The following is a 111,695-nucleotide window of genomic DNA, read 5'->3' on the forward strand; positions in this document are numbered from 1 at the left end:
CGCGTCTGCGGGCCCGGTAGGCGGCCACGTGCATGCGGTTGCCGCAGGTGCGCGAGTCGCAGTAGACCCGCGACCGGTTCCGCGACTCGTCGACGAAGACGTTGGCGCAGTCGGGGGCCGAGCAGGTGCGCAGGCGCTCCCACTCGCCCTCGACCAGCACGTGGGCCAGCGCCACGCCGCAGTCGGCCGCCAGGTGTTCGGCCAGCGACGCCCCCGGCGCGAAGTAGTGGACGTGGAGGGCGAAGCCGTCGTGCCTGGTCAGACTGGGGGTGATGCGGGTGCGGCCCAGCAGGGTGTTCAGGAGGGTGACCGCCGTGTCCTCGTCGGGGGCGGTGAAGACCTGGTGGAAGGCGGCGGAGAGGGCCTGGACCTCGGCCAGGTCGGTGACGTTGACGAACTCGACGCCGCTCACCTGGCGGCGGAGCACCAGCGCCCCCAGTTCGTCGAGGTCGCCGGGCGGGGAGTTGACCAGATCGACCACAGTGGCCAGAGAGTGCACCATGTCGTGACTGAACGGCATCGCAGCTCCTGTGTCGCGTGTCCAGGAACTCTAACCCTTCGCGCACGCTCCGCAGGTGCCGAACACCTCGACGGTGTGGGTGATGGCGGTGAAACCGTGTTCGGCGCCGACCCGGTCGGCCCACACCTCCACGTCGGGGCCGTCGACCTCGACGGTGCGCCCGCAGCTCCGGCAGACCAGGTGGTGGTGGTGGGCGGAGGTGGCGCAGGCGCGGTAGACGGCCTCGCCGTCGTCGGTGCGGAGGACGTCGACCCGGCCGTCGTCGTTGAGCGCCTGGAGCGCGCGGTAGATGGTGGTCAGGCCGATCTTCGAGCCGTCGGCGCGCATCTCGGTGAAGATGTCCTGCGCGCTGCGGAACGCGGCGCTCTGCCGAAGGATCTCGTGCACCGCGTCGCGGCTTCTGCTCATGCTGTCGACTCCCCTGTACGGCTCCGCCTCACGAATCTACCGATCCCGAGCGCGACCGCGAACCCGGCGAGGGCGAGCAGCACGATCGTCGCCCCCGAGGGGACGTCGAGGTAGAACGACGACGTCAGACCGCCCACGGTGGCGAGCACACCGAAGACCATCGACGACGCCATGGTGGTCCGGAAGCTCCGGGTGAGCTGCTGTGAGGTGGCCACCGGCACAACCATAAGCGCGCTGACGAGCAGAAGCCCGACGGCCCGCATGGCGACGACCACGGTCACCGAGGCGATCACCGCGATGAGCAGGCCGAGGAACCTGACCGGCAGGCCGCTGGCCCTGGCCACCTCCTCGTCCTGGCAGAGCACGAACAACTCCCGGCCGAAGACCGCCAGCAACGCCAGCACGGCCACCGCGAGGCCCGCGATGACCCACAGGTCGGTCGAGTCGACGCTGGTGATCGCGCCGAACAGGTAGGAGTTCAGGGACGCGGTGCTCTCGCCCGGCGTCAGGTAGATGATCATCACGCCGCCGGCCAGGCCGCCGTAGAACAGCAGGGCCAGCGCGACGTCGCCGCTCGTCTTGCCCCGTGCCCGGACCATCTCGATCGCCACCGCGCCCAGCGCGGCCACCACCACGGCCGTCGCGACGGGGGCGGCGCCGGTCAGGAAGCCGAGCGCCACACCCGTCAGCGCCACGTGGCCGATGCCGTCGCCGAGCAGCGCCAGCCGCCGCTGCACGATGAACGTGCCGACGGCCGGGGCGGTCAGCCCGACCATGACGGCGGCGACGAGGGCGTACCGCATGAAGTCGAGGTCGAAGATGGTCATGCCTTCTCCTGCGCCAGGACCCAGCTCGGCACGGGGCTCTCCGCCGGGGCCGGCTCGTGGGGGTGGACGTGGTCGTGGCCCGGCAGCGCGTGGGTTCCGACGGCCGTCGGCGGGGCGCCGTCGTGGACCTTGCAGCCCTGGTTGAGCACGACCGCCCTGCTGATCAGGGGTTCGAGCGGGCCCAGCTCGTGGGCCACCAGAACCACCGTCCGGCCGCGTTCGACCAGGCCCGACAGGGTCTCGGCGAGCATCCGCTGGCTGCCGGCGTCGACGCCGGCCGTCGGCTCGTCGAGGACGAACACGTCGGGCTCGCCGGCCAGCGCGCGGGCGATCAGCACCCGCTGCTGCTGGCCGCCGGACAACGACGACACCGGGTCGCCCGCGCGGTCGGACAGGCCGACCTCCTCCAGCGCCGCGGCGACCGCCCGGCGGTCGGCGGAGCTGGTGAGACGGCCGCGCCGCTGCCGGGCGATCCGGCCCGAGGCGACCACCTCGCGGACCGTCGCCGGGACGCCGCCGCCGACCGACAGGCGCTGGGGCACGTAGCCGATCCGCCACCACTCCCGGAAGCGAGCGGGCGGGCGGCCGTAGAGAAGGGTGGTGCCGCCGGAGAGCGGCTGGACCCCGAGCAGGGAGCGGACCAGGGTCGACTTGCCGGAGCCGTTGGCGCCGAGCACGGCCACGACCTCGCCGTCGTCGACGGTCAGGTCGATGCCGCGCAGGATCTTCCGGCCGTCGATCGTCACCTGACCGCCGGTCATGTCGAAAGCCGTGCTCATGGGTCGCCTTCCGGTCACTGGCAGCCGAGTGCGGTGCGAAGCTCGGTGAGGTTGGCGGTCATGCCGGAGATGTAGTCACCACCCTGGGGAGGGCTCTCCAGCGGGTTGAGAACCGCCGTCTTGGCCCCGACCTCGCTCGCGAGGACCTCGGCGACCTTCGGGCTGACGAGCTCCTCGGTGAAAATGGTAGTCACCTTCTTCTCCTTCGCGATCCGGGCGGCTTCGGCCAAACGGGCAGGAGACGGTTCGGCGTCGGGGTCGATGCCGCCGATGCCGACCTGTTCGAGCTTGTAGCGGTTCGCGAGGTAGCCGAAGGCGGTGTGGGCGGTGACGATCGTCCGGCTCGCGCAGGTCTCCAGGCCCTTGGCGAACTCGGCGTCGAGGGTGGTCAGCGCCGCCGCGGTCTGCTTCGCCCGTTCCTTGTACGCCGCCCCGTGGGCCGGATCGGCCTCCGCGAGGCGCCCGCCGAGCGCGGTCGCGAGCGTGGCCATGCGGGAGGGGTCGAGCCAAAGGTGGGGGTCGTAGGCGACCTCCTCCTCGTGGCCGTGCGCCTCCTCTTCCTCGGAGTGGACGGCCTCAAGGGTGGGCACCGCCGTCGCCGCGTCGAACCCGCGGTCACCCGCGTGCTGGGCCACCGCCTCGTCGACGGCGGGCTGCACGCCCTTGACGTACACGACCAGAGAGGCCTTGGCCACCCCGGCCACCTGCTGCGGGGTGAGTTCGAGGTCGTGGGGTTCGACCCCGGGCTTGGTCAGGCCCTCGACGGTCACGTCGGGGCCGCCGACCTTCTCGGCGAGCCACTGGAGGGGGAAGAAGGCCGCGTCGACCACCGGTTTGCCTGTTTCGGCCGCCGTGGTGCCTCCACAGGCGGCGGTGAGGACAAGGGTGGAACCGGCGATGAAACGCACAACATTTCCGGGCATCACCTCACAGAGTGTGCCAGAAAATGAAAATGATTGTCAAAACGGTTCAGAAGCCTCCGAACCGTGTCACCGCCACTGCCAGCAGGAACACGAGGAGCGCCAGGCGCAGCACCCGCGCGCCGACCCGCAGCGACGGCCACGACAGATAGGCGAGCCAGCCCGTGAAGGCGATCACCGGCAGCATGCACAACCCGCCGCGCCAGTCGGGCAGGGCGAAGCCGCCGATGAAGAAGGCCACCAGGGCGACCGGCAGCAGCCACTTCGGCATCTGGTAGAGGTAGACGAGCAGCGGCGCGCTGCGGGTCTCGACGGTCTTGCGCGGCCCGGTCGCGCCGGGCGTGAAGAACTGCTCGCCGGGCGGCAGCGGCCGGGGAGCCTTCTTGCGCTGAGGAGGACGTCTGTTGGCCACCCGTCGAGGTTACTCGCAGGTGGAAGACCCCGGCTGGTGGCATGCTGGGCTCATGCTGGCCGTGATCCGCTATTCCGTGCCCGAAGCCAGGGCCGAGGAGTTCGAACTGCACGCCCGCGAGGTGATCGACCTCTTCTCGGCCCAGAGCGGTTTCCTGCGCGGCCAGGTCGGCCGTTCGGTCGACGAGCCCAACCTGTGGGCGCTGGTCAGCGAGTGGGAGGGCGCCGGTTTCTACCGCCGCGCCCTGTCGGCGGCCCGCATGACCATGTATCCGCTGATGACCCTGATGATCAACGAACCCGGGGCGTTCGAGCAGGTCTATCCCAAGGGCTGAGGCCACTAAGCTTGCGCCATTCCCGTTTTCCCATCGCCGACACCCAGCCGGATGGAGCACTACTCATGGCACGTCGCGCCGACGTCATGGACACCATCGTCAGTCTCGCCAAACGCCGCGGGCTCGTCTACCCGTCCAGCGAGATCTACGGCGGTCTGCGGGCGTCCTGGGACTACGGACCGCTGGGTGTCGAGCTCAAGAACAACGTCAAGCGCGAGTGGTGGAAGGCCATGGTGCAGGGCCGCGACGACGTCGTCGGCCTCGACTCGTGCGTCATCCTGGCCCGCGAGGTCTGGCAGGCCAGCGGCCACGTCGAGACCTTCACCGACCCGCTGACCGAGTGCCAGGCCTGCCACAAGCGCTACCGCGCCGACCACCTCGAAGAGGCCTACGCCGAGAAGCACGGCAACCCGCCCACGAGCCTGGCCGACATCACCTGCCCCAACTGCGGCAACAAGGGCGCCTTCACCCAGCCCAAGCAGTTCAGCGGCCTGCTGAAGACCTACCTCGGCCCGGTCGAAGACGAGTCGGGCCTGGCCTACCTGCGCCCCGAGACCGCGCAGGGCATCTTCATCAACTACCTGAACGTGCAGCAGTCGGCCCGCAAGAAGATCCCGTTCGGCATCGGCCAGCAGGGCAAGTCGTTCCGCAACGAGATCACCCCGGGCAACTTCATCTTCCGCACCCGCGAGTTCGAGCAGATGGAGATGGAGTTCTTCGTCAAGCCCGGCACCGACGAGGAGTGGCACCAGTACTGGATCGACGAGCGCCTGCGCTGGTACGTCGACCTCGGCATCTCCAAAGACAACCTGCGTCTCTACGAGCACCCCAAGGAGAAGTTGTCCCACTACTCGAAGCGGACCGTCGACATCGAATACCGCTTCAACTTCACCGGCGCCGAGTGGGGCGAGCTGGAGGGCATCGCCAACCGCACCGACTTCGACCTGTCGAGCCACGGCAAGGCCTCCGGCACCGACCTGTCGTTCTTCGAGCAGGACAGCGGTGAGCGCTACATCCCCTACGTCATCGAGCCGGCGGCCGGCGTCGACCGCGCCACGCTGACGTTCCTGCTCGACGCCTACACGGTCGACCAGGCCCCCAACGCCAAGGGCGTGATGGAGGAGCGCACGGTCATGCGCCTCGACCACCGGCTCGCGCCGGTCAAGATCGCGGTGCTCCCGCTGTCGCGCAACGCCGACCTCACCCCCAAGGCCAAAGACCTGGCCGCCCAGCTCCGCCGCCGCTGGAACGTCGACTTCGACGACGCCGCCGCGATCGGCCGCCGCTACCGGCGGCAGGACGAGATCGGCACCCCGTTCTGCGTCACCGTCGACTTCGACACCCTCGACGACCAGGCGGTGACCATCCGCGAGCGCGACACGATGGCCCAGCAGCGCATCGCGCTCGACCAGGTCGAGTCCTACCTGCGTCAGCACCTCAACGACTAGGCCGCCGGACAGACGGTGCCCTTCGCGGGCACCGTCCCGTTGAGCAGGTAGGCGTCCACGATCCCGGTCACGCAGAGCGTCTGGCCGTAGGCCCCGTGGCCCTCGCCCTGGAACGTCAGCAACACCGCGTTGCCCAGTTCCGAGGTGAGGCGCGGGGCCCACACATACGGGGTGGCCGGGTCGTTGACCGCCCCGACGACCAGCACCGGCAGTTCGGTGCCCCGGGAGCTCACCCGCTTGTTGGAGTCCTCGCCCGGCGTCGGCCACACGCTGCAGATGCCGGCGCTGGCGGCGTCCGGGCCGAAGATCGGGGAGACCTTCGTCAGCTCCCTGGCCAGCGCCTCCGCCTGCGCGAAGGTCGGCCGTTCGGTGGTGTCGGCGCAGAGCACCGCGTTCAGCGACGACAACAGGGTGTTGTAGGTGCCGTCGGGCTGGCGGCCGGCGTACTGGTCGGCCAGCGCCTGCACGCCCGCGCCGTCGCCCTTGATCGCGGAGGTCAGCGCCTCGGTCAGCAGGGGCCAGCTCAGTTTGCTGTAGAGGGCCTCGCCGATGGCCGCCCGGACGGTGTCGTCGGTCACCTTCCGGCCGTTGACCACCAGCGGCTTCTTGTCGAGCTGGTCGAGCAGGCGCACCACCGCCGCGTCGCCGCCGAACGGGCAGCCCATCTTCTGGCAGTCGGCCAGGTAGTTCTCGTAGGCCTTCTGGAAGCCCAGCACCTGCGTCCGCGACTGTTCGAGCAGGCCGACCGTCGGGTCGAGGGCCGCGTCGAGCACCATCCGGCCGGTCTTCCCCGGATAGAGCGTGGCATAGGTGGCGCCCAGGTGAGTGCCGTAGGAGAAGCCCAGATAGTTGAGCTTCGGGTCGCCGAGGGCCTGCCGGAGCATCTCCATGTCCTTGGCGGCGTTCACCGTGCCCACGTACGGGAGCACCCGACCGGCGTTCTTCTGGCAGCCCTGCGCGAACTCGACCGACAGGTCCCGCTCGGTGGTCTCGTCGAGCGACGGCTCGGCCTCCAGGAACTGCTCGAACTCCTTGGGCGGCAGGCACTGGATGCCGCTGCTGCGGTCGACCCCGCGCGGGTCGAAGCTGACCAGGTCGTAGCTCCGGTTGAGTGAGGCGAACGCGGTGCCCGAGGCGAGCAGGGTGGTCACCCCCGAGCCGCCGGGGCCGCCGAAGTTGAGGACCAGCGATCCGATCCGCGGCCCGGTCGCCTTGCTGCGGACCAGGGCCAGATCGAGGGTGCCCTTGCCCGTGTCGGCGTAGTCGAGGGGCACCGTGAGCGTCGCGCACTCGAAGGGCGCCGTCGGCGCCTCGGGGCACGTCGCCCACCTCAGCCCGGACGGGTCGGCCGGGCCGCCGCCTCCGCCGACCCCGGTCATCGCCACCAGGGCGATCGCGACCAACTTCGCTCGGCTCATTCGTCACCCTCCGAGTTGGGATCTTGTCGGAGGGTGTTTCCACGATAACAGGGCATTGGTCTCTACCAATTGGCGGGGGTCGGAAGAATGCGCGCAGACGAATTGGTTCAGACCAATCATGGTCTTGTGAAAAAACGGCCGTTCTTTACGTTCGAGGGAATTGGATTAGACCGGTTCTACCCGTCCCACCTGCGGGAACACTTATGTGTGACAGCCGTGAGGTTTCATGCTCTGCTTAATCGGTAGAGTCCCGCTCGCGGGGTGGTTCCGCGATTAATTGGGCCCCTGGAGGAGACTGCCGTGCCGAAGCTTGTCTATGACTTCACCGAAGGAAACAAAGACCTGAAGGACCTCCTCGGGGGCAAGGGCGCCAATCTCGCGGAAATGACCAACCTCGGGTTGCCGGTACCGCCCGGCTTCACGATCACCACCGACGCGTGCCGGGTGTACATGGCCGACGGCTCGGTGCCCGCCGACGAGATCGGCGCCCACCTGGAGAAGCTTGAGGCGGCGATGGGCAAGACGCTCGGCGACCCCGACGACCCGCTGCTCGTCTCGGTCCGCTCGGGCGCCAAGTTCTCCATGCCCGGCATGATGGAGACCGTTCTCAACATCGGCCTGAACGACCGCTCCGTGCTCGGTCTCGTCCGCCAGGCCGGCGACGAGCGCTTCGCCTGGGACTCCTACCGGCGGCTGATCCAGATGTTCGGCAAGACGGTCATGGACATCGACGGCGACCTCTTCGAGGAGGCCATCGACCGGCTCAAGGACGGCCGCACCGACCTCGACCTGACCGCCGCCGACTTCAAGGAGCTGGTGGGCACCTACAAGGAGATCGTGCGCAGGGAGAAGGGCCGCGACTTCCCCGAAGACCCCAAGGAGCAGATGGAGCTGGCCATCAAGGCCGTCTTCGACTCGTGGAACGCCCCCCGCGCGATCCTCTACCGCCGCCAGGAGCGCATCCCGGCCGACCTCGGCACGGCCGTCAACGTCGTCGCGATGGTCTTCGGCAACCTCGGCATGGACTCGGGCACCGGCGTCGCCTTCACCCGCGACCCCGCCACCGGCCACCAGGGCGTCTACGGCGACTACCTGCAGAACGCCCAGGGCGAGGACGTCGTGGCGGGCATCCGCAACACCGTCCCGCTCCAGCGCCTCCGGGAGATCGACGCGCACTCCTACGCCGAGCTCATGGAGATCATGGCCAAGCTCGAAGGCCACTACCGCGACCTGTGCGACATCGAGTTCACCATCGAGCGCGGCAAGCTCTGGATGTTGCAGACCCGGGTGGGCAAGCGCACCGCCGGGGCCGCCTTCTGCATCGCCACCCAGCTCGTCGAGGAGGGCCTCATCGACCTCGACGAGGCGTTGAGAAGGGTCACCGGCGACCAGCTCGCCCAGCTCATGTTCCCCCGCTTCGCGGCCGACCACGCCAACACCGTGCTGACCCGGGGCATGAACGCCTCCCCGGGCGCGGCCGTCGGCCGGGCCGTGTTCTCCTCGGCCCGCGCCGCCGAGCTGGCCGCCGAGGGGCAGGACGTCATCCTGGTCCGCCGCGAGACCAACCCCGACGACCTGGCCGGCATGATCGCCGCCCGCGGCGTGCTGACCTCGCGCGGCGGCAAGACCTCCCACGCGGCCGTGGTCGCCCGCGGCATGGGCAAGACGTGCGTGTGCGGCGCCGAGGAGATCGAGGTCGACGCGAAGGCCGGCCGGTTCACCGTCGGCGACGTCGTCGTCGAGGAGGGCGACGTCATCTCGATCGACGGCGGCACCGGCTGCGTCTACCTGGGCGAGGTGCCCGTGGTGGCCTCTCCGGTGGTGGAGTACTTCGAGGGGAACCCCTCCGGCGACGAGCTCGTCACGGCCGTCGACATGATCATGAGGCACGCCGACGAGCGCCGCCGCCTGGCCGTCCGCGCCAACGCCGACACCCCCGACGACGCCGCGCGGGCCCGCCGGTTCGGCGCCAGCGGCATCGGCCTGTGCCGCACCGAGCACATGTTCCTCGGCGACCGCCGGGTGCTGATCGAGGACCTGATCCTCGCGCACACCGCCGAGGAGCGGCAGGCCGCCCTCGACGCGCTGGAGCCCCTCCAGAAGGCCGACTTCGCCGGGTTGTTCACCGCCATGAAGGGCCTGCCGGTGACGATCCGGCTCATCGACCCGCCGCTGCACGAGTTCCTGCCCGACATCATCGACCTGTCGGTCAAGGTCGCCACCGGCAAGGGCACCAAGAAGGACCGCCGCCTGCTGGAGGCCGTGCAGCGCCTGCACGAGCAGAACCCGATGCTCGGCCTGCGCGGGGTCCGCCTCGGGCTCGTCGTGCCCGGCCTGTTCGCGATGCAGGTGAGGGCCATCGCCGAGGCCGCCAAGGCCGCCGACGACGCCCGGCCCGAGATCATGATCCCGCTCGTGGGGGCCGTGCAGGAACTGGAGAGCGTGCGCGAGGAGGCCCGGCGGATCCTCGCCGAGGTCGGGGTGGACGCCCTCATCGGCACCATGATCGAGGTGCCGCGCGCGGCCCTGACCGCCGGGCAGATCGCCGAGGCGGCCGAGTTCTTCTCCTTCGGCACCAACGACCTGACCCAGATGACCTGGGGCTTCTCGCGCGACGACGTCGAGGCGGCGTTCTTCGGCACCTACCTCGACAAGGGCATCTTCGGGGTCTCGCCGTTCGAGTCGCTCGACCGCGACGGCGTCGGCCGCCTCATGAAGGTCGCCGTCGAGGAGGGCCGCAGGGCCCGGCCCGGTCTCAAGCTGGGCATCTGCGGCGAGCACGGCGGCGACCCCGCCTCGGTCCGGTTCTGCGACGAGATCGGCCTCGACTACGTCTCGTGCTCTCCGTTCCGGGTCCCGGTGGCCCGCCTGGAAGCGGGACGAGCCGCGGTTCTGTAACAGACCCCGGCGACTCAGGCAATCAGATGTTTCCAGCGCGTTTGTCGTGAAGGCCGATATTTGCGGGTACCTTCTAGCTCCCTCGCCGCGACGAAAGGGGGAGCCGTGAGGCCATATGACCAGCACGACGAGGCACGCTGGGTTCCCGAGCCGCCGGGGAATCCGGAACGCAGCCCGTTCGAACGCGACCGCGCCCGGGTGCTCCACAGCGACGCCCTGCGCAGGCTCGCCAGCAAGACGCAGGTGGTCGCGCCGGTCGACCAGATGATGCACAGCCCGCGCACCCGCCTGACCCACTCCCTGGAGTGCGCCCAGATCGGCCGCGAGATGGGCAAGGCCCTGAACCGCGACCCCGACCTGGTCGAGACCGCCTGCCTCGCCCACGACCTGGGCCACCCGCCGTTCGGCCACAACGGCGAGTTCGCGCTGAACCAGATCGCCGAACGCGCGGGCGGCTTCGAGGGCAACGCCCAGAGCCTCCGGCTGCTGTCGCGGCTGGAGGCCAAGGTCATCACCGAGGACGGGATCAACGCCGGCCTCAACCTGACCAGGGCCACCCTCGACGCCGCGATCAAATACCCGTGGGACCGCTCGTGCGGGGAGAAATTCTGCGTCTACCCCGACGACATGGAGGTCTTCGCCTGGGCCCGCCAGGGCGCCCCGCCCGGCTCGGTGAGCTTCGAGGCCCAGATCATGGACTGGGCCGACGACGTCGCCTACTCCGTCCACGACCTCGAAGACGCCCTGCACAGCGGCTACGTCACCCCCGGCATGCTCCGCGACCCGGCCGAGCGCCTGGAGGTGTGCAAGCTCACCCAGGAGTGGTACCTGCCCGACGCCGATCTGGGCGAGCTGGAGGAGACCTTCACCCGGTTGATCGGCGAGCCCCTGTGGCCCGGCCGCTTCGACGGCGGCTTCCCCGACCTGGCCGCGCTGAAGCAGCTCACCAGCACGCTCATCGGCCGCTTCTGCCGCCGCGCCCAGGACGCCACCCGGGAGGCCTACGTCCTCGACGAGGCCGGCCGCCACGACGCCGACCTCGTCGTCCCGCACGTGACCCGGCTGGAGTGCGCCCTGCTCAAGGGCGTCACCGTCCGGTTCGTGATCGGGGAGGCCGACAACCAGACGGTCCGGGCCCGGCAGCGTGAACTCCTGGCCGAGCTGACCTCGCTCACCATGCTGGGCGCCCCCCACACGCTCCAGCCCGCCCTGCGCCCGGCCTTCGAGAACGCCAGGGACGACGCCGGACGGCTGCGGGCGGTCATCGACCAGATCGCGTCGCTGACCGACGCGTCCGCCACGGCGATGCACCGGATGTTGTCCGCCCGGAGCGCGTGAAGGAGCACCCCATGTTCGTCATCATCGGAGCCGGCCTGGCCGGGGCCAAAGCCGCCGCCACCCTCCGCGAGGAGGGCTACGAGGGCGGCGTCACGCTCATCGGCGCCGAGCACGAACGCCCCTACGAACGCCCGCCGCTCTCGAAGGGCTACCTCCAGGGCGCCGCGGAACTCGAGAAGGTGTACGTCCACCCCGAGGGGTGGTACCGCGAGAACGACGTCGACCTGCGGCTCGGCACGGCGGCCACCGCGATCGACCGGTCGTCGCGCGAGGTGGCGCTGGGCACGGGCGAGCGGGTGGCGTACGAGAAGCTCCTGATCGCGACGGGCGCCACCCCGCGCCCGCTGCCCTTCGAGGGCGCCGACCTCGACGGCGTCCACTACCTGCGCACCGTGGCCGACAGCCAGGCCCTCCGGGCCGCCTTCGCCCACGGCGGCAACGTCGTCGTGATCGGCGGCGGCTGGATCGGCCTGGAGACCGCCGCGGCGGCCCGCAAGGCCGGCTGCGACGTCACCGTGATCGAACCCGGGCCGGCCCCCCTCCACCGGGCGCTGGGCGCCGAGATGGGCGAGGTCTTCGCCGGCGTCCACCGCCGCAACGGCGTCGACCTGCGCCTCGGCGCGAAGGTCGCCCGGCTGACCGGCGACGGGCACGTGCGCGAGGTGGTCCTGGAGAGCGGCGAGGCCATCCCCGCCGACGACGTCGTCGGCGGCATCGGCGCCGCCCCCAACGTCGAACTGGCCCGCGACGCCGGCCTGGAGATCGGCACGGGCATCCTCGTGGACGCCGCCCTGCGGTCGAGCGACCCCGACATCCACGCCGCGGGGGACGTGGCCGAGGCCTTCAACCCCCTGCTGAACCGCCGGATCAGGGTCGAACACTGGGCCAACGCCCTCAACCAGGGCCCGGCCGCCGCCAGGGCGATGCTCGGCCGGGACGTCGTCTACGACCGCGTCCCCTACTTCTACACCGACCAGTTCGAGATCGGCATGGAGTTCTCCGGCGACCTCACCGGCGCCGACGACCTGGTCATCCGCGGCTCCGGCCTGGAGTTCATCGCCTTCTGGCTCCGCGAGGGCCGGGTCGTCGCGGGCATGAACGTCAACGTGTGGGACGTGGTCGGCGACATCCAGAAACTGATCAGAAACGGCGAGACCGTCGACCCCAAGCGACTGGCCGACCCTGAGACGCCTTTGGCAGGATGACCTCACCTTCGGTCCAAACCGGCCGTTGGGTCATGTCACGTCAGATAACGTCACCAGGGTGGAGATCATGCGACCGGGGACCTCGACCCTCCTCGTGCTGGCCTTTCTGACCGCCGCCTGCAGCGGTCCGGCGGGGGTCGCGGGCGTCAGCACCCATCCACCCGCCCCGCCCAGGACGGGCACGCCGCTCGACGACGGGACCTCGACGCCCGAGCCGGCGTTCATCTCGGCGGCGGTGCCGCCCACGGGCGACGAGCCGGTGCTGCTGCCGCCGCCGAAGTTGTCGAAGTTCGAGTACACCTTCCCCGTGAAGGGGTGCCGGGTCTCCTACGCGCGCAAGCTGCTCGTGCTGCCCAAGACGACGATCTGGGCCGAGAAGGGGTGCGCGTTCGTGGCGCCCGTCTCCGGCACGGTCCGCGAGGTGAACGTGCAGAACCGGTGGGTGCCCTCGACCGACCGGGGAGGCGACCGCGAGGGGCGTTACGTCACGCTGCTGGGCGACGACGGCGTGCTCTACCTGGGCGGGCATCTCGACACCGTGGCCGAGGGGATCGTGCCGGGGCGGAAGGTGAAGGCGGGGCAGCCGCTCGGGACGGTCGGGAACACCGGCAACGCCCGCGACACCGCCAGCAACCTCTACTTCGCGGTGACCTGGAAGACCGACGCCAACGAGTGGTGGATCAGGCGCGGCATGGTCGAGCCGTGGGACTACCTCGACGCCTGGCGCAACGGCAACCGCACCTACTCGCCGGCGCAGGAGATGAAGGAGGTCCGGAAGAAGACCGGGCCGCTTCCCGCCTGCTCGGTCGCCTGCTCGTCCAAGCCCGAGGTGAAGGGCGTCGAACGGCCGCAGCGGCCGACGCCGACCCGCAAGCCCGTGCAGCCCGTCGAGGTGGGGCCGCTGGGCGTCGAGGTGCCCGGCGTGGGTGACTAGACTCACGGCGTGGCAGGCCGGATCAGCGATGACGACATCGCCCTCGTCAGGGAACGTTCCCCGATCGCCGACGTGATCGGCGAATACGTCCAGCTCCGCAACGCCGGAGGCGGCAATCTCAAGGGCCTGTGCCCGTTCCACGACGAGAAGTCGCCCTCGTTCAACGTGACCCCCGCGCGGGGGATGTACTACTGCTTCGGCTGCTCCGAGGGCGGCGACGTCATCTCCTTCCTCCAGAAGATCGACGCGCTGACCTTCGCCGAGTCGGTCGAGCGGCTGGCGGGGCGGGCGGGCGTCCAGCTCCGCTACGAGCAGGGCGGCTACGTGCCGGGCCGGCAGCAGGGGGAGCGGTCGCGGCTGATCGAGGCCCACCGGGCCGCCGCCGAGTTCTACGTCTCCAACCTGATCTCGCCCGAGGCCGCGGTCGCCCGGCGGTTCCTGTCGGAGCGCGGGTTCGAGCGGGCCGACGCCGACCACTTCGGGGTGGGATACGCCCCCAACGAGTGGGAGGCGCTGTCGCGCCACCTGATGGGGCGCGGGTTCAGCGTCCAGGAGCTGATCAAGGGCGGGCTGGCGCGGGAGGGCCGCCGGGGGCCGATCGACCGGTTCCGGGGCCGGCTGATCTGGCCGATCCGCGACATCACCGGCGACGTCATCGGCTTCGGCGCCCGCAAGCTCATCGAGGCCGACGACGGCCCGAAATACCTGAACACCCCCGAGAGCCCGATCTACCACAAGAGCTCCGTGCTCTACGGCATCGACCTGGCCAAACGCGAGATCTCCAAGCGGTCGCAGGCGGTCGTGGTCGAGGGCTACACCGACGTGATGGCCCTCCACCTGGCCGGGGTGCCGACCGCCGTGGCGACCTGCGGCACCGCCTTCGGCGAAGACCACATCAAGGTGCTGCGCCGCATCCTGTTCGACCAGGGGCAGGGCGAGGTCATCTTCACCTTCGACGGCGACTCGGCCGGGCAGAAGGCCGCCCTGCGGGCCTTCCAGGACGAGCAGAAGTTCGTCACCCAGACCTTCGTGGCCGTGCAGCCCGACGGGCTCGACCCCTGCGACCTGCGGGTCCAGAAGGGCGACGCGGCCGTCCGCGACCTGGTGGCCAGCCGCGAGCCGCTGTTCGCCTTCGCCATCCGCAGCGTCATCGGCCGCTACGACACCAGCACCAACGAGGGCCGCCTGTCGGCGCTCGACGCCGCCGCCCCCGTGGTCGCCTCGATCAAGGACAAGGCCCTGCGCCACATGTACGCCGTCGACCTCGACCGCTGGCTCGGCTTCATGAACGAGCGCCTGGTCGTCGAGCGGGTCACCGAGATCGCCGCCCGGCCGGCCGAGGCCCGGCCGGAGAAGAAGCCCGCCCAGGCCCCGCTCGACCCGCACCAGCGCTACGAGTTCGAGGCGCTGCAACTGGCGGTCCAGCGGCCGGCGCTGCTGGGCCCCGAGTTCGACGTCCTGGGCGCCGCGGCCTTCACCCGCGCGGAACACGCCGCCCTCTACGAGCTGATCGTCTCCTGCGGCGGCACGGCGGCCGGCGGCGCCGGCGGGCGGGAATGGGTCGAACGGCTGCTCGCGGGAGCCTCCGACGAACTCAGGCCGTTGGTGACCCGTCTTGCGGTCGACCCGCTGAGAGTGGAGACGAACGGCGAGGAGCGCCATGGCGTCGGGCTGCTCGCCCGGCTCCAGGAGGTCACGGTGAGTCGTCAGCTCGACGCCCTGAAGTCCCGGATGCAGCGCCTGAACCCCGTCGACGAAGCTCAGGACTACAACCGGATGTTCGGCGAACTGGCCGCGCTCGAAGCACAGCGACGCATGTTGCGAGAACGTCTGGCCGGGGCGTGAATATCAATTCCTTTCCGCCCCTCACAGAGGCGAAACACGGGTTTGATATCGATTCGGTAATGACGCGGATCTAACCTTCGGTGACAAAAATAGGCCTGCCGTTTTGTTGTGGTTATACCGCAGACTGTGTTCCGTGGGTGCATCGGTGCTGCCAAGCGGGCCGCCATCGGTAGACCAGGTGGCCGAGCTCGTCGTGAAGGGAAGGGAGCGCGGGAGCGTCACGGTTGACGACGTGGCCGCCGCGCTCGACCGATCCGGGCTTGAGGCCGACGCGCTGGAGCGCGTCGTGCGCATGCTCGCCGAGAACGGAGTGGAGGTCCTCGAGCCGCAAGGCGACGAGGAGACGTCCAAGCCAGACGAGGAAGACGTCGGTAAGAGGGCGCCGACCAGCGACCTGGTAAGGATCTACCTGCGGGAGATCGGCCGGGTTCCGCTGCTCACCGCCGAGGAGGAGGTGGAACTCGCCAAGGCCATCGAGGCCGGCCTCTTCGCGGAGGACAAGCTCTGTGAGAGCCCCGCGATCCGGGTGGCCCGGCCCGAGTTCGAAGATCTCGTGTGGGAGGGCGTGCGCGCCAAGCAGCGCCTCATCGAGGCGAATCTGCGGCTCGTCGTCTCCATCGCGAAAAGATACGTCGGCCGCGGAATGTTATTTCTCGACCTCATTCAAGAGGGCAATCTCGGATTGATTCGCGCGGTCGAGAAATTCGACTACACCAAGGGCTACAAGTTCTCGACTTATGCCACGTGGTGGATTCGGCAGGCGATCACGAGGGCCATCGCCGATCAGGCGCGGACCATTCGAATTCCGGTCCACATGGTCGAGACGATCAACAAACTGGTGCGCGTGCAGCGTCAGTTGCACCAGGACCTCGGCCGCGAGCCCGCGCCCGAGGAGATCGCCGCCGAGATGGACCTGCCGATCGACCGGGTCATCGAGATCCAGCGGATCGCCCAGGAGCCCGTCTCCCTCCAGTCGCCCATCGGCGAGGAGGACTCCGACCTCGGCGACTTCATCGAGGACGCCGACGCCGTGGTGCCGATCGAGGCCGCCGCGTTCATCATGCTGCAAGACCAGCTCGACGACATCCTGGCCACGTTGTCGGAGCGGGAACAGCGCATCATCCAGCTCAGGTTCGGCCTGGCCGACGGGCATCCGCGCACGCTGGAGGAGGTCGGGCGGGAGTTCGGGGTGACCCGGGAGCGCATCCGCCAGATCGAGTCCAAGACGCTCGCCAAGCTGCGTCACCCGACGCGCGCCCAGATGCTCCGCGACTACCTGGACTGACCGTCATCGGAAACGGCCCGTGCCCCGCACCCGGGGCACGGGCCGTCCGCTTGTAGATTCCCAGGTATGCCTCTGTTCGGGAACCGCCTGCCCGCCGACGTCCGCGCCCGCCTCGCGGGGGAGCGGGTGCTGAGTTTCGCCCCCACGCCGACCGGCGGCTACGCCGTCGCGACGTTCGTGGCGCTGCACCTTCCCGGCGGGGAACGGGTGCCCTGGCACACCGTCGACAAGGCCTCCTGGGACGAAACCGGGATGAACATCACAACTGTTACGGGCGGCGTTTATCGGGTGGATATCGAGGAGCCCGGCTTCTTGCCGGAAACCATCCGGGAAAGGGTGCAGAACTCCATCGTCGCCAACCGCTATGTGAAACTCACCACAAACGCGGGCGTGCGCTTCATCGCCCGGCGGCTCGCCGGAACCGACACCATCGAATGGGAACTGGCGTTCGACGACGGACTCGACGGCGGCGATCCCGGCGTGCTGGCCGCGGCGGAGCAGGCGTTGGAGCAGGTCCGCAGAAGCCTGGGTGTCTGACCATGACAGAAGGCCCGTCTCCCTCGTACGGGAGACGGGCCTTCTCCGTCTCTTCGTCAGGTGATCCGGTTGACCTCTGGGTCCGGCCAGCCTGTCGGGCCGGCTGTGGTCTCCCCGTCCCAGGCGTCATCCTTACGCAGGAACGGGACCCTGTCCTTGGCCGCCACGGTCATCTTCGACACGCGGGCCCCCACCAGCCCGGCCGCCTCCTGCACGGCGGGGCTGTCGGACACCCTCTTCGTGGCCCGCACGATCTGCTCGTAGCGCTCACGCCCGGCGCGGGTGCCCAGGACGTATCCAAGACCCAGCCCGGCGGCGAACATCACCTTGTACCGCATCTTCCACCTCCGCGCTTCGCTACTCCGGCCCCTACCCAATGGGTGTGCATCTATCCAAACCGGGCTCCGCCAAAGGGCGCGCCAATGGATGTGACAGAGCACCCCCCGAGTGCGCTAATCTAGTTCCGCGCCGCAAGGAAAGCCGCAAGGCAGCGGAGCACCGCACGATCCCGTGTAGCTCAATCGGCAGAGCAGCCGGCTGTTAACCGGCAGGTTATAGGTTCGAGTCCTATCGCGGGAGCTGCCAGAAGCCCCGGTCTGAGAGATCAGACCGGGGCTTCTTCGTGTGCGCGCCCACCCCGGTCCCCTGACGCTCTGTGGCGATGGATGCACAGAAATAGATGACAAATCCGGTGCAAGCGCAGAAAATGTGATCCGCGCCCGGAGGCGTGGTCGCCGCGGACCAAACTACGCACCGGCGGTGGGGAGAGGGCCACCGCCACGAGGGTCGTCGTCGCCGCCCGGAACGGCCATCGGCGATCCGCGAGGGGAATTCGCGATGCGGACGTGGTGGAAGAGAACCGACGAGGCGAGAAGCGGTGAGGAGGTCGACTGGCGGGAGGCGGAGGAATTCGTCCGGCTGCACCAGGCCGAGGTGCCCTCGGCCGGGCCGGTGGAGGAACGGCTGCGGGAGATCGCGGCCGAGATCGAGCAGACCGGCACCTACACCCACACGCTCGACGAACTGACATTCGGCGCGCGGGTGGCCTGGCGTAACAGCGGCCGGTGCATCGGGCGGCTCTACTGGCAGTCGCTGCGCGTCCGCGACCGGCGCGGGGTCGACACGGCCGACGCGATCGCCGACGAGTGCGTCGCCCACCTGCGTGAGGCGACCAACGGCGGCCGCATCCGGCCGACGATCACCGTGTTCGCCCCCGACCGTCCCGGCCAGCGCGCCGCCCGGATCCGCAACGACCAGCTCATCCGGTACGCCGGATACGAGCGCGACGGCGAGATCGTGGGCGATCCGTCGCATCTGGGGCTGACGCGGGAGGCCCTGGCGCTCGGGTGGGAGGGGCGTGGCGGCCGGTTCGACGTGCTGCCGCTGCTGATCGACGTGAAGGACCGCGTGGAGATGCGCGAGCTGCCGCCGGACGTGATCCTGGAGGTGCCGATCACCCATCCCCACTACCCGTGGTTCGGGGAGCTGGGGCTGCGCTGGCACGCCGTCCCGGCGATCTCCGGCATGTGCCTGGAGATCGGCGGCGTCCGCTACCCGGCGGCGCCGTTCAACGGGTGGTACATGGGGACCGAGATCGGCGCCCGCAACCTCGCCGACACCGGCCGCTACGACCAGCTCCCGGTGATCGCCCGGCGGCTCGGCATGGACACCTCCAGCGACCGCACCCTGTGGCGCGACCACACGCTCGTCGAGCTCAACGTGGCCGTGCTGCACTCCTTCGCCGAGGCCGGGGTGACCATGACCGACCACCACACCGAGGCGAAGCGGTTCATGACCCACCTGGAGAAGGAGGAGCGCTCGGGCCGGGTCTGCCCGGCCGACTGGTCGTGGATCGTCCCGCCGCTGTCGGGGGCGCTGACGCCGGTGTTCCACCGCTACTACGACGACGTGGCGCTGCGGCCGTCCTTCACCCACCACCGGGAGCTGTAGTAGAACAATATTCGTGAGTGACTTGGTGCTGAGCGACCTCGCCGACGGCGTCCTGACGCTGACCTTCAACCGCCCCGAGCGGCTCAACGCCTGGACCGAGGCGCTCGGCACCCGCTACTTCGACCTGCTCACCCAGGCCGAGGCCGACCCGGCGGTGCGGGTGATCGTGGTGACGGGGGCCGGGAAGGGCTTCTGCGCCGGGGCCGACTTCCAGACGCTCACGGCCCTCCGGGAGGGCACGCTCGAACGGGCCGCCGACACCCGGCCGAACACCCTGCCCACGACGATCGGGAAGCCGGTCATCGCGGCCGTGAACGGGGCGTGCGCCGGGCTGGGCATGGTGCACGCCCTCGTCTGCGATCTGGTCTTCACGGCCGCCGAGGCGAAGTGGACGACCGCCTTCTCCCGGCGGGGCCTCATCGCCGAATACGGCCTCGCGTGGGTGCTGCCGAGACTCGTCGGCCAGGCCCGCGCCCTCGACCTGCTGCTGTCCGGCCGCACCTTCACGGGGGAGGAGGCGGCCGGCATGGGACTGGCGCTGCGCGCGGTGCCGGGCGAGGCGCTTCCCGGCGAGGTCGCCGCCTACGCCCGGGAGCTGGCCGTCATGAGCTCGCCCACCTCGATGGCGGTGATCAAGCAGCAGGTCTGGGGCGACTGGGACCTGACCCCGGACGCCTCCCGCACCAAGGCCGAGAAGCTGATGGCCGAGTCGTTCGGCCGGGCCGACTTCGCCGAGGGCGTGGCCAGCTTCCTGGAGAGACGCCCGCCGGAGTTCCCGCCGTTCAGTGGGTAGGGCCCGTGGTGAGGTGATGCGAAATGGCGTTCCCGATCGTCACACGGACCCTGCACCGTCACGTCGACATCGACGGCCTCCGGGTCTTCTACCGCGAATCCGCACCCGAGACCGGCCCGGCGCCCGTGCTGCTCCTGCTGCACGGCTTCCCGTCGGCCTCGCACCAATATCGCCGGCTCATCGACGCCCTCGGCGCCCACTACCGGCTGATCGCGCCCGACCTGCCGGGCTTCGGCCACAGCGACGTCCCGGTCGGCCCGCTGACCTTCGACCGGCTGGGCGAGGTCATGGCGGGCTTCGTCGAGCGGCTCCGCCTCGACGACTTCGTCATGTACGTCTTCGACTACGGCGCCCCGGTCGGCTTCCGCCTGGCCCTGCGTCACCCGGAACGGATCGCCGGCCTGGTGGTCCAGAACGGCAACGCCTACGAGGAGGGCCTCGGCGAGGCCATGCGCGGCCTGGTCGCCCTGCGGCCCGGCCCCGAGGGGGAGAAGGCGGCCCGGGAGATGCTGACCCTCCCGGTCACCCGCAGGCAGTACGAGTCGGGCACGGGCGACGTCCGGTCGGTGTCGCCGGACAGCTGGGTGCTCGACCAGTACTTCCTCGACCAGCCCGAACGGGCCCGGCCGCAACTCGACCTGCTGCTGAACTACCACGCCAACCTCGGCCACTACCCGGAGTGGCAGGAGTGGCTCCGGACCCGCCGCCCGCCGACGCTGATCACCTGGGGGGCGAACGACATGTTCTTCCCCGAACCGGGCGCCCACGCCTACCTGCGCGACGTCCCGGACGCCGAGCTGCACGTCTACCCGACGGGCCACTTCGCCCTGGAGGAGTACCTGCCGGAGATCGCCCCGCTGATCGCGAACTTCCTCGACCGCACGTGGAAGACGGTCAGCCCCAGGTGAGCCGATCGAGGCGCCGGGAGAGCCGCGGCCTGCCGCTCACCGCGCGACGCGGAAGAACGCGCGCAGGTCGCCGACCAGCAGGCCGGGGGTCTCCATCGCCGGGAAGTGGCCGCCCCGGTCGAACTCCGACCAGTGGCCGACCGTGTTCGCCGGGTCGGCGAGGGCGCGGATCGTCATGTCCGCCGCGAACACCGCGACGCCCTGCGGCGGGGCCGGCGCCGACGGCCACCCGGCCTGGTCGCCGTCCGACCCGGCCATCTCGCGGTAGGCGCGCATGCCGTCGTAGAGGATGTCGGCCGACGACGCGCCGGAACCGGTGAACCAGTACAGGCTCACGCCGGTGAGCAGCCGGTCGCGGTCCACCGCGTCCTCGGGCAACTCGGCGGCGGGGTCGGTCCACTCCTTGAACTTCTCCACGATCCAGGCCAACTGGCCGATCGGCGAGTCGTTCAGCCCGTACGCCGGCGTCCGGGGGCGGGTCGACTGCAGGTGCAGATAGCCGAGGCCGTCCTGCCGGAAGGTGTTGAACCGCCCGGCGCGGGCCCGGTCGGCGCCGGACAGGCCGTCGAGCTCGACGGGCGGGCCGAACGGGTAGGGCGCGGGGCCGTTGACGTGGGTGGCGACCACGCGGCCCGGGGCGGCCATGGGCAGCAGCGCGGTGACGCCGCCGCCGAGGTCGCCGCCCTGCGCGGCGAACCGCTCGTAGCCGAGACGGCTCATCAGCTCTCCGAACGCGGCGGCCACCCGGAACAGGTCGCCCCAGCCCGGTTCGTGCACCGGGGTGGAGAACCCGAAGCCGGGCAGCGACGGGATCACGACGTGGAAGGCGTCCGCCGGGTCGCCGCCGTGCGCGCGGGGATCGGTGAGCGGGCCGATCACGTCCAGGAAGTCGGCGAACGAGCCCGGCCAGCCGTGGCTGAGGATCAGCGGCAGCGCGCCGGGCTCGGGGGAGCGCACGTGCAGGAAGTGCACGTCCTGGCCGTCGATCGTGGTCACGAACTGCGGGTGCCCGTTCAGCGCCTTCTCCTGCGCACGCCAGTCGAAGCCGTCGGCCCAGTAGGCCGCCAGCTCCCTGAGGTAGTCCACCGGAACGCCGCGCTCCCAGCCGGCGCCGCCGATCTGCCGGGGCCAGCGGGCGCGGGTGAGGCGGTCGCGCAGGTCGTCCAGCTCGGTCTGCGGGATGTCGACGCGGAACGGGCGGATGTCGGTGTTGTCGTCCATGCCGGAAATCTATGGTCGATACCGGAACCTTCCGTTCCTGTATCGCGGCAGACTTGCCTCATGTCGGACACGGCACAACGACTGCTGCGGCTGCTCTCCCTGTTGCAGACGCCGCGTGACTGGAGCGGGCCCGAACTGGCCGAGCGTCTCGGCGTCACCGTGCGCACCGTGCGCAACGACGTGGAGCGCCTGCGCGGCCTCGGCTATCCGGTGCAGGGCATCAGGGGCGTCACCGGCGGCTACCGCCTCGGGGCGGGCGCGCGGATGCCGCCGCTGCTGCTCGACGACGACGAGGCGGTCGCCGTCGCGGTCGGGCTGCGGGTGGGCGCCACCCAGGGCGCGGTCACCGGCATCGAGGAGGCGGCGCTGCGTGCCCTGACCAAGCTGGAGCAGATGTTGCCCGCCCGGCTCCGCCGGCGGGTCACCGGGCTGCGCGCCCACCTCCTCCCGCTTCCGCAGGCGGGCCCCCGCGTGGACGCCGACACGCTCACCGCGATCGCGGCGGCCGCACGCGACCACGAGCGGCTCCGCTTCGACTACGTCGGCCATGACGGGTCGGCCGGCCGCCGTGAGGTCGAGCCGCACCGGCTCGCGCACAGCCGGGGCCGCTGGTATCTGGTCGGATGGGACGTCGCGAGGTCCGGCTGGCGCACCTTCCGGGTCGACCGGCTGCGGTTGCGCACCCCGAACGGCCCCCGGTTCACCCCGCGCGAGGACCCCGGCGGCGACCTCGCCGGCCATGTCGCCAGCGGCCTGGCCACCGCGACCTGGAAGTGCCGGGCGCGGGTGACGGTCCGCGCGCCGGCCGAGCACGTGCGCGAGCGGCTGCCGCCCGGCGTGCCGGTGGAGCCCGTGGGCGACGACGCCTGCGTGGCCGAGGTCGGCTCGGACTCGCCGCAGATGCTGGCCTGCCATCTCGGCATGCTCGACGCCGACTTCGAGGTCACCGGGCCGCCCGAGCTCGTCGCGGCGATCCGCGCGCTGGCCGACCGCTACCGGCGCGCGGTTCCGGCACGTCAGGACGCTAGCTGAGCCTGCGCGCCCCGGCCGAGGGGGCGGCGGTGCGGAAGACCGGGGGCTGCCAGCCCTTCGCCTCGTAGGCCTCCGTCACCGTCTGGCGCATCGTGTCGGCGCGGTCGGCCGCGACCAGGGCGATGGCCGAGCCGCCGAAGCCGCCGCCGGTCATGCGGGCGCCCCGCGCGCCGCCCCTGACGGCCGACTCGACGGCGACGTCGAGTTCGGGACAGCTCACCTCGAACTGGTCGCGCAGCGACAGGTGGGAGGCGTTCAGGAGCGCGCCGATCTCGGCCACCGCGCCGGCCCGCAGGAGGCCGACGACGGCTTCGACGCGGTGGTTCTCGGTCACGACGTGCTGGGTGCGTTTCCGCTCGTCTCCGCTCAGCACGGACAGGGCGGCGGCGAGGTCGGTGACGTCGCGCAGCGTCTCGACGCCCAGGGTGCGGGCGGCGTTCTCGCAGTCGGCCCGGCGCCGGGCGTACTGGCCGTCGGCCAGTTCGTGGTGGACGCCGGTGTCGATGATGACCAGGTCGAGGCCGTGGGAGGGCAGGTCGAAGGGGATCGCGCGGCTGCCGAGGGTGCGGCAGTCGAGGAGGAGGGCGTGGCCCTCCTTCGACAGGGCCGAGGCGGCCTGGTCCATGATGCCGCACGGCATGCCGACGACCTCGTTCTCGGCCCGCTGACCGAGCCTGGCCAGGTCGAGCGGGCTCTGGCCGAGGTCGTAGAGGTCGTTCAGCGCCAGCGCGACCGAGACCTCCAGGGCGGCGCTCGACGACAGGCCCGCGCCCCGGGGGATGTCGCCGTCGATCGCGATGTCGGCGCCGCCGACGGGGAGACCGGCCTTCCGCATGGTCAGGGCCACGCCGATCGGGTAGGCCGCCCACCCGGCGACCTCCTCGACCGGGCCGCCGCCCGCCTGGACCGACACGACCCGCACCCGGTCGTCGGAGCGCCTCGCGACCGCCGCCGTGACGCCCCAGGGCACCGCGAAGGGAAGCACCAGGCCGTCGTTGTAGTCGGTGTGTTCGCCGATCAGGTTGACCCGGCCCGGGGCGTGCCAGACGCCCTCGGGTGTGCCGCCGAAGGCGGTCTCAAAGGAGGAAACGACCCGCATGGCCGTTAGGTTATCGTTGTGGTCTCGCCTCTCACCCGCGCCGACGGTGTCCTGCTGAAGCGTGACGACCTTCTCCATCCCGACATCCCCGGCAACAAGTGGCGCAAGCTCAAATACAACGTCACGGGCGAGCCGATCGTCACCTTCGGAGGGGCCTACTCGAACCACATCAGGGCCGTCGCGGCGGCCGGGCGCGAGTTCGGGTTCCCGACCGGCGGGGTGATCCGGGGCGAGCCGGTCAGGAACGAGGTGCTCGACTTCGCGGTGGCCTGCGGGATGCGGCTGATGTTCCTCGACCGCACGCGCTACCGGGCGAAGACCTCGCCCGAGGTGCTGCGGCTCGTCCGGGAGCGGTTCCCCGGCCACCGGGTGGTGCCCGAGGGCGGGTCGAACGCCGAGGCGGTGCGCGGGTGCATGGAGATCGGGCCCGAGCTGGCCCATCTCGGTGAGGCGGTCGTGTGCTGCCCCGTCGGGACCGGCGGCACGCTGGCCGGCCTCGCGGCCGGGTTGCCGCCGGGGTTCACCGCCGTCGGGTTCTCCGTGCTCAAGGGCGGTTCGTTCCTGTCCGACGAGGTCGCCCGCCTCCAGACCGAGGCGCTCGGCCGCGTCACGCCCAACTGGCGCATCGAGACCCGGTTCCATTTCGGGGGCTACGCCCGCACCACTCCGGAACTGGGCGCGTTCATCGACGACTTCGAGACGCGGCACGGGCTCCGGCTCGACCACGTCTACACGGCCAAGATGATGTACGGCATCCGCGCGCTCGCGCTGGGTCCCACGGTCGTCGCGGTGATCACCGGTAGGGTGTGAGGGTGCTGCTGGCCGAGGGCGTACACGCCGTGATCACCGATCGCCGTGGCGGCGTGAGCCCGGCGCCCTTCGGCGGCCGGAACCTCGGCGGGGCCGTCGGCGACGACCCCGCGAACGTCGCGGCCAACCGGCGGATGACCGCTCTGGAGCTCGGCGTCGACCCCGCCCGCGTGGTGCTCATGCGGCAGGTCCACGGGCGCGACGTCGCCTACGTCGACCGGCCGTTCGGCGACGACCCGCCCGGCCTCGACGCGGTCTTCACGGCCGAAGAGGGGCTGGCGCTGGTCTCGCTGGCCGCCGACTGCGCCCAGGTGCTGGTGGCCGATCCGGTCGCCCGGCTCGTCGGCGCCGCCCACTCGGGCCGGCCCGGCACGCTCGCCGGGGTGGTGCCCGCGCTGGTCGAGGCCATGGCCGGGCGCGGAGCCGACCCGGGCCGGATGGTCGCGCTGGTCGGGCCGGCCGCCTGCGGGCGGTGCTACGAGGTGCCCGCCGGGATGCGCGACGAGGTCGCCGCCGTCGTGCCCGAAGCCTGGGCGACCACGTCGCGCGGCACCCCGTCGGTCGACCTGCGGGCGGCCATCTCGGCGCAGCTCTCCCGGGCCGGGGTGGGCGACGTCCGGCACGACGCCCGGTGCACCATCGAATCCGGCGATCTCTACTCATATCGCCGTGAAGGGCAGACGGGGCGCTTCGGGGCCTATATCTGGCTCGGCTAGGAACTTTCCCCCCGATCCCGCTCGTTCTCCGGGCATGGGATGGGACTACCGGAAGTCGGTAAAAGTCGGACCGCTGCGCTTTCACCTCTCACGTCACGGCGTCTCCCGCAGCTACGGGGGCCGTCGTCTCCACGTCTATCGCACCCCTGACGGGCGCCGCCACGTGACCGTGCGGCTGCCCGGCGGGTTCCACCTCGGCAGGACGTTCTAATCTCACTATTCGATACACATCTTCTCGTATCGCGAGACGGTACTACTCTCGTGCCCATGCACTACACGCATGGGCACCATGAGAGCGTGCTGCGGTCCCACCGCTGGCGCACCGCCGAGAACTCCGCGGCCCACCTGCTGCCGCACCTGACCCCCGCCACCACCCTGCTCGACGTGGGCTGCGGCCCCGGCACGATCACCGCCGACCTGGCGGCCCGGGTCGCCCGCGTCACCGCCACCGAGATCGGCCCCGACGAGCTCGGCCTCGCCCGCGCCGAGGCGGAGCGCCGGGGGACGCCCAACATCGCCTTCGAGGTGGCCGACGCGCACGCGCTGCCGTACGGGGACAAGGCCTTCGACGTCGCGCACGCCCACCAGGTCCTGCAGCACCTCGCCGACCCGGTGCGGGCGCTCCGGGAGATGGGGCGCGTCGCCCGGCTGGTCGCCGCCCGCGACAGCGACTACGGCGCCTTCACCTGGTATCCGGCCCTGCCGGAACTCGACGAGTGGCTCGCGCTCTACTACGCCGTGGCCCGGCGCAACGACGGAGAACCCGACGCCGGCCGGCGCATGCTCTCGTGGGCCCGTGCGGCCGGGTTCACCGACATCGAGGTGTCCACCTCCACCTGGACCTTCGCCACCCCCGGCGACCGGGCGTTCTGGGGCGGCATGTGGGCCGACCGCGTCGTGAGGTCGTCGCTGGGCCGCCAGGCCGTGGACGCGGGGCTGGCCACGCCGGAGGATCTGCGGCGCATCGCCGACGGCTGGCTCACCTGGGCCGCCGACCCCGACGGGTTCCTGACGATCGTCCACGGCGAAGTCCTCTGCCGGGCTTGACCCTGACGCCAATGTGAAGGTTTAACCTGCGGACATGCGGATCGGTGAGCTGGCACGGCGCTCGGGTGTGAGCACCCGCTCGCTGCGCCATTACGAGGAGAAGGGCCTGCTGGCCGCCCGCCGGGGCGCCAACGGATACCGCGAGTACGACGAGGCCGACGTGCGGCTCGTCCAGGAGATCCGGGCGCTGATGGCGGTCGGCTTCACCCTGGAGGACGCGCGCCCGTTCGTCGCCTGCCTGCGCGCCGGCAACGAGTCGGGCGGCGTCTGCCCCGAGTCGGTCGACGTCGTCCGCCGCAAGCTCGCCGAGATCGACACCGAGATCCGGGACCTGATGGCCCGCCGCGACGAGATGCTACGGAGGAACACATGATCGAGGTCACCGCGGAGACGTTCGAGCGCGACGTGCTGGCCAGCGACCGCCCGGTGCTGCTCGACTTCTGGGCCGAGTGGTGCCCGCCGTGCAAGATGATCTCCCCCATGCTGGAGGAGCTCGACCGCGAATACGGCGACAAGGTCGTCATCGCCAAGATCAACGTCGACGAGAACCCGTCGATCGCGCTGCGCTACGACGTCATCGGCCTGCCCACCCTGAACCTCTACCGCGACGGCGAGGTCGTCCACCAGATCAGGGGCGCCCGCCCCAAGCGGGCCATCGTCGACGGGATCGCCCCTCACATCTGAGCCCGGAAGTGCTCGTACGCCTCGTCGGTGAACAGCACGAAGCGCACCTCCTCCACCTTGGTGGGCGTGGCCCTGACGGTCTCGACCGCGATCCGCGCCGCGTCGTCCAACGGCCAGCCGTAGATCCCCGTCGACACCGCCGGGAACGCGACCGACGTGGCCCCCAGTTCGTCGGCCACCCGCAGCGCCTCGCGATAACACGACGCCAGCGTCTTCGACCGGTCATCGCTCCTGCTGTGCACCGGCCCGACGGTGTGGATCACCCACTTCGCCGCCAGCCGCCCCGCCGTGGTGGCCACCGCCTGGCCCGCGGGCACCCCCTTGCCGTAGGCGGAGGCCCGCAACCTGCGGCACGCCTCCAGGATCTCGCTGCCGCCCTTCCGGTGGATCGCGCCGTCGACGCCGCTCCCTCCCAGCAACGAGGAGTTGGCGGCGTTGACGATCGCGTCGGCCCGCTGATCGGTGATGTCACCCTTGACCACGATGATCCGCATGGCCGCATTGTGCCCACTGGGTCAGGCGTTCACCACGTCGGCTCCTGCTCTGGGGCGAGGCCGCGGCGGGGGCCGGAGCCCGGATCAAGCGGCGCATTGTGTCGTTCCGCCGATACGAGACCTCATTCGTGATCAGGCCGAGATTGAGCTGACAGGTCCTTGTCGTCAACGGATAGGTCGGATGTCTTGGCATGAGAACTTGACGGGTCGTGTGATTCGAGTGGTTCGAAATCGGACATGGGTCGGATCTGGTAGCGGCTGGGATGGCGCGGTCTTTTCCTGGACGGAGTGACCCGGATATGTTCGGATATAGCGGGATTTGATGGATTGTCAGGATGGCTGTTTCGGTGGTTTTGTTACCCCGGAAACAGCGATATCTCTAGAATTCCTGCGCATCACGCGGTGTGCCCTATACCCTCTGCGGCGTCACGTTTTCAGATGACTGTCCAGAGGGAACCGGCATGCCATTCTCGTGGGGCGATCTCCCGGTGGGGAGGGTGCTCCGCATTGCCGGAGTCGATTCCAGCATTGACGCCAATGTCATGGAATTGTTGCTGGACCCTTTGCCGGAGACCGGGCCGGCCGTCGTCACGTATGCGGCCGCGGAGTGCGACTCGGTTCCTGAGCTGGTCGGATCCATCCTGCGGGAACTGGAGACACTGGCCGTCGGGCTCTTTCCCGTCTGGTTGCCCGAGGCGGAGAAGCTCTCCGGGCCGGGTGGCGCCGGAGTGGCGGCGGCACGGGCACTTGCCCTTCGCCTCGCATCCGGCACCCGCCATTTCGGACCGTTCCTGGCCGACCTGGCGGAGAGAGCCGTCCAGGCCCGCGGACCGATCAACCACGGACAGGCGATGTCCGAGCGGCGGTCATTCCCCGCAGAGTCGCGGGCGGCCGGACTGGCGCGGGTCATCGCCTCCACCTTCGGCCGCGACACCGCCGCACTCGTGCTCTATGTGCCGGAGACGCTGAGCCCTCATGGGGAGACCGTGCTCGTCGCCGGATGCGAGTGGCTGGCGCACCGGAGCGGGATGGGCGTCTGGCTCGTCGGGCCGGATCTGCGTCGCGTCGACACTGTGCACGTGGAGGTGCCGCCCGCCGTCAGGCGACTGGCGACGGAGATGAAGGCTCCGCCCGCGCCCGCGAAGGTCGGGGTGCCGCCGGTCGCGGGGAAGCCCCATGCCGGAAGTGCGGTGGAGAAGGCCATGGAGGCGGCGCTGGCGGAGTGCGCGTGGGCTCATGGGCGGACCTGGAACCAGACTTACCAGTCCCAGGACCCGCTGTTCGTGGTGATCCGCACCGACCTGATGTGGGTCGCGGAGAAGTGCGTCGTGGAGCTCGACGGGCCGGAACACGAGACGCTCGCCCAGATGGAGCGCGACCGAGTTCGTGACGAGCATTTGGAACGTGACGGGTTCACGGTGCTGCGGTTCACCAACCAGCAGGTGCTGGGCGACATGCAGGCGGTTTTGCACCACATCGAGAAATGCCTTCGGGCGCGACGCCCGGAATGAGCGAAGGAGATACCCGGTGTCCGGCGAAAGACTGAAGTACCACCAGATCGCGATGCTGCTCGTCCTGATGGCGGAGGGCGTGCCCGACGTCCCCAACACGAAGCTGACGGACTTCTACAAGCTGAAGTTCACGAACAACAAAGACCGAGAGGCTCTCGTCGAGGGCAAGTTGATCGAGTGTGACAAGACGCGCAAGCCGATGACCTGGAGCCTTACGGACGCGGGACGCGACCGGGTGATGGAGGAGATTCTGCTCGGCGTCGACGTTCCCTCTTCGAGGGTGCTCGGGCTGGCTTTCGTCACCTACTTGCAGAACACGCGGGCTCCGCGGATCGAGACGCCACCCCTCGTTGCCGAGGCGTCGGCGGCCCTGTCCGCGGAAGAAGTCGAGACCCGCATCCGTGAGGCCTACGTGAAGGTCGCGCCGGGTGCCGGCCGGTGGGCGTCGATCACCAAGTTGCGGGCCGAGTTGACTGGCATCGACCGGGATCTGCAGGACGCGGTCCTGCGCACCATGATGCTCGCAGGCCGGGTCGACATCGAGCCGGTCGCGATTCTGGGCGACCTCAAGCCCGAAGACCGCGACGCCGCGATCATCATCGGCAGCACGCCCAACCATCAGTTCCGCATCGGAGCGTGACGATGGTCACCGAATGGTATGCGCTGGAGAGCCTCAAGATCTTCTCTACCGTCAATGCCGCCGGAGACGTCTGGCGGCCGGTTCCCTTCCATGTCCCGGAGATGCACCCGGCGGCTACTTATGCGCTGACCGCTGGGTTGGACGCCGCCACCGATTCGGCCGAGACGAGCCCGATCGGGGTGGTTCTCGAGGGGGGCCCCGGAAGCGGGAAGACCCATTTGATGAGCTGGCTACGTGAGCAGGTCATCCATCGCGACGGTTACTTCTTCCTGATGGGAGTCCTTGACGCGCGGAGCTTCTGGGAAAGCGCCGTCGTGTCCATGCAGGATGGGCTGGCCCGTGTGGGCTCTGATGAGGAGAGCCAGCTCAAGCGGTTTCTGCGCAGTCTGACAGGCCTCATGAAGCTGCCTCGGAAACACCAGCAGGCGATCATAGGTAATCAGCCGGTCAGCCGTGACGACCTTGATCTGTTCATCGAGGCCCTCAGCAAGATCGATCGGCGGGTCGGAAGAGAGGCTCAGGACGTCGCCAGGGCGCTGGTGCTCCTTGCGGCCGGCAACGATGCCTTGGCGGACATCGGCGAGTCCTACCTCTGCTCCATCGAGGATGGCGAGAGCGACCGCCTCAAGTGGGGGTTCCGGCAGATTCGCAAGTCCCCCCAGGAGATCGTGCGGGACATCTCCCGGCTTCTGGCGTTGACCGGTCCGAGCGTGATGGCCTTCGACCAGCTCGACGCCTTCATCGCGCAGAGCAGTGTCTTCGTCGAGGGCGGAGCGCAGGACTCGGCGACGTCGACCGTGCTTCAGTTCGCTCATGGGCTGACCAACCTTCGGGAGGTGACCAGCCGATCTCTGACGGTCCTCTCCTGCCTGCCGGAGTCGTGGGAGTTGATCCAAGGGCTGGCGGTCAAGAGCTTCCAGGACCGCTTTCAGAAGGCCGCCTTTCTGCGGCGCATCCCGTCTCCCGAAGTCGGGGCCGAGCTGGTCACCAAGCGGCTTGAGGGACATTTCAAGGAAATCGGCTTCGATAGGCCCTATCCGACCTGGCCAATCAAATCCGAGGCCTTCGTTCAGGCGCCCTTCTACACTCCCCGTGAGGTCTTGGGATGTCTGTCGAGGCACATCCAGAAGTGCCTGATCCAGGGCGAGATCACCGAATTGGGCACTCTCGACACCTCGATCCCGGTCGGTCCGGTCATCAAGCCCGGGCCGAGCAAGGAGGCGCTCAAGGCGATCGACACGAAGTTCGCGATCCTTGTCGATTCGGCCGACCCGACCGGGGCGATGGAGGCCAAGCAGGAGGACGCCGTGCTTCCCGACCTGCTTTCCGCCGGGCTTCGGGCCTGGATCGCGGAGCAGGGCGAGATGGCGTCGCACTACCGGGTCGATCCCTCGATGGGACAGAAGACCTCTCTGCACGCCGGTCTCAAGCAGGTTCTGAACGAGGCGATCGAGGATGAGATCCACTGGGCCTTCCGGGGAATCGCCGCCACGCATCATGTGGCCGCGCTGACCCGGCTCCGCAAGGCTGTCTACAAGGCCGGTCTTACCGATGACGCGCCCAAGCGGCGGTTGATCATCGTGCGGAACATCCCGTGGAACTCCGGTCCCCGCACCCAGGAAGTGGTCGCCGCCTTCCACGCCAGGGGCGGCCGGGTGATCAGGGCCGATGAAGAGGACCTCAAGGTCCTGTGCGCTTTACGCGACCTCTACGCCGAGAACATCCCGCACCTCGACGAGTGGATCGGCAGCCGGAAGCCCACCGCTGAGATCAAGCTCCTCAAGGACGCCCTGAGCGACTGGCCGGACCCCACGGCTCCGCGGGTCGACATCCCAAAAGCACCTGAGGGCGACATCCTTGAGGAGCCGCCCGCGTTGCCGACCCGTGAGGCGGGCACCTCCGGGCATTCGCCCGTGACGTTGGCCGGCCAGGTCGTGCTGCCCCCCAAGCCGCCCACGCTGGTCGTCGGCCGTTCCTACGAGCGGGGGCTGCCGGTCTCCGTCGAGCTGGAGGCGCTGCGGAAGCACACCGCGATCTTCGCCGGCTCCGGTTCGGGCAAGACCGTCCTGATCAGGCGGATCGTCGAAGAGTGCGCATTGCAGGGCGTCTCGTCGATCGTGCTCGACACCAACAACGACCTCGCTCGTCTCGGTGACGCGTGGCCGGCGGAGCCGTCCGCCTGGGGGCCCGGTGACGCGGCCCGGGCGGCGCGCTACATCGCCGACACCGACGTCGTCGTCTGGACGCCGCGCAGGGAGAAGGGGCGGCCGCTGGCGTTCCGGCCGCTGCCCGACTTCGCCGGGGTCCGGGACGACGTCGACGAGTTCAACGAGGCCGTCGACGCCGCCGTCGCCGCGCTGATCCCGAGGGCCAAGGCCGAGGGGAACACCAGCAAGGCCGAAGTGGCGCGGGCGGTGCTCAAGGAGGCCGTCGTCCACTTCGGCAGGTACGGGAGCGGGGGGCTCAACGGGCTCATCGGGCTGCTCGCCGACTTTCCCGAGGAGGTCAGCCGGATCAGCGGCGCGGTCAAGATCGCCGACGGGCTCGCGCAGGTGCTCCGGGCCGCGATGGTCAACGATCCGCTGTTCGGCGGCGAGGGCCAGCCGGTCGATCCCGGCCGGTTGCTCACCCCGGCCGCCGGCAAGCGGGCGCGGGTCTCGGTCATCTCGTTCGTGGGGCTGCAGAGCGACTCCGAGCGGCAGTCGTTCGTGAACCAGCTCCAGATGGCCCTGTTCGCCTGGATCAAGAAGAACCCGGCGGGTGACCGGCCGCTGGGCGGGCTGTTCGTCATGGACGAGGCGCAGAACTTCGCCCCTTCCGGCGCGTCGACCGTGTGCACGCAGAGCACGCTCGCGCTCGCCTCCCAGGCCCGGAAGTACGGGCTGGGGCTGGTGTTCGCGACGCAGGCGCCGAAGGGGCTGCACAACCGGATCCCCGGCAACGCGGCGACGCAGTTCTACGGGCTGCTCAACGCGCAGGTGCAGATCGAGGCGGCCAAGGAGATGGCCCGGGTGAAGGGCGGCAGGGCCGACGACATCGGGTCGCTCAAGAGCGGTCAGTTCTACGTCGCGCCCGAGGGGGCGGGGTTCGCGAAGGTGCGTACGCCCCTCTGCCTGAGCCACCACCCCCGGGCGCCGCTGACCACCGAGGAGGTCATCGACCGGGCGAGCCGGTGACCCTGGCGGTCAGCCAGAATTCGCCGGGGTCGTGCTCACCTCGCAGGGTGGGGAGGATCGTGCGCGGCACCAGGACGTTGGTCCCGGGGTGCGGCTGCACGACCTCCCCCTCCCGCCGGACCCCCGCCGGCCGGCCGGGATCGGTCGCGTCCTCGATGCGGGACAAGCCTTGGCCCGAGCTCGCCCACGCGAACCCGTCGCCGCTGTCGCGGCCGGTCTCGGTGTCGCGGTCGACGGCGAAGGCCGCCTCGGCGGTGAACAGGCGGCGGGCCGACTTGATGCGGTGGACGCGCAGGTGGCCGGAGTCGCGGGGGACCAGCCACGTCTCGATCTCGACGTCGTCCCACGGTGACCAGCGCAGGTGGAGGTCTCCGACGGCCTCCGGGACCTCGCAGCAGCGCCAGTGCCGGCCGTCGTCGCTCAGCGCCAGGGTGTTGTCGAAGGCGCCCTGTTCGAGGCCGTGACCGCCGGCCGGGACGCTGAAGCCGAAGACCGTCGAGTAGGCGAACTTGGCGTATTTCGCCGCGCCGCCTCTGGCCCACATGTTGTGCTGCGCCGTGCTCAGCAGGACCACGTGGCGGCCTCCGTCCGACCGGATCACGGCCGTCCCGGCCTCGGGCTGGTGGACGACCCCGTCGGGCAACGCCGCGGGGGTCTCCGGGGTGGTCCAGAAGGGGTGGTCTTCCGGCAGGGCCAGCGGGAGGAACGCCTTCATGGCCCAGTAGGGCGAACCGGGCGCGTTGTACTGCTCCGCGAGGAGCGGCTGCGGGTAGGCGTAGCCGATGGTAAGGACGCCGTCGCGGCCGGCCACGTCGCGGCTCCGCCACCAGCGCAGGTGCCGGAGCAGGTAGCCCTTGGTCTCGCCCCACGGCAGCGCGTCGACCCCGGCGAACGCCAGCGCGCCCCAGAACGCGGCCTGGGCGTGCCGGTAGGTCATCGACCGGCCGAAGGGGACGGCCGCGCCGTCGGCGGCGAACCAGTGGCGGAAGTCGAGGGCGAACTCGCCCGCCCGGGTGCGGAAGCGCTCGGCTCGGGCGTTCTCGCTCAGACCGGCGTAGATCAGGCCGTAGTAGTGCATCGCGAACGGCACGTAGTAGTCGCGCTGGGCGGTCCGGCCGTCGGAATACCAGCCGCGGCCCAGGTCGAACGACTCCAGGCGGTCGAGCCGGGCCTCGACCGACGGCTCGTCGAAGGGCACGCCCACGCGGCGCAGCCCCAGGCTCACCAGGACGGGGAAGAACTGCCAGTTGTTGTCGACGCCCGGCCGGGCGAGGGACTGGGAGAGCCACGCCGCCACCCGGTCGCGCTCGATTCCGCTCAGACCGTCCCACAATCGGTCGGGCGCCAGGGCGAGGGCGAAGCCGAGCGCGGCGGTCTCCACCAGGCGCTGGTCGACGTCGGCGATGTCGCCCCAGTATTCGGGGTGACCGGGGTCGGTGCCGTTCGCCAGGCCCTCGCGCCACGGGTCCAGGCCCTCGCCCAGCGGCGCGAGGCCCCACAGAGGGCGGGCGAAGGCTTCCAGCTCGGCGGCGGCGTCGTCGTAGTGGGCGGTGTTCACGCCGAGTCTCAGGCGGGCGCGGCCGGGGCTGAAGAACGGGTGGAGCGGGGTGACGAGATCCCGGACGAGCTGGGCCATCGACGCACGATCCGCTGCCATCTCGCTCCTGTCAATACTTATTTTTATATATACGTTTAAGTATAGAATATAGCCTATGCACTACATCGATGGGGCTTTCGTCCCGGCCGTCCACACCGCTCCCGTGCACGAGAAGGCCACCGGGGCCGAGATCGGCCGGTACGCCCTCGGCACCCCCGCCGACGTCGACCGGGCCGTCGAGGCCGCCCGCCGGGCCCAGCCGGGATGGGCCGCCCTCGGGGCGCCCGAGAGGGCCGCCTACCTGACGGCGTTCGCCGACCACCTGCGGTCGCGCCACGACGAGCTCGTCGAGTCGTCCATGCGGGAGACCGGCGGAGTGCGGGCCAAGGCCGTCGACGAGGTGTCGGCGGGGCTGAAGCAGCTCGCCATCTCCGCGGTGGAGGCGTGCGGGACGGCGGGGGACGTCCTGCAGCCGTACAAGGCCGGGAAGTTGTCGTTGTCGCGGGCGGTGCCGCTCGGGGTGCTCGGGATCATCACGCCCTGGAACTATCCGATGAATCTGGCCATGCGGGCGGTCGCGCCGGGGCTGGCGTTCGGGAACACCATCGTGCTCAAGCCGGCCGAGCTGACGCCGATCATCGGCGGGCGGGTGCTGGCCGAGGCGGCCGACGCGGCCGGGCTGCCGCCGGGCGTCTTCAACGTCGTCGAGGGCGACGGGCCCGAGGCGGGGCACGCGCTGGCCGAGCACCGGGGGCTCGACCTGCTCGACTTCACGGGGTCGCGGGAGGTCGGCACGGCCATCGCGTCGTCGGCCGCCCGGGACCTGCGGCCGGTGCGGCTGGAACTCGGCGGGAGCAACGCGTTCGTGGTGCTCGACGACGCCGACGTCGAACTGGCCGCCTCCTGCGCGATGATCGCGTCGCTGGAGTTCCAGGGGCAGACGTGCATCAGCGCGAGCCGTCACATCGTGCTCGAACCGGTCGCCGAGGCGTACGTCGCCGCGCTCACCCGCAAGGTCGCCGCGCTGACCGTCGGGAACCCGTTCGACCCCGGCGTCGACCTCGGGCCGCTGATCAGCGAGGCGCAACGCGACCGCGTGCACGAGCGCATCGTGTCGCCGTCCGTCGAGAAGGGGGCCGTCGTCGCCGCCGGCGCGACCTACGACGGGCTGTTCTACCGGCCGACCGTGCTCACCGGGGTCACCCCGGACATGCCGGCGTTCGCCGAGGAGATCTTCGGGCCGGTGCTGCCGGTCACCGTCGCGGCGAGTGAGGAGGAGGCGATCGGGCTGGTCAACGGCTATCCGATGTTGATGAACTCCGTCTTCAGCCGGGATCTGATGCGAGGCATGGCCGTCGCGGAACGGCTGAACGCGGGGGAGGTGCACGTCAACGACGCGCACGCCCGGCACGGAGCCGAGAACCAGTTGCCCGGGTTCACCCGCCGCCAGTGGATCGGGGTGCAGCGCGGGCCGCTCGACCTGCCCGAATGGACCCGGCGGTGATCGTCGACTACGCGATGTTCCCGGAGCTCACCGTCCGGCTGTTCGGCCGGCCCGACGCGCCGCTGACCGAGTTCCGCAGCCCGGCCGCGCGGGCGAGGCTGGCCCGCACGGAGATCCTGGTGACCGGCTGGGGCTGCCCCGTCCTCGACGGCGGGGCGCTCGACGCCGCGCCCAACCTGAAGGCCGTCGTGCACGCCGCCGGGAGCATCAAGGGGCACGTCACCCCCGAGGTGTTCGCACGGGGCGTCGTGGTCAGCTCGGCCGCCGACGCCAACGCGATCCCGGTCGCGGAGTTCACACTGGCGATGATCCTGCTGGCCAACAAGGCCGTGCCGAGGCTGGCCCGCGAATACCGCGCGGCCAGGAGCGACCTGGGCCTGCTGACGCGGGACGACGACCTCGGCAACTACCGCAAGACCGTCGGCGTCGTCGGCGCCTCCCGGGTCGGCAGGCGGGTCATCGAGCTGCTCCGGCCCTTCGACCTGGACGTGCTGGTCGCCGACCCCTACGCCGACGACCTGGTCACCTGCGACCTCGACGTCGTGATCGGCCGCAGCGACGTGGTGTCGATCCACGCCCCGGCCACGCCGGAGACGTACCGGCTCATCGGCGCGGAGCGCCTGCGGGCGCTCAAGGACGGCGCGACCCTCATCAACACCGCCCGGGGTTCCCTCGTGGACGAGACCGCGCTCGTCGAGGAGCTCCGCACCGGCCGGATCTCCGCGATCCTGGACGTCACCGACCCTGAGCCGCCCGCGCCCGACTCGCCGCTCTGGGAGCTGCCCAACGTGGTGCTCACCCCGCACGTCGCGGGGGCGCTGGGGTCGGAGGTCGGGCGGCTGGGGCAGACGGCGCTGGAGGAGGTGGCACGGCTGACGCGCGGTGTCCCCCTGAGGTACGAGGTGGACCCGCGCGTCCTGTCGCGTCAGGCCTAGACGAGTAGTTCCGAGTGGCTCAGTGCGGGTTTGAGAACGTCACGTCGACGAGTCAAGTGTCAGTTCCGCTGACGCCTGGCGGCGTGTCCGCGCGGGTGATACGGCGCGCGATACCGGTGATGGCGGCCCTAGCGGATCATGGCCTCAGATGTGGCCGGGTGGCGTTCGTGGTGCACATCCAGCCGTAGATCGGGATGTGGCGAACGAGCGCTGAAGCTGCGGCTAAGGTCTTCGGTGACGCTTCGTGCCGTGCGATCGCCGAAGCCGGAAACCGCTGCCAGAGGAAGGATTCTCGGTGATCGGCAGGCTGCAGTGCGTGGTTCTGGACTGCCAGGATGTTCTGGAACTCGCGCAGTTTTACCAATCGCTTCTGGGTGGCATGGTCAATCAGCCCGATCCCCGGTGGGCGGTCAGCGACGACTTTTCGACTCTTCATACCGGCTCCGGCCTCGTGCTCGCGTTTCAGCGTGTGAAGGACTACCGAGCGCCACAGTGGCCGGACACCGCGCACCCGCAACAATTTCACCTGGATATCGATGTCCCTGACCTCGAGCAGGCCCAGAACCAGGTCCTCGGTCTCAGCGCCACACTGCTTCATGTCGACGCTCGCGGCTGGAGGATCTTCGCAGACCCGGCAGGTCATCCGTTCTGCCTGCTCAAGGGCTGACGAAGCAGGTCTTCCCTGTCGGGAGCGACGGCCCAGCCGAATCTCATCCGTGTCGGCGCCTTTCACGCTCTGGGAGTCGATGATCCCCGCTGACGGCTCGGGCCGGCGGCCCTGCCCGGTGCGCAGGCGCAGCCGCAGCACCGCGAGGATCTGCTCGGTGACCTTGGCTTCCTCCCCACGGGCGAAGTGCCAGTACACGGTCTGCCGGGGCGGGAAGTCGACGGGCAGTCGCCGCCAGGAGCAACCGGTGCGCACCACGTACAGGATCATGTCCACCACATCACGGCGGGCGTGCGCCCGTCTTCGGCGCGGGTAACAGCGGCTCGATCAGCACCCACCGCGCGTCGGTCAGGTCGGAGGGACAGCGGCGTTCTCGGTACCCCGAGACGCACATGGATGTCGGTTCCAGGTCCTTCGGCACCAATTACCGCAAGTACTAATTCTGGGACGACATCCTTTCGCCTCGACCTTCCAAGTGGGACGGGAAGGGGACTCCGCACTTCTCCGTGAGAGTGGTCGACGGTGGCCAGAACGCGGCACGGGGGCTCGCATTAGAGGCCGGGAGGCTGGACGGGGTCGCGGAGTTCGCGGCCCACGGGCGCGGGCTCGAACTCGTGGGGGAGTTGACGGACGCCGAAACGTTCGACCGCTTTCTGGTCATGATGGGACGGAGGGCAGCCAAGACGTCTGGGGCCACGGCCAGGGTGAGCAGGCCGGCGTCGGTCAGCCAGGGCGGCCGTGCACGACGCCGGCGGGTCTTCAACCGGTCTTCGATGTGCACGTGCGGTGCCGTTGAGAGGGTGTCTGTTCCGGTCGCCGCAACCCGATGCCGGACACCCTCCCCACGTCTGAGAACCCTGCCTTTGGAGCTGCTCGTCTAGCTCTTCAGGCCCGAGAACGCGATGCCCTGCATGATGCGCCGCTGGAAGATCAGCAGCACGATCATGACCGGGACCACCGCGAGCGCCGCGCCCGCCATGATGTAGTAGGCCCGGCCCGACTCCGTGCTCGCGAGCTGCTGCAACGCCAGCGGCAGCGTGTAGAGGTCGGGGCTGTTGAGCACGATCAGCGGCCACACCAGGTCGTTCCAGTGGAAGATGAAACTGGTGATGGTCACGACGGCCAGCACCGGCTTCGACAGCGGCAGGATCACCCGCCAGAAGATCGCCATCCGGCCCGCGCCGTCGATCCGGGCGGCTTCCTCCAGTTCGACCGGAAGTGTGCGGAAGAACTGCCGCATGAGGAAGATGTCCAGCACCGAGGCGACGTTGGGCAGGATGATGCCCCACGGGGAGTCGTAGACGCCGAGCATCTGGGTGACGTGCAGCCGGGGGACCAGCAGGGTGATCGTCGGCACCATCATGCCGGCCAGCATCAGGACGAAGATCTTGTCCCGGCCCGGGAACGGGATGCGCGCGAACGCGTAGGCCGCCAGGGCGTCGATCAGCAGCTTCAGCGGGACCAGCACACAGGTGATCCACACGCTGTTCCAGAACGCCGTGCCCAGGCCGCTGATGGTGAAGACGTACTCGTAGTTCCCCAGCGTGGGGTTCCACTCGCCGGTCTTCTTGTCCAGCGGGAGGAGCTGCGGCACCTGGGTGTAGACGTCGGGGCCGTTCTTGAACGACGTCGCCAGCATCCACACGAACGGGACCACCGACACCAGCGCCAGCAGGATCAGCGCGATGTAGATGGGCAGGCGGCGTACCGTCTTCTGGTTCACGACGCCTCCTGCTTCATGAACTTGAACTGCACGAACGTGATGATCATGATGAAGACCAGGAGGATGAACGACATCGCGCAGGCGGCGCCCATCGCGTTGTAGCGGAAGGCGTACAGGTAGATGTGCAGCACGTAGGCCAGGCCCGACTGCTCGGGGCCGCCGGTGACGCTCCGGTTGCCGCCGCCGCTGAAGATGACGTACACGAGCCCGAAGACCTGGAGCGCGGCGATGATGCCGGTCACGACGAGGTAGAACGTGGTCGGGCGGAGCATCGGGACCGTCACCTTGAAGAAGCGCTGCACCGGGCCCGCGCCGTCGATGACCGCCGCCTCCCTGATCGACTCGGGGATGCTCTTCAGGCCCGCCAGGTAGATGATCATCGAGATGCCGCACTGCCACGCGGCGATGAACGCCAGCGCCGGGATGACCAGTTCCGGGGTGTTCAGCCAGTTCTGCCGGGGGATGCCGACCAGCCCGAGCACCGCGTTGACCAGGCCGTACTGCGGGTCGTAGAGCCAGCGCCAGATGGCGCCGACCGCCGCCTCGGCCGTCACGACGGGCAGGAACAGCAGCAGCCGGAACAGGTTCGAGCCGCGCCTGACGGCGTTGATCAGCAGCGCCTGGCCCAGCGCGGTCACCAGCGTCAGCGGCACCGCGACCAGCGTGTACTGCAGGGTGACCTGGATCGACTTCCAGAAGTGGGGATACTTCACGTCGTCGAAGAACAGGTCGGTGTAGTTCTGCAGGCCGACCCAGATCGGCGCGGAGTGCAGGTCCCACTCGGTGAAGCTGTAGTACAGGGCCGCCAGGGCCGGATAGAGCAGGAAGATGATGAAGTACACCATCGCGGGGGCGATGAGCAGCCACCCGATCAGATGGTCACGCCTGCCGATGCCCGGACGGCGGCGCCGTCCGGGCCTGGCCGGCGTCTCGGCGGGCCGCTGGGCCACGACCGGAGATGCCACGGTTGCCTCGCTTCCGTGAATGACTGGGCTAGCCGTTCCAGCCGAGCAGGGCGCGGGTCTTGTTCGCCGCGTCGGTGAGCGACTCCTGGGCGGTCATCTTGCCGCTCAGCGCCGACTCCAGGGCCGGGGCGATGATCTCGTCGTTGATCTGGATCCACTGCGGGACGGCCGGACGCGCCTGCGCCACCTTGAGCTGCTCCAGGAAGGCCTGCTGCTGCTCGCCGAAGGTGGCGGCGTCGCGCTCGGCGGCCTCCTTGTTGACCGGGAAGCCGCCCAGGGCCTGGGCCAGCACCGTGTTGTTCGTGGCGTTGGTCAGGTGCTGCAGCCACTTCCACGCGAGCTGCTCGTTCTTGCCCTTGGTGAACACGACCGCGTTCTCGCCGCCGATGTTGCCGGCGGGAGTCGTCTTGTACGGCAGCGGGGCGACGTTGAAGTCGAGGTCGGGGAACTGGTCCTTGATCGTGGCGACGTCCCACGGGCCGGAGATCATCATGCCCGCGAGGCCGTTGGCGAACGCCTGGTCGGAGTCGGTGATCTCACGGGGCGACGACGGCAGCAGGTCGACCCAGAGCTGGAGGGCCTCCACGGCCGGCGGCTGGTCGAACAGGATCTTCTTGTTCGCCTCGTCGACCATCTGGCCGCCGGCTCCGCCGACCACGCCCGGCCACATCCAGGCGCCGTAGCCGTCGCCCTTCGGCACCACGATGCCGGCCACCTTCGGGTCCTTCTGGTGGATCGCGGCGCTCATCGACTTGAGCTCGTCCCAGGTCTTCGGCGGGGTCGGGACGAGGGCCTTGTTGTAGAAGAGGGCGACCGCGGTGTGGTCGATCGGGAAGCCGTAGAGTTTGCCGCCCACCTTGTTGGTGTTGAGCGCGCCCTCCCAGAAGTCGGCCTCGTTGAGCGTGCCGGCCGGGACCTCCTTGATGGTGCCCTCCAGCGCGAAGCGGGAGACCAGGGGCTGGTCGAGGATGCCGACGTCGGGGACGGTGTTCCCGGCAAGGGCGGAACCGAGCTTGGTGTTGTAGTCGTCCTTGGGGATCTTGACGATGTTCACCTTGACCCCGGGGTTGGCCTTCTCGAAGTCCGTGCGGATCTTCTCGACCACTTCGCCGGCCTGCGGGGTGCGGTCCTGGAACATCCAGTAGGTCAACTCCGTGGCAGACCCCGCGCCGCCCTCTTCGGAGCCGCCGCCGCAGGCGGCGAGCCCGGCGAGCAGCACCGCTGCGGCAGCCGCCCCAGTGACTCTCCTGATCATTTCCATCTCCTTCTCGGGGGGGTTGAACAGACGATAATGTAAGACGCAAAAAAAGATCAGTCCCTCGTCGGAAACGCTTTGGTAACGCGACACCCGCTACCCTGTGCGGCGGCACTTGCCTGGTAGCCGTTTCGTTCACGCATTGAACTAACATGTCGGCATAAAACGGGAGGACAGGCCCATGGCAAGGCCGGAGCGCAAGACGGTCAGGGACGTCCGGAAGGGGAACCGCGGCATGCTGCTGCGGACGTTGTACTTCGGCGGTCCCCGCAGCCGACATGAGCTGACCGGGCTCACCGGCCTGAGCGCGGCGACCATCAGCACCATGACCGGCGACCTCCTGACCGAGAAGATCCTCATGGAGGCCGGCCAGGTCGACAGCGACGGCGGCCGGCCGAGGGTGCTGCTGCGGGTCAATCCGGTGTACGCCTACCTCATCGGCGTCGACGTCGCCGAGACCCACGTGCGGGTCGAGCTCTTCGACCTCGAGATGACCGAGAAGGCCCGGGTCGACTACACCCTCCGGCCCTCCCACCACGACATCGAGCTGGTGGCGCGGCGGATCCTGGCCGGGATCGACGTCGTGCTGGCCGACGGCCAGGTCACCGCGGCCCAGGTGCTCGGCGTCGGCATCGGGGTGCCCGGGATCGTCGAGCGCGGCGCCTCCGACGCGCTCATCCACGCCAAGACCTTCGGCTGGGACGGCGTCCCGCTGGGGGCGCTGATGCGGGCCGGCACCTCCCTGCCCGTCTTCATCGACAACGGCGCCAAGACGATGGGGCAGGCCGAGTTGTGGTTCGGGGCCGGCCGGGGGGCCGACCACGCGGTGATCGTGCTGATCGGGTCGGGGGTCGGGGCCACGGTGGTCGCCGACGGCCAGGCCGTGCGGGGAACCTCGAACTCGGCCGGCGAATGGGGCCACACCAAGATCGAGATGAACGGCCGGCCGTGCCGCTGCGGCTCTCGTGGTTGCCTGGAGGCCTACATCGGGGCCGAAGGACTGCTGGCCAGGGCCGGGGTGCCGGCCCAGACGACCGACTGGCCGTCGGCGCTCGGCCGGGTGCTCGCCGACGGCGGGCCGGTCGTCGACGAGACGCTCACCTACCTGGGGACCGGCCTGGCGAACCTGATCAACATGCTGAACCCGGAGCGCATACTGATCGGCGGCTGGGCCGGCCTGATGATCGGCGAACGGCACCTCGACCAGATCCGCGTCGTGGTGGGGGAGAACTCCCTCACCCAGCCCTACAACGCGACCTCGATCGTGCTGGGAGAGCTGGGGCCCGACGCGGTCGCCATGGGGGCGGCCACGCTGGTGCTGGAGGAGTTCCTCGACGCGAGCGCTCCACTGCGGTTGCACGCCGCCAGTTGATGCTTATGTCAAAGGGTTGAACTAAGGTTCCGGCACGACGAACGCCAGCGAAACAGATCTAGCCGCGAGAGCCGGCGGAACGACCATCACGGCCGGTCGTCGCGGGCGGCGGCCAGGAACATGGCAGTCGCGGCGACCGCCGGGGGCACTGCCGGGGCCACGAAGTAGACCAGTTCGCTCACGTCGCCGCCCAAGCCGTAGTGGCAGTCGGAGTAGGCGATCAAAGTGAAGAGGAAGGTCACGGTGCCGTGGCCGCCGGTCAGCAGCAGCGCCCCCGCGAGCATCCGGACCGTCACCCGGCCGAGCCGGGGCCGGCCGCGGATGGTGGCCACGGCCAGGACGAGGAGCCCGGCCACCACGATCGCGGGGGCGGCGGAGACGGACACCACCTGATCGACGGAAGGCCCGGCATCCGTCTCCTCCGGTGTGTAGGCGCACTCGCCGTCGGGGTCGACGTAGGCGATCGGCCCCATCGGCGCGCCCCCGCCCGCGACCAGGTTGGCCATCGACACGCAGAACGCCAGGGCGAAGTAGATCAGGGATCTCCAGGACACGGGCGCACAATCTAGCGGTGGCGGCCGACAACGAACTCCCGGCGGTGGTCGCCCTTCCCCGGGAAGACCATCAGGAACATGATCTGCGGCTGGTAGCCGTCGGTCGACCGGAAGCGGCCCCTGTCCGGTCGCTCGCCACATGGGCCGGGCCGATCGGCGGGCGATGGCGGTTGAGGTCGCAGAAGACCTCGGAGGCCGCGGCGGCCAGATCGTAGGTCCGATCGGGGCGAGGTCGTAGACCGACTTCGCCTTGAGGGGATGACGCGCGCAGGCCGCCCGTAGGCGACCAGGTCGCGGTCGGGAATGCCGGCGAAACGCCCGCCTCCGCGCACGCCGCACAGGAACGCGGCCTCGCCGAGTCGTGACAGGTGGCGCACGAACAGGAAGTCGCCGAAGCCGGGGAACGCCCGCATCCGCACACCGGTCGGCGCCGGCCCGTAGACGAGGGTCGGCGACATCGATGATCTCCGGGGCATGGGCGGCAACCCTGGCGACTCCCGCCGACAGAGTGATATAAAACCATCAAGTTAAATAACTGAAAGGTTATCCGCCTATGCTGGACGCCACGTTCGCCGCCCTGGCCGACCCCACCCGCCGGGCGATCCTGGCCCGGCTCGCCCAGGGCGAGGCCACGGTCTCCGAACTGGCCGCCCCGTTCGCGATGAGCCAGCCCGCCGTCTCCAAGCACCTCAAGGTCCTGGAGAAGGCGGGCCTGATCACCCGGGGGAGAGACGCCCAGCGCCGGCCCTGCCGCCTCGCCGCCGAGCCGCTGCGCGAGGCGACCGAGTGGCTGGCCGGTTACCGCGACTACTGGGAGGAGAGCTTCCAGCGGCTCGACTCCCTGCTGCGGGGCATGGAATGACCGACGTCGTCACCCGGGGCGAACGGGAGATCGTCGTCAGCCGCCGGTTCGCCGCTCCCCGCGAGCGGGTGTTCGCCGCGCTCACCGTGCCCGGCCTGCTCGTCCAGTGGTACGGCGCGCGAGGGTGGCGGTTGACGGAGTGTTCGTTCGAGGCCGTCGTGGGGGCCGCCTACCGGTTCGTCTCCGAGGGGCCGGGCGGGGCGCGGATGGTGCAGCGCGGGGAGGTGCGGGTGGTCGAGCCGCCCGTGTCGATCACGATCAGCGAGGTCTTCGACGAGCAGTCGTATCCCGGGGTCACCGTGATCACCCACGAGCTCGCCGAGGAGGGGGCCGGCACCCTCCTCACCACCACGATCCGCTACGCCACCCCCGGCGGCCGGGCGACCGCGCTGCGGTATCCGATGGCCAGGGGCATGGCGGAGGCGTACACGAGAATCGATCTGCTGTTGGAAGGACAGGCATGAACTGGACGCTCGAAGTGGTCGTCGTGCCCGTGTCGGACGTCGACCGGGCCAAGGCCTTCTACGCCGACCGGCTGGGCTTCGCCGTCGACCATGACACGGCGCTCGGCGACGACGTCAGGATCGTGCAGCTCACCCCGCCCGGGTCGGGCTGCTCGATCGTGATCGGGAAGGGGGCGGTGCCGGAGATGCCGCCGGGGTCGCTCCGGGGGCTCCAGCTTGTGGTGCCGGACATCCGGAAGGCGCACGCGCTGCTCGTGGAGCGGGGGGTCGACGTGACCGACGTACAGAAGATCGGGGAGAACCCCCGGCCGGTGCCCGACCCCCTCGACAACGTCGGGTTCGTGTTCTTCGACGACCCCGACGGGAACGGGTGGGCGGTGCAGCAGATCTCGTCACGAGGCTGACCGCCCACGGGTGGTCAGTCGGTCGCCAGGATCACGTCGGAGGCCTTCACGATCGCCGTGACCCGGCTGCCGACGCCCAGTCCGAGCTCCTCGGCCGCCTCGGCGGTGATCGACGCGACCAGCCGGAGGCCGCCCGCCGACAACTCGACGTTGGCGGTGGCCTCGCCCCGCGTGACCCCGGTGACCTCGGCCGGGATCGCGTTCCGTGCACTCAGCTTCATGATCGTTCTCTGCCCGGGCTCGCGGGGGCGGAAAACACCCTGTCCGTAGACTGGGGAACGGACGAAAGGGGTAAGTCATGCGCCTTGACGGCACGGTCGCCCTGGTCACCGGGGCGTCGAGCGGAATCGGGGAGGCCGCCGCTGTGGCGCTCGCCCACCAGGGCGCCGCGGTCGCGGTGGTGGCCCGGCGGCGGGAACGCCTGGAGGACCTGGCCGCCCGGATCGGCAAGGACGGCGGACGGGTCCTGGTGATCGAGGCCGACGTGACCGACGAGGCGCAGGCCCGCGCGGCCGTCGAGCGCACCGCCTCCGAGCTCGGCCGGATCGACACCCTGGTCAACAACGCCGGCGTCATGCTCCTCGGGCCCGCCCAGGACGCGCCCGTCGCCGAATGGCAGCGGATGGTCGAGGTCAACGTCCTGGGCCTGCTCTACTGCGCGCACGCCGCGCTGCCGCACCTGATCAGGGCCGCCGACGACGGGCCCCGCTACGTCGCCGACATGGTCAACATCTCCTCGGTCGCGGGGCGGATCGCCCGGAGCGGGAGCGGCGTCTACAACCTCACCAAGCACGGCGTCGGCGCGTTCAGCGAGGCGCTGCGGCAGGAGGTCGCCAGGAAGCACGTGCGGATCTCGCTGGTCGAGCCGGGCGCGGTGGAGACCGAGCTCGCCGGGCACAACCGGCCCGAGGTGCTGGAGGGACTCAGGAGCACCTTCGGCGACATGGAGCGCATGCAGCCGGAGGACATCGCCGACGCGATCGCCTACGTCGTGACCCGGCCCCGGCACGTCGCGATCAACGAGGTGCTCATCCGGCCGACGGAGCAGGAACGGTAAGCCGAGGAGGGCGAGATGCCGAAAGCCTACGTGTACCGGGAATACGGTGGCCCCGAGGTCGAGGAGTTCGCCGACCTGCCCAAACCCACCGCCGGACCGGGTCAGGTCGTCGTCAGGGTCAGGGCCGCCGGGGTCAACCCGGCCGACTGGAAGCGCCGCACCGGCTGGCGCGGGCCGGGCGTCAACCCCGACCACTTCCCGGCCGTCTTCGGCAACGAGGTCGCCGGGGTGATCGCCGAGATCGGGCCCGGCGTCACCGGGCTCAAGCCGGGGGAGGCCGTCTTCGGCAGCCCGCTGAAGGGCGGGTACGCCGAGTACGCCGTCCTCCCGGCGTCCGGCCTGGCCCGCAAGCCCGACGTGGTGTCGTTCGAGGACGCCGCCACCCTGCCCGTCGCCGCCGCCACGGCCTACGACGGCATCCGCCAGCTCGGACTGCCGCGCGGCGGCACCCTGCTGATCACCGGTGTCGGCGGGGGCGTGGGCACGGCCGCCGCGCAGATCGCCCGGCACGCCGGAGTGCGCGTGATCGGCACCGCCGACCCGGAGAAGCGGCGGTTCGTCGAGTCGCTCGGGGCGGCGTACGTGGAACCGGGCCCCGGCGTCGCCGAGCGGGTGCGCGCGGTGGCCCCGCAGGGCGTCGACGGGATCTACGACCTGGTCGGCGGCGACGCGCTCCGCGAGGTCGCGCCGCTCCTGAAGGACCACTCGAAGCTGATCTCCGCCGGAGACCAGACCACGGCCAGGGACCTGGGCGGCAAGCCGGTCGCGCGGGCCCGCACCAAGGAGGTGCTGGGCGCGGTCGCCGATCTGGTGGCAGACGGCGTGCTCGACCCGCACGTGACCGCGACCTATCCGCTCGACCAGGCCGACCGGGCGCTGAGGGAGGTCGAGAACGGGCACGCACGAGGCAAGATCGTCATCACCGCGTGAGCGGTTCGCGGCGGCCCGGGTGGCCCGGCTGGCCACCGCGGGTCCGCACGTGGTGCCGGTGACGTTCGCCCTGGAGGGCGACGTGATCGTGACCGCGGTCGACCACAAGCCCAAGACGACCCGGCGGCTGCGCCGCCTGGAGAACATCGCGGCCGATCCCCGCGTGAGCGTGCTCGCCGACCATTACGAGGAGGACTGGGAGAGGTTGTGGTGGGTACGGGCGGACGGCACCGCCCGGGTCGTCGACGAATGGCCGGTCGATTCGTTGACGGCAAAATATCCGCAATATCGGGAAATTCCGCCTGTCGGGCCGTTCATCGTGATCGATGTACATCTATGGCGGGATTGGGCGGCGCTGCCAGACTAGACGCATGCCGTTATGGGGGAGACGCCTGCTGGTCGTCCTGGCGATCTGGGCGGCCGCGCTCGCGTTCGAGCACTGGTCGCCGGCGGACGACCTCGGCGACTTCGTGCTGATCTTCATGGCGCCCCTCACCCTGGGCCTGGTCCTCGGCTGGCTGGCGCGGCTGCCCTGGTGGTTGCCCACGGGCCTGCTGGCCTTTCCCGGCGCCTATTTCGTGCTGGTCACCGCGTCGGCATGGCACGACCTGCTGGAGGCGCGAACTCCGCCGACGCCGGTCGGCCTGGCCTTTCCGGCGCTCGGATATCTGCTCGTCTCGTGGTTGTTCTCACCCGGGTTCCGCCGGCCGAAGATCGGCCTGAGCGCCCTCCTCGTCGCGTTGTTCGCGGTGACCGGACCGCTGGAGGAGCTCAGATCCGACACCGAGTTCCAGGAGATGATCACCGCCGCGGGTGTGCCGCTGGTCGTGCCGGTCATCCCCGGCCACACCCTGGTCTCGTCGAGCAGCCTCCCGTTGAACGGGGAGATAGAACTGACCTACGCGTCGCCCGACGGCGAGACCGAGATCGAGGTCTACCTCCATCACGAGACCAGCGATCCCCGGGAGATGTGTCTCGACCCGGTCCCCCGATACCCGATCGACGCGCGCGCCGACTGCCGCCAGGCCGCGCCGGGGGTGTGGGTCAGGACCGCCGGGGGCTTCACCCGCGCGGTCGGCCGGGCGGGTGGCGTGACCATCCAGATGACCGCCCGCGACGTGCCCGAAGACGTTCTGGTAGGCGGCTTCGCCCAGACCAGGCCGGTGACGGCGGAGGAACTCGGGGAGCTCAGGGACGTCTGAAGGCCGCCCGCAGGTTCCGTGCGACGTGCTCCCTGGCCTCGTCGGCGGCGTCGAAGAAGCCCGGGAAGGAGAAGAACCCGTGCAGCGTGCCCGCGTAGTCGTGATGGTCGACCGGCACCCCGGCGTCCGCCAGCGCCTTCGCGTACGCCCGCCCCTCGTCCCGCAGCACGTCGTATTCGGCGGTGACGACGGTCGCGGGGGCCAGGCCCGACTTGTCGGCCAGGTGGAGGGGGGACAGGCGGGGGTCGCGGGGGTCGGCGCCCGGGGCGTACTTGCGGACGACCCAGGCCATGTCGGTCACGCTGAGGCCGAAGCCGTGGGCGAACTCGGTGTAGCTCGGGGTGTCCATGGCCACGTCGGTCACCGGGTAGACGAGCGCCTGGTGGGCGAGCGGCAGCCCGGCGTCGCGGGCCAGCCAGGCGGTCACGGCGGCCAGGTTGCCCCCGGCGCTGTCGCCCGCGACCGCGACCGGTCCCGGTTCCCCGCCGTAGAGGGCCGGCCGGTCGAAGACGTCGCGGACGACCGCCCAGGCGTCGTCGACGGCGGCCGGGAAGACGTGCTGGGGCGCCAGCCGGTAGTCGGCCATCACGACCACCGCTCCGGTGCGGACCGCCAGGTCACGGCCCAGGGGATCGAGCTGGGAGAGGGTACCGTAGACCCAGCCGCCGCCGTGGAGGTAGACCACGACGGGAAGCGATTGTTCGCCGGTGGGGCGATAGATGCGTACGGGAACGCCGGCGGCCGTCGTGTCGACGGCCGAGAAGACCTCGACGGGGGCCCCGCGCTCGGCGGTCTTGTTGTCGAGGCCGCGGAGCACGGCCACGTCGTCGTCGGTGAGCGCGTCGAGGTCGGCGCCGGACACGGGCGGGAAACGGTCGAGGAAGAATTGGGACTGCGGGTGCAGCGGCATGCGCGAGAACATACTCGACTTCGCGGGACGAATCTGCTCTAACGGTGAGCAATCGTCCAAGCACCAAGAGCTCATCAACGGCAGGTAAGCGGACCCTAACGAACGAGCTGATCACAAGTGCACTTCGGTGGGTCCCCCTGAAGGAGAACTGTGAGAGACTCCAGCATTGCGGGGCGGTAGCTCAGCCGGTCAGAGCATCGGACTCATAATCCGTGGGTCGTGGGTTCAAGTCCCACCCGCCCTACTCAAAACCCCAGGCCAACCCGCCGAGAGCGGACGGCCCTCCACAGGATATCCGGTGATCGACGCAAGATGATCATTGGACCGTGCCGGAGAGCGGCCCGGTGTGACGCCGGGCCGTCTCCACTCCGGGCCGGCGGCCCGATCAGGCCGTCAGCGGGTCGTGTTCCCAAGTTCCGTCGAGCCGCACCGCCGTGTCGGGCCGAAGGTCTCGGAGGGCGTCAGCCGATGTGGCTGACGATCTTCGGGCGCAGTGCCATGGCCGCCAGTGCGGCCAGGGCGGTCGTGCCCGCCACCGCCAGGATCGTCGGGGTGGAGATCTCCACGCCCGCCGAGGCCACGATCACCGCGGCCGTCGCCGTCACGCTCAGCACGGTCGTCGCCATCAGCAGGCTCGTGGTGGTCGTCGTCTGCCGGCCCATGTACGCCGTCAGCGCCGCCCCCACGACCAGCAGCGAGCCCACCACGCCGAGCACGGGCGGCAGCGTCTCGGTCGTCACGTCGCCGGTGGAGAGCATCTCGGCGTGGGTCAGGACGTCGTACTCGCCGCCGAGGGTGGCCTGCAGGCGGTTCCGCAGCTCGCCGGGGTCGACGTCGCCGTCGGCGCGCACGTGCACCACCTCGGTCTCCAGCGATCCGACCAGGTCGGCCGCCGACATCGGCAACACGCCCAGCGTGCCCCGCACGTCGTAGGCCGGGTTGCCGCGGGACTCGGTGACGCCGGTGATCTCGAAGGCGCGGTCGGCGCCGTTGCCGTGCACCATGATCGTCTCGCCGACCTCCAGGTGGAGCTGGTCGGCGGTGCGCCGGTCGAGGACCGCCTCGGAGGCGCTGCGGGGGACGTCGCCCTCGACTCCCGACGACGACAGCAGCGCCAGGTCGACGGCGACCGCCTCCAGCGGGACCAGGGTGCCGAAGCCGACCAGGCCGACCTCGCCCCCCTGGACGGGGACGGCGTCGGCCACGCCGGGCACCGCCCGTATCTGCGTGACGGCCGTCTCGGGCAGGGAGGGAATCGTCCCGACCCCCGGGTAGCCCACGGGGAGGACGGCCGCGTCGAAGGGGGATTCGGCGCCCGACAGGCAGCGGGCGATGTGCCAGCCGGCACCGGAGAGATGGAGGCCCGTGCCGATCAGCAACAGGCCCGCGAGCGCCGCGACGACGCAGCCCGCCAGCGCCCTGAGGTGGCGACTGGTGCCCGACATTGAAGTCCCCCATACCCGTTCTGCTAAATGGTCTCAAAATGGTCAACACCGCCGGGCCGCAAATAAAGCCCGACGGTGCACGATCGACCGAAAGTTTTACGTTCTATGGGCGGGTGTAGGCGAGGGTGAAGCTGCCCGAGCCGCTGTAGCCGTGGACGCGGTACCGGTAGGTGCCCGCGGTTCCGCTGTAGGTGACGGTCTCGTCGGGGCCGGAGCTGGTGCCGCTGGCCACGTTGGTCCAGGTCGAGCCGCTCAGGCGCTGGAGGTAGAGGTCGAAGTCGACCCCGTTCGGGCCGTCGAGGCACAGGCGGTGAGTGCCCGCGTTGGCGGTGAACTGGGTGCTGTAGGCGTTGCCGCCGCTGCTGACCGAGCCGGTGGTGGTGCTGGCGTAGCCGGTGCAGGTGCCGCCGGGCGGGGCGCCCGTGGTGGTCAGGGTCAGGCCGTACGCCGACAGGATCTCGTTGACCGGCTGGAAGTAGGTGGTGCCGCCGACGGAGCAGTTGCCGCTACCGCCGGAGGTGACGCCCTGGGCCTGGGTGCCGGAGATCCACGAGCCGCCCGAGTCGCCGGGCTCGGCGCAGACGTTGGTGCGGGTCACGCCTGAGACGGTGCCCTGCGCGTAGGTGACCGAGGTGCCAATCTGCTGGACGGTGCCGCAGTGCCAGCCGGTGGTGGAGCCGGAGCGGCAGATGGAGCCGCCGACGACCTGCGCCGTGGAGCCCGAGACGGTGGCGGAGGTGCCGGCCACGGTCGGCGTCGGCACCCAGTTGGAGTTCACCGCGACCCAGGCGTAGTCGTTGCCGGGGAACGAGGAGCCCTGGAAGGTGCCCTGCGCGACCCGGTTGTAGCCCTGGGTCGAGCTGCCGGTCGTGCCGCAGTGGCCCGCGGTGACGAACCCGGGGGTGCTGCCGCGGGTGACCGAGAAGCCGATGGAGCAGCGGCCCGAGTTGTTGATGTAGTAGGCGTCGCCGCCGCGCAGGTCGTAGTAGGGGATCGGCTGCTCGCTGGACGCGACGAAGGTCACGGCCGCCTTGTCGACCCCGGCCGAGGCCACGAACGCCTCGGCGGCGGCCTGGTCGCGGGTCTCGACGACGACCGAGTTCGACTTCACGTCGACGTAGTAGACGGGCACGGTCTGCGGGGCGGTGGCGGCGTCGAGCTTGTCCTTGAGCGTGGTCAGGTCGCCCAACGACCGGGTCACGACCTGTGCCTTGGCGCCGCCGGCCTCGATGGCGCCGACCTTGGACGCGTCCGAGGTCGCGATCGTCAGCGAGTTCGCGGTGTCGCCGCTGAGCCACGACCCGCCGAAGGCGGCGCCGAGGTCGGTGCGGACCTTGCCTTCGAGCTTGCCGAGCCTGGCCTCGTTGACGAGGCGGAGCTGGGCCTGCTCGGCGGAGAGGTTGAGGTCGCGCTGGAGGGCCTCCAACATCGAGGGTGCCGGTTTCGCCGGCGCCGCGACGGCGGCCGGGGCGGAGGACAGGACGAGGGCGACGCCCATGGTGAGGGCGCTCGCCGCGCTCAGGATGTGCCTGCTGCGCATCGATTCTCCTTGGGGGCTGGGAGTGCCCTGAACGTAAACTCCAGGTGCGTCCCAGAGGAGCCGTCGTTTGCCCCCTATCACCGTGTTATGGCCCGCCTACGGCATGGTTCCGTAGCCCGGGTTCCGGGCCAGCCAGTTCGAATAGGGTGTGCTCTGCCTGACCGCGTCGAGGTGGGAGAACTTGGCGTGGCTGACCACGGCCGGCGCCGACTGGGCGGCCGGGGTCTCCGGATGCCATCCGAGCAGTTGCCGCCAGCGCAGCGGCGCCCCGCGCACGGGTAAGGCCACCATCCCCTCGCTCCGGCGGAAGGTGGCCTGGCACAACGCCACGGCACGGCCGACCCGCACCAGGTGGACACAGGTCGCGACGTCGGTCTCGTAGATCGCCTCGGGGGCGAACCCCGACCGCGACGCGGCCACGGCGAAGCACTCGCCGAAGCAGCCGTCGCCGGGGGTGACCGCCCACTGCTCCCTGGCGAAGTCGCCGAGCTCGACCTCCCGTTCCCCGGCCAGCGGATGCGACTCGGCGACCAGCACGAACACCGGGTCGTTGGCGACCAGGGCCCACGACAGCGCCTCGTCGCCGGGCGGCCGGGAGTCGCCGCAGACCCCGATGAGGGCGAAGTCGAGCCGGCCGAGCATCACCTTGGTGGCCAGCTCCCCGGTCGACCACGACGTGGCGGTGGTGATCACGGCGCCGGGCTCGGCGGCGGCCAGCCGGTCGACCAGGCCGCCCAGGATCGGCCCGTTGGCGGCGCCGATCCGGTAGCGGCGGCCGTCGGGTTCGCCGTTGGCGAGCCGGGCGGCCTCCTCCTGCAGTTGCTGCACGGCGGGCAGCAGCACCTGCGCGCGGGCGAGCACCAGCTCCCCGAGCGCGGTCGGGCGGGAACCGGTGTGGTCCCGCTCGAACAGGCTGCCCCCGAGTGCCCGTTCGATCCGCTTCAACTGTGCGGTGAGCGCGGGCTGGGCGAGCCCGAGCGCACTGGCCGCCTTGGTGACGCTGCCGGTCTCGGCGACCATACGCACGATTCTCAGATGGCGGAGCTCGAGGTCCATAACGTGAAGGTATGACCCCCGAATAACTCCAGCAATGATGATTTGTCACACATTCTGACTAGTCATGTCGGAAAAGGTCCATCAAGACTCCGTCACCGCCGTTACCCCCCGGCAAGGGGCAGGGTAGGCCTCCCCAGACGAACGGGGGGCATGAGTGAGGACCTTTCTCGCGCTGGCGCTGGTTGTCGGCGTGGTCGCCTGTGGCGCCCAGAAGCCGAGGCGGATGGGTCCGGCCGAGATCATCGCTCGCGGCTTCAAGATCGGGCTGATGCTCCCCGACCTGACGACCCCCCGGTGGGAGAAGTTCGACCGTCCGTACATCACCTCGTCGATCGCCCAGCTCTGCCCCAACTGCGAGATCGTCCCGGTCAACGCCGAGGGCGACCCCGTCGCGCAGCGCCGCCAGCTCGACCAGCTCACCGCCCAGGGGATCAAGACCGTCATCCTGACCCCGGTGGACGCCCGCGGCATCCGGCCGTCGGTCGACAACGCCGTCGCGCGGGCCGTCCGGATCGTCTCCTACGACCGTCTCGCGGAGGGCCCCATCGACGCCTACACCTCCTTCGACAACGTCGAGGTGGGCCGGCTGCAGGGCCAGGCCCTGGTCGACGCCATCAGGGCACGCGGCCGCAAGGGCGAGGTCATCATGCTCAACGGCCCGACCACCGACCCCAACTCCGCCGAGTTCAAGGCCGGCGCCCACATGGCCATGGACGGCCGGGTCCGCATCGGCGCCGAGTACGACACCCCCGCCTGGAGCGCCGAGGACGCCGAACGCGAGTCGGAGATGGCCATCGACCGCCTCGGCCTGGACGACATCGCCGGCGTGTACGCCGCCAACGACGGCCTGGCCGGCGGCGCCGCGTCGTCGATCCGCGACTCGGGCCTGCCCCCGGACACCCCGCTGACCGGCATGGACGCCGACCTGGAGGCCATCCATCGCATCATGCTCGGCACCCAGACCATGACCATCTACAAGCCGATCCAGCCCGAGGCCCAGAACGCCGCCCAACTGGCCGTCGACCTGGGCGCCGGACGGCCGATCTCGGGCACCAGCACGGTGAGCAACGGCAGCAGGCGGGACATCCCCGCCATGATCACCAAGGCGATCGTGGTGACCCGGACGACGATCAAGGACACCGTGGTCAGAGACGGCTTCTGGACGGTCAACGAGGTCTGCAACCCGGCCACCATGAAGTCGATGTGCCAGGAGCTAGGCATCACCTGACGACTCGTCGGAGGGATCGGGCACGTCCTTGGGCCGCAGCCGCTCCCACAGCAGGAACACCGCCGCCAGCACCAGCATCCCGGCCCCGGTCCACAGGTTGATGCGCACCCCCTCGGCCTTCGCGATCTCCTCGGCCCCGTCGAGGAGGCCGGCGACGACCAGGATCACGCCGTAGACGGCGAACAGGCCGCCCAGGATGCGGCGGATGTCGAACAACATCGGGTCCTCCTTACAGGAACGGCAGGTAGAGGCCGGCGGCCAGGACCAGCGCGCCGGAGCCGAGGATCACGGGGGAGCGGTACCACGCCCGGTCCCCGGCCAGGGAGTCGTCCTTGAGGTCGACGTCGGTCAGCCCGTACACCAGACCGCGCAGCTCCTCCTCCGGCTTGGGTGTGGTCACCAGCGTGATCACGACCGACACGACCGCGTCGACCGCGAACGCCGCCCCCGCCGCGACGAACGAGGCGTTCAGGTCGGTGCCGAGGTCGAAGACCCCCGCCCGATAGGGGATGTAGACCGCGAACGCCGCCAGGGTGCCCGCGATGATGCCCCAGAAGCCGGCCCAGGGGGTCATCCGCTTCCAGAACAGGCCGATGATGAACGTCGCGAACAGGGGCGCGTTGAAGAACGCGAACAGCGCCTGGAGGTAGTTCATGATGTTCGAGAAGCCGGCCGCGATGAACGCCGTCCCGATCCCGGCCACCACACCGCCGATGGTGGCGAGGCGCCCGAGCCGTACATAGAACTCGTCGGGTCTGCCGCCGTCCACGTGACCCTTCCAGATGTCGTACGTGAACACGGTGTTGAACCCCGAGACGTTCGCCGCCATGCCCGCCATGAACGACGCGAGCAGGCCGGTCACCGCGACCCCGAGCACCCCGTTGGGCAGGAACTCGTTCATGAGCAGCGGGATCGCGTAGTTGTACGCGGGCCCGCCTTCCTTCCCCAGGTTCGAGAACAACACGAGCGCGACGAGGCCCGGGATCACCGTCACGACCGGGATCAGCAGCTTCGGGTAGGCCGCCACGATCGGCGTCAGCCGCGCCGCGTTGGTGTTGCGGGCCGACAACCCGCGCTGCACCTCGGCGAAATTGGTCGTCCAGTAACCGAACGACAACACGAACCCGAGCCCGAACACGATCCCGATCCAGCTCGCCCCCAGCGGATTGTCCGTGGACGCGGTCGTCGACCACGTGTGCAGCCCGCCCTCGCCGAGCACGCTCTCGCGGACCTTCCGCCCGAGCCCCTCGAACCCCCCGACCCGGATCAGCCCCAGGACCACCACGGGCACCAGGCCCGCGATGATCACGAAGAACTGCATGACCTCGTTGTAGATGGCCGACGACAACCCGCCCAGGGTGATGTACGCCAGCACGATCGCCGCCGAGACGATCACCGACACCCAGAGGGGCCAGCCGAGCAGCGCCTCCATCACGAGGGCCAGGGCGTAGAGGTTGATCCCCGCGATCAGCACCTGCGCGACGGCGAACGCGATGGCGTTGAAGAGCTGGGTGGCCGGATTGAACCGCCGCCGGAGGAACTCCGGCACGCTGTGCACCTTCGACCGGTAGTAGAACGGCATCATCACGACGCCGAGGAACACCATGGCCGGAATGGCGCCGATCCAGTAGTAGTGCACGGTCATGAGGCCGTACTGGGCTCCGTTGGCGGCCATGCCGAGGATCTCGATCGCCCCGAGGTTGGCGGAGACGAACGCGAGACCCGTGATCCACGCGGGCAGGGCACGCCCGGCGAGGAAGAAGTCGCTGGAGGAGCGGATGGCGCGGCGGGCGGCGAATCCGATGCCCACCACGACGGCGAAGTAGAGCGCCAGGATCAGATGGTCCAGCGCGTTGACGTCCAGGCGGAGGTCCTGGGGAGCGAGAGCGAGCACGGACCCCCGCTACCCCTCGACCTCATGGCATCACGTGCGTTCCAGTGCGACGACCGGGATCTTGCGCCCGGCCGCCTTCTCGTGTTCCGAGAAGAACGGGTAGTTCTTCTTGATCTGCGACCACAACGCGTCGTACTCGGCGCCCTCCGTCGGCCGGGCCATGGCGATGTAGACCTGGTCGCCGACCTCCACCGTGACCTCGGGGGTCTTCAGGAGGTTGCGGAACCACTCCGGGTCTTCGGGCGCGCCCGCGGCCGAGGCCATGACCAGCAGGTGGTCGCCCTCGATGACGTACATCATCGGGGTCGTGTGGGGGCGGCCGGTGACGCGGCCGCGGGTGGTGAGGATCAGCAGGGCGCGGCCCTCGAAGGGGCCGCCGCCCCCGTGGGCGCGGAACTCCTCGATCGTCCTGCGGTTGATCTCGCGGACGTCGCCGTCGGTCGGGTTGCTCATGCGCCCCATACTTGCCGGAAAAGACGTTCTCAGTCCCAGATCCCGGCGACCCGCGCGGCGACCGACGGCGCCTGGGCGAGGCCGGCCTTGAAGGCGGGGGCCCACAGGCCGGGGTCGAGGACGTTGCCGCCGAACACGGCCTTGGCCGCCTCGTCGGGGCCGACCGACACGGTCTTCGGCGCGCCGGTCTTCTCCAGTTCGCGGGCCAGCCGCTGGGGCGGCACCATGCCGGTGAGCGGTTCGAGCACGACGACCGCGCCGGCGCCCCTGGCCAGGTCGGCGTTGGTGCCGCTGCGCACGCCGCCGTCCATGTAGCGGGCGCCGTTGATCTCGACCGGCGGGTAGACGCACGGCACGGCGCAACTGGAGGCGACGGCGAGGGCGAGCTCGACCCCCGATTCGCGGGTCCAGACGACGAACTGGCCGGTGGCGGCGTCGACGGCGGTGATCTGGAGGTCGCGCTCGGGCCACACCTTCACCGGCAGCCGGTCGCCGACCGACTCGATCCGGGCCATGCCGTCGACCACGGGGAGGGCCAGGGCCAGCTCGCCGACCCTCCGGCGGGCCTCCTTCGGGTCGATGTCCGGGTCGAAGAGGATCCCGAACGCCTGCATGACCGGCTCCATGTCGACGGCCGGGCGGGGTCCGTGGTCGCTCGTGCTCTGCCGCGCGACGGCCTGTTCCAGGTCGGCGCCGGTCGCGATGAGGGCGCCGACGACGGAACCGGCGGACGTGCCGATGATCGTGTCGGCGTCGCCCAGGTCGATGCCCTCACGGCGCAGACCGGTCACGATCCCTGCTTCCCAGGCGATGCCGGCGATGCCGCCGCCACCCAGGACCAATGCTCTCGTCATATACCGAATTATGTTCTATCGGTGCCCTCTACGGGAGGGCGACCACGGCGTATCTCTCGTCGTCGATCGGGCGGCCCCACAACGCCGGATCGGGGAGGGGTTCCACGACGATCTCCCGGACCATGGGACGAAGTGTTCCGGCCACTTCCCCGGCCGTCAGGCCCGCGCCGCCCCAGCGGCCCTCGACCAGCACGAGCCGTCCGCCGGGACGCAGGCTCGCGATCCACCCGCGCAGGGTCGCGGCCGGATCGGGGAAGATCCACAGCAGGTGGCGGCAGAGCACCACGTCGAAGTGGCCCGGGGGCTCGGCGGCGTCGCCGACGGTGATCTCGGGCCGATGGCCCGCGCCGGCGAGTTTGCGCCTGGCCCGCTTCACCATCTCGGGCGACCGGTCGACGCCGACGGGCCGGTGGCCCTGCTCGGCCAGCAGGAGGGTCAGAGAGCCCGTGCCGCAGCCCGCGTCGAAGACGTCGGCGGGCGGGCCGGGGAGCCACGCGGCCAGCCGGGCCGACCAGGCCGCCCGCACGACGGGGTCGCGCAGGCCATGGTCGGGCTGTTCGTCGAAGGTGGCCGCCTGGTCGTCCCAGTTCACGACTGGCGCAGCTCGCGGAACTCGGTCAGGACGACCTCGCGGGCCTCGGGTGTCAGGTGGTCGATGTAGAGGATGCCGTTCAGGTGGTCGGTCTCGTGCTGGAAGCAGCGGGCCAGGACGCCCGTGCCGACCACGGTGATGGGCTCGCCGCGCAGGTCGAAGCCGTGGACCGTCGCCACGTTGGGGCGGCCCAGGGCGGCGCGCGGGCCGGGGACCGACAGGCAGCCCTCGCCGCCGACGTCGAACTCCTGCTCGTCGGCGGGGGGCAGCTCCAGGGTCGGGTTGACGACCACGCCCTTCTGGAAGACCTCGTCGGCGTCGGGGCAGTCGTAGACGAAGACGCGCAGGTCGACGCCGATCTGGTTGGCGGCCAGGCCGACGCCCTCGGCGGCGTACATGCTCTCGAACATGTCGTCGGCCAGGGCGGCGAGTTCGTCGTCGAACTTCTCCACCGGGCGGCACGGGGTGTGCAGGACCGGCGTCCCGACGATCGTGATGGGTCTCATGTGCTCCATTGTCGCAGCGGTCTCCACCTGAGATAGTTGGTTTGGTAATCAAACCAAGTTCCATGCACGCGCTGGGCGGACGGTCAGGGTCCCCACCTGATCGTGCATGGCCGGTTATCCATTCACGGAGGAGAAACCGTCCATGCGAAGAAAGATCGTCAGCATGCTCGCGATCGTCGCCCTGGCGCTGGTCGCGGCGGTGGTGCGGATGGCGCCGGCGGGGGCGGTCGCCTCCGATCCGTACACGTACAAGAACGTGCGGATCGACGGCGGCGGGTTCGTGCCGGGCATCGTGTTCAACCCGGCCGAGCGGAACCTGATCTACGCCCGGACCGACATCGGCGGCATGTACCGCTGGGAGCAGTCCACCACCTCGTGGAAGCCGCTGCTCGACTGGGTCGGGTTCACGAACTGGGGCTACAACGGGGTCGACAGCATCGCGACCGACCCGGTGCAGACCAACCGCGTCTACGCGGCCGTGGGCATGTACACCAACTCGTGGGACCCGAACAACGGGGCCATCCTGCGGTCGACGAACAAGGGGGACTCCTGGTCGGTCACCCCGCTGCCGTTCAAGATGGGCGGCAACATGCCCGGCCGGGGCATGGGTGAGCGGCTGGCCGTCGACCCCAACCGCAACTCCACCCTCTACCTGGGCGCGCCGATGGGCAACGGCCTGTGGCGGAGCACCGACTACGGCGCGACCTGGGCCAAGGTGACCGGTTTCCCGAACGCCGGGAACTACAGCGACGACCCGAGCGACCCCAACGGCTACACCAGCCACCAGCCCGGCGTCGTGTGGGTGACCTTCGACAAGCGCACCGGCACGTCCGGCAACGCCACCCAGACGATCTACGTCGGCGTGGCCGACAAGGCCAACACCGTCTACCGGACGACCAACGGCGGCACCACCTGGGAGCGGCTGCCCGGCACGCCCACCGGCTACATCGCCCACAAGGGCGTGCTCGACCACGTCAACGGCTACCTGTACCTCGCCACCTCCGACACCGCCGGGCCCTACTCCGGGGCCAAGGGCGACGTCTGGCGCTACGCCACCGCGACCGGGACCTGGACGCAGATCTCGCCGATCCCGTCGAGCAGCGGCGACGCCTACTTCGGCTACTCGGGCCTGACCATCGACCGGACCAACCCGAGCACGATCATGGTGGCCACGCAGATCTCCTGGTGGCCCGACGTGATCTTCTGGCGGTCGACCGACTCCGGGGCCACCTGGACGCGGATCTGGGACTTCACCTCGTACCCGAACCGTAGTTTCCGCTACAAGATGGACATCAGCTCCTCGCCCTGGCTGAGCTGGGGAGCCAACCCGCAGCCGCCCGAGGTCACGCCCAAGCTGGGCTGGATGACCGAGTCGATGGAGATCGACCCCTTCGACGGCAACCGTTTCATGTACGGCACCGGCGCCACCATCTACGGGTCGACCGACCTGAAACTGTGGGACACCGGCGGCCAGCTCACCATCAAGCCGATGGTCAAGGGCCTGGAGGAGACCGCCGTCCTCGACCTCGTCAGCCCGCCCACCGGCACCGCGCCGCTGATCTCGGGCCTGGGCGACATCGGCGGGTTCCGGCACACCAACCTCGACGCCGTGCCGCCGATGATGTTCCTGCAGCCCAACTTCACCTCGACGACCTCGCTCGACTACGCCGAGCTCAACCCCTCGACGATGGTCAGGGCCGGCAGCTTCACCGAGGCCGACCGGCCGGGCGACAACCACGTGGCCTTCTCGACCGACGGCGGCGCCAACTGGTTCCAGGGCCAAGAGCCCGGCGGGATCAACAACGGCGGCACGGTCGCGGCGGCGGCCGACGGCAGCCGCTTCGTGTGGGCGCCCGGCGACGCCGGGGCCTCGGTCGTCTACTCGGTCGGGTACGGCAACACGTGGCAGACCTCCTCCGGCGTGCCGTCGGGCGCGCGGGTCGAGTCCGACCGGGTGAACCCGCAGAAGTTCTACGCCTTCGCCGACGGGCGTTTCTACGTCTCCACCAACGGCGGCCAGACCTTCACCGCCTCGGCGGCCACCGGCCTGCCGACGACGGCGCGGTTCAAGGCGGTCCCTGGGCGCGAAGGCGACATCTGGCTGGCCGGCGGCGCGGGACTGTGGCGGTCGACCAACTCCGGCACGTCGTTCACGAAGCTCTCCAACGTGGAGGAGTCGGACAACGTCGGCTTCGGCAAGGCGGCCCCCGGGCAGTCGTACCAGGCGATCTTCCTCATCGCGAAGATCGACGGCGTGCGCGGCGTCTTCCGCTCCGACGACGCGGGCGCGACGTGGGTCCGCATCAACGACGACCAGCACCAGTACGGCAACATCGGCGAGGCCATCACCGGCGACCCGAGGATCTACGGCCGCGTCTACCTGGGCACCAACGGCAGAGGCATCCTGTACGCCGACCGCACCGGCTCCAACCCGTCGCCGTCCCCCTCCCCGTCGCCGAGCCCGAGTCCCAGCCCCAGCCCGAGTCCCAGCCCGAGCCCGAGCCCGAGCCCGAGCCCGAGCCCGAGTCCCAGCCCCAGTCCGTCGCCGTCGCCCTCCCCGAGTCCGAGCCCGTCGCCGTCTCCCAACCCCGGTAAGGCGTGCGCGGCGACGTACACGATCACGAACTCCTGGCCCGGCGGGTTCGGCGCGAGCGTGACCGTCAGGAACAGCGGGACCGTCGCGATCACCGGCTGGACCGTCCGCTGGACCTGGGCCAACGGGCAGACCGTCAGCCAGGTCTGGAACGGCGTCCACTCGGCGAGCGGCGCGCAGCAGACGGTCGTGAACATGGGCTACAACGGCAACCTGAACCCGAACGGCACGACCACGTTCGGCTTCAACGCCAGTCAGTCGGGGACCAACCCGATCCCCGCCGTCACCTGCACCCCCGCGTAAAAACCCGGCCACGAGAACGCATGAGCCGCCTGTCCCCGGGTCGGAGGACGAGACGTCGTCTACGACCCAGGGATCAGGCGAAATGGTCCATCTGGGGGAAAGTCCGCTGCAAGGGCCGTGACTATGCTGGCCGTGGGGGTGACACCTATATGGCTATGGCCGGGCCCACCGATCCCGACGTCGATCCGAAGACGCCGGTCGCGGTGGACAACAGTGGAATCAAGGGACGGCTCGACCGTTTCCGCGCGACCCGCACGGGCGCCCTGACCCTGAAGATCGTGATCGGCACGATCGGCGGGGCCATGGTGATCGGCGGGCTCATCATGGTGCCGTTCCCGGGGCCGGGCTGGCTGGTCGTGTTCGCCGGGCTGGCCCTGCTGGCGACCGAGTTCAGCTGGGCCCACCGGGTGCTGGAGTTCGCCAAGCGTTACGTCACCATCGCGACCGACTGGCTGAAGCGGCAGAACTGGGCGGTGCGCATCATCGCCGGGATCCTGACGTTCGCGGTGGCCTTCGCGATCGTGTGGGGGTGCCTGAAGCTCACGCTCGGCTTCGACATGGTCGAATTCGGGCTGAACTTCATCAGCCGTTGAGCAGGCGCCGCTCCGCGAGGGCGGCCAGCACGCGTGACCCGTCGGCCATGACCGAGTCGTCGAACTCGGTCTCGGGGGAGTGGTTGGTCGCACAGGTCGCCGGGTCGGCCCCCTTCGCGTGGGCACCCAGCACGAGGAACGCGCCCGGCACCTCGTCGAGGACGAACGAGAAGTCCTCCGACCCGGTGGCCGGGCGCGGCATCGTCAGATAGCGGTCGGCCCCCACGATCTCCGGCACGACCTCCGCCGCGAACGCCGCCTCCGCGGCGTCGTTGACCGTCACCGGGTAGCCGATCCCGAACGTGCACTCGGCGCGCAGCCCGTGGGCCTCCGCGATGCCGGTCGCCAGCCGGACCACCCCTTCCTTGACCTTGGCCCGGGTCTCGGCGGAGAACGCCCGGATCGTCGCCTGGAACCAGGCCTCTTCGGGGATCACGTTGTCGGCGGTGCCGGCGTGGAACTGCCCGACGGTGATCACGACCGGGTCGAACACGTCGAAGGCCCGGGTCGTGTACGTCTGCAACTGGCTCACGATCTCGCAGCCCACCTGGACGGGATCGAGCGCCCGGTGCGGCGTGGACCCGTGGCCGCCCCGCCCGCGCACGGTCACGTCGAAGGTGTCGGCGGCGGCCAGGATCGGGCCGGGCCTGGTGACGAACCAGCCGCTCGGCACGATGGCCGAGAACACGTGCAGGCCGTAGGCGGCGGCGACGCGGTTGCCGGCGGCGTCCAGGACCCCCTCGTCGATCATCAGCTTGGCGCCCTCGTGGCCCTCCTCGCCGGGCTGGAACATGAAGACGACGTCGCCGGCCAGGTGCTCGCGGCGTTCCGACAGCAGCCGGGCGGCGCCGACGAGCATGGCGGTGTGCAGGTCGTGGCCGCAGGCGTGCATCGCGCCGTCGATCGCCGACCGGTAGTCGACCGGGACGCGCTCCTGGATCGGGAGGGCGTCCATGTCGGCGCGCAGCAGCACGCTCTGGCCGCCGCTCCGGCCGCCGCGCAGCACGGCGGTGACCGAGGTGAGCCTGTCGCCGGTGGTGACCTCCAGGGGCAGGCCGTCGAGGGCGGCCAGCACCTTGTCCTGCGTCCGAGGCAGATGGAGGCCGATCTCGGGTTCCCGGTGGATGGCTCGCCGCAGTTTTTCCAGCTCGTCCTGAAAGGTCATGCCTCATCCTCGACCGGGTCGCGGATCGTCTTCAACGCGGCGCGCCTTTTCGCCCGCGATCCGTCACCGGCTGCGATTCTGAAGTGACGTCCTGTCACTGTCGCCGGGAGGAATCATGCTCGTTCCGCTCGCCCTCACCGCATTGCTCTCCGGCGGGGTCTCCATCACCATCGAGAACGGCGTGACCGAGCTCTCGGGCCGGGTGGAATACGCGGTCCAGGTGGTCAACCGGGAGCCCCGGCCGGTCCAGGCCGACGTGCGGATCGCGTTCCCGCCGGGCCTGACCCACCTGCGGGCCGAGGGTGCGACCCTGTCGGCGAACTACGCCGGCTGGGAGGCGCTGCTGCCGACCGGGACCAGCACGTTCCGGCTGAGCGGCCGGGCCGAGGGCGGCCGGCCGTCCGACGCCGTCGCCGCGACGGCGTGCGTCTACCTGGAGAACCCGACCCGGCCCGAGGTGTGCGCCAGCGACATCGACATGATCGGGGTCAGGGGCGACTGGAGCCTGCTCGGCGTGGTGGCGCTGCTGATGGCGCTGACCGGGGCCGGTGGCGCGGCCTACCTGCTGATGCGGACGCGGCGTACCGTCACGGAACTGGCCGCGCCGTCCGACCGGGAGCCGGAGCGGGTCTGATCCCCAGGAAGGCGCGCGCCTCGGTCGTGGTCATCGGGGGCCGCTGGGCCAGCCGGGCCGCCTCGGCCGCGCGGGCGACGAGTTCCTCGTTGCCGCGCACCGGGCGGCCCTTGGCGTAGGTGAGGGTGTCCTCCATGCCGACCCGCAGGTGGCCGCCGCCGGCGAGGGCGGCGAACATGACGGGGAGCGAGGCGCGGCCGATCCCGGTCGCCGACCAGGTGGCCTCCGCCGGGAGCCGGCCGACCGCCGCGGCGACCGTGCGCAGGTCGCCGGCGAACCCGCCGGGCACGCCCATGACCAGGTCGCAGTGCACCCGCCCGCCGGCGGGCGGGCCGTGGCGGTCGAGCAGCCGGTTCATGGTGGCGACGTGGCCGAGGTCGAACAGCTCGAACTCCGGCACGATGCCCCGGGCCTGGGTCTCCTGGTAGAGCTCGGCCACGAACCCCCACGGGTTCATGAAGACGTCGTCGCCGAAGTTCACGGTGCCGCAGGTGAGGGAGCAGGCGTCGGGGGCGGCGTCCAGCACCTTGAGCCGGTCGGTGTACGGGTCGTGCACCGACCCGCCGGTGGAGAGCTGGACGACCAGGTCGGTCTCCCGCAGCGCGGCGACCGTCTCCCTGAGCAGCCCGAGGTCGAGCGTGGGTCGCGCCGCGGCGTCCCGGATGTGGACGTGGACCACCGCCGCCCCCGCCGCCTCGCAGGCCCTGGCCGTGGCGACCAGTTCGCCGAGGGTCACCGGCAGGGCGGGCACGTCGGCCTTGGCCGATTCGGCGCCGGTCGGGGCGACGGTGATGAGGGTGCTGGACATATCCGGATATTGCCCCCTTGTTCCGGGGCGGGACAAGATGCTTTCCTGAGTCGAGACTCAGGGAAGGGTGGTGGGACCATTGCCGACGGCCTCTCCGATCGGGCTGCACCGGGTGTTGTCGCCACCGGGCGCGCTCCCTCAGGCGGCCCTGCGGCTCGACGCCTCGCCGGGCCTGTGGCCGGGGGAGACCCGGCTCCGGGTCGAACGGCTGAACCTCGACGCGGCGTCGTACCGCCAACTGCACGGGAAACACCACGGCGACGGCGCGGCGGTGCGCGGCGAGGTGCTGGAGATCATCCGTACCCGCGGCAAGATGCACAACCCGGTCACCGGGTCGGGCGGCATGCTGGTCGGCGTGGTCGAGGAGGGCCCGGCCTTCCCGGCCGGGACGCGGGTGGCCACGCTCGTCTCCCTCACCCTGACCCCGCTGGTGCTCACCTCGACGACCTGGGACGGCCTGTCGGAGCAGATCCCGTGCGACGGGCACGCGATCCTCTTCGAACGGTCGGTCGCGGCGCAACTGCCCGGCGACCTGCCGGTCCCGCTGGCGCTGGCGGTCATGGACGTCTGCGGCGCCCCCGCGCTGACCGAGCGCGTTGTCCAGAAATATCGGGCAGGGCGCGCTGCCGAGCCTGCCCAGGCAGAACGTGTTGTCCGGAACCATCACGATCCGGTGGTGGCGGTCCTGGGTGCGGCGGGGAAGAGCGGGTCGCTCTCGCTGGCCGCCGCCCGCCGGGCCGGGGGCCGGACCATCGGGGTGGTGGTGAACGAGCGGGAGGCCGCGACGGTCAAGGGGCTCGCCGACGAGGTGCTGGTCGCCGACGCCCGGGACGCCGTGGCGCTGTCGGACCTGAGGGCCGACGTCACCATCGTCTGCGTGGACGTGCCCGGTTGCGAGCACGCCGCCATCCTCGCCACCCGCGACGGCGGGACCGTGGTCTTCTTCTCGATGGCGACCTCCTTCTCCGCCGCCGCGCTCGGCGCGGAGGGGCTCGGCGCCGACGTCACGATGCTGATCGGCAACGGCTACGCCCCCGGTCACGCGGAACTGGCGCTGAGGCTCCTGCGCGAGGAACCGGGTGTGCGGGCCGCGTTCGAGGAGCGGCTGCGATGAAGCTCGGCCTCGACCCCGCCGTGGTGCGCAGGGCCCGCGACCTGGCCGCCCGCGCCGCCGAGCCGGTCATCGAGATGGCCAGGACCCACACGACGGTCTCGGTCGAACGGGCCGTGCTCCGGCTGGCGGGCGTCACCGGCGCCGACGCCGACGGGATCCCGTGGGTCAACCGGATCGTGGACGCCGTACGCGACCAGGTGGGGCTGGAACACGGTGTCGCGCTGCCGTTCTTCGCGGCCGGGAACTGGCGCTCCATGAGATTCGGCCTGCCGACGGGGGCCGAGCGGGACCGGGCCCTGGCGCGGGCCCGCGAGGCGGTCGGCGCGGGCGTAGCCCGGATCGACCGCAACCGCGCCGACCGCGACCGGCTGCTCGCCCGGCACGGCGACCCGGACAAACCCTGGATCTACCTCATCGTCGCGACCGGCGACATCCACGAGGACATCCCGCAGGCCCAGGCCGCCGCCCGCGAGGGCGCCGACGTCATCGCGGTCATCCGCTCGACCGGGCAGTCGCTGCTCGACTACGTGCCCGAGGGCGCGACCCGCCAGGGGTACGCCGGGACGTACGCCACCCAGGAGAACTTCCGCCTCATGCGGGCCGCCCTCGACGAGGTGTCGGCGGAACTGGGCCGCTACGTGAGGCTGACGAACTACGCCAGCGGCCTGTGCATGCCCGAGATCGCCACGCTGGCCGGGCTCGAACGGCTCGACATGATGCTGAACGACTGCATGTACGGCATCATCTTCCGCGACATCAACCCCCGCCGCACCTTCGTCGACCAGCGCTTCTCCCGCCAGATCCACGCCCGCGCGGGGATCGTCATCAACACCGGCGAGGACAACTACCTGACCACGGCCGACGCGATCGACGCCGCGCACACCGTCGTCGCCTCGCAACTGCTGAACGAGCGCTTCGGCCACGAGGCCGGCCTCGCCGACGGGCAGCTCGGCCTCGGCCACGCGTTCGAGATCAACCCCCAGATCCCCGACTCGTTCCGCCTGGAGTTGGCGCACGCGCAGCTCGTGCGGGAGCTCTTCCCGGACGCGCCGCTCAAGTACATGCCGCCGACCAAGCACATGACCGGCAACATCTTCGCCGGCTACCTGCTCGACGCGTTCTTCAACCTGGCCGGGGTGATGACCGGCCAGTCGATCATCCTGATCGGCATGATGACCGAGGGCATCCACACCCCCTGGCTCTCCGACCGCGACCTCGCGCTGGAGAACGTCCGGTACGTCCGCCGGGCGGCCGGGGACCTGTCGGAGGACTTCACCCCCGGCCCCTTCATCCGCGAGCGCGCCGCGCGGGTGTTGTCGGAGACCGTCGACCTGCTGCACCGGGTCGCCGACGACGGCCTGCTCGACGCCATCGCCGACGGCGTCTTCGGGGTGACCAGACGGCCCGCCGACGGCGGCAGGGGCCTCGACGGCGTCGTGGAGAAGGCCGGCGACTACGTGAACCCCGCGACCGAGATCCTGGAGGCGGCCCCATGACCGTCGAGACGATGAAACAGATCATCCGCCCGTACGGCGACACGACGGGCGACGCGATGATCCAGGTCAGCTTCACCCTGCCGGTGCCGCACGGCCCCCGGGCCGAGCTGGCCGCGCTGCGGCTGGCCGGGAAGATGGGCCTCGACCCGGCGAGCGTGGTGCACAGCAAGGCGATGGGCCCCGACTTCACCTTCTTCATCGTGTACGGGAAGGCGACCCACCTGATCGACTACGCGGGCATCGAGGTCCCCGAGGGCCGGGAGTTCGAGCTGCTGACCCCGGCCCAGGTCAACGGTGCGATCAAGGCCCGTCTCGGCCGGCGGCTGGTCGTGGTCGGCGCCTGCATCGGCACCGACGCCCACACGGTCGGCATCGACGCGATCCTCAACGTGAAGGGGTTCGCGGGGGAGAAGGGCCTGGAGTACTACCGGGAGATCGAGGTCCACAACCTGGGCGCGCAGGTGGCCGTCGGCGACCTCGTGGCGCGGGCGAAGGCCGTGAACGCCGACGCGGTGCTGGTCTCCCAGGTGGTGACCCAGAAGAGCGCCCACATCCACAACACCAAGCAGATGGCCGCCGCCTTCACCGAGGCCTACCCGACCTCCCTGACGGGCGGCCTCGGCCGCCCCCTGCTGATCGTGGGCGGCCCCCGCTTCGACACGGTGACCCCGTCGGACCTGGGCGTCGACCGCATCTTCGGCAGGGGCACCACACCGGGCGAGGTGGCGAGCTACCTCGTCCACGCGCTGGTGCGCGAATGAAGGTCACCCACCGGCGTTACGTGCCGGCCTCCCACGCCCACTACGGCGGCTCGCTGGTCGACGGCGCCTACGTGCTGGGCCTGTTCGGCGACGTCGCGACCGAGGTCTGCATCCGGATGGACGGCGACGAGGGGCTGTTCGCCTCCTACCAGGAGGTGCGGTTCCGGGCCCCGGTCGTCGCGGGCGACGTGATCGAGGTGACGGCGGAGGTGACCCGGGTGGGCAACCGCAGCAGGACGCTGGCCTTCGAGGCGCGGGTGGTCTGCCGCGCCCGGCCGGACCTGTCGCCGTCGGCGAGCGAGGTGCTCGACCCGCCCCTCGTGGTCACCACGGCGACCGGCACGGTCGTGGTGCCGGCCGGACAGGACCGTGACGGGGGAACCTAGCGGCCGTCCATGACATCGGACTTCAGCCGGTCGAACTCCTCGCCGGAGATGGCGCCCGACTGCCGCAGCAGGTCGAGTTGGGTGAGCCGCTGGATGACCGCGTCGGCGCCCGTCGCCAGGGGCGGCACCGGGCCGACGCGCATGCGGTGGGCCAGCGACCTGAGGTCGTCGAGGACGAGCGGCCTCCCCGGGCGGTCGGGGTTGTAGGCGACGGTCAGGCGGGTGCCCGGCGGGACCGGCCACATGGTCGACTGCCGCAGCTCCATGCCGGGCACGTCGGGCACGTGCCCGATCAGCCGGTACATGAGCTGGTTGTTGACCCGCACCCCGGTCGGGACCACGTCGGTCACGACGGCCTCGGCGCGCAGGCCGGTCTCGCGCAGCGCGCGTTCGCGGGCGTCGGTGCGGCGCCACGCCGCGATCGTCAGAGCCAGCGCCACGACCACGGCGAGCGAGACCGTGCCGAAGACGACGGACATGGTCAGGTTGGCCCGGGCTCCGCCGTTCGTCCACAGGACGTACATGAAGACCGCCAGCGGCAGGCTCCAGATCAGCTGGAGGCCGACCGACAGACCGATCCAGACGCGTGCACCTTTGGGCATGAGCCGCACATTACCTCGGCAAGCATCGGTATCTACAAGAACTGTGGCGTCGGCTTGTGCGCGGGGTCCAGCCTTTCCGCATAAAGCTACGGTAGCGTAGGTTACGAAAACGTAAGTATGTGGGGAGCTGAGATGGCGCGCGCACTGACGCAGACGGAATTCCTCATCGAGCTGGAACCCGTCGTCGAGGAGAATCTCAACCGGCACCTGGGGGTGGCCAAGGAATGGTTCCCGCACGAGTACGTCCCCTGGGACGACGCGCGGACCTTCGACGGCATCCTGGGCGGCACCGCGTGGCGGCCGGAAGACTCCACGATCCCCGAGATCGCGCGCACCTCGCTGCTGGTCAACCTGCTGACCGAAGACAACCTGCCGAGCTACCACCACGAGATCGCCACGACCTTCGGGCGCGACGGCGCGTGGGGCACCTGGGTCGGGCGCTGGACGGCCGAGGAGGGCCGCCACTCGATCGTCATCCGCGACTACCTCATCGCCTCGCGCGCCCTCGACCCCAAGGCGCTGGAGCGGGCCCGCATGGCGCACATGGAGGCCGGGTTCCAGACCGAATACGGCACCATGCTCGGCCAGCTCGCCTACGTCTCCTTCCAGGAGCTGGCGACCCGCATCGCCCACCGCAACACCGGCAGGGCGTCGGGCGACGAGACGTGTGAGCGCATCCTGGCCCGCGTCGCGGCCGACGAGAACCTGCACATGCTCTTCTACCGCAATCTCCTCGGCGCGGCCCTCGACCTCGACCCCAACCAGACGATGCGCGCCATCACCGACGTGGTGAAGAGCTTCCAGATGCCGGGCGCCGGCATGGCCGGGTTCGCCCGCATGTCCATGCAGATCGCCCACGCCGGCATCTACGACCTGCGCTCGCACAAGGACGAGGTGCTGATGCCGGTCCTGCGGCAGTGGAAGGTCTTCGAGAAGGAGGGCCTCGACCCCGAGGGCGAGAAGGCCCGGCAGGAGCTCGCCGAGTTCCTCGACAACCTTGAGGTCACCGCGAAGCGATTCGAGGAACGAAGGGACGCCCGGCGAGCCCGGGAAGCCGCAAAATAGCGTATATACCGTGTATGACGTGGATCAATGAGCCCGCGAGCTGGGCCGCCGACGGAGACACCCTGACCTTCTCCGTCCCCGGCGAGACCGACCTGTGGCGGCAGACGCACTACGGCTACACCTACGACACCGCGCCGATGTACGGGCGCACCGTCGAGGGCGACGCCAAGGTGCGGGTCACCTTCACGGCCGACTACGCCGAGCAGTACGACCAGGCCGGGGTCATCCTGCGCGCCGACGAGAGCAACTGGATCAAGGCAGGGGTGGAGTTCGTCGACGGCGCCCTCCAGATCAGCGCCGTCGTCACCCGCGACTTCTCCGACTGGTCGGTGATGAGTGCCCCCGAGGGCACCACCTCGGTCACCTTCGAGCTCATCCGCGAGGGCGACGCCGTGCACATCAACTGGGGCGCCGACGGCGGCGAGCCCGTCACGCTGCTCCGGCTGGCCTACTTCCCGCCGGGTGTGCCCGCCCTCGCCGGGGCGATGGCGGCCGCTCCCGTCGGCAAGGGGTTCCAGGTCGACTTCTCCGAAGTCGTGATCACCGGCTAGGTACCAGAACACCCTTCCGGACCCGCATACTGTGATGCGCACATGAGCGGGAAGGTCCGGGAATGGTGAGATTCGCTCCGTACAAGAGGTTCTCGTGGCCGCTCCGCTGGTCGTTGCGGATCCTCACGACGCTTCTCGTACTCGTGCTCGTCGCGGTCGGCGGGATCGTCTGGGTGGTCCGCGCGTCGTTCCCGCAGACCGACGGTGAGCTGCGGCTGCCGGGGCTCACCAAGGCGGTCACCGTGCGCCGCGACGGGTTCGGCGTGCCGCAGATCTACGCCGACACCGCCGCCGACCTGTTCCGGGCGCAGGGCTACGTCCACGCCCAGGACCGGTTCTGGGAGATGGACTTCCGGCGCAAGACCACGGCCGGGCGGTTGTCGGAGCTGTTCGGCGACTCCACCCTGGAGATCGACAAGGTGGTCCGGACGCTCGGCTGGCGCCGGGTGGCCGAGCAGGAGATCAACCTCCTCACCCCGGAGGCGAAGGCGGGTCTCGACGCCTACGCCGCCGGGGTGAACGCCTGGATGAAGGACAACGAGGGCCCCACGGCCAGAAGCCTCGAATACGCGGTCCTGAAGCTCACCAACGCCGACTACGAACCCGAGCCGTGGACGCCGGCCGACTCCCTGGCGTGGCTGAAGGCGATGGCCTGGGACCTGCGGTCGAACATGGACGACGAGATCGAGCGCGCCGTCGACGCCGCGACGATCCCGAGGGAGCGGGTCGAGGAGTTGTTCCCGCCCTACCCCTACGACCGGCACCAGCCCATCGTCACCACCGGCGGCGTCCGCGACGGCGCGTTCACCTCGGGCGACCGGGCGACGACGGCGACCGCGGCGGCCGACGCCCTCCGGCGCGTCTCGGCCACGCTGAACGCCGTGCCCTCGCTGCTGGGCGGCGGGAGCGACCCCAAGGGCATCGGCTCCAACTCGTGGGTGGTGTCCGGCGAGCACACCGACACCGGCGAGCCGCTGCTGGCCAACGACCCGCACCTCGGGCCGAGGATGCCCTCGATCTGGTACCAGGCCGGCCTGCACTGCCGCACCCTGTCGCCCGCGTGCCCCTACGACGTCTCCGGCTTCACCTTCTCCGGCCTGCCGGGCGTCGTCATCGGCCACAACCGCACGATCGCGTGGGGCTTCACCAACCTCGCCCCCGACGTGGCCGACCTCTATCTGGAGCGGGTGCGCGAGAACACGTACGAGATCTCCGGCACCTGGGCGCCGCTGGAGACCCGCACCGAGCGCATCGAGGTCGCGGGCGGGACGCCGGTCGACCTGACCGTGCGCACCACCCGGCACGGCCCGATCGTCTCCGACGTCTTCGCGCCGGTCGCCCCGCTGAAGACCGAGGGCGTCGAGGTCGCCCTGCGCTGGACCGCCCTCGACCCCGGCCACACCGGCAACGCCATCTTCATGCTCGGCAGGGCCGGGAACTGGGCGGAGTTCCGGAAGGCCGCGGCCCAGTTCGAGGTCCCGTCGCAGAATCTCGTGTACGCCGACACCTCCGGCAACATCGGCTACCAGGCCCCCGGGAAGATCCCCGTCAGATCGGGCGGCGACGGCAAGTGGCCCGCCGAGGGCTGGACCGGCGAACAGGAGTGGACCGGCTTCATCCCGTTCGACGAGCTCCCGACGGCGTTCAACCCCGACGAGGGGTTCATCGCGACCGCCAACAACGCGGCCGTCGGCCCCGGCTACACCCACTTCCTCACCGACGACTGGGCCTACGGCTACCGCTCGCAGCGCATCGCCGACCGCATCACCCAGGCCGTGTCCACCGGCAAGATCACCAAAGACGTCATGTCGGCGATCCACCAGGACTCCCACAACGGCCTGGCCCCCGTCCTCGTCCCGCACCTGAGGAGGGTCGGCGGCGCCGACACCGCCCTGTTCGCCGGCTGGGACTTCACCCAGGACAAGGACAGCGCCCCGGCCGCCTACTTCAACGCCGTCTGGCGCAACCTCCTCGCGCTGACCTTCCACGACGAGATCGCCGAAGACCTGCGCCCCGGCGGCAACGACCGCTGGTGGGAGGTGGTCCGGCGGCTGCTCGACGACCCCTCCGACACGTGGTGGGACGACGTGAGGACCCCCGCCGCCGAACAGCGCGACGACATCCTGCGCGCGGCCCTCGCGGCGGCCTCGGAGGAACTGCGCGGCACGCTCGGCGACGACCCGAAGGCGTGGACGTGGGGCGACCTGCACACCCTGGAACTCACCAACGAGACCTTCGGCACCAGCGGCATCGGCCCCATCGAGTGGTTGTTCAACCGGGGCCCCTACCGCCTGTCCGGCGGCAAGGACGCCGTCGACGCCACCGGCTGGGACGCCGCGTCGGGGAACTACGAGGTGAACTGGGTGCCGTCGATGCGCATGGTCGTCGACCTGGCCGACCTCGACGCCTCGACCTGGGTCAACCTGACGGGCGCCTCGGGCCACGCCTTCGCCGGCAACTACGCCGACCAGGCCGGCCTGTGGGCCGAGGGGCGGACGACCCCCTGGCCCTTCACCGAGGAGGCGGTCGGCAGGGCCACGGCCGACGAACTGACGCTCACCCCGTAGGGGCACGCTCGTCGAGATCGACACGGTGGCCGTTCTCCGGGACTAGAGGAGCCGGTTCAGCCACTCGGTCCGGGTGCGGCGGGCCTCCGCCGAGAGGGCCGCGGTGGGGTAGAGGGCGTCGAAGCCGTGGAAGCCGCCGTCCCACACGTGCAGGTCCGCGCGGCCTCCGGCGGCCCAGATGCGGGTGGCGTAGGCGACGTCCTCGTCCCGGAAGACCTCGGCGGAGCCGGCGTCGACGTAGGCCGGCGGCAGGCCGGACAGGTCGGCGGCGACGGCGGGGGAGACGTAGGCCGGGACGTCGTCGCCGGTCAGGCCGCCGAGCACGGCCCGCCAGCCGTAGGTGTTCATCTCGCGGCTCCACACCCCCGGGCCGGTGAACTGGAGGGTGGACGTGGTCGCGTCGCGGTGGTCGAGCATGGGGCAGATCAGCACCTGGGCGGCGAGCGCCGGACCGCGCCGGTCGCGGGCCATCAGGGCGACCCCGGCGGCCAGCCCGCCGCCGGCGCTGATGCCCGCGACGACGATCCTCGCCGGGTCGGCGCCCAGGCCGGCGGCGTTCTCGGCGGTCCAGGCCAGCGCCCGGTAGCAGTCCTCGGCGAGGGTCGTGCCGGTGACGTCGGGGGCGAGCCGGTAGTCGACGGTGACGACGACCGCGCCGAACCGGTCGAGCCACTCCAGCGGGATGTCGAGGTTGGCGAACCGGTCGCCCATGATCATGCCGCCGCCGTGGATCCAGACGACGCACGGCGCGTTCACGGCCCCGGGCGGGATGAGCACGGTCAGCGGGATCTGCGCGCCGTCCTCGGCGGTCACGGTGACCTCCCGCCGCTCGACGGCCCGGCCGCCGAGCAGGGTGTCGAGGGGCGTGGACGGCATGCCGCGCACCATCGCGACCACCTCGGGGGTGAGTTCGGGCATGGTCGGCAGGTCGGCGGACAGGGCGCGGAGTTCGGCGTCGACGGCGGGCCGGACGGGGGTCATCGCAGGTCCTTTCTGTGGGTGGGGCGTGGGGGTCAGAGGGCGGCCTTGCCGCATACCGGGGTGAGGTCGGTGTAGACCGACTCCCCGGCCAGCAGCGGGGCGATCCTCGCGACCATCGCCTGGGCCGCCTCGCCGGCGAACAGGCGGTGGTGGTCGTCCTCGGTGGTCCAGCCCTCCGTGACCTGCACGACGTCGGGGTCGGCGGCCGAGCGGCTGACCAGGTAGACCAGGCAGTGTTCGCTCGCGGCGGGGGAACCCGCGTCGAGGCCGGTCAGCAGGAGCGCGACCAGATCGTCTCCGCGGCCGGGGAGCGCGGTCATGGTGGCGGTGAAACCGTAGGTGGCGGTCATGCTCATTCCTTCTCATCGGCGGTGTTCCCGTTGCTTCAATTACACGGCCTCGTCCAGTCCAGGGGTAGAACGATGGTCGCCGCCTCTTGCCTGATCCTCTCGTGAGCGGTGTAATCGGGCGATGAGCATGGAAGAGCTGCGCGGGCTGCTGAACCGGCACGCCCGTCCCGACATGACCACCCCCATCGACGGGGTGCTCGTCTCCAGGGTCGAGCGGTCCGATCCGCCGGAGACCTCCATGTCCGGCACGGTGCTGGCGGTCATCGCACAGGGCGAGAAGCGGCTCGCGCTCGGCGACCGCGTCTACGACTACCGCGCCGGGCAGTATCTCGTCGCCTCCGTCGACCTGCCGGTCACCGGCCACTTCGTCGGCGCGACCCGTGAGGAGCCCGCGCTCGGGTTCGGGCTGGTGCTGCGGCCCGAGGCGGTGGCCGAGGTGCTCCTGGCGGCCGGGGCCGGCGACGTGCCCCGGGAGCCCGGCGGCGCGGTGTCGGGGCTGGCGGTCAGCGACGTCTCCGCCGAGTTGCTCGACGCGGTCGTCCGGCTGCTGCGGCTCATCGAGCGGCCGCGCGACCGGGCGGTGCTCGCGCCGCTGGGCGTCAAGGAGATCCTCTGGCTGGTCGCGAGCGGGCCGCAGGGCGGGGCGGTGCGGCAGCTCGGGCTGGCCGACAGCGGGCTCAGCCACGTCGCGCGGGCGGTGCGGTGGATCCGGGAGCACTACGCGCAGCCGTTCCGGGTGGAGGAGGTGGCGCGGTTGTCCGGGATGAGCGTGTCGGCGTTCCACCGCAACTTCCAGGCGGTGACCGCGATGAGCCCGATCCAGTTCCAGAAGCAGATCCGGCTCCAGGAGGCCCGGCTCCTGCTGGCCACCAGCCCCGGCGACATCGCCGGGGTGGGGCATCGGGTCGGCTACGACAGCCCGTCGCAGTTCAGCAGGGAGTATCGCCGCCAGTTCGGCGCACCGCCCAGTCAGGACGCCACGCTGCGTCCTTCCGCCAAGGCGGTCGCCGCTCTGTCGTGACGGCCGCAGCCGTGCGCGGCCGGGGTGGGCGGAGCCGTGACTAAGAAGCTGTTACCGACGCGATCTCGTTGAGGGGGAACTCCAGGTAGTCGCCGGCCTCCTCGCACCAGGCGTCGAGGACGCCGCTGTGGAGTTCGCCGTGGCTGACGGTGGCCGTCACCCCGTCGGACAGGGTGATCAGCGCGCGGACGCCGCGGTCGACGACGAAGCCCAGGAGCGACTGCTGGGCCGTCGGCAGGCGGCTGGCCAGGCGGCCGATCAGTGCCCACGTGTGGCCGCTCTGGCGGCCCTCGTCGCGGCTCTTGATCAGGCGCTTGGCGTGTTCGTGGGGGTCGGGCGGGGGCTCGGTCAGCAGGGGCGGCGGTTCGAGCTCGGCGACCCGGCCGCCCGGCAGCAGGATCAGCCGGCCGCCCTGCGGTTCGCGGCGGATCTCGATGTCGCCGGTGTCGTTCACCGGGACGGGGGCGTAGCCGGCCTCACGCAGCGCCCGGAGGGTGCGGTCGGCGGGGGCGTTGCTGGCCAGCACGGTCGGGGCGAGCTGGCGCAGGCCGAGTTTGGCCAGCTTGCGGTGGCCGGCGATCTCGGCCAGCAGCCCCGGGTCGGAGCCCTGCACGATGCAGCCGACCGAGGTGACGGTCACCTCGCCGTGGCGGCGGGCGACGTCGTTGATGAGGTAGACGAGCGGCTGGGGGAGGGTGCCGACCTGGGCGAGCTCGTCGAGCAGTTCGTCGGCGGTCGACCCGGCGTCGAGCGCGCGGCGCACGGTCGCGGGGCTGAACCGCCAGATCGACGCCGCGCCCTTGGCCTCGCGGGTGGCGACCCGGTCGAGCAGCGAGGTCAGTTCGACCGCCGGGGGGCCGGTGACCACCGCGGTCAGGTCGGCCCCGAACAGGGCGGTGCGCTGCGCGCTGGCCAGCGCCCGGGTGGAGCACTCGGCCAGCGCCGGGTCGTGTTCGACCTCGGGGGCGGAGTCGTCGTGCTCGTCGCCGGCGACCGCCCCCAGGGAGGCCAGCGCGCGGCCGAGGTCGGTGAGGGAGTCGCAGGCGATCAGGCCGAGCAGCCGCGCCTCCTCCAGGAGACCGGGCGCCGACTCGGCGAGCAGTTCGCGGTCGAGCAGCGGCGCCCGCCAGTGCACCGACTGCACGAGCTCCTGGAGGGTGGCGAAGCCCTGGCCGGGCTCGACGTCGGTCAGGGCGCCGAGCACGGCCCGGCGGATGCGGGCGAGGGTCTCGCCGGCCGGGTCGTCGCCGAGCACCACCGGATAGCGGCCGTCGACGCGGCGCAGCGACGAGCGTTCCATCCGCCACCAGGCGGCCAGCAGCACCCGCAGCCGGTGGGGGGCGTCTTCGAGCCGCCAGGCGTCGAAACGCTCGGTCGGCACCAGGCCGCCCGCCTTCTCGTCGAGGGCGAGCAGCCGGGCCACCGCGCAGACCTCGATCAGCAGCCGGGTCTCCTCTTCCGGGGTGCCCGTCTCCTTGGCCACGCGGCGGATCTCGCGCACGCCCACGCCGCCGTTCTTCAGCAGCGGCAGGGTGGTCTTGTCGGTGTTCTCCAGCAGCGCCGTGGCGCGGTCGAGCAGGTGGGGCGCGGCCAGCGCCATCGCCAGGTCGACGGCCTCGCGATCGACCGGGATGGTCGCCAGGTCGGGCGGATAGGGGGTGAAGGGGCCGTGATATTCGGGGCCGCGCAGGCCGAGGGCGACCTCGCGGGGCATCTCGGCGACGTCCCATTGGGTGCGGAACAGCAGGCCCCGGTCCTGGGCCCACTTCTCGGGGGTGCCGGGGTTGACGAAGCGGTTGCCGTCGACGCTGCGGACCGGGCCGTCCCAGGCGAAGTCGTCGAGCAGGCCGACGGTGCCCTCGGGGGCCGAGGAGAGCAGGTCGCCGAGTTTGTCGGGGTCGCCGAGCAGCGCGGTCACCCGCGCCGTCATCTGGCGTTTGCCGCCCGCCGGGGGGATGCCCAGCGTCCGGCACATGCGCCGCAGCCCTTCGGCGTTCAGCGCCCACGACTCCAGGTATTGGGCCAGCGGCTCGCCCAGGCCGCACGGCGCGGTCCACCAGCGGGCCACCGCCTCGGCCAGGTTGATGCGGCCGTCGGGGCCGGGCCAGGCCAGCGCGCAGTCGTAGAGCCGGTCGAGCCACGGGATGACCTCGGAGGTGGACACGCCGAGGAACCGGGCCAGTTCGTCCTCCGTCGGGCGGCCGCCGATGACCAGGCACGCCTGCAGGAGTTCCAGAGGGGGCAGCGGAAGGCCACGCATGACCTCCATGACCGCGAACGTGTTGCCGAGCCGCTGCGCGAGCGCATCGATCCGCCGGGGCCAGGGCGGGGCGATGGCGTCCGGCCGGTTGGCCAGCAGACGCGCGAGCCGGTCTTCGTCGAGAGTTGTCAGCCAGGCGATTAGGTGATCGTCCATCACAGATCTCTCAGGGCCTCGGGAAGCCGCGGTGGTGGAGACGCACGTGAGATCAAGATATTCGGCACCCTGGGCGACGAAAAGGTCATTCTCCTGTTCTCCCTCCTCCCCGCGAAGAGTGCTGGACTCCACCTCAGCACAGGATCACGCGATCGGAAGGCGATCCCGGATACTCGATGGGGAATTCCTGGCCCGGCGTTAACAGAGGTCCCAGCGGACTCAGGAGATCGTCGGCCAAGGGGTGCCCCCGCGCAGTCCGGGCTACACGGGAGCACCCCTCGGCCGGCGAGGCATCGGGCGGGGCACTAGTTCAGGACGGCCCAGACGGCCTTGCCGTGGGGGGAGAGGGGCGACCAGCCCCACCGCACGCTGATCGACTCGACGATGTGGAGCCCGAGCCCGCCGGGCTCGAAGGGGTTGGCCTCGCGCATGACCGGGGTGGCCGAACCGGGGTCGGTGAGCGCGCAGGTGACGAAGCCTCCGCGCCGGATGAGGGCCAGCCTGATCACCTCGCGCCGGTGCCGGCCGCCGATCTCCAGGCCGTGGCGCAGGGCGTTGGTGGCCAGTTCGGAGACGACCAGTTCCATGCCGTCGCACAGGTCGCCGAGCTCCCAGCCGGTCAGTGTGCCGGTCGCGAAGCTGCGGGCGCTGTGGACCGAATCGGCTTTGGGCGGGAGGACGAACGTGGCGGCCTGCGAGGGGGAGACGGCAGGCGGAAGGTCGCGCGCGGGTTCGGGCCACCAACCGACCGGGGGCCACCAATCGAGTGCCGACCATTCGAGGACCGAGTGCACGAGATCATGATGGGGCACGGTCTCGTGCATGTGCAACAGCGGATGCACGTGCAGATGGTCGTTGCAGGCGCTACGGTTACCCAAAACGACCCTGGGACGAAAGGGGCGATCTTTGACAGACTGTAGTTCAGTCCACATACCGGAGGAATGACTCGTGTCCATCGACCCGCCAGGTTCCGGCTCCACCGTCCGGCGCATCATGCTCGGCGCCAGTCTCCGGAGGCTGCGCGAGGAGCGGGACCTCACCCGCGAAGAGGCCGGATTCCACATCCGGGCCTCCGAATCCAAGATCAGCCGGATGGAACTCGGCCGGGTCGGATTCAAGACACGAGACGTCGAAGACCTGCTCACCCTGTACGGCGTCGTCGACGACGCGGAGCGACGGCAACTCCTGGAGATGGTCCGGGAGGCCAACACGCCCGGTTGGTGGCACAAGTTCGGCGAAGTGCTGCCGGGCTGGTTCGTCACCTTCATCGGCCTGGAGGAGGCGGCCAGCGTGATCCGCACCTACGAGGTGCAGTTCGTGCCCGGCCTGCTCCAGACGTCGGCATACGCCCGCGCGGTCATCCGGCTCGGGTTCCCCGACGCCACCGATGACGAGATCGAACGCCGCGTGCATGTGCGGATGCAGCGGCAGGAGCGGCTGGCCCACGCGGGCGGCCCGCGCCTGTGGGCGGTCATCGACGAGGCGGCGCTTCGCCGGCCCATCGGGGGGCCCAAGATCATGCGCGAGCAGATCGAGCATCTGCTCGACGTGGCCCGGCTGCCCAACATCACCCTGCAGGTGATGCCGTTCCGCTTCGGCATGCACGCCGCCGAGGGCGGGGCCTTCACCATTTTGCGGTTTCCGGAGTCCGACCTTTCGGACGTGGTCTACGTCGAGCAACTCTGGGGGGCTCTGTACCTCGACAAACGCGAGGACATCGACCCCTACCTCACGGCCATGGAACAGCTCTGCGTGGAGAGCACCACGCCGGGCGGGACCAGGGACCTGCTCGATGATCTTCTGAGAGAGAAAGTGTATGCAGACTTATAACGGGATGCCCGCCACCGCCCTCGCCGGGGTTCAGTGGCGGAAGAGCCTGCACAGCAACTCCACGGGCAACTGCGTGGAGCTCGCGGAGCTGCCCGACGGCGGGGTCGCCGTCCGCAACTCCCGGTTCCCGGAGGGGCCGGCGCTCATCTACACGCGGGACGAGATCCGCGCGCTGGTGCTGGGCGTCAAGGACGGGGAGTTCGACGGCCTGGTCGCGTGACGCCGTTTCAGCCCGACTTTTAACACGAGGTTCACGCACTTAACGGCTTTGGGCCAGGTGTGTAACACGGGTCCGGCAGCATGGATCCCATGCTGGACCAGATGACCTTGTATCCCGTCGCCGACGACGTGCTCTTCGCACCCGGCGGCCGGGTCGTGATCAGGACGTACGGTGTCGCCTCGGCGGCCGATCCCCATGACGGCAAGCCGCGGCCGGTGGCGTACCGGACCTGGGTCACCGGGGTCCGCGACCAGCCCCGCTACTGGCGCTGGGGACACTTCGAAGACGCCCGCCGGGGACACCGCAAGGTCCTCGAATGGCTCACCGGGCGCGGACCGCAGCCCGCGCCCGTCAACTCCTAGACCGGGCAGTTCCAGCTCAGCACGACCCGTTCGCCGTGCTCGTATCCCAGCGAGCAGTAGGTGCCGGTGTCGAGCCGGAGCAGCCTCCCCTCGGAGGCGGGCAGGCCGAGCCAGCGGGCCGCCAGCACCCGCAGGAAATGGCCGTGCGCCACGAGCAGCACCGAGCTGTCCGCACCGGTGAGCGCGTCGACGGCCCGGGTGATCGCCCGGTCGGCGCGCTCGCCGACGTGGTCGACGCTCTCACCCGGGTGGGCAGAGTCGCCCGGGATGACGCCATCGCGCCAGATGTACCAGCCGGGGATCGACTCCCTGATGGTGGCCGTGGTGACGCCCTCGTAGCCGCCGTAGTCCCACTCCCACAGGTCGGGATCGGTCTCCCAGTGGGTGAGCCCGGCCAGCCCGGCCGTCTTCTCGGCCCGCTGGGCCGGGCTGACCAGCACCAGCGCGAAGTCGCGGTCTCCGACCAGGGTGTTCAGGGCACGGGCCTGCGCCTCGCCACGGGGGGTCAGCGGGATGTCGGTCCGCCCGGTGTGGCGACCGGCTCTGCTCCATTCGGTCTCGCCGTGGCGCAGCAGGATGATGTTCACCAGCCCCATGATGGCGCGCCACCGGTCGATAGTCTCTGATCGCCGACGTGTCGCGACAAAGGGGAGCTGGCCGATGGAACCGGTATCTGTGGGGCTGGTCGGAGCCGGGCCGTGGGCCGGCATGATCCACGCGCCGAAGCTCGCCGCCGGGCCGGACACCCGGCTGGCCGGCATCTGGGCCCGCCGCCCCGAGGCCGCGCGCGAGCTCGCCGCCAGACACGGCACCCGCGCTTTCGAGCTGCTCGACGAGTTCTTCGACCACTGCGACGCGGTGGCGTTCTGCGTGCCCCCGGGCGTGCAGGCCGAACTCGGGGTGCTGGCCGCCCAGGCCGGCAAGGCCCTGCTGCTGGAGAAGCCCCTGGCCGACAGCCTCGACGGGGCCCGGCGGCTGGCCGAGGCCGTCGCCGAGGCCGGCGTGGCGACGCAGATGGTCTTCTCCTTCCGGTACGCCACCGCGACCACCGCCTTCCTGGAGAAGGTCGCCGGGATCGAGCCGTTCGGCGGATACGCCGCCAACATCGGCGGCGCGCTGCACGGCGGCCCGTTCGCGACGCCGTGGCGGCTGGAGCGCGGCGCGATCCTCGACGTCGGCCCCCACATGCTCGACCTGCTCGACGCCGCGCTCGGCCCGATCGCCGGGGTGCGCGCCCACGGCAACTCCCTCGGCTGGGTCGGGCTGCTGCTGGAGCACGAGACCGGCGCGGTCAGCGAGGCGTCGCTGACCATGGCCGCCACCGGCGACCTGCCCGACGCCCGCGTCGAGGTGTTCGGCCGCAAGGGCTCGGCCACCCTGTTCGGGGCGATGCTGGGCGACGACGCCTTCGAGCGGATGGTCGCCCAGTTCGCCCGGACGGTCAGGAACGGCGGCGGCCACCCGCTCGACGCCGCCCACGGGCTGCGCCTCCAGCGTGTCATCGCGGAAGCGGAGCGGCAGCTCTCCGCCTGAGCAGCAGGGCCAGCCCCAGCGCGAGCGCCGCGCTGCCGGCGGCCGGGACGAAGGTGCCCGGCGCGAACCCGGTGACGGTCAGGGTGAGCAGCCCGGCCGCCGACAACCCGACCGCCGCGACGGTTCTGGCGCGGGTCGGGGCGGCCGGCGGCGCCGCCTCGAACCGGGCCAGCAGCGCCGTCAGCACGGCCAGCACCAGCGACAACCAGCCCAGCCAGATGGGCAGCAGCAGCCACCACGCCGGCGACCACGGCTCGGGGGTCCGCGCGCCGAAGCCGAGGAACGCGACGCCGCCGACGATGATGAGCGCGGTCATGTGCCAGAGGTAGAAGGTCATCATGCGGGGCGCCAGCCAGGCCAGCGCCGGCGCGGGCAGCGCCCGGTTCAGCCGCTCGCGCGCCCACAGCGCCAGGCCGAGCTGACCGGCGAAGACCACGAGCATCACGGCGCTGGGCGGGGCCATGTTCGACGGCATGCCGGGCATCCCGATCATGCTGGCCGGGTAGGGACCGGCGATCACCATGACCGCCGTCATGCCGAACCCGGCGACCGCCAGCCACAGCGCCCTGCGGCCGGTCAGGTGGGCGAGCCTGCCCTGGGCGTACAGGAACCCGATCTGGTGGACGGCGAGCCAGACGAACACGACGTTCAGATATCCGGCGGCCTCGAACCCGGAGAAGCGCAGCACGTCGACGGCGAGCGCCCCGGCGGCGAACGCCGGGACCAGCACCCCCGCGCGCACCCGCGCCAGCAGCGGCGTCGTGACGACCGCGAGCAGGTAGACGGCGAGGAACCAGAGGAGCTGGCCGACCAGCCGCGAGGCCACCTCCAGCGGCTGCGCCGGGACCCCCAGCGCGCCGAGCAGGTAGGGCAGCGGCAGCCACACCGCGATCAGCGGCAGCACCGGCCAGCCGAGCCGCACCACCCGCCCGCCGATCCACTTCTCGGCGCTCTGCGGCCGGGACGTCCAGCTCAGATGGTTGGCCGCGCCTCCGGCGAAGAACACCAGCGGCATGACCTGGCTGACCCACGTGACGAGCGGCGCCGACGCCAGCGCGTTGCCGGTGACCAGGTCGCCCCCGCGGTCGAGCAGCACCGGCATCGACCAGTGCTGCACCACCACGAGCACCATTCCCAGCACCCGCAGCACGTCGACGAACGGGTCGCGCGGCGAGGCCACGGGAGGGACGGGATGAGGATGCGTCATCGACATGGGGGGCCGCCTTCGGGGGGAATCGGTTCCCCTTGAGCCTCCCGGGAACGGGCGCGGAAGTCGGTCCCGCGGGCACCCGACTTGATCGACGGGTGTCCGCTACCCCGGGTGGTGGTGCTGGCTACACCCCCGAGCGACCGGCGCGCCTCGCCCGCCGGGCGGGTCAGACCCCGCTCAGGTAGGCCAGAACCGCCAGCACCCTCCGGTGGCCGCTGTCGCTCGGCGGCAGGCCGAGCTTGGCGAAGATGTTGCCCACGTGCTTGTGCACGGCCCGTTCGGTGACCACGAGCGAGGCCGCGATGTCGGTGTTGGAGTGGCCCTCGGCCATCAGCGACAGGACCTCGCGCTCGCGCGGGGTGAGCGAGTCGATCGGGTGCGCGTGCCGGCGGACCAGGAGCTGGGCGATGACCTCCGGGTCCATGGCGGTGCCGCCCTTGGCCACGCGCTCCAGCGCGTCGACGAACTCCGACACCCGGGCCACGCGGTCCTTCAGCAGGTAGCCGATGCCCCCGCCGCCGCCGGCCAGCAGCTCGGTCGCGTAGGTCTGCTCGACGTACTGGGACAACACGAGGATCGGCTGGCCGGGGTGGACGCGGCGGACCTCGACGGCGGCGCGCACCCCCTCGTCGCGGAAGGTGGGCGGCAGCCGGATGTCGACCACGGCGATGTCGGGGCGGTGCTCGTCGACCGCCCGGTGGAACTCCTCGGCGGTGCCCACGGTGGCGGCCACCTCGTGGCCCTCGGTGGTGAGCAGCAGCGTGAGGCCCTCGGCCAGCAGCACGCTGTCCTCCACGATGATCACTCGCACGGCAGCTCCACCCGCAGTGTCGTCGGCCCGCCGGGCGGGCTGGTCAGTGTGGTCTCCCCGTCGAAGGCGCTGACCCGGCGGCGGATCCCGGCCAGGCCGGACCCGCCGTTCTCGTCGGCGCCGCCGCGGCCGTCGTCGGTGACCTCGGCGGTCAGCCTGTTCCCGGTACGCCGGACGCGGACCGTCGCCTTGCCCGCGGAACTGTGCCGGGCGACGTTCGTCAGCGCCTCGGCGATCACGAAGTAGGCCGCCGCCTCGACCGCCGCGGGGAGCCGCCCGACGTCGGCCGTCTCGGTCTCGACCGGCACCGGCGAGCGGGCCGCCAGCGCCGCGACCGCGCCCGGCAGGCCCCGGTCGGCCAGGATCGGCGGGTACATGCCGCGGATGATCCCGCGCAGCTCGGTCATGGTCTCCTCGGTGCTCAGCCGGGCCTCGGTGATCAGCGCGGCGGCCTTGCCGGGGTCGGTGGCCAGGACACGTTCGGCGATGCCGAGCCGCATGGCGACGGAGACGAGCCGGGCCTGCGCGCCGTCGTGCAGGTCGCGTTCGATGCGGCGCAGCTCGTAACCGTGCGCGTCGAGCGCCTCGGCCACCCGCTCGGCCAGCCGCACGTGCTGCGGCGTCGCGAGCAGCGACCTGGCGAGCCGCGACAGTCCCTCGGCGACCAGCGGCACCACCCGGAACCCGATCGCCGCGACCACCGCCATGAACAACGGGACGGTGACCGCCACCGCAGCCCACGAGTCGAGCGCCCACGGCAGGTAGATGTGGTGGTCGGGCGCGAACGCGTCCCACCACAGCGGGAGCGACAACGCCCAGCCGAGCGCGCCCCACAACGCCGCCGCCGTGATCGCGCCGAACGGCGCGGTGAACACGTGCTGGGCGAGGAAGGCGAGGTCCCGCCAGGTCTGCGGGTCGCCCATGACCACGCGCACCCGCGTGAGGACACCGCCCCTGATCGGGTGGTACGACGCCGTCACCGGCCGGCCGAGCCACGCCCCCGCGTTCCGCCGGGCCAGTGAGGCGACGCCCCGGTTGAGCCGGATCGCGTAGGGGAGCAGGAGCAGCCCGAGGTAGGTCGCGGAGACGACGAGGGTGAAGAGGGTGACGGCGATGGCCAGCAGGCACAGGGGGACCAGGAGGAGTCCCAGCAGAAGCCGCCCGGTCGCCGTGACGGTCCGCCGCACCATGCGGCCAGCATAGCCTCACGTTCCCGGCGAAAAGGCTGTTGGTAACGTATGGGACGCGTGACGCCGCAGCGAAGTCCGGTGCGAACCCGGCGCTGTTCCCGCAACTGTGATCCCTCCTCGGAGGGTCAGCCAGGTCGCCTGCGCCGTCGCCGACGCCATCCGCCCTCGTGGAAAGGGTGATCCGTCCCTCGGGTCTCTCGTTCCGGCAACTCTCTTCGGAGGAAACTCGTGAGGCCCCTGCGTACGGCCCTCGCGGGCGTGTTGCTGGGTGTCGCCCTGCTGTCCGGCTGCGGCAGCTCCGACACCGCCACCCCCGCCCCCACCGCTTCCGCCGCCCCGAGCGGCCCCTTCCCCGTGACCGTCCAGGCCGCCAACGGCCCGGTCACGATCGCCGCCAGGCCGCAGCGGATCGTCTCGTTGTCGCCCACGGCCACCGAGTCGCTGTTCGCCATCGGCGCCGGGCCGCAGGTCACCGCCGTCGACGACCAGTCGAACTTCCCCGCCGAGGCCCCCAAGACCGACCTGTCGGGCTTCAAGCCCAACGTCGAGGCCATCACCGCCCGCGAGCCCGACCTGGTGATCGTCTCCAACGACCTCGAAGGCGTGGTCGCCGGGCTCGGCAAGGTCGGCGTGCCGGTGCTGGTGCTGACCGCCGCCACCAAGATCGACGACGCGTACGCCGAGATCGAGAAGCTCGGCACCGCCACCGGCAACCGTGCGAAGGCCGACGAGGTCGTGGCCGGCATGAAGCGCGACCTCGCCGCGCTGGCCGCCGCCGCGCCCAAGGCCGGGCTGACCTACTACCACGAGCTCGACGTCACCCCCTACGCCGCGACCTCGACCACCTTCATCGGCCAGGTCTACGCCCTGTTCGGCCTGGTCAACATCGCCGACGAGGCCCCCGACGCGGCGGGCGGCTACCCCAAGCTGTCGGCCGAGTTCGTCGCGAAGGCCGACCCCGACCTGATCTTCCTGGCCGACGTGAAGTGCTGCGCGCAGAACGCCCGGGCCATCGCCGAACGTCCCGGCTGGGGCGGCCTGAAGGCCGTCGAGAACGGCGACGTGGTCGAACTCGACGACGACGTCGCCTCCCGCTGGGGCCCCCGCGTGGTCGACCTGGCCGAGGCCATCGGCGCCGGGGTGGCCAAGGCCGCGGGCTGATGACCCGGAGCTTCTTCAGGGCCGGGCGGATCTCCTCCTGGGCCTCTTCCCGGCCGGATCCGAGGCGGCGCACCGATGCGTAGGGGAGTCGTGTTCGCCGGTGCCGCCGTGGTGCTGGCCGCGTGCATGACCGCCGGGCTCATGGTCGGCGCGGCCGGGCTGCCCCTCAAGGGGGTGGTGCTCGCGCTGGCCGACCGGTTGCCCTTCGTCGAGGCGCACTCCGGGCTGACGCCGCTGGAGACCGGGGTGCTGTTCGAGCTCCGGCTGCCCCGGGTGCTGCTCGGCGCGATGGTCGGCGGGCTGCTCGCCGTCGCGGGCGCCGGGTACCAGGGCGTGTTCCGCAACCCGCTGGCCGACCCCTACCTGCTGGGGGCCGCCGCCGGGGCCGGGCTGACCGTCACGCTGGTCATCGTGGCCGTGGGCGACGGGGCGGCGGTGCCGCTCGCGGCGTTCTGCGGGGCGGCCGGCGGGGTGCTGCTCGCGTACGGGCTGGGGCACACCGCCACCCGGGGCGGCGGCACCGCGACCCTGGTGCTCGCGGGGGTGGCGGTGACGTCGTTCCTGACCGCCGTCCAGACGTTCCTCCAGCAGCTCAAGGTCGACGAGTTGCAGCGCGTCTACGCGTGGATCCTCGGCGACGTCGGCGGCGGCTGGGACCAGGTCGTCATGTGCGCGCCCTACGCCGTGGTGGCCGCCGCGATCCTGCTGCTGCACGGGCGGCTGCTCGACGTGCTCTCGGTCGGCGACGACGAGGCCTCGGCGCTGGGCGTGCGGGCCGGACGGGTGCGGCTGGTCGTGCTCGTCGCGGCCTCGCTGGCGACCGCCGCCGCCGTGTCGGCGGGCGGGCTGATCGGGTTCGTCGGCGTCGTGGTGCCCCATGCCGTCCGGCGGCTGGCCGGAGGTTCCTACCGCCTGGTGCTGCCACTGTCGCTGCTGGCGGGCGGCGCGTTCCTGGTGACGGCCGACCTGATCGCCCGGACCGTGCTGGCCCCCGCGGAACTGCCCATCGGGGTGGTCACCGCGTTCGTCGGGGCGCCGTTCTTCGTCACCATCCTGCGGGCCACCCGGAAGGTGGAGACGTGACCGTCGAGATCACCGGCGTGGGCGTGGACCTCGGCGGGCGGCCGGTCCTGCGCGGCGTGACCGCCACCGCCCGGGAGGGCCGCTGGCTGGCCGTCATCGGGCCCAACGGGGCCGGGAAGTCGACCCTGCTCAAGGCCGTCATGGGCCTGCTGCCCCACACCGGGCTGATCACCGTCGGAGGCCGTCCGGTACGCGGCCTCGCCCCCCGCGACCGGGCCCGCCTGCTGGCCTACGCGCCGCAGAGCCCGCTCCTGCCGCCCGACATGACCGTCCACGAGTACGCCCTGCTGGGGCGCACGCCGTACATCTCCTATTGGGGGCGCGAGGGCGCCCGTGACACCGAGACGACCCGCGCGGTGCTCGACCGCCTCGACCTCGCCGGCCTGGCCGCGCGGCCCCTGGAACGGCTCAGCGGCGGCGAGCGCCAGCGGGTGGTGCTGGCCCGCGCGCTCACCCAGCAGGCGCCCGTGCTGCTCCTCGACGAGCCGACCACCGCGCTCGACCTCGGCCACCAGCAGCAGGTGCTGGAACTGGTCGACCGGCTGCGCCGCGACGACGGCCTCACCGTCGTCAGCACCCTCCACGACCTCACCGTGGCCGCCCAGTACGCCGACGACCTGCTCCTGATGAGCGGCGGCACGGCCGTCGCGGCCGGCCGCCCCGCCGAGGTGCTGACCGAGGACCTCGTCACCCGCCACTTCGGCGCCCGCGTGACCATCGGCGCCGGACCGGCCGGGCGGCCGGTCGTGCACCTGCGCCGCCCTACGACGTGAACTTCACGCTGTTGATGATCGTGGTGATCGTCGTGTCGTCGCACTTGGCCGTCGGGCAGAAGAAGGTCATCAGCGCCGACGGCTGGCCGGGACGGGTCACCAGATAGCTGCGGAAGTCGAGCCGCCCCACCCCGGACGCGTCGCTCAGGAAGCCGCTGACCTTGAACCCGGGCTGCCCGCCCACCGAGGTCGACGACGGCGGCGCCGGGATCGACACCACCCCCGGCAGGGTCGCCTGGAGGCCCGCCTGGACCGACTCCAGCGCGTCGCTGGCCGAGATGGTGTCGGTGGTCTGGGCGACCACGCCGCTCGACTTGTCGGGGGAGCCGGTGATGACCGGGTTGACCCCCGACCAGTCGGGGTTGCCGGGCACGCTGAACAGCGCGTCGAACGCGTCGGCCGAGGCCGCGATCGTGACGTGCTGGTCGGAGTAGTCCTTGCGGGTCCAGGTCGACGGGTAGTCGAAGCTGTAGGGGGCCGCGACGTTGCCGGGGAAGGTGTCCCACGACGCCTGGCCGTCGCCGCCGCTCTGGCTCACCACGTAGACCGCGCCCGCCGCGATCAGCCCCAGCGCCAGCACCCCGCCGATCACCGGGACGACGGGGAACCTCTTGTTCTGCGGCACCCCGGCCGGGGCCGTCGCCACCTGCGACACCCGCGAGGGATACGACGGGTGCGACGGATGCGTGTAGGGCGGGTTGGACGCCGGGTTCTGGTAGACCGGGTTCTGGTAGACGGTGCCCGGAGGCTGCGACGGCCATGACTGCCGGGGGCCCGAGATCGGGCTCGGCAGGTCGCCCTCGGTGCCGCTGATCGCGTCGCGCAGGGCCGTCACGAACGCCGTGCACGTCGGGTAGCGGTCGAGCGGCGACTTCGACAACGCCCGCGACAGCACCTGGTTGACCGTGTGGGGCAGGTCGGGCCGGTAGGGGGTCAGCGGCGGCGGGTCGTGGGAGACGTGCGCGTAGAGCAGCGCCAGCTCGGTGTCGCGCTGGAACGGCGGCAGCCCCGCCAGGGCCTCGTAGACGACGCACGCGAAGGCGTAGCCGTCGGCGCGGCCGTCGACCGGCAGGCCCCGGATCTGCTCGGGCGCGACGTAGCGGGGCGTGCCCATGAAGTGGCCGTGGCTGGTCAGGCCGGTGTCGACCGAGGAGCTCTTGGTCAGGCCGAAGTCGGTCAGGTAGACGTGGTCGTTGCCGGTGACCAGGATGTTGGCCGGCTTCACGTCGCGGTGCACCAGCCCGTTGGCGTGGGCCTCGTCGAGCGCCGAGGCGATCTGCGAGAACAGGTGGTTGGCCCGCGCCACCGGCAGCGGGCCGTTCGACTGCACCAGCTTGCGCAGGTCGCTGCCGCCGTCGACGTAGCGCATGGCGATGAACAACATCCCGTCGTGCTCGCCGGCCTCGTAGATCGGGATGATGTGCGGGTGGTCGATCGAGGCGACCAGCCGCGACTCGCGCACGAACCGGTCGCGGAACCGGCTGTCCTCGGCGAGCTGCGGGGCCAGCACCTTGAGCGCGACCGCGCGGCCGAGCCGCTGGTCGCGCGCGCGGTAGACGGTGGCCATGCCGCCCCGGCCGACCACCGCCTCGATCGTGTAGTCGCCGATCCGCTGCCCCACCAGCGCCGGCAGTTCAGCGCTCATGGCGCGTCCGACGGATGACCGCAGAACCCGCAGAACCGGTGGGCGTGGCCCAGCCGCATGCCGCACTGGGTGCAGAACTTCTTCGACGCCCCGCCCGGGTTCGAGCCGGGATTCGAGACGTGCGGCTGACCTCCCGGCGGCGAGACGTCCGTGACGGGCTGACCCGGATTCGGAGTGCGGTAGACCTCCGTCTGGGCCGACCATGACGTGACCAGCGCGTGGTTCTCCCCCGACGTGTCCTGCCCGTCCGCCCCGTTGCGCCGGCGCCGCAGCAGGAACGGCACCGACCCGGCCATGACGGCCCCCACGAGCACGACACCCCCGGTGATCCAGATCCACGGCGCCACCCCCGACGCGGGCGCCGGGACGGCGACGGGCGTGGACTTCTTCGTCGCCGCGTCTTCGGCCGTGCCCGCCTTGGCCTTCGAGACGCGGAGGTATTCGAGCGCCACGGCGTGGTCCTGCCGCAGGGTCAGCACCTGCTGCAGCACCGGCGCCGCGTTGCCGTAGAGCTTGTTGTGGTAGGCGGCGAGCGCCTGTTCGTAGACGACGTCGACGGGCCCCCGGCGGGGCGTCACCCCGGCCGCCACCAGGGCGGTGCGGATCTCGTCGACGGGCGTCACGGTCGCGGGCAGGCTGCCGCCCCCCGACAACACCCCGACCACCTCGCTCTTGCCGTCGTCGATCACCGCGGCGCCGATCGCACCCGCTTCGATGAGTTTGTCGATTTTGTCACGTTCCGCCGCTTTGAAGTTGCGGCTGCCCGGCGGGTCGAAGTGGGCCGTGTCCATCTTCGGTGGCGCCTTCGCCGACGGGCGGACGGCCAGCGTCATGACGTCGACCGACTCGACCTGGGCGGTGATCGTGGTGCCCATCGGCACGGTCGGCAGGTTGTTCTTCGGGCCCGCGTTGACCTTCAGCACCGCCGGGGCCGACGGCGCGTCGCCCGCGGACAGCACCTCGGCCGCCAGGCCCTCGGGCAGCGCCGGGTCGAGGTAGGGGAAGGCGGTCACCTTCGTCTCGACGGTGGCGTTGCAGGTCGAGTTCTGGGTGCGCGGCGGATAACAGGCCTGGAGGCGGATGTTGAGGTCGGGGTCGTCGACCGTGTGACGCTCGAAGTCGGCCGGGACGTCGACCTTGAAGTATTCGGCGAAGACCTTGTTGGCGGCGTACACCTGCAGGTCCTTGTCGGGGCGCACGACCTGGGTCGCCGTCACGATCACGCCGTCGGGCGTCACCGTGAATCCGCTGCCGGTCGCCAGCTCCACCTCGTATTCGCGCTCGAAGCGCTGAAGACGGGCGCGGTCGTCGATGAGGGTGACGGAGACCGTGGACTCGGACTCCACCCGGACGGCTCCCGGTGTGACCCGGTCGGTCGATCCGCTGGGGTGGGGATGCAACAAGGGCATGCCCAGGACACCGAGGGCACCGAGCCCCGCGATGACAACCAGGCGGGGCATGTCCGCCTCCTTAACCGATGACGACGAATTCCAGCGTCTCAGTGGCCGGAAACCCCGGCAAGGGTTCACACGGTCACCGAAACTCATCTGATACCGGCCAAGGATCACGCCAAGGCTTGCATTTCACTTGCAATCGGATCGAAGGTGGCGACCTGCCGCTTCGCGGGGCGACCACGACACACTAATCTGCCACCATGGCCCTCCGCATCCCCGCGCCCTCACGGAGCGACCTCCTCATCGGCGCCGCCGTCGCGGCCGTCGGCATACTTGAGGCCTTCACCTCCGCGACCTCCTACGGCGCCGCCCAGAATCCCGAGCTCTGGTGGATCCCGCAGGCCCTGATCGCCGGCGGTCTGCTCTGCTTCATGCGCGGAGCGCCGATCCTGGTGTTCGTCGGCACGGTGCTGCTCCAATTCCTCTGGCACCGGCAGGGATACGAGGCCTGCCAGGTCCATCAGCTGTTCGCCCTCCTCATCGGTTTTCACGGCCTTGGCGCGCGGTTGAGCTTCCGCCGAGGCGGCCCCTGGGCCGGAGGCGGGATCCTGATCTTCGACGTGGGCGCGGTCGACATGCGGGTGCTGCCGATCTCCGAGGCCATCTACCTCACGGTGATGTTCGGCTTCGCGTATCTGACGGGCGTGGCCGTGCGGGCGTGGCTGGTGCGCGCGCAGCGGGCCGCGAAGGAGGCCGCGCTGGCCGAGGTCGAGCGGGAGCGCCGGGCCGCCGAGGCGGTCGCCGCCGAGCGCAGCCGGATCGCCCGCGAACTGCACGACGTGGTCGCCCACAGCGTCAGCATGATGGTCATGCAGGCCGCCGGGCTGCGCCGCGCGCAGGGTGGCGAGAACCCCGTGCTGGTCGGCATCGAGCAGGCCGGCCGCGACGCCGTCAACGAGCTGCGGGTGATGCTGGGCGCGCTGCGCATGCCGCAGGACGAGGCGCTGCCCCAGCCCGGCCTCGACATGGTGCGGAACCTGATCTCCACGGTCGGCAACACCGCCCTGCGGGTCACCCTGACGATCACCGGCGAGCCGGTCCGGCTGGCCCCGGGCCTCGACCTCTCGGCCTACCGGATCGTGCAGGAGGCGCTCACCAACGCGGTGAAGTACGCCGGCGAGGCCGACGTCCAGATCAAGATCACCTATCACCCGCTCTCGGTCACGCTGGAGGTGACCGACAACGGGAAGGCCGCCGGGGTCGGCGGGTTGTCGACCGGCAACGGCCTCATCGGCATGCGCGAGCGGGCCGAGCTGTTCGGCGGCACGCTCGACGCGGGGCCGAGGGAAGAGGGCGGGTTCCGCGTCTGCGCGGTGCTGCCGACGTCTCCCGGGGTCGTCCTGGTATGAGCGAGAGCATCAGGATCGTCCTGGCCGACGACCAGGCCATGATCCGGGCCGGCCTCCGCATGGTGGTGGAGAGCGAGCCGGGCATGGAGGTCGTGGGCGAGGCCGCCGACGGCGTGGAGGCCGTCGCGGTGGCCCGCCGGGTGCGGCCCGACGTCGTCCTGATGGACATCTCGATGCCGCGCATGGACGGCCTGACCGCCGCCCGGCAACTGCTCGACACGCCCGGCCCGCCCAAGGTCATCATGCTGACCACCTTCGACACCGACGAGAACCTCTACGCCGCCCTCCGGGCCGGCACCAGCGGCTTCCTGCTCAAGGTGTCGCCGCCCGAGCAACTCGTGGAGGCCATCAGGGTGGTCGCCGCCGGTGACGGGCTGCTCGACCCGGCGGTCACCACGCGGGTGATCGCCTCCTTCGCCGGCCGTCACGAGCCGGTCCGGCCGCCGCAGCTCGCCGAGCTGACTCCGCGTGAGCTGGAAGTGCTCCGCATGCTCGCCAAGGGCCTCACCAACGCCGAGATCGCCGGCGCGCTCTTCGTCGGTGAGGCCACGGTCAAGACCCATGTGGCGCGGGTGCTGATGAAGCTCAATCTGCGCGACCGTGCTCAGGCGGTCGTGTTCGCGTACGAGTCGGGCGTGGTGACGCCCGGGGCCGTCGGGTAGTAGGAGATCCACTCCGCCTCCGACATGCGCAGGACCTTGACGCCCCAGTAGCCGAAGGCGATCACCGGGACGCCCCAGGTGACCAGCGTGACCGGGCCGTACTCCAGCACGAAGCCGACCCACCAGCCGACCAGGATCAGGATGGTCGTCCACAGCGGGGCGAACCCGGCCCGCCACAGGGCGATGGCGACCAGGCCGGCTCCGATGGGGCCGAAGAACAACCACGGCATCTGGAAGCCGAAGACCACGCCGGGCAGGTTGAGCATCTCGTCGAAGATCTTCGCGGCCTGCTCGGGGGTGTTGTGCTGCCCCAGGTACCACTCGACCGGGTCGACCATCAGCAGCGCCGACAACGACAGGAAGCCGATCACGGCCATCGTGCCGCCGATGTGGGCGAGCACCGCGCCGCGCCTGCGGGCGAAGTGCAGCACGCCGATCAGCGCGACCGGGAGCAGCATCCACGACCAGTGGTAGAGCGCCGACTGGAGCTGCGCCATGGCCGGGTTGTCCTGGTAGCTGACCGACTCGCGGATGTCGCCCCAGGTGCCGGGGTCGACCACGACGGCGACGAACTGCAGCAACGGCGAAACGATCAGCAGCAGGCCGGTGACCCAGCGCCGGTAGCCGGTGGAACTCGTGAACATCTCTCGTCTCCCCCTCGGGTATCTCTCAACGGAGCGGACGTTACGGACGCGGGGGCGGGGGCTTCGTCCGCCAGGAGGGTGATTCGCCGTCACTCCGGAGAGTGACTTGCGGTTACATCGGGACATTGACATATATTTTTCGTCAAGAGGTATCGATAGCAGGAGAATCTTCATGACTGCGTTCCCTAAGGTGCTGTTCGACGAGGGTCACAGCGAGGCATGGACGATCCGGCGCGACGTCGCCGAGGCGATGAACCCCGGCCACCCCGACGACAACTCCTACGCCCGTGCGGCCGATCTTCTCCGCCGGCTGGGGCACCAGGTTTCCGCCCACACGGACGGGACACTCGTCCTCGACGGGCAGGACGTGCTGGTCATCGCCCACCCCTCGGCACAGCGCTGGGAACGCACCACCGGTCTGGGCAGCCCCGTGTTCACACCGGAGGAGATCGACGCCGTCGAGGCCTTCGTGGCCGGCGGGGGAGGGCTCGTCGTCCTCGCGGAGGAGGAGCAGGAGAAGTACGGCAGCAATCTGGGTGACCTGCTGTCCCGCTTCGGCGTGAGCGTCGTGCACACCACCGTCCAGGACCCGGCGAACCGGTTCAACAACGTGGCCTCCTGGGTGCTCGGCGAGCCGGCGCACGCCTCGATCGACGGGGCCGACGTGCTGGCCGGGGTGCGGCGGGCCTGCTTCTACCGGGCCGGCGTGCTGGCCGCCCCCGAGGCGGCCACCCTGTTCCGGACCTCGGGGAGCGCCACCCCGGCGAACGCGCCGCTCGCCGTCGCGCTGCCGTTCAAGAAGGGCCGGGTCGTCGTGGTCGCCGACTCCGACCTGTTCGGCGACGACTCGATCGGCGACCTCGACCACGCGCGCCTGTGGGGCAACCTGGTGACCTGGGCCGCGCGCTCGCCCGAGGCCGGCGCGACCGCCGCGGGCGGACGGCCCGAGTTCGCCGCGCTCAAGGAGGCCGTCGAGGCGCTCAGGCCGTACACGGAGAAGGACGGCACCTTCACCGGCGACCCCGCGCTGATCACCCGGGTCGCCGCGGAGGTCGGCGTGCTGGCCCCCCGGTTCCCGCACGACGAGGTCTACCTCCAGGCCGTGCGGAGCGACCTGGCGAAGTGGGCCGAGACCGGCGGCAGACCCGACTTCCTCGACTCGCTGAACGTCTTCCACCCCGACGAGCAGCGCGTCGACGGGCTGGAGCACCTCGTGGTGTTCCCCATGTACACCCAGAACGGCAATCCCAATCGCAACCTGGAGGCGGTCTGGATCACGACCGTCTGGCCGCGGTGGCTGGCCGACCTGGAGGCCGGGGGCTACGACAACCCGATGTTCGTGCCGATCGCCTTCGTCGACTTCACCGCCGGGTACGACACCGACTCCGCCGTGTTGTTCCCGGAGACCGTCGTGGTCAGGGAGACCCCGCCGCGCTTCACCTGGGGCGGCATCTTCTGCGACCGCGAGGCCGCGCGCTTCCGCATGGTGACCGATGCCGCCGCCAAGACCCTCAAGCTCGACCTGCCGCCGGACGCCGCCCGCCTGGTCGCCTCGCAGGAGCTCGCCCGGGAGACCTTCACGATGTGGGACCTGGTGCACGACCGCACCCACTCCCACGGCGACCTGCCGTTCGACCCGTTCATGATCAAGCAGCGGATGCCCTACTGGCTCTACAGCCTGGAGGAGCTGCGCTGCGACCTGACCGCGTTCGGCGAGGCCGTGAAGCTGGAGGCCGACGGCGTGCCGCACGCCCGCTACGTGCAGCTCGCGATCCTGTTCGACCGGCTGTTCCGGTTCCCGGTCACCGGCGCGCGGGTGCGCAACTACGACGGGCTCGGCGGCCAGCTCCTGTTCGCCTACCTGCACCGCAACGACATCGTCCGGTGGACCGACAACCGCCTGTCGATCGCCTGGGACCGGGTCGCGGGCGGCGTCGCCGACCTGCGGGCCGAGGTGGAGAAGCTCTACCGCGACGGCATCGACCGGTCGAAGCTGGCCCACTGGATGGCCGCCCACGACCTCGTCGCCGCCTACGTCGCGCCCCACCCGGCCTCGAAGTGGGCCGTGCGGGACCTGCCGGAGGAGCAGAAGGCCATGGTCGACGCCGTGCTGCCGGACGAGTTCCCCCTGAGCATGTTCTACGAGGCGCTGCGCCGTAAGCTCGCCGACGTGATCGAATCGACGAAGGGTGTGCGCTGACGATGAGCCGCGTCATTCTGGTGCTGGGCGCGGGCGGACCCGCCGGGCGGGCCGTGGTGCGGAAGTTCACCGGCCTCGGCGACACCGTCATCGGGGTCGACCGCTCGGGCGCCGAGGGCTGCCTGAAGGTCGATCTCCTCGACATCGCCCAGGTACGCGACCTGGAGGCCCGCGTCCGCGCCGAGCACGGCCGCGTCGACGGGATCTTCCACCTGGTCGGCGGCTGGCGCGGGGCCAAGACGTTCGCCGAGACGCGCCTCGACGACTGGGCCGACCTCAGCGACCTGCTGGTCCGCACCCTCCAGCACGTCACGCTCGCCTTCGAGCCGCTGCTGAAGGCCGGTGACGACGGCCGGTTCGCGATCGTGTCGGCCAAGGCCGCCGAGGCCCCCACGCAGGGCAACGCCTGCTACGCCGCTGCCAAGGCCGCCGCCGAGGCGTGGACGCTGGCCTTCGCCGACGCGCTCAAGGGCAGCGGCGCCGCCGCCTCGATCGTCGTGGTCATGGCGCTGGTGCACGACGCGATGCGCAAGGCCGCGCCGGAGAAGCCGTTCCGGAACTTCACCGACGTCGCCGACCTCGCCGACGCCCTGGCCGGTCTGTGGGACCTGCCGGTGACCGAGGCCAACGGCCTCAGACTGGACCTGACGGCCCATGGGAACTGACGCGGTCCGGCGCCACGATCCGGCGCTGAAGGGCTTCGCCAGCGACAACTACGCCGGAGTCCACCCCGAGATCCTGGAGGCGATCGCCCTCGCCAACGGCGGCCACCAGGTCGCCTACGGCGACGACGTCTACACCTCCGCGCTGCGGAACGTGTTCCGCCGCCACTTCGGCGAGCGGGCCGAGGCTTACCCCGTCTTCAACGGCACCGGCGCCAACGTGGTCTCGCTGCGCGCGATGTGCCAGCCGTGGGAGTCGGTCGTCTGCGCCGACACCGCCCACGTCCACGTCGACGAGGGCGGCGCGCCCGAGGTCGTCGGCTCGCTCAAGCTGCACACCGTCCGGACGCCCGACGGGAAGCTCACCCCCGACCTGGTCGGCACGCAGGCGTGGGGGTTCGGCGACGTCCACCGGGCCCAGCCCCGGGTGGTGTCGATCACCAACGCCACCGAGCTCGGCACGGTCTACACCCCCGCCGAGATCGCCGCGCTGACCGGGCACGCCCACGCGCGCGGCATGGTCGTCCACGTCGACGGCGCGCGGCTCTGCAACGCCGCCGCCGCGCTCGACGTGCCGCTGCGGGCGCTGACCACCGACGTGGGGGTCGACGTGGTGTCGTTCGGCGGCACCAAGCTCGGCCTCATGCTGGGGGAGGCCGTGGTCGTGCTCAACCCCGACGCGGTGCGCGGGCTGCCGTACATCAGGAAGACGAGCATGCAGCTCGCCTCCAAGATGCGGTTCGTGTCGGCGCAGTTCGAGGCGCTGCTCGGCGGCGACCTGTGGCTGCGCAACGCCCGCAACGCCAACACGATGGCCGCGCGGCTGGCGGAGAAGGCGGGCGGCCTCCCTCACGTCACGCTGACGCGGCGGCCCCAGGCCAACGCGGTCTTCGCCACCCTGCCCGGCGAGGTCGCCGACCGGGTCCGCAAGGACTTCCCGTTCTACACGTGGAACCAGGAGACGGGCGAGGTGCGGTGGATGTGCTCGTTCGACACCACCGAGGAGGATGTGGACGCTTTCGTCGCGGCCCTCGCCGAGGGGTAGATAACCTTGTCCCCGTGCCGTTACGGGTCGTGATCGCCGAAGACAACCTGCTGATGCGCGAGGGCGTGGAACGTGTGCTCTCCCGCGATCCCGAGATGACGGTCGTGGCCGCGTGCGCCGACCTCGGAGGGCTGCTCGCCGCCGTCGAGGAGCACCGGCCCGACGTCGTGGTCACCGACGTCCGCATGCCGCCGACGTCGACCGACGAGGGCATCCAGGCCGCCACGAAGCTGCGCGCCGGGTCGCCCTCGACGGGCGTCGTGGTCCTCTCGCAGTACGCCGAGCCGTCCTACGCCACGATGTTGCTGGCGGGCGGCAGCGCCGGGCGGGCCTACCTGCTCAAGGAGCGGGTGGGCGAGCCCGGCCAGCTCGTCGAGGCGGTGCGCGCGGTGGCGCGCGGCGGGTCGGTCATCGACCCGGTCGTGGTCGAGGGCATCCTGGCCGACTCGCTGCGGCGGCGGGCCTCTCCGCTCGCCGCGCTCACTCCCCGTGAGCGGGACGTGCTGGCCCAGATCGCCCAGGGCAAGAGCAACGCGGCCGTCGGCGAGACCCTCTACCTGAGCGAGAAATCGGTGGAGAAGCACATCAGCGTGGTGTTCGCCAAGCTCGGGCTGGAGGCCGCCCCCGAGGTGAACCGGCGGGTGCTGGCCGTGCTCCTCTACCTGTCGGAACAGGAGGGGTAACACCCTTAGCGACGGGCGTCCCACCCGGCACCATGGAGTGCCATGGGGTCCGTCGAAGTTCTCATCGTCGACGACCAGGCGCCGTTCCGGGCCGTCGCACGGCGGCTGGTCGCCCTGGTCGCCGGCTGGCGCGTGGCCGGCGAGGCCGAGTCGGGGGAGGACGCCGTCACCGCGGCCGCCCGCCTGCGTCCCCGCGTGATCGTGATGGACATCAACCTGCCCGGCATCAGCGGCATCGAGGCCACCCGGCGCATCCTGGCGGGGCAGCCCGGCGTCACGGTGGTGCTGGTGTCGACGTACGCGGCCGAGGACCTGCCGCCCGACGCCTACAGTTGCGGCGCGGCCGGCTACATCCGCAAGGAGGACCTGACGCCCGCCCGCCTGAGGGCGCACCTGGCCGCCATCAACCCGCCCATGCCGTGCACGCCCGCTCCCGGCGGCGTCGACGACGAGCAGAGGTAGACGCCCTCCAGAGGGGTGCGCCACGGCTGGAGCGACACCACCGGCCGGGCGACGAACTGGCGCAGGTCGGCCGCGCCGCCGCCGATGTCCCCGCCGACGTAGTTGGCGTCGTGGTCCTCCATGGCGCGCGGGCCCATGGTGTGGCGGGCCAGGACCACGTCCCGGAAGCCGGGGGCGAACCGTTCGATCTGGGCCTCGATCGCGTCGGTCATGTCGCCGTCGTAGCCGTTCGGGACGTGACAGTAGGCCCACAGGGTGCGGTGTCCCTCGGGGGCCCGCGACGGGTCGGGAGGCTGCACCAGGAGGACGTAGGGGCGGTCGCAGACCCGTCCGCGCACGGCCGCCCGCTCGCCGGCGGCGATCTCCTCCAGGGTGCCGCCGAGGTGGACGGTCCCGGCCGCCGCCACCGCCGGGTCACGCCACGGGACCGGGCCGGCGAGCGCCCAGTCGACCTTGAACACGCCCGGCCCGTACCGGAAGCGCGCCATCCTGCGGGCGTAGCCGTCGGGCAGGTCGGCCATCTCCAGGAACTGGCGCGGGGTGACGTCCAGCAGGATCGTCCCGGCGTCGGGGAGCTCCTTCAGCGCGGTCACCCGGTGGCCGGTGACGGCCTCGCCGCCGAGCTCGCGCAGCCGGGCCACCATCGCGTCGGCCATCACCTGGGAGCCGCCCTGCACCACCGGCCAGCCGACCAGGTGGGCCGTCGCGGCCAGCAGCACGCCGTATCCGGCGGAGACGGGGGCGCTCAGGTCGAGCATCGAGTGGGCGGCCATCCCGGCCAGCGCCGCGCGGGTGCGGGGTTCGCGGAACAGCAGCCTCGCCGCGGTCGTGGCGGGGAGGGCGCCGGTGAGACCGTACCGGACCAGGGAGAAGGGGGCCTTCGGCACGCCGATGGGCGCGAGCAGGCTGTCGATCAGCGGGAAGCCCGCCTTGGCGGCGGCGCCGACGGTGGCCAGGTAGGCGGCGCCGTCGCGGCCCAGGCCCGCGGCCGTCCGCTCGGCCGAGCGGTGGAACAACACGGCCGGGCCGTCGTCGAGCGGGTGGGCGGCCGGGATCTCCGGGTGCAGGGGCCGCACGCCCAGGCCGGGCAGCCGGTCGCGGAGCGCGGGCGAGGCCAGCGCGGTCGCGATCACGGTCGCGCAGACGTCGTGGGTGAAGCCCGGCAGGGTGAGCGCGGCGCTGCTGCGCAGGCCGCCGCCGAAGGTCCCGGCCGCCTCCAGCAGCAGGACCCGGCGGCCCGACTCGGCCAGCTCCAGCGCGCCGGTCAGGCCGTTCGGGCCCGAACCGACGACGACGGCATCGAACTCAGGCATGTGGGATCTCCCCGCGGATCGTGGTGCCGGCGCCGAGCGCCGACTCGACGGTCAGGGTGCCGCCGATCGCGCCGAGCCGGTCGCGCATGTTGACGAAGCCGTGCCCCTCACCAGCGGATTCGAACCCGGCGCCGTCGTCGGCCACGGTGAACCGCAACACCTTGTCGTCGGCGGTGATCTCCACCTCGACGGCCGCGTCGGCCCCGGCGTGCTTGCCCGCGTTCTGGATCGCCTCCAGGCAGCAGAAGTAGACGGCGGCCTCGGTCTCCTCGGAGAAGCGTCTCGGCAGGTCGACGTCGACCGCGCACGGCAGCGCCGACCGCCGCGCCGCCGACCGCATCGCCTGGTCGAGGCCGTGGTTGCGCAGCAGCGGCGGATAGACGCCGTGGGCCAGCTCCCGCACGGCCGCGATGGTGCCCTGCACGTCGTCGCGGAGCTCGGACATCATCGCGCGGGCGGTGTCGGGGTCGTCGGCGATGATCTCCCCGGCCAGGCTGAGCTTGACCGACAGGGCGACCAGGTGCTGCTGGGCGCCGTCGTGCAGGTCCCGTTCGATGGCGCGGCGGGCGGCGTCGGCCGAGGTCACGATGCGCAGGCGGGAGGCCTGGAGCTCCTCGTTGCGGCGGCGCAGCTCGTCGAGGCTGGCCTGGAGCGCGGAGTCGAGCCGCATGTTGTGCAGGGCCAGGCCGACCTGGCGGGCGAGCTGAACGAGCACCTGGTCGTCGTTCTCGGAGAACGGCGGGGCGTCGGGCGGGCGGCGCACCACGATCATGCCGAGCAGCTCGCCCAGGTGGGCGGCGGGCGCGACGCGCACCAGGCCGCCGCTCTCCGGCAGCATGCCCGGCAACCAGATGGCCAGCCACGACGGGCCGCCGATCCGGGTGCGGCCGACGATGACGCGTTCCCGGTCGTTCAGGGTGATGCGTTCCGGCGGCAGGTCGGGCACGCCGACCGTGCGCTGGAGCACGCCGTCGGAGCCGACCCAGATCTCCGCGCCCGCCGGGGCCATCGCCGCCTTCAGCGACTCGGCGAGCTGCAGCAGCAGCTCGTCGAAGGGGACGGCACGGCTCATGCGGGCGCCGAAGGTGGCCAGGATCTCCTCCGGCGGCACCCCGCCCCGCCCGGTGACGGCGCGGGCGGTGTGGAGCAGGCGGTTGCGAAACGGAATCGCCAGGACCGCCACCACCAGCGCCGCCGCCATCGACGAGACCAGCAGGTCGCGCTCGCTCTCGGCCGGGAGCCGGCCCAGGCCCAGCACCACCACCAGGTAGACGCCGGCGATCAGCACCGCGAACCCGGCCACCACCACGGCCTCCAGCAGCGCCTTCTCGCCGACGTGCGCGGTCGGCGGCAGGTGCCCGAACAGGGCCCCCACCGGCACGATCACCAGCGCCCCGACGAGCCACGCCATCGGCGTCTCCGGCACGCCCAGCAGCAGGTAGAGCCCGATGATGACGGCGCCCGCGGCGGCGGACAGCAGCAGCGCGGCGCCGGTCCACTGCAGGGCCGCCCGCTGCCGGGGCGAGGCCGGGCCGCAGCGGGCCACGATCGCGATGGTGCCGGTCCCGGCCGCGACGACGGCGGCGGTGGCGTAGCCGCCGGGCGAGACCTCGACGAGCAGCGTCAGCGCCAGCCCGCCCAGCGCGCCCAGGCCCGTGACGATCCGGCGCGGGAGGCTGCGCAGGTCGCCGTCGGGGAGGGCGAGCGCGAACCCGAGCCACCCGGCGATGGCCAGCGGCACCGCCTGCGGCCAGATCGCCGCCGCGCCCTGGAGCACCGCCACCAGGCCCGCCCAGCGGGCGACGGCGGGCCGCCCGGAGGCCAGGCACCCGGCGGCGGCGATCACCCACCCGGCGGCGACCACGGCGCTGGCGGTGTCGGCGGCGTCGTTGAACCCGGCGCCGAGCGTCACCAGCGCGGCGACGCCCCCGGCGGTGACGGTGAGGACGCGGTTCATGCCGATCACTCCGCTCTCAGGATGTCGGCGACCCGCAGCCGGGTCAGCGCCCGGCCCGGCCACACGGCCAGCAGGTTCGCGGCCAGCAGCGTGACCGGGCCGATCAGCAGCAGCGCGAGCAGCGCCAGCGGCGGACGGTGGAAGAACGGCATCGTGTCGGCCACCACGCCCCACAGGGCCCGGCCGGCGAGGAAGCCGAGCGGCACCCCGGCCGCGATCCCGGTCAGCGCCACGATGGTCGCCTGGGTGAGCACCACCCCCCGCGCCTGACCGGGTGTCATGCCGCAGGCGCGCAGCACCGCCATCTCGTTCCGGCGCCGCCGGACGGCGGTGACCAGGGCGTGCGCGACGGCGCCGATCGCGAGCAGGCCGAGGAAGACGGCCAGCGCGAGCGGCAGCGGTTCGACGCCGACCATCTGCGCGAGCTGGACGGGCGGCTCGGGCGGGAAGAGGCCCATGCCCTCGGGGAAGCCGGCGTTGACGCGGGCCATCACGGCCGCGGGGTCGCCGGTCACGGTGGCGAACACGAACAGGAACTTGAAACCGCCGGGCGGGAGGAGCCGCTCGTATCCGGCGGCGGTGACGATCCCGCCCTCGTCGTAGTCGTTGTGCGGCCCGGACGGGACGAAGCCCAGCCCGACGACCCGGAACCCCTGGTCGCCGCGCGGCCCGGCCAGGGTGAGGGCGTCGCCCACGCCCACGCCGACGCGGCGGGCGCTGCTGACGGCCAGCATGACCTCGCCGGGCCCCTCGGGCGCCCTGCCCTCGGTCACCACAGGCTGCCAGGGCCGGTCGCTGTCGTGCAGGCCGAACAGGGTGATCGAGGTGGCGCCCGCCTGCGCCACGCCGACGGTCGCCGTGGTCCCGGCCGTCACGGCGGGGTCGGCGGTGACCGTCCGGAGCGTGGCCGCCGGGTCGGCGAGGACCTGCCCGGAGAAGCCGAGGAAGCCGACGAGCTGGAAGTTCTGGCCGTAACGCTCGGGATGGGACCCGGCGTCCTGGACGCCGTTCACGAACGTGAACGCGGCGACCACACCCAGCACCCCCACGACCGCGCTGGCCAGCGCGGGCCGCACCGGCAGCGCGTCGGGCCCCCGGCCGCGCTCCAGGGCGAACCGGGCGCCCACCACGACCGGCACCGGCAACCCGAGCCGGGCCGCCGCGGCCACCAGCGACGAGCGGGCCGCCGGTCCCCGGGTGCGCCGCAGCGCCAGCCATCCCGTGACCGCCGACCCGGCCCCGACCAGCAGCACCGCCAGCGCGGCCCCCGCGCCCAGCACCGGCCAGTCGGCGTCGAACCCGGGGGCGGGCTCGACCAGGGAGGCCGTGCCGATCGGCGTCCACGACGAGGCCGCCAGCGCCGCCGCCACGGCGGCGACCGCCCCCGCGACCGCCGACAACACCGGCAGGACCGGCAGCGTCCGCAGCGCCTGTCGCGGCGTCAGGCCCAGCGCCCGCAGGGTCTTCAGCGAGCCCGCCGCGGCGGCCGTGTAGCGGGCCACCGACTGGCCGATGAGCACCACCGCCGCCACGAGGGCGGCCAGCCCGAACAGCAGCAGGCAGACCGACTCGAAGGCGATCAGCCGCCGGAGCCGGTCGCCCTCCGCCACGTTGTTCCACACGTCGATGTCCGGCCGCCCGGTGAGCGCGGCCAGGTCCCGCTTGAACGGCCCGATGTCCCCGGTGCCGCCGCGCAGCCGCACCAGCGCGTTGACGTAGCCCTCGCGGCCCGCCCCGAGGAAGTTCGTCTCGTACGCCGCGAACAGGGCGGGGGTGACGATCAGGCCGCCCCGGCCCGAACCGGCCGGGTCGACGTACCAGGGCGACCGGATGACGCCCACCACGGTGGCCCGGATCCGCGGGCCGGTGAAGGGCACCGCGCCCGCGTCGGGCCGGGCCTCCTCGGGGGTCGGCAGCCGCAGGGTGACCCGGTCGCCGACGCCGCGGCCGAAGCTCCGGGCGAACGCGGGGGTGACCACCACCTCGTCGACCCTGGTCTTGTCGTAGAGGCGCCCGGCCAGCACGACCGGCTCCTCGGTGCCCTCGAAGATGTGGTCGTCGCCCGGCGGGAACGCCGACACCTCTCCCGAGGCGACGGGGTCGTCCAGGGAGAACCCGCCCACCACGAAGGTGGTCACCGCCTCGACGCGGGGCAGCGCCCTGACCCGGTCCCAGTCGAAGCCCGGCTCGTTGGGCAGCACCGTGATCGTCGACGGCCGGGTCGCCTCCGACAGCCGGTCGTAGGCCGACAACCCCCGGCGCGCCCCCGCGACCGCCGTCAGGACCGTCGCCAGCGCGAACGCGATCAGCAGCGCCAGCACCACCGCCGAGCGGCCCCGGCGGCGCCACTCCAGACGCAGCCACACCCCGGTCAAGGTCATGGCTCGATCCGGCCGTCGCGCATCCGGATCGACCGCGACGCCCCGGCCGCCACCTCGGCGGCGTGCGTCACCATGATGATCGTCTGCCCGTCTTCGTGCAGCCGGCGGAACAGCTCCAGCACCTCCAGCCCGCCCTCGCTGTCGAGCGCGCCGGTCGGCTCGTCGGCCAGCAGCAGGCTCGGCTGGTTGACCAGCGCCCGCGCGATGGCGAGGCGCTGCCGCTGGCCTCCGGAGAGCACGGCCGGCACCTGCTGCAACCGGTCACCCAGTCCCAGCAGGTCGAGCAGGTCCCGGGCGCGCGCCTCGGCGGCCCGCCGCTTCATGCCGCCCAGCACGCCGGGCAGCACGAGGTTGTCGAGCGCGGAGACCCCGTCGAGCAGGTTGAAGAACTGGAACACGAACCCGATGTGGTGGCGGCGGAACCGGGCCAGCCAGTCTTCGTCGCGGCCGTCAACGCGCTCCCCGGCGACCTCGATCGTGCCGTCGTCGACGCCGTCGAGCCCGGCGATGACGTTCAGCAGGGTCGACTTGCCGCACCCGGAGGGGCCCATCACGGCGACGAACTCGCCATCGGCGACGTCGAAGTCGACGCCCCGCAGGGCGCGTACCGGGGCGAGTTCGGCCTCGAAGGTGCGGCGGGCGCCCCGCACCCGGACGGCGGTGTCGGACATCAGTGTTCCTCCGGGAGGTGGAAGGCCGTGACGGGGGTGGACCGGCCCTTGACGGCGCGGGGTCCGAGGGGGATCCACGGCAGCCCTTCGGGCAGCGCGCCGACGGTGCTGGCGGCGGCGACCGTCCCGGCCGGGCGGGCCAGGTCCTGCATCCGGGCCGCCAGGTTGACCGTGTCGCCGACGAGCGTGTACTCGACGCGTTCCTCGCTGCCGAGCAGCGCGGCGGCCACCTCGCCCGTGCAGAGGCCGATGCCGAGCCGGAACGGGGTCTCCCACTCGTCGTTGAGGCGCCGCTGGCGCACGTGCATCTGCCGGGCCGCGGCGACCGCCGAGGCGGCGTGGCCGGGGCGCGGGTCGGGGGCGCCGAAGACGGCCATGACGGCGTCGCCGACGTACTGCATGACGGTGCCGCCCTCGCGGAGGATGGCCGCGTTCATGGCCCGGCGGTGGGCGTTGAGCCGCCCGGCCAGCACGGCCGGGTCGGTGTGCTCGGCGATGGCCGAGTAGCCGCGCACGTCGCTCATCAGCACGGTCACCGTGAGCCGTTCGGTGCGGTCGAGCCCGTCGGCCAGCAGCTTGTCGGCCAGCCCGCCGGGTAACAGGCGCGAGAGGCGTTCGCCCTGCTCGTCGCGGCGCAGGATCGCGGTGTGCAGCATCCGCAGGCGCTTCAGCGCGCCCTGCCGCCCGGCCGAGGCGCCCCGCGCCAGCTTGAGGAAGAGCTGCTCGACCAGGGCGTTCACCTTCTCGGGGCTGTCGCCGGCCGCCGCCGCGATGGCCTTCACCGACCGCCCCTCGGCGACCTGCCGCAGCAGCGCCTCCTCGGCCGCGCTCAGCTCCGGCGACCGCGCGGGGGAGAACAGGTCGTGGACGATCTGGGGGTCGACCATCGACCCGCCCGCCGCCACCTCGCGGATCGCCCGGCCCAGCAGGCCCGCGTCGGCGATCCGGTCCTTGAGCAGGTAGGCGTACCCGTCGGCCCCCTCCGACAGGAGCTTCACGGCGTAGTCGGGGTCGTCGTACTGGCTCAGCACCACGACGCCGGTGCCCGGGAGGCGCCCCCGTACCTCCCGGGCGGCGTCGATGCCCTCGTCCTGGAAGGTCGGCGGCATCCTGATGTCGGTCACCAGCACCTGGGGACGCAGCTCCTCGGCGCGGGCGACCAGCTCGTCGTAGTCGGCGGCCACGCCGACCACCTCAAGGGCCTGGTCCCTGGCCAGCAGCGCGCGCACGCCCTCGCGGACGATCAGGTTGTCGTCGGCGAGCAGCACGGTGATCCGGTCCACGCGCCAAATGTCCCTCCCGCGCGTGGCCGGGAACAGAGGGTTAGCCCTCCTGCGCCCGGATGGACACCACCCTGTGTCGCCGGCCCGTCGCCTCCTACCGTCGGAGACGACCAGAGGAGGCCGGAATGCGCGTCGAATCGCAGGCCACGTCCCTGTCCTGGATCCCGTCGGAGGCGGTCAAGGGGTACACCCGCCCGATGTTCGACGCCGGGATCTCCCACTACGACGACCCACCCCCCGGACACGTCGACGACCTGGAGGCGCTGCGCCGCGCCGACCGGTTCCGGTTCGCCAATGTGCTGCGCGTATGGGCCGAATTCGGCGACGATGGCCGGGTGATCGCCCACGGCGCCGAAGGAGGCGGGGTGATGGGCTCCACCACGGTCCGCCTGGGCCCCCTCGGCCTCACCCTGGCCGCCGTGAGCCTGCCCGACCTCCGTACCGAGACGGTCGGCGACGGCTTCGTCACCGTCACCCAGTCGGCCGGCGGCCGCACCTCGGTGCCGTTCCCGCGCGCCACCGCCGGGATCCCCCGCTGGCGCTCCCCGCTCGTCTGGACCACGATCTCGATCACGTTGTGGCCCGGCGGCGCCTCGGACGTCACGCTGTCGGGCGCCAGCCCGTTCCCGCGCCACTGGGTCTACGACGACGCCGGGCGGCTCGTCCTCAAGGCCGGCGTCACCGACTTCAGGGCGTGGGCCGCCCAGCGCGGCACCCCGTGGGGCGCCGAGGACTCCCCGGTCGTCGTCACGGCCGCCGAGACCGCCCTGGAACGCGAACTGTCCCGGCTGATCATGCGCGGGACCCGCAAGCCGGTCATCCGGGAACTGAAGCAGGGCGCCGCCCTGGTCCGCCAGGGCGAGCCCGGGGAGTCGCTGTTCCTGCTCCTCGACGGCGTCGTCACGGTCGACGTCGACGGCCGCGAACTCGGGCGCGTCGGCCCGGGCGCGGTGCTGGGGGAGCGGGCCCTGCTGGAGAACGGCCGCCGCACCGCCACGCTGACCGCGCTCACCCCGATCAGGGTGGCCGAGGCCGGCGCCGACAGCATCGACCGGGCCGCCCTGGAACACCTGGCCCAGGGCCACCGCCGCGAGGAGTTCGCGTGAGACTGCACTTCCTGGGGGTACGCGGGTCGACGCCCGCCCCCGGCGCCGAGTTCACCCGGTGGGGCGGCCACACCTCGTGTGTGGCCGTGCTGCCCGACGGGTGCGCGGCGCCGCCGCTGGTCCTCGACGCGGGGACCGGGATCAGGAACCTCGCGCCGGTCCCCTTCCGGGGGGTGATCGCGCTGTCGCACCTGCACTGGGACCACGTGCAGGGGTTGCCGTTCAGCCGGGCGGTCGACCATCCGGAGGCGTCGGTGGAGCTGATCGTGCCCGGTGCGGAGCCTCTCGCGCTGCTCACCCGGGCGTTCTCACCGCCGCACTTCCCGATCGAGCCGGGAGGTCTGCGAGGAGCCGTGTCGGTGAGCTCTTCCGGCGGGAGCCGCGAATTCAAGGGATTCGACCTGATCCAGGCGGAGGTGACCCACAAGGGCGGGATCACGGTCGGGACCCGGGTCGAGTGCGACGGCGTGGCCGTCGTCTACCTGCCCGACCACGCACCCCAGCTCGGCTCGGCGGCGGCCGAGGAGTTGTGCCGGGACGCCGACCTGATCGTGCACGACGGCCAGTTCCGGCCCGAGGAGCAGGCGCTGGCCGACGACTACGGGCACGCCACCGTCACCGACGCGCTGGCCTTCGCCGAACGCTGCGGCGCGCGGAGCCTGCTGCTGACCCACCACGCGCCGGGCCGCACCGACGACCAGCTCGACGCCGTCGCCAAGGAGTGGCCCGACGTGCGGTTCGCCCGCGAAGGCGACGTCGTGACCGTCTAGATCTTGTGGCCGACCTCGTTCTCGTAGGCGGTGAGCTGCTGCTCCAGCGCCTTCATCAGCTCGAAGACCTGCGCCGGGGGAATGCGCACCCGGCTCACGATCCGCGTGGGCACGCTGATGTACTGCTGGCCGTCGCCGTTGTCGGCCAGGCCGGGCGGGCGGGTGATCACCGCGAAGTCGAGCACGAACCCGTCCTGGGTATGCCAGACGGAGGCGAAGTTGGCGTACTGGCCGGCCTCCACTTCGGGGGTGATGCTCACTTCCAGGCGGCTCTCGGGCTCGTTGGTCAAATCCTCATCCCTCCGGGTCGCCTCCATGGTGCCCTGTCGGGGGAGCGTTCCCGCGTCCGACACGTCCTGTTCATTTGAGGATCGACGGGAGCGGCTGCGCGCCGCGCGTCGCCAGCATCTCTTTCATCAGGTCGATCTCGGCGGTCTGACCGTCGACGATGTGCTGGGCGAGGTTCCGCACTTCCGGACGTTCGGCCAGCTCAAGCGCGCCCTTGGCCATCTCGACGCCGCCCTCGTGGTGGCGGATCATCAATTGCAGGAACAGCACCTCGGCCGCCTGCCCCTTCGCGTCGGCGAGTTGCCTCATCTCGTCGGCGGTGGCCATTCCGGGCATCACACCCGGTGTCACGCCCGCTGTCACCCCGGCCGCCGCCGCGTGGCCGTGGCCCGCCATCCAGGTCATCGGCTTCACGCTGGAGGCCTGCGACAGGTCCCACTGCTGCAGCCAGCCGATGAACATTCCACGCTGCGCCGACTGCGTCGTGATGATGTCGTAGGCCAGCGTGCGCACCCCGTCGTCGGTGCTCTCGTCGCGCACCGCGAACGACATCTCGACCGCCTGCGCGTGGTGAACCCCCATGTCACGGGCGAAACCGGCCTCGGGGGACAGGTCGCCGGGGGTGCCCGGCCGGGCCAGGTTGACCAGCAGCAGGACGATCGCGACGACCACGACGACGGCCGCGGCGACCGGGAGCAGAAGCGAACGGGGGTTCTTCATCGCCCCCAGATTACTTCCCGCCGGGACGCGATGGGCCAAACGGCTATCTATACCCACTATTCTCCTTGTCCATATGTGACCGCGTGATGGAGGGTCGATGACCAAGGAGAAAGCGCAGGCACGGCGTGACCGTATCGCCCAGATGAGGGCGCAGCAGCGGGCCAAGGAACGGCGGGCCGCTGTCCTCATGTGGGGCATCGGCGGCCTGGTCATCCTGCTTCTCGTCGGAAGCGTCGCCTTCTACATCATCCGTCAGGAGATGGACAAGTCGGAGGCCGAGAAGGCCGCGACCGCCGCTCAAGAGGCGATGCTGCCGAAGGTCAAGAACTTCGAGTACAAGGGCGCCGGCCACGTCAACACGAAGGTCGCCTACAAGGAGACCCCGCCGGCCGGCGGCGAGCACAACCCGGCCTGGCAGACGTGCGGCATCTACGACCAGCCGATCAACAACGAGAACGCGGTCCACTCGATGGAGCACGGCGCGGTCTGGATCACCTACCAGCCCGACCTGCCGGCCGCCGAGGTCGACAAGCTGAAGGCGCTGGCGGGCGAGCCCTACATGCTGCTCAGCCCCTACCCCGGCCTGCCGTCGAAGATCGTCGCCTCGTCGTGGAACCACCAGATCCAGCTCGACAGCGCCTCGTCCCCCGACCTGAGCGCCTTCGTCCTCAAGTTCCGCCAGGGCGAGGACACCCCCGAGCTCGGCGCGAGCTGCGACGGCGGCGAGACCCGCTCCGCGGCCGACGCCCCGCTGCCGCCGGCCGGCTCCCAGCCGGCCCCGCAGCCGTCGGGCGCGCCGTCCATGTCGACGGACGCGCCCGCCCAGTAACAACCGGTTTGAGATTCAGGACGGCCCGTGCGCCAGTTTGGCCACGGGCCGTCCCATGTCGATAGGCTCTGCGGGCGATGTCAGGGATTGAGGCCGGGATGCAGAACACCCCCGTTGCGGAGGAGCCGGGTCCGCCGCGGCCGCCGCAGGCGACCAAGGGAGCCACGATCGCCCTCAGCGTCGCGCTGGTCCTCGTGGTGATCATGTCCGGCGTGCTGGGCACCGTCGCGGTGCTGATGACCAACAACCAGGACTCCCCGCCGCTGACCCAGCCGGTCGTGACCAAGCTCGCGGTGCCCATCCACTTCGCGCCCGTCGAGGCGTCCGGCGCGGCCCCCTGCCCGGCCGAGACCGAGGCCGTCCTCGACGACGCCGGCACCACCTGCTACCAGCTCGAACCGGGTGTGACCCTGACGTCGGCGCAGAAGATCGAGACCTTCACCGAGTCCGACGGCACCTACTCGATCCGGGTGGTCCTGGCCCCCGACAACCGGGCCCAGATCGAAGACCTGACCCGCGACACCGTGAAGCGCCTGCTGGCGATCGTGGTCGGCGACAAGGTCGTCTCGACGCCGCGCGTGGCCCAGGAGATCACCCAGGACAGCCTGAGCATCGTCGGCGGCTTCACCAAGGAGGAGGCCGACGCCTTCCTCGCCCGCCTGAAGGGCACCGGCGCCCCACCCGCCCAGCCGCCCGCCAACCAGCCGACGAGCGACCCGGCGGCCACCGGCCAGCCCGGCGTGACCGACCCGAACCAGCCACCCGGCGGCACCGACCCGAACCAGCAACCGGGCGGCACCAACCAGCAGCCCTCCGCGAACAACCAGGGCGGCG

110 protein-coding genes, 2 tRNA genes and 2 pseudogenes (1 of these 114 running past the window's edge) are annotated in these 111,695 nt (G+C 71.1%); 64 read left to right on the top strand and 50 right to left on the bottom strand.

The genetic code is table 11. The features are described 5' to 3' along the window. The 6 genes from AW273_RS24485 to AW273_RS24510 form a co-directional block, all read right to left on the bottom strand. Window positions 1-520: CGNR zinc finger domain-containing protein (locus AW273_RS24485; protein WP_062352467.1), on the bottom strand; the 520-nt coding region annotated here is incomplete at its 3' end. 30 nt (window positions 521-550) lie between these two features. After that, window positions 551-928 carry a Fur family transcriptional regulator gene (locus tag AW273_RS24490; protein WP_062352470.1) on the bottom strand — a complete coding sequence of 126 codons (378 nt, stop codon included), beginning with the start codon at window positions 926-928 and terminating at the stop codon, window positions 551-553. Further along, a complete protein-coding gene (locus tag AW273_RS24495; RefSeq protein WP_062352473.1) occupies window positions 925-1,755 on the bottom strand; it encodes a metal ABC transporter permease in 831 nt (276 codons plus the stop codon). Before AW273_RS24495 ends, AW273_RS24490 begins: the two co-directional genes overlap by 4 nt. After that, entirely contained in the window at window positions 1,752-2,534 is a 783-nt protein-coding gene (locus AW273_RS24500) for a metal ABC transporter ATP-binding protein (RefSeq protein WP_062352476.1), read from the bottom strand. Before AW273_RS24500 ends, AW273_RS24495 begins: the two co-directional genes overlap by 4 nt. Window positions 2,535-2,548: 14 nt before the next feature. Then, on the bottom strand, window positions 2,549-3,442 hold the full coding sequence (locus tag AW273_RS24505; RefSeq protein ID WP_232327572.1) for a metal ABC transporter substrate-binding protein: 894 nt from the start codon (window positions 3,440-3,442) through the stop codon (window positions 2,549-2,551). 61 nt (window positions 3,443-3,503) lie between these two features. Further along, entirely contained in the window at window positions 3,504-3,866 is a 363-nt protein-coding gene (locus AW273_RS24510; RefSeq protein WP_062352480.1) for a DUF6703 family protein, read from the bottom strand. Between AW273_RS24510 and AW273_RS24515 the strand changes: the two genes are divergently transcribed. Together AW273_RS24515 and AW273_RS24520 are read left to right on the top strand one after the other, a co-directional pair. Then, on the top strand, window positions 3,859-4,200 hold the full coding sequence (locus AW273_RS24515) for an antibiotic biosynthesis monooxygenase family protein (RefSeq protein ID WP_232327573.1): 342 nt from the start codon (window positions 3,859-3,861) through the stop codon (window positions 4,198-4,200). The two genes, AW273_RS24510 and AW273_RS24515, sit on opposite strands and share 8 nt — an antisense overlap. A gap of 65 nt (window positions 4,201-4,265) precedes the next feature. Further along, window positions 4,266-5,648, top strand: coding sequence for a glycine--tRNA ligase (locus AW273_RS24520; RefSeq protein ID WP_083950016.1), 1,383 nt, complete (start codon window positions 4,266-4,268; stop codon window positions 5,646-5,648). On the opposite strand, the gene AW273_RS24525 is transcribed toward AW273_RS24520, so the two are convergent. Beyond that, entirely contained in the window at window positions 5,645-7,066 is a 1,422-nt protein-coding gene (locus AW273_RS24525) for an alpha/beta hydrolase (RefSeq protein ID WP_063910089.1), read from the bottom strand. The two genes, AW273_RS24520 and AW273_RS24525, sit on opposite strands and share 4 nt — an antisense overlap. Before the next feature lie 300 nt (window positions 7,067-7,366). Here AW273_RS24525 and ppdK point away from each other — a divergent pair, with 300 nt between their 5' ends. The 7 genes from ppdK (at window position 7,367) to AW273_RS24560 (ending at window position 17,108) form a co-directional block, all read left to right on the top strand. Continuing rightward, window positions 7,367-9,964, top strand: coding sequence for a pyruvate, phosphate dikinase (ppdK, locus tag AW273_RS24530; RefSeq protein WP_062352490.1), 2,598 nt, complete (start codon window positions 7,367-7,369; stop codon window positions 9,962-9,964). A gap of 105 nt (window positions 9,965-10,069) precedes the next feature. Beyond that, entirely contained in the window at window positions 10,070-11,302 is a 1,233-nt protein-coding gene (locus tag AW273_RS24535) for a deoxyguanosinetriphosphate triphosphohydrolase (RefSeq protein WP_157556104.1), read from the top strand. 11 nt (window positions 11,303-11,313) lie between these two features. Then, window positions 11,314-12,507, top strand: coding sequence for an NAD(P)/FAD-dependent oxidoreductase (locus tag AW273_RS24540; protein ID WP_062352497.1), 1,194 nt, complete (start codon window positions 11,314-11,316; stop codon window positions 12,505-12,507). A gap of 67 nt (window positions 12,508-12,574) precedes the next feature. After that, entirely contained in the window at window positions 12,575-13,441 is an 867-nt protein-coding gene (locus tag AW273_RS24545) for a M23 family metallopeptidase (protein ID WP_062352882.1), read from the top strand. A gap of 9 nt (window positions 13,442-13,450) precedes the next feature. After that, on the top strand, window positions 13,451-15,286 hold the full coding sequence (dnaG, locus tag AW273_RS24550) for a DNA primase (protein WP_062352500.1): 1,836 nt from the start codon (window positions 13,451-13,453) through the stop codon (window positions 15,284-15,286). 178 nt (window positions 15,287-15,464) lie between these two features. Beyond that, window positions 15,465-16,571, top strand: a complete 1,107-nt coding sequence (rpoD, locus tag AW273_RS24555) for an RNA polymerase sigma factor RpoD (RefSeq protein WP_231515294.1) — start codon at window positions 15,465-15,467, stop codon at window positions 16,569-16,571. A 66-nt stretch (window positions 16,572-16,637) separates the two neighbouring features. Further along, window positions 16,638-17,108 (top strand): hypothetical protein, encoded by a 471-nt coding sequence (locus AW273_RS24560; protein WP_062352503.1) that lies wholly within the window; start codon window positions 16,638-16,640, stop codon window positions 17,106-17,108. Window positions 17,109-17,164: 56 nt separating this feature from the next. Here AW273_RS24560 and AW273_RS24565 read toward each other — a convergent pair whose 3' ends face one another. Further along, the gene (locus AW273_RS24565) at window positions 17,165-17,446 is read right to left on the bottom strand and encodes a hypothetical protein (protein ID WP_062352507.1); all 282 of its coding nucleotides are present in this window, start codon (window positions 17,444-17,446) and stop codon (window positions 17,165-17,167) included. A gap of 168 nt (window positions 17,447-17,614) precedes the next feature. On the opposite strand from AW273_RS24565, the gene AW273_RS24570 reads away from it, so the two are divergent. The 4 genes from AW273_RS24570 (at window position 17,615) to AW273_RS24585 (ending at window position 20,759) form a co-directional block, all read left to right on the top strand. Further along, a tRNA-Asn gene (locus AW273_RS24570) sits at window positions 17,615-17,687 on the top strand. Between the two features lie 258 nt (window positions 17,688-17,945). Then, window positions 17,946-19,058 (top strand): nitric oxide synthase oxygenase, encoded by a 1,113-nt coding sequence (locus tag AW273_RS24575; protein ID WP_062352510.1) that lies wholly within the window; start codon window positions 17,946-17,948, stop codon window positions 19,056-19,058. Window positions 19,059-19,071: 13 nt separating this feature from the next. Then, window positions 19,072-19,851: an enoyl-CoA hydratase-related protein gene (locus tag AW273_RS24580; protein ID WP_062352514.1), complete on the top strand. Its 780-nt coding sequence runs from the start codon at window positions 19,072-19,074 to the stop codon at window positions 19,849-19,851. Between the two features lie 23 nt (window positions 19,852-19,874). Then, complete coding sequence (locus AW273_RS24585) at window positions 19,875-20,759, top strand: alpha/beta fold hydrolase (RefSeq protein WP_062352517.1); 885 nt, start codon at window positions 19,875-19,877, stop codon at window positions 20,757-20,759. Window positions 20,760-20,795: 36 nt separating this feature from the next. Here AW273_RS24585 and AW273_RS24590 read toward each other — a convergent pair whose 3' ends face one another. Then, window positions 20,796-21,980 (bottom strand): epoxide hydrolase family protein, encoded by a 1,185-nt coding sequence (locus AW273_RS24590; RefSeq protein WP_062352520.1) that lies wholly within the window; start codon window positions 21,978-21,980, stop codon window positions 20,796-20,798. A gap of 60 nt (window positions 21,981-22,040) precedes the next feature. Here AW273_RS24590 and AW273_RS24595 point away from each other — a divergent pair, with 60 nt between their 5' ends. Next, window positions 22,041-23,012 (top strand): helix-turn-helix transcriptional regulator, encoded by a 972-nt coding sequence (locus tag AW273_RS24595; protein ID WP_062352523.1) that lies wholly within the window; start codon window positions 22,041-22,043, stop codon window positions 23,010-23,012. Here the strand turns inward: AW273_RS24595 and galK are convergent. Then, complete coding sequence (galK, locus tag AW273_RS24600; protein WP_062352526.1) at window positions 23,005-24,111, bottom strand: galactokinase; 1,107 nt, start codon at window positions 24,109-24,111, stop codon at window positions 23,005-23,007. The two genes, AW273_RS24595 and galK, sit on opposite strands and share 8 nt — an antisense overlap. An 18-nt stretch (window positions 24,112-24,129) precedes the next feature. Here galK and AW273_RS24605 point away from each other — a divergent pair, with 18 nt between their 5' ends. From AW273_RS24605 to trxA, 6 genes are read left to right on the top strand one after another with little or no spacing between them, the layout of a single operon-like run. Further along, on the top strand, window positions 24,130-24,921 hold the full coding sequence (locus AW273_RS24605) for a 1-aminocyclopropane-1-carboxylate deaminase/D-cysteine desulfhydrase (protein WP_232327574.1): 792 nt from the start codon (window positions 24,130-24,132) through the stop codon (window positions 24,919-24,921). Between the two features lie 2 nt (window positions 24,922-24,923). After that, complete coding sequence (locus AW273_RS24610) at window positions 24,924-25,637, top strand: purine nucleoside phosphorylase YfiH/LACC1 family protein (protein ID WP_062352531.1); 714 nt, start codon at window positions 24,924-24,926, stop codon at window positions 25,635-25,637. 34 nt (window positions 25,638-25,671) lie between these two features. Then, window positions 25,672-25,848 carry a DUF4236 domain-containing protein gene (locus tag AW273_RS36520; protein ID WP_083950017.1) on the top strand — a complete coding sequence of 59 codons (177 nt, stop codon included), beginning with the start codon at window positions 25,672-25,674 and terminating at the stop codon, window positions 25,846-25,848. A 56-nt stretch (window positions 25,849-25,904) separates the two neighbouring features. Next, entirely contained in the window at window positions 25,905-26,684 is a 780-nt protein-coding gene (locus AW273_RS24615; RefSeq protein ID WP_062352534.1) for a methyltransferase domain-containing protein, read from the top strand. 34 nt (window positions 26,685-26,718) lie between these two features. After that, window positions 26,719-27,057, top strand: coding sequence for a MerR family transcriptional regulator (locus AW273_RS24620; protein WP_062352537.1), 339 nt, complete (start codon window positions 26,719-26,721; stop codon window positions 27,055-27,057). Next, window positions 27,054-27,368, top strand: coding sequence for a thioredoxin (gene trxA / locus AW273_RS24625; RefSeq protein WP_062352540.1), 315 nt, complete (start codon window positions 27,054-27,056; stop codon window positions 27,366-27,368). The genes AW273_RS24620 and trxA overlap by 4 nt, the downstream gene beginning before the upstream one ends. Here trxA and AW273_RS24630 read toward each other — a convergent pair. Continuing rightward, entirely contained in the window at window positions 27,359-27,862 is a 504-nt protein-coding gene (locus tag AW273_RS24630) for an O-acetyl-ADP-ribose deacetylase (protein WP_062352543.1), read from the bottom strand. The genes trxA and AW273_RS24630 overlap by 10 nt on opposite strands. A gap of 497 nt (window positions 27,863-28,359) precedes the next feature. On the opposite strand from AW273_RS24630, the gene AW273_RS24635 reads away from it, so the two are divergent. The 3 genes from AW273_RS24635 to AW273_RS24645 are packed head-to-tail and all read left to right on the top strand — an operon-like array spanning window position 28,360 to window position 33,189. Continuing rightward, the gene (locus AW273_RS24635) at window positions 28,360-29,373 is read left to right on the top strand and encodes an endonuclease domain-containing protein (protein ID WP_198168334.1); all 1,014 of its coding nucleotides are present in this window, start codon (window positions 28,360-28,362) and stop codon (window positions 29,371-29,373) included. A gap of 16 nt (window positions 29,374-29,389) precedes the next feature. Next, the gene (locus tag AW273_RS24640; protein WP_062352550.1) at window positions 29,390-30,013 is read left to right on the top strand and encodes a hypothetical protein; all 624 of its coding nucleotides are present in this window, start codon (window positions 29,390-29,392) and stop codon (window positions 30,011-30,013) included. Window positions 30,014-30,015: 2 nt separating this feature from the next. Then, the gene (locus AW273_RS24645) at window positions 30,016-33,189 is read left to right on the top strand and encodes an ATP-binding protein (RefSeq protein WP_062352553.1); all 3,174 of its coding nucleotides are present in this window, start codon (window positions 30,016-30,018) and stop codon (window positions 33,187-33,189) included. Here the strand turns inward: AW273_RS24645 and AW273_RS24650 are convergent. Continuing rightward, the gene (locus tag AW273_RS24650; protein ID WP_232327575.1) at window positions 33,167-34,846 is read right to left on the bottom strand and encodes a DUF2264 domain-containing protein; all 1,680 of its coding nucleotides are present in this window, start codon (window positions 34,844-34,846) and stop codon (window positions 33,167-33,169) included. The genes AW273_RS24645 and AW273_RS24650 overlap by 23 nt on opposite strands. A 55-nt stretch (window positions 34,847-34,901) precedes the next feature. On the opposite strand from AW273_RS24650, the gene AW273_RS24655 reads away from it, so the two are divergent. Beyond that, on the top strand, window positions 34,902-36,290 hold the full coding sequence (locus AW273_RS24655; RefSeq protein WP_062352559.1) for an aldehyde dehydrogenase family protein: 1,389 nt from the start codon (window positions 34,902-34,904) through the stop codon (window positions 36,288-36,290). Then, on the top strand, window positions 36,287-37,225 hold the full coding sequence (locus AW273_RS24660) for a hydroxyacid dehydrogenase (RefSeq protein WP_232327576.1): 939 nt from the start codon (window positions 36,287-36,289) through the stop codon (window positions 37,223-37,225). Before AW273_RS24655 ends, AW273_RS24660 begins: the two co-directional genes overlap by 4 nt. 136 nt (window positions 37,226-37,361) lie before the next feature. Here AW273_RS24660 and AW273_RS39485 read toward each other — a convergent pair. From AW273_RS39485 to AW273_RS24685, 5 genes and pseudogenes are all read right to left on the bottom strand, one after another. Next, window positions 37,362-38,189, bottom strand: a pseudogene (locus AW273_RS39485) (transposase); the annotation flags it as partial. A 382-nt stretch (window positions 38,190-38,571) separates the two neighbouring features. Further along, window positions 38,572-38,673, bottom strand: a pseudogene (locus tag AW273_RS39490) (IS982 family transposase); the annotation flags it as partial. A gap of 96 nt (window positions 38,674-38,769) precedes the next feature. Continuing rightward, entirely contained in the window at window positions 38,770-39,615 is an 846-nt protein-coding gene (locus tag AW273_RS24675) for a carbohydrate ABC transporter permease (protein WP_062352570.1), read from the bottom strand. Further along, window positions 39,612-40,580, bottom strand: coding sequence for a carbohydrate ABC transporter permease (locus tag AW273_RS24680; protein WP_157556108.1), 969 nt, complete (start codon window positions 40,578-40,580; stop codon window positions 39,612-39,614). The genes AW273_RS24675 and AW273_RS24680 overlap by 4 nt, the downstream gene beginning before the upstream one ends. 28 nt (window positions 40,581-40,608) lie before the next feature. Beyond that, the gene (locus AW273_RS24685) at window positions 40,609-41,835 is read right to left on the bottom strand and encodes an ABC transporter substrate-binding protein (protein WP_198168336.1); all 1,227 of its coding nucleotides are present in this window, start codon (window positions 41,833-41,835) and stop codon (window positions 40,609-40,611) included. 181 nt (window positions 41,836-42,016) lie between these two features. Here AW273_RS24685 and AW273_RS24690 point away from each other — a divergent pair, with 181 nt between their 5' ends. Then, the gene (locus AW273_RS24690; protein ID WP_062352578.1) at window positions 42,017-43,207 is read left to right on the top strand and encodes an ROK family protein; all 1,191 of its coding nucleotides are present in this window, start codon (window positions 42,017-42,019) and stop codon (window positions 43,205-43,207) included. 86 nt (window positions 43,208-43,293) lie between these two features. Here AW273_RS24690 and AW273_RS24695 read toward each other — a convergent pair whose 3' ends face one another. Further along, window positions 43,294-43,761 (bottom strand): hypothetical protein, encoded by a 468-nt coding sequence (locus AW273_RS24695; protein WP_062352582.1) that lies wholly within the window; start codon window positions 43,759-43,761, stop codon window positions 43,294-43,296. Window positions 43,762-44,314: 553 nt separating this feature from the next. Here AW273_RS24695 and AW273_RS24700 point away from each other — a divergent pair. The 3 genes from AW273_RS24700 to AW273_RS24710 are packed head-to-tail and all read left to right on the top strand — an operon-like array spanning window position 44,315 to window position 45,491. Beyond that, window positions 44,315-44,623: an ArsR/SmtB family transcription factor gene (locus AW273_RS24700; RefSeq protein ID WP_062352585.1), complete on the top strand. Its 309-nt coding sequence runs from the start codon at window positions 44,315-44,317 to the stop codon at window positions 44,621-44,623. Continuing rightward, complete coding sequence (locus tag AW273_RS24705) at window positions 44,620-45,087, top strand: SRPBCC domain-containing protein (RefSeq protein WP_062352588.1); 468 nt, start codon at window positions 44,620-44,622, stop codon at window positions 45,085-45,087. Before AW273_RS24700 ends, AW273_RS24705 begins: the two co-directional genes overlap by 4 nt. After that, window positions 45,084-45,491, top strand: coding sequence for a VOC family protein (locus AW273_RS24710; RefSeq protein ID WP_062352590.1), 408 nt, complete (start codon window positions 45,084-45,086; stop codon window positions 45,489-45,491). Before AW273_RS24705 ends, AW273_RS24710 begins: the two co-directional genes overlap by 4 nt. 14 nt (window positions 45,492-45,505) lie before the next feature. Here AW273_RS24710 and AW273_RS24715 read toward each other — a convergent pair whose 3' ends face one another. Beyond that, window positions 45,506-45,712: a TOBE domain-containing protein gene (locus tag AW273_RS24715; RefSeq protein ID WP_062352592.1), complete on the bottom strand. Its 207-nt coding sequence runs from the start codon at window positions 45,710-45,712 to the stop codon at window positions 45,506-45,508. A gap of 77 nt (window positions 45,713-45,789) precedes the next feature. Here AW273_RS24715 and AW273_RS24720 point away from each other — a divergent pair, with 77 nt between their 5' ends. Genes AW273_RS24720 through AW273_RS24735 form a run of 4 tightly spaced genes read left to right on the top strand, consistent with a single transcriptional unit; the run spans window position 45,790 to window position 48,680 of the window. After that, window positions 45,790-46,548: an SDR family NAD(P)-dependent oxidoreductase gene (locus AW273_RS24720; RefSeq protein WP_062352594.1), complete on the top strand. Its 759-nt coding sequence runs from the start codon at window positions 45,790-45,792 to the stop codon at window positions 46,546-46,548. A gap of 15 nt (window positions 46,549-46,563) precedes the next feature. After that, a complete protein-coding gene (locus tag AW273_RS24725) occupies window positions 46,564-47,478 on the top strand; it encodes an NADP-dependent oxidoreductase (protein WP_062352597.1) in 915 nt (304 codons plus the stop codon). 19 nt (window positions 47,479-47,497) lie between these two features. Continuing rightward, window positions 47,498-47,845 (top strand): TIGR03668 family PPOX class F420-dependent oxidoreductase, encoded by a 348-nt coding sequence (locus tag AW273_RS24730; RefSeq protein ID WP_062352599.1) that lies wholly within the window; start codon window positions 47,498-47,500, stop codon window positions 47,843-47,845. Between the two features lie 4 nt (window positions 47,846-47,849). Then, entirely contained in the window at window positions 47,850-48,680 is an 831-nt protein-coding gene (locus AW273_RS24735; RefSeq protein WP_062352602.1) for a hypothetical protein, read from the top strand. On the opposite strand, the gene AW273_RS24740 is transcribed toward AW273_RS24735, so the two are convergent. Then, window positions 48,667-49,590 carry an alpha/beta hydrolase gene (locus AW273_RS24740; protein ID WP_062352884.1) on the bottom strand — a complete coding sequence of 308 codons (924 nt, stop codon included), beginning with the start codon at window positions 49,588-49,590 and terminating at the stop codon, window positions 48,667-48,669. The two genes, AW273_RS24735 and AW273_RS24740, sit on opposite strands and share 14 nt — an antisense overlap. Window positions 49,591-49,760: 170 nt before the next feature. On the opposite strand from AW273_RS24740, the gene AW273_RS24745 reads away from it, so the two are divergent. Then, window positions 49,761-49,834: transfer RNA gene (locus tag AW273_RS24745), tRNA-Ile, on the top strand. 217 nt (window positions 49,835-50,051) lie between these two features. Here the strand turns inward: AW273_RS24745 and AW273_RS24750 are convergent. From AW273_RS24750 to AW273_RS24760, 3 genes are all read right to left on the bottom strand, one after another. After that, window positions 50,052-51,035: an ABC transporter permease gene (locus AW273_RS24750; RefSeq protein WP_062352605.1), complete on the bottom strand. Its 984-nt coding sequence runs from the start codon at window positions 51,033-51,035 to the stop codon at window positions 50,052-50,054. A gap of 103 nt (window positions 51,036-51,138) precedes the next feature. Next, a complete protein-coding gene (locus AW273_RS24755; protein ID WP_062352607.1) occupies window positions 51,139-52,575 on the bottom strand; it encodes a S1 family peptidase in 1,437 nt (478 codons plus the stop codon). A gap of 96 nt (window positions 52,576-52,671) precedes the next feature. After that, a complete protein-coding gene (locus AW273_RS24760) occupies window positions 52,672-53,631 on the bottom strand; it encodes a LysR family transcriptional regulator (RefSeq protein ID WP_062352610.1) in 960 nt (319 codons plus the stop codon). 154 nt (window positions 53,632-53,785) lie between these two features. Between AW273_RS24760 and AW273_RS24765 the strand changes: the two genes are divergently transcribed. Further along, the gene (locus AW273_RS24765; RefSeq protein WP_063910090.1) at window positions 53,786-54,859 is read left to right on the top strand and encodes a sugar ABC transporter substrate-binding protein; all 1,074 of its coding nucleotides are present in this window, start codon (window positions 53,786-53,788) and stop codon (window positions 54,857-54,859) included. Here the strand turns inward: AW273_RS24765 and AW273_RS24770 are convergent. The 6 genes from AW273_RS24770 to def are packed head-to-tail and all read right to left on the bottom strand — an operon-like array spanning window position 54,845 to window position 59,158. Further along, the gene (locus AW273_RS24770; RefSeq protein ID WP_062352615.1) at window positions 54,845-55,078 is read right to left on the bottom strand and encodes a hypothetical protein; all 234 of its coding nucleotides are present in this window, start codon (window positions 55,076-55,078) and stop codon (window positions 54,845-54,847) included. The genes AW273_RS24765 and AW273_RS24770 overlap by 15 nt on opposite strands. 10 nt (window positions 55,079-55,088) lie before the next feature. After that, window positions 55,089-56,753 carry a sodium:solute symporter family protein gene (locus AW273_RS24775; protein ID WP_062352617.1) on the bottom strand — a complete coding sequence of 555 codons (1,665 nt, stop codon included), beginning with the start codon at window positions 56,751-56,753 and terminating at the stop codon, window positions 55,089-55,091. Between the two features lie 30 nt (window positions 56,754-56,783). Further along, the gene (locus AW273_RS24780) at window positions 56,784-57,206 is read right to left on the bottom strand and encodes a nitroreductase/quinone reductase family protein (RefSeq protein WP_062352628.1); all 423 of its coding nucleotides are present in this window, start codon (window positions 57,204-57,206) and stop codon (window positions 56,784-56,786) included. A gap of 29 nt (window positions 57,207-57,235) precedes the next feature. Then, window positions 57,236-58,060, bottom strand: a complete 825-nt coding sequence (locus AW273_RS24785) for a patatin-like phospholipase family protein (protein WP_062352631.1) — start codon at window positions 58,058-58,060, stop codon at window positions 57,236-57,238. Window positions 58,061-58,088: 28 nt separating this feature from the next. After that, complete coding sequence (locus AW273_RS38075) at window positions 58,089-58,652, bottom strand: class I SAM-dependent methyltransferase (protein WP_062352633.1); 564 nt, start codon at window positions 58,650-58,652, stop codon at window positions 58,089-58,091. Then, window positions 58,649-59,158: a peptide deformylase gene (gene def, locus AW273_RS38080; protein ID WP_369409157.1), complete on the bottom strand. Its 510-nt coding sequence runs from the start codon at window positions 59,156-59,158 to the stop codon at window positions 58,649-58,651. Before def ends, AW273_RS38075 begins: the two co-directional genes overlap by 4 nt. 142 nt (window positions 59,159-59,300) lie before the next feature. Between def and AW273_RS24800 the strand changes: the two genes are divergently transcribed. After that, window positions 59,301-62,054 carry a cellulose-binding domain-containing protein gene (locus AW273_RS24800; protein WP_062352639.1) on the top strand — a complete coding sequence of 918 codons (2,754 nt, stop codon included), beginning with the start codon at window positions 59,301-59,303 and terminating at the stop codon, window positions 62,052-62,054. Window positions 62,055-62,209: 155 nt separating this feature from the next. Next, entirely contained in the window at window positions 62,210-62,647 is a 438-nt protein-coding gene (locus AW273_RS24805; RefSeq protein ID WP_062352642.1) for a TIGR02611 family protein, read from the top strand. Here AW273_RS24805 and AW273_RS24810 read toward each other — a convergent pair. Further along, entirely contained in the window at window positions 62,637-63,812 is a 1,176-nt protein-coding gene (locus AW273_RS24810) for a M20 metallopeptidase family protein (protein WP_062352645.1), read from the bottom strand. The genes AW273_RS24805 and AW273_RS24810 overlap by 11 nt on opposite strands. A gap of 115 nt (window positions 63,813-63,927) precedes the next feature. Here AW273_RS24810 and AW273_RS24815 point away from each other — a divergent pair, with 115 nt between their 5' ends. Beyond that, entirely contained in the window at window positions 63,928-64,446 is a 519-nt protein-coding gene (locus AW273_RS24815; RefSeq protein WP_062352648.1) for a hypothetical protein, read from the top strand. On the opposite strand, the gene AW273_RS24820 is transcribed toward AW273_RS24815, so the two are convergent. Beyond that, a complete protein-coding gene (locus AW273_RS24820) occupies window positions 64,400-65,254 on the bottom strand; it encodes a beta-keto acid cleavage family enzyme (RefSeq protein WP_062352651.1) in 855 nt (284 codons plus the stop codon). The genes AW273_RS24815 and AW273_RS24820 overlap by 47 nt on opposite strands. A gap of 70 nt (window positions 65,255-65,324) precedes the next feature. Here AW273_RS24820 and kdd point away from each other — a divergent pair, with 70 nt between their 5' ends. From kdd to kal, 4 genes are read left to right on the top strand one after another with little or no spacing between them, the layout of a single operon-like run. Beyond that, window positions 65,325-66,368: an L-erythro-3,5-diaminohexanoate dehydrogenase gene (gene kdd / locus AW273_RS24825; protein WP_232327577.1), complete on the top strand. Its 1,044-nt coding sequence runs from the start codon at window positions 65,325-65,327 to the stop codon at window positions 66,366-66,368. After that, window positions 66,365-67,864: a lysine 5,6-aminomutase subunit alpha gene (kamD, locus tag AW273_RS24830; protein ID WP_062352654.1), complete on the top strand. Its 1,500-nt coding sequence runs from the start codon at window positions 66,365-66,367 to the stop codon at window positions 67,862-67,864. The genes kdd and kamD overlap by 4 nt, the downstream gene beginning before the upstream one ends. 11 nt (window positions 67,865-67,875) lie before the next feature. Further along, entirely contained in the window at window positions 67,876-68,625 is a 750-nt protein-coding gene (gene kamE, locus AW273_RS24835) for a lysine 5,6-aminomutase subunit beta (protein ID WP_232327578.1), read from the top strand. Continuing rightward, a complete protein-coding gene (gene kal / locus AW273_RS24840; protein ID WP_062352660.1) occupies window positions 68,622-69,011 on the top strand; it encodes a 3-aminobutyryl-CoA ammonia lyase in 390 nt (129 codons plus the stop codon). The genes kamE and kal overlap by 4 nt, the downstream gene beginning before the upstream one ends. Here the strand turns inward: kal and AW273_RS24845 are convergent. Next, a complete protein-coding gene (locus AW273_RS24845) occupies window positions 69,008-69,613 on the bottom strand; it encodes an SHOCT domain-containing protein (RefSeq protein WP_157556114.1) in 606 nt (201 codons plus the stop codon). The two genes, kal and AW273_RS24845, sit on opposite strands and share 4 nt — an antisense overlap. 132 nt (window positions 69,614-69,745) lie before the next feature. On the opposite strand from AW273_RS24845, the gene AW273_RS24850 reads away from it, so the two are divergent. The 3 genes from AW273_RS24850 to AW273_RS24860 all read left to right on the top strand — a co-directional run bounded on the left by AW273_RS24850 (window position 69,746) and on the right by AW273_RS24860 (window position 73,796). Beyond that, the gene (locus AW273_RS24850) at window positions 69,746-70,678 is read left to right on the top strand and encodes an acyl-ACP desaturase (protein WP_062352665.1); all 933 of its coding nucleotides are present in this window, start codon (window positions 69,746-69,748) and stop codon (window positions 70,676-70,678) included. A 14-nt stretch (window positions 70,679-70,692) separates the two neighbouring features. Beyond that, window positions 70,693-71,229, top strand: coding sequence for a DUF1349 domain-containing protein (locus AW273_RS24855; RefSeq protein WP_062352670.1), 537 nt, complete (start codon window positions 70,693-70,695; stop codon window positions 71,227-71,229). A 62-nt stretch (window positions 71,230-71,291) separates the two neighbouring features. After that, window positions 71,292-73,796, top strand: a complete 2,505-nt coding sequence (locus AW273_RS24860) for a penicillin acylase family protein (protein ID WP_062352673.1) — start codon at window positions 71,292-71,294, stop codon at window positions 73,794-73,796. 42 nt (window positions 73,797-73,838) lie between these two features. On the opposite strand, the gene AW273_RS24865 is transcribed toward AW273_RS24860, so the two are convergent. Both AW273_RS24865 and AW273_RS24870 read right to left on the bottom strand, forming a co-directional pair. Further along, the gene (locus AW273_RS24865; protein ID WP_062352676.1) at window positions 73,839-74,777 is read right to left on the bottom strand and encodes an alpha/beta hydrolase; all 939 of its coding nucleotides are present in this window, start codon (window positions 74,775-74,777) and stop codon (window positions 73,839-73,841) included. Window positions 74,778-74,809: 32 nt separating this feature from the next. Then, window positions 74,810-75,127, bottom strand: coding sequence for a putative quinol monooxygenase (locus AW273_RS24870; RefSeq protein WP_062352889.1), 318 nt, complete (start codon window positions 75,125-75,127; stop codon window positions 74,810-74,812). A gap of 121 nt (window positions 75,128-75,248) precedes the next feature. Between AW273_RS24870 and AW273_RS24875 the strand changes: the two genes are divergently transcribed. Further along, window positions 75,249-76,148, top strand: a complete 900-nt coding sequence (locus tag AW273_RS24875; RefSeq protein WP_062352679.1) for an AraC family transcriptional regulator — start codon at window positions 75,249-75,251, stop codon at window positions 76,146-76,148. Between the two features lie 40 nt (window positions 76,149-76,188). On the opposite strand, the gene AW273_RS24880 is transcribed toward AW273_RS24875, so the two are convergent. Together AW273_RS24880 and AW273_RS24885 are read right to left on the bottom strand one after the other, a co-directional pair. After that, window positions 76,189-78,564 (bottom strand): helicase-associated domain-containing protein, encoded by a 2,376-nt coding sequence (locus AW273_RS24880; RefSeq protein ID WP_062352682.1) that lies wholly within the window; start codon window positions 78,562-78,564, stop codon window positions 76,189-76,191. A gap of 305 nt (window positions 78,565-78,869) precedes the next feature. Continuing rightward, a complete protein-coding gene (locus AW273_RS24885; RefSeq protein ID WP_232327579.1) occupies window positions 78,870-79,406 on the bottom strand; it encodes an ATP-binding protein in 537 nt (178 codons plus the stop codon). A 106-nt stretch (window positions 79,407-79,512) separates the two neighbouring features. Between AW273_RS24885 and AW273_RS24890 the strand changes: the two genes are divergently transcribed. From AW273_RS24890 to AW273_RS24900, 3 genes are all read left to right on the top strand, one after another. Next, complete coding sequence (locus AW273_RS24890; RefSeq protein WP_083950020.1) at window positions 79,513-80,394, top strand: Sco1979 family transcriptional regulator; 882 nt, start codon at window positions 79,513-79,515, stop codon at window positions 80,392-80,394. Further along, window positions 80,381-80,614: a DUF397 domain-containing protein gene (locus tag AW273_RS24895; RefSeq protein WP_030450615.1), complete on the top strand. Its 234-nt coding sequence runs from the start codon at window positions 80,381-80,383 to the stop codon at window positions 80,612-80,614. Before AW273_RS24890 ends, AW273_RS24895 begins: the two co-directional genes overlap by 14 nt. 101 nt (window positions 80,615-80,715) lie before the next feature. Further along, complete coding sequence (locus AW273_RS24900; protein ID WP_231515285.1) at window positions 80,716-80,976, top strand: hypothetical protein; 261 nt, start codon at window positions 80,716-80,718, stop codon at window positions 80,974-80,976. Here the strand turns inward: AW273_RS24900 and AW273_RS24905 are convergent. Then, entirely contained in the window at window positions 80,973-81,566 is a 594-nt protein-coding gene (locus tag AW273_RS24905; RefSeq protein ID WP_062352898.1) for a histidine phosphatase family protein, read from the bottom strand. The genes AW273_RS24900 and AW273_RS24905 overlap by 4 nt on opposite strands. A gap of 70 nt (window positions 81,567-81,636) precedes the next feature. Between AW273_RS24905 and AW273_RS24910 the strand changes: the two genes are divergently transcribed. Beyond that, window positions 81,637-82,509, top strand: a complete 873-nt coding sequence (locus AW273_RS24910; RefSeq protein WP_062352685.1) for a Gfo/Idh/MocA family protein — start codon at window positions 81,637-81,639, stop codon at window positions 82,507-82,509. On the opposite strand, the gene AW273_RS24915 is transcribed toward AW273_RS24910, so the two are convergent. The 3 genes from AW273_RS24915 to AW273_RS38790 all read right to left on the bottom strand — a co-directional run bounded on the left by AW273_RS24915 (window position 82,475) and on the right by AW273_RS38790 (window position 85,720). Further along, complete coding sequence (locus AW273_RS24915; protein WP_232327580.1) at window positions 82,475-83,689, bottom strand: acyltransferase family protein; 1,215 nt, start codon at window positions 83,687-83,689, stop codon at window positions 82,475-82,477. The two genes, AW273_RS24910 and AW273_RS24915, sit on opposite strands and share 35 nt — an antisense overlap. A gap of 196 nt (window positions 83,690-83,885) precedes the next feature. Further along, window positions 83,886-84,530, bottom strand: a complete 645-nt coding sequence (locus AW273_RS24920) for a response regulator transcription factor (RefSeq protein ID WP_062352688.1) — start codon at window positions 84,528-84,530, stop codon at window positions 83,886-83,888. Next, window positions 84,521-85,720, bottom strand: a complete 1,200-nt coding sequence (locus AW273_RS38790) for a sensor histidine kinase (protein ID WP_062352691.1) — start codon at window positions 85,718-85,720, stop codon at window positions 84,521-84,523. Before AW273_RS38790 ends, AW273_RS24920 begins: the two co-directional genes overlap by 10 nt. Before the next feature lie 228 nt (window positions 85,721-85,948). On the opposite strand from AW273_RS38790, the gene AW273_RS24930 reads away from it, so the two are divergent. The 3 genes from AW273_RS24930 to AW273_RS24940 all read left to right on the top strand — a co-directional run bounded on the left by AW273_RS24930 (window position 85,949) and on the right by AW273_RS24940 (window position 88,737). Further along, window positions 85,949-86,881, top strand: coding sequence for an ABC transporter substrate-binding protein (locus tag AW273_RS24930; protein WP_062352694.1), 933 nt, complete (start codon window positions 85,949-85,951; stop codon window positions 86,879-86,881). A gap of 75 nt (window positions 86,882-86,956) precedes the next feature. After that, window positions 86,957-87,964: a FecCD family ABC transporter permease gene (locus AW273_RS24935; protein ID WP_083950022.1), complete on the top strand. Its 1,008-nt coding sequence runs from the start codon at window positions 86,957-86,959 to the stop codon at window positions 87,962-87,964. Continuing rightward, on the top strand, window positions 87,961-88,737 hold the full coding sequence (locus AW273_RS24940; RefSeq protein WP_062352700.1) for an ABC transporter ATP-binding protein: 777 nt from the start codon (window positions 87,961-87,963) through the stop codon (window positions 88,735-88,737). The genes AW273_RS24935 and AW273_RS24940 overlap by 4 nt, the downstream gene beginning before the upstream one ends. On the opposite strand, the gene AW273_RS38090 is transcribed toward AW273_RS24940, so the two are convergent. Then, window positions 88,727-90,382, bottom strand: coding sequence for a serine/threonine-protein kinase (locus AW273_RS38090; RefSeq protein WP_063910092.1), 1,656 nt, complete (start codon window positions 90,380-90,382; stop codon window positions 88,727-88,729). The two genes, AW273_RS24940 and AW273_RS38090, sit on opposite strands and share 11 nt — an antisense overlap. Continuing rightward, entirely contained in the window at window positions 90,379-91,842 is a 1,464-nt protein-coding gene (locus tag AW273_RS24950) for a S1C family serine protease (protein ID WP_062352703.1), read from the bottom strand. Before AW273_RS24950 ends, AW273_RS38090 begins: the two co-directional genes overlap by 4 nt. A 194-nt stretch (window positions 91,843-92,036) precedes the next feature. Between AW273_RS24950 and AW273_RS24955 the strand changes: the two genes are divergently transcribed. Beyond that, window positions 92,037-93,185 carry a sensor histidine kinase gene (locus AW273_RS24955; protein WP_062352706.1) on the top strand — a complete coding sequence of 383 codons (1,149 nt, stop codon included), beginning with the start codon at window positions 92,037-92,039 and terminating at the stop codon, window positions 93,183-93,185. After that, the gene (locus tag AW273_RS24960; protein WP_062352709.1) at window positions 93,182-93,847 is read left to right on the top strand and encodes a response regulator; all 666 of its coding nucleotides are present in this window, start codon (window positions 93,182-93,184) and stop codon (window positions 93,845-93,847) included. Before AW273_RS24955 ends, AW273_RS24960 begins: the two co-directional genes overlap by 4 nt. On the opposite strand, the gene AW273_RS24965 is transcribed toward AW273_RS24960, so the two are convergent. Beyond that, on the bottom strand, window positions 93,790-94,491 hold the full coding sequence (locus AW273_RS24965; protein WP_062352712.1) for a hypothetical protein: 702 nt from the start codon (window positions 94,489-94,491) through the stop codon (window positions 93,790-93,792). The genes AW273_RS24960 and AW273_RS24965 overlap by 58 nt on opposite strands. A gap of 172 nt (window positions 94,492-94,663) precedes the next feature. Here AW273_RS24965 and AW273_RS24970 point away from each other — a divergent pair, with 172 nt between their 5' ends. The 5 genes from AW273_RS24970 to AW273_RS24990 are packed head-to-tail and all read left to right on the top strand — an operon-like array spanning window position 94,664 to window position 99,543. After that, on the top strand, window positions 94,664-96,691 hold the full coding sequence (locus tag AW273_RS24970; RefSeq protein WP_062352715.1) for a DUF6421 family protein: 2,028 nt from the start codon (window positions 94,664-94,666) through the stop codon (window positions 96,689-96,691). A 2-nt stretch (window positions 96,692-96,693) separates the two neighbouring features. Then, window positions 96,694-97,356, top strand: coding sequence for an SDR family NAD(P)-dependent oxidoreductase (locus AW273_RS24975; RefSeq protein WP_062352718.1), 663 nt, complete (start codon window positions 96,694-96,696; stop codon window positions 97,354-97,356). Then, complete coding sequence (locus tag AW273_RS24980) at window positions 97,346-98,398, top strand: threonine aldolase family protein (RefSeq protein WP_062352721.1); 1,053 nt, start codon at window positions 97,346-97,348, stop codon at window positions 98,396-98,398. Before AW273_RS24975 ends, AW273_RS24980 begins: the two co-directional genes overlap by 11 nt. Window positions 98,399-98,412: 14 nt before the next feature. Next, window positions 98,413-99,081: a response regulator transcription factor gene (locus AW273_RS24985; RefSeq protein ID WP_062352724.1), complete on the top strand. Its 669-nt coding sequence runs from the start codon at window positions 98,413-98,415 to the stop codon at window positions 99,079-99,081. A 42-nt stretch (window positions 99,082-99,123) separates the two neighbouring features. Further along, entirely contained in the window at window positions 99,124-99,543 is a 420-nt protein-coding gene (locus AW273_RS24990; RefSeq protein ID WP_157556116.1) for a response regulator, read from the top strand. Here AW273_RS24990 and AW273_RS24995 read toward each other — a convergent pair. Genes AW273_RS24995 through AW273_RS25015 form a run of 5 tightly spaced genes read right to left on the bottom strand, consistent with a single transcriptional unit; the run spans window position 99,429 to window position 107,148 of the window. Next, entirely contained in the window at window positions 99,429-100,856 is a 1,428-nt protein-coding gene (locus tag AW273_RS24995; protein ID WP_062352727.1) for a phytoene desaturase family protein, read from the bottom strand. The genes AW273_RS24990 and AW273_RS24995 overlap by 115 nt on opposite strands. After that, on the bottom strand, window positions 100,849-102,813 hold the full coding sequence (locus tag AW273_RS25000) for a sensor histidine kinase (RefSeq protein WP_157556118.1): 1,965 nt from the start codon (window positions 102,811-102,813) through the stop codon (window positions 100,849-100,851). Before AW273_RS25000 ends, AW273_RS24995 begins: the two co-directional genes overlap by 8 nt. A gap of 5 nt (window positions 102,814-102,818) precedes the next feature. Continuing rightward, window positions 102,819-105,194 carry an ABC transporter permease gene (locus tag AW273_RS25005; protein ID WP_062352733.1) on the bottom strand — a complete coding sequence of 792 codons (2,376 nt, stop codon included), beginning with the start codon at window positions 105,192-105,194 and terminating at the stop codon, window positions 102,819-102,821. Further along, complete coding sequence (locus AW273_RS25010) at window positions 105,191-105,865, bottom strand: ABC transporter ATP-binding protein (protein ID WP_062352736.1); 675 nt, start codon at window positions 105,863-105,865, stop codon at window positions 105,191-105,193. Before AW273_RS25010 ends, AW273_RS25005 begins: the two co-directional genes overlap by 4 nt. Further along, window positions 105,865-107,148: an adenylate/guanylate cyclase domain-containing protein gene (locus AW273_RS25015; RefSeq protein WP_062352739.1), complete on the bottom strand. Its 1,284-nt coding sequence runs from the start codon at window positions 107,146-107,148 to the stop codon at window positions 105,865-105,867. Before AW273_RS25015 ends, AW273_RS25010 begins: the two co-directional genes overlap by 1 nt. 125 nt (window positions 107,149-107,273) lie before the next feature. Between AW273_RS25015 and AW273_RS25020 the strand changes: the two genes are divergently transcribed. Continuing rightward, window positions 107,274-108,254: a cyclic nucleotide-binding domain-containing protein gene (locus AW273_RS25020; RefSeq protein WP_062352750.1), complete on the top strand. Its 981-nt coding sequence runs from the start codon at window positions 107,274-107,276 to the stop codon at window positions 108,252-108,254. Beyond that, window positions 108,251-109,024, top strand: a complete 774-nt coding sequence (locus AW273_RS25025; protein ID WP_062352753.1) for an MBL fold metallo-hydrolase — start codon at window positions 108,251-108,253, stop codon at window positions 109,022-109,024. The genes AW273_RS25020 and AW273_RS25025 overlap by 4 nt, the downstream gene beginning before the upstream one ends. On the opposite strand, the gene AW273_RS25030 is transcribed toward AW273_RS25025, so the two are convergent. Continuing rightward, complete coding sequence (locus AW273_RS25030; protein ID WP_030450588.1) at window positions 109,021-109,314, bottom strand: DUF3467 domain-containing protein; 294 nt, start codon at window positions 109,312-109,314, stop codon at window positions 109,021-109,023. The genes AW273_RS25025 and AW273_RS25030 overlap by 4 nt on opposite strands. A 70-nt stretch (window positions 109,315-109,384) precedes the next feature. After that, a complete protein-coding gene (locus tag AW273_RS25035; RefSeq protein ID WP_062352755.1) occupies window positions 109,385-110,032 on the bottom strand; it encodes a DUF305 domain-containing protein in 648 nt (215 codons plus the stop codon). A gap of 97 nt (window positions 110,033-110,129) precedes the next feature. Between AW273_RS25035 and AW273_RS25040 the strand changes: the two genes are divergently transcribed. Together AW273_RS25040 and AW273_RS25045 are read left to right on the top strand one after the other, a co-directional pair. Further along, on the top strand, window positions 110,130-110,861 hold the full coding sequence (locus AW273_RS25040) for a thioredoxin-like domain-containing protein (RefSeq protein ID WP_062352759.1): 732 nt from the start codon (window positions 110,130-110,132) through the stop codon (window positions 110,859-110,861). A 77-nt stretch (window positions 110,862-110,938) separates the two neighbouring features. Beyond that, window positions 110,939-111,695: the 5' portion of an excalibur calcium-binding domain-containing protein gene (locus tag AW273_RS25045; RefSeq protein WP_083950024.1), read on the top strand. It continues 143 nt past the right edge of the window; the window shows 757 of its 900 coding nt (coding positions 1-757); the start codon lies at window positions 110,939-110,941; its stop codon lies beyond the right edge, outside the window.

Origin of the sequence: Herbidospora yilanensis (assembly GCF_001570565.1) — a bacterium.
Taxonomy (GTDB): domain Bacteria; phylum Actinomycetota; class Actinomycetes; order Streptosporangiales; family Streptosporangiaceae; genus Herbidospora; species Herbidospora yilanensis.

Coding starts and splice junctions, on each gene's coding strand:
- AW273_RS24490 (WP_062352470.1), bottom strand. CDS start 928: ATGAGCAGAAGCCGCGACGCGGTGCACGAGATCCTTCGGCAGAGCGCC.
- AW273_RS24495 (WP_062352473.1), bottom strand. CDS start 1,755: ATGACCATCTTCGACCTCGACTTCATGCGGTACGCCCTCGTCGCCGCC.
- AW273_RS24500 (WP_062352476.1), bottom strand. CDS start 2,534: ATGAGCACGGCTTTCGACATGACCGGCGGTCAGGTGACGATCGACGGC.
- AW273_RS24520 (WP_083950016.1), top strand. CDS start 4,266: ATGGCACGTCGCGCCGACGTCATGGACACCATCGTCAGTCTCGCCAAA.
- AW273_RS24525 (WP_063910089.1), bottom strand. CDS start 7,066: ATGAGCCGAGCGAAGTTGGTCGCGATCGCCCTGGTGGCGATGACCGGG.
- AW273_RS24540 (WP_062352497.1), top strand. CDS start 11,314: ATGTTCGTCATCATCGGAGCCGGCCTGGCCGGGGCCAAAGCCGCCGCC.
- AW273_RS24545 (WP_062352882.1), top strand. CDS start 12,575: ATGCGACCGGGGACCTCGACCCTCCTCGTGCTGGCCTTTCTGACCGCC.
- AW273_RS24560 (WP_062352503.1), top strand. CDS start 16,638: ATGCCTCTGTTCGGGAACCGCCTGCCCGCCGACGTCCGCGCCCGCCTC.
- AW273_RS24565 (WP_062352507.1), bottom strand. CDS start 17,446: ATGCGGTACAAGGTGATGTTCGCCGCCGGGCTGGGTCTTGGATACGTC.
- AW273_RS24575 (WP_062352510.1), top strand. CDS start 17,946: ATGCGGACGTGGTGGAAGAGAACCGACGAGGCGAGAAGCGGTGAGGAG.
- AW273_RS24585 (WP_062352517.1), top strand. CDS start 19,875: ATGGCGTTCCCGATCGTCACACGGACCCTGCACCGTCACGTCGACATC.
- AW273_RS24590 (WP_062352520.1), bottom strand. CDS start 21,980: ATGGACGACAACACCGACATCCGCCCGTTCCGCGTCGACATCCCGCAG.
- AW273_RS24595 (WP_062352523.1), top strand. CDS start 22,041: ATGTCGGACACGGCACAACGACTGCTGCGGCTGCTCTCCCTGTTGCAG.
- galK (WP_062352526.1), bottom strand. CDS start 24,111: ATGCGGGTCGTTTCCTCCTTTGAGACCGCCTTCGGCGGCACACCCGAG.
- AW273_RS36520 (WP_083950017.1), top strand. CDS start 25,672: ATGGGATGGGACTACCGGAAGTCGGTAAAAGTCGGACCGCTGCGCTTT.
- AW273_RS24615 (WP_062352534.1), top strand. CDS start 25,905: ATGCACTACACGCATGGGCACCATGAGAGCGTGCTGCGGTCCCACCGC.
- AW273_RS24620 (WP_062352537.1), top strand. CDS start 26,719: ATGCGGATCGGTGAGCTGGCACGGCGCTCGGGTGTGAGCACCCGCTCG.
- trxA (WP_062352540.1), top strand. CDS start 27,054: ATGATCGAGGTCACCGCGGAGACGTTCGAGCGCGACGTGCTGGCCAGC.
- AW273_RS24630 (WP_062352543.1), bottom strand. CDS start 27,862: ATGCGGATCATCGTGGTCAAGGGTGACATCACCGATCAGCGGGCCGAC.
- AW273_RS24645 (WP_062352553.1), top strand. CDS start 30,016: ATGGTCACCGAATGGTATGCGCTGGAGAGCCTCAAGATCTTCTCTACC.
- AW273_RS24650 (WP_232327575.1), bottom strand. CDS start 34,846: ATGGCAGCGGATCGTGCGTCGATGGCCCAGCTCGTCCGGGATCTCGTC.
- AW273_RS24655 (WP_062352559.1), top strand. CDS start 34,902: ATGCACTACATCGATGGGGCTTTCGTCCCGGCCGTCCACACCGCTCCC.
- AW273_RS24685 (WP_198168336.1), bottom strand. CDS start 41,835: ATGATCAGGAGAGTCACTGGGGCGGCTGCCGCAGCGGTGCTGCTCGCC.
- AW273_RS24690 (WP_062352578.1), top strand. CDS start 42,017: ATGGCAAGGCCGGAGCGCAAGACGGTCAGGGACGTCCGGAAGGGGAAC.
- AW273_RS24700 (WP_062352585.1), top strand. CDS start 44,315: ATGCTGGACGCCACGTTCGCCGCCCTGGCCGACCCCACCCGCCGGGCG.
- AW273_RS24705 (WP_062352588.1), top strand. CDS start 44,620: ATGACCGACGTCGTCACCCGGGGCGAACGGGAGATCGTCGTCAGCCGC.
- AW273_RS24710 (WP_062352590.1), top strand. CDS start 45,084: ATGAACTGGACGCTCGAAGTGGTCGTCGTGCCCGTGTCGGACGTCGAC.
- AW273_RS24715 (WP_062352592.1), bottom strand. CDS start 45,712: ATGAAGCTGAGTGCACGGAACGCGATCCCGGCCGAGGTCACCGGGGTC.
- AW273_RS24720 (WP_062352594.1), top strand. CDS start 45,790: ATGCGCCTTGACGGCACGGTCGCCCTGGTCACCGGGGCGTCGAGCGGA.
- AW273_RS24725 (WP_062352597.1), top strand. CDS start 46,564: ATGCCGAAAGCCTACGTGTACCGGGAATACGGTGGCCCCGAGGTCGAG.
- AW273_RS24735 (WP_062352602.1), top strand. CDS start 47,850: ATGCCGTTATGGGGGAGACGCCTGCTGGTCGTCCTGGCGATCTGGGCG.
- AW273_RS24740 (WP_062352884.1), bottom strand. CDS start 49,590: ATGCCGCTGCACCCGCAGTCCCAATTCTTCCTCGACCGTTTCCCGCCC.
- AW273_RS24750 (WP_062352605.1), bottom strand. CDS start 51,035: ATGTCGGGCACCAGTCGCCACCTCAGGGCGCTGGCGGGCTGCGTCGTC.
- AW273_RS24755 (WP_062352607.1), bottom strand. CDS start 52,575: ATGCGCAGCAGGCACATCCTGAGCGCGGCGAGCGCCCTCACCATGGGC.
- AW273_RS24760 (WP_062352610.1), bottom strand. CDS start 53,631: ATGGACCTCGAGCTCCGCCATCTGAGAATCGTGCGTATGGTCGCCGAG.
- AW273_RS24770 (WP_062352615.1), bottom strand. CDS start 55,078: ATGTTGTTCGACATCCGCCGCATCCTGGGCGGCCTGTTCGCCGTCTAC.
- AW273_RS24780 (WP_062352628.1), bottom strand. CDS start 57,206: ATGAGCAACCCGACCGACGGCGACGTCCGCGAGATCAACCGCAGGACG.
- AW273_RS24785 (WP_062352631.1), bottom strand. CDS start 58,060: ATGACGAGAGCATTGGTCCTGGGTGGCGGCGGCATCGCCGGCATCGCC.
- def (WP_369409157.1), bottom strand. CDS start 59,158: ATGAGACCCATCACGATCGTCGGGACGCCGGTCCTGCACACCCCGTGC.
- AW273_RS24800 (WP_062352639.1), top strand. CDS start 59,301: ATGCGAAGAAAGATCGTCAGCATGCTCGCGATCGTCGCCCTGGCGCTG.
- AW273_RS24805 (WP_062352642.1), top strand. CDS start 62,210: ATGGCCGGGCCCACCGATCCCGACGTCGATCCGAAGACGCCGGTCGCG.
- AW273_RS24810 (WP_062352645.1), bottom strand. CDS start 63,812: ATGACCTTTCAGGACGAGCTGGAAAAACTGCGGCGAGCCATCCACCGG.
- AW273_RS24815 (WP_062352648.1), top strand. CDS start 63,928: ATGCTCGTTCCGCTCGCCCTCACCGCATTGCTCTCCGGCGGGGTCTCC.
- AW273_RS24820 (WP_062352651.1), bottom strand. CDS start 65,254: ATGTCCAGCACCCTCATCACCGTCGCCCCGACCGGCGCCGAATCGGCC.
- kamD (WP_062352654.1), top strand. CDS start 66,365: ATGAAGCTCGGCCTCGACCCCGCCGTGGTGCGCAGGGCCCGCGACCTG.
- kamE (WP_232327578.1), top strand. CDS start 67,876: ATGAAACAGATCATCCGCCCGTACGGCGACACGACGGGCGACGCGATG.
- kal (WP_062352660.1), top strand. CDS start 68,622: ATGAAGGTCACCCACCGGCGTTACGTGCCGGCCTCCCACGCCCACTAC.
- AW273_RS24845 (WP_157556114.1), bottom strand. CDS start 69,613: ATGCCCAAAGGTGCACGCGTCTGGATCGGTCTGTCGGTCGGCCTCCAG.
- AW273_RS24850 (WP_062352665.1), top strand. CDS start 69,746: ATGGCGCGCGCACTGACGCAGACGGAATTCCTCATCGAGCTGGAACCC.
- AW273_RS24855 (WP_062352670.1), top strand. CDS start 70,693: ATGACGTGGATCAATGAGCCCGCGAGCTGGGCCGCCGACGGAGACACC.
- AW273_RS24860 (WP_062352673.1), top strand. CDS start 71,292: ATGGTGAGATTCGCTCCGTACAAGAGGTTCTCGTGGCCGCTCCGCTGG.
- AW273_RS24865 (WP_062352676.1), bottom strand. CDS start 74,777: ATGACCCCCGTCCGGCCCGCCGTCGACGCCGAACTCCGCGCCCTGTCC.
- AW273_RS24870 (WP_062352889.1), bottom strand. CDS start 75,127: ATGACCGCCACCTACGGTTTCACCGCCACCATGACCGCGCTCCCCGGC.
- AW273_RS24875 (WP_062352679.1), top strand. CDS start 75,249: ATGAGCATGGAAGAGCTGCGCGGGCTGCTGAACCGGCACGCCCGTCCC.
- AW273_RS24880 (WP_062352682.1), bottom strand. CDS start 78,564: ATGGACGATCACCTAATCGCCTGGCTGACAACTCTCGACGAAGACCGG.
- AW273_RS24895 (WP_030450615.1), top strand. CDS start 80,381: ATGCAGACTTATAACGGGATGCCCGCCACCGCCCTCGCCGGGGTTCAG.
- AW273_RS24900 (WP_231515285.1), top strand. CDS start 80,716: ATGACCTTGTATCCCGTCGCCGACGACGTGCTCTTCGCACCCGGCGGC.
- AW273_RS24910 (WP_062352685.1), top strand. CDS start 81,637: ATGGAACCGGTATCTGTGGGGCTGGTCGGAGCCGGGCCGTGGGCCGGC.
- AW273_RS38790 (WP_062352691.1), bottom strand. CDS start 85,720: ATGGTGCGGCGGACCGTCACGGCGACCGGGCGGCTTCTGCTGGGACTC.
- AW273_RS24935 (WP_083950022.1), top strand. CDS start 86,957: ATGCGTAGGGGAGTCGTGTTCGCCGGTGCCGCCGTGGTGCTGGCCGCG.
- AW273_RS38090 (WP_063910092.1), bottom strand. CDS start 90,382: ATGAGCGCTGAACTGCCGGCGCTGGTGGGGCAGCGGATCGGCGACTAC.
- AW273_RS24950 (WP_062352703.1), bottom strand. CDS start 91,842: ATGCCCCGCCTGGTTGTCATCGCGGGGCTCGGTGCCCTCGGTGTCCTG.
- AW273_RS24955 (WP_062352706.1), top strand. CDS start 92,037: ATGGCCCTCCGCATCCCCGCGCCCTCACGGAGCGACCTCCTCATCGGC.
- AW273_RS24960 (WP_062352709.1), top strand. CDS start 93,182: ATGAGCGAGAGCATCAGGATCGTCCTGGCCGACGACCAGGCCATGATC.
- AW273_RS24965 (WP_062352712.1), bottom strand. CDS start 94,491: ATGTTCACGAGTTCCACCGGCTACCGGCGCTGGGTCACCGGCCTGCTG.
- AW273_RS24970 (WP_062352715.1), top strand. CDS start 94,664: ATGACTGCGTTCCCTAAGGTGCTGTTCGACGAGGGTCACAGCGAGGCA.
- AW273_RS24975 (WP_062352718.1), top strand. CDS start 96,694: ATGAGCCGCGTCATTCTGGTGCTGGGCGCGGGCGGACCCGCCGGGCGG.
- AW273_RS24980 (WP_062352721.1), top strand. CDS start 97,346: ATGGGAACTGACGCGGTCCGGCGCCACGATCCGGCGCTGAAGGGCTTC.
- AW273_RS24990 (WP_157556116.1), top strand. CDS start 99,124: ATGGGGTCCGTCGAAGTTCTCATCGTCGACGACCAGGCGCCGTTCCGG.
- AW273_RS24995 (WP_062352727.1), bottom strand. CDS start 100,856: ATGCCTGAGTTCGATGCCGTCGTCGTCGGTTCGGGCCCGAACGGCCTG.
- AW273_RS25000 (WP_157556118.1), bottom strand. CDS start 102,813: ATGAACCGCGTCCTCACCGTCACCGCCGGGGGCGTCGCCGCGCTGGTG.
- AW273_RS25005 (WP_062352733.1), bottom strand. CDS start 105,194: ATGACCTTGACCGGGGTGTGGCTGCGTCTGGAGTGGCGCCGCCGGGGC.
- AW273_RS25010 (WP_062352736.1), bottom strand. CDS start 105,865: ATGTCCGACACCGCCGTCCGGGTGCGGGGCGCCCGCCGCACCTTCGAG.
- AW273_RS25020 (WP_062352750.1), top strand. CDS start 107,274: ATGCGCGTCGAATCGCAGGCCACGTCCCTGTCCTGGATCCCGTCGGAG.
- AW273_RS25035 (WP_062352755.1), bottom strand. CDS start 110,032: ATGAAGAACCCCCGTTCGCTTCTGCTCCCGGTCGCCGCGGCCGTCGTC.
- AW273_RS25040 (WP_062352759.1), top strand. CDS start 110,130: ATGACCAAGGAGAAAGCGCAGGCACGGCGTGACCGTATCGCCCAGATG.